Source organism: Serratia sp. EWG9 (assembly GCF_019913725.1).
Classification (GTDB): domain Bacteria; phylum Pseudomonadota; class Gammaproteobacteria; order Enterobacterales; family Enterobacteriaceae; genus Serratia; species Serratia ureilytica.
Genome location: NZ_JADNRO010000006.1, coordinates 1 through 110,907, shown reverse-complemented (window position 1 = coordinate 110,907; position 110,907 = coordinate 1). Strand labels below are relative to the sequence as shown.

Genomic DNA, 110,907 nt, shown 5'->3' with positions numbered 1-110,907 from the left:
GATACGCCGCGCGATCGCGCAGCGTGTTGCGCCCGCGCCAGCACACCTCACCGCCGTCCGGCCGCGCCAGACCGGCGAGGATGCGCAGCAAACTGGTCTTGCCCGCGCCGTTCGGCCCTTCTACCTGAATGATATCGCCCGGCTGAACTGAAAAGCTTAGCTCGCTAAACAGGATGCGCTCATCGCGCACGCAACTCAGACTTTTGGCTTCCAGCATCAGGGAACTCATATTTTTCTTTGGGATAGCGAATCATAGCATAAGCCTTTCCCCACACGCAGCCTGCGGCGGGCGCGCCGAGGGGCCAATATGGCGAGCAGGATCAAGAATGCGTGGAAAAAATCGGCGGATTTTAACTCTTGTTACCTTTTTCTGTATTTCGCCGCATTTAGGCCGGGCAACTACGCTTAATGACGTGAACTCACCCTTATTGAGCAGGAGCGACAGCATGAACGAACAGCCACGCCAGGAGCACGAGCCGGATGAGACAATGCAGGTAGAGAGCGAAGAGCAGGAACAGGGCAAACGCGAAATCGAAGTCAGGGAAGAAAATTTGCCTTCGCGCGCGGCGGCGGTGCATGAGCAGATCCGGATGGAAGGCGAAAAAGAGCTGGAGCGCGACGGGCTGGCGCTGCTGTGGTCGGCGATCGCCGCCGGGCTGTCGATGGGCGCCTCGCTGGCGGCGAAAGGCATTTTCCACGCCCGCTTGCCGGACGATCCCAGCCGCTTTTTCATTGAGAACCTCGGCTACACCTTCGGTTTTATCATTGTCATTATGGCGCGCCAGCAGCTGTTTACCGAAAACACCGTCACGGCGGTGTTGCCGATCATGCATAAGCCCACGCCGCGCAACCTGCTTATCCTGCTGCGCCTGTGGGGCGTGGTGCTGCTCGGCAATCTGATCGGCACCGCGCTGGCGGCGCTGGCGTTTACCCATATGCCGCTGTTCGACGCCGAAACGCGCCGCGCCTTCATCAGTCTGGGCGAAGAGGTGATGCGCCATACGCCGGGAGAAATGTTCGCCAACGGCATCCTGGCCGGCTGGATCATCGCCACCATGGTATGGATGTTCCCGGCCGCCAGCGCGGCGAAAATCTGGGTGATCGTGTTGATGACCTACCTGGTGGCGATTTGCGATTTGACGCATATCGTGGTCGGCTCGGTGGAGATCCTGTATCTGGTGTTCAACGGCGCGATGGGATGGCAAGCATTCGTTTATCCGTTCGCCCTGCCGACGCTGGCGGGCAACATCATCGGCGGCACCTTTATCTTTGCGCTGATAAGCCACGCGCAAATCCGCAACGATTTGAGCGCCAAAAATAAGGCGGCGCGCCTGCAAGAGGAAAAACGGCGCCACGGCGGGGAAAAACCGTGATCGCCGTCGGTTAGCCGAGGAAATTTCGGCGCGAACTGGCGAGGTATTGAGCAAACGCGCCGCTAAGCGCTTATTCTGCGGGTAAAAAAAGGTATAATGCCCCGGCAGCTTCGGTTGCCGGTCCGCAGCGTCCCCGTAGTTAAACGGATATAACAAGCCCCTCCTAAGGGCTAGTTACTGGTTCGATTCCAGTCGGGGACGCCATTTTTCCTTATCGAGCCAATGCGCATCGACCGCCCGCGGCCCCTGCTTCAATCCCTTGTTCAGCCCTAATTTCATCCCTGCGGGTGCAGGCACGCCATCCAGGTCATTCCTGCCAACGCGATTGGCTGATGTTCCCAATTATTGGCCATCGCATTTCCTGAAAACATGAACAGAATGAATGCCAGCGTGAATTGAATGGCCCGTTTCCCTAAACCGGCGACGATGATTCGGCCAAAGGCAGACAGCCTTAAATACAGTAGCAGGAGTGCGCGGTGCCGTTTATTCATCGAATCGGGGCGATTTTCTCTATCCATGACGTCTCCTTTTCCATCACTACGTCACAGGAATAAGTATATCGACATTGATAACTTTACTGTTTGAATTTTCATCTCTATATAGCTCGATAAAGAAGCTTTCCCTCATTTTGGCGTTGATAGCCGGCAAGTAAGCGTCATATATCCCCTCAAAAAAATTAACGTACTCAGGCAACTCGCCCATAAAGGGAATAACAATATATTTGCCCATTGGGATATAGAAGTTGAAGATGGAGTGAAAAACCGCCTGCTCCTTGCCGTTGGCATGGCATTTATTCCCCCTGCTTTTCTCTACATTATATGCCCCCCAATTTTTGCTTAGCCGTTTCTCATTAGTCTGCGCAATATCATTGGCATCTCTGTATTTCCTTATAGAATGGAAAATTAATGTTTTGTAATGCTTCAGCATCTCGATGTCATCCGGCATGACCGTATGATAGAAATAGGGTTTATTATCGTTGCCGTACGGGGGGATCTGCGTGGAAAAATCCCATCCCCGGCTGTTTCTAAAGCTGTTGGGCGTTTCGCCAAAGAAACGTTTGAATGCCCGGGTGTAGCATTGCTGAGAGGCAAACCCCGATGCCAAGGCGACATCCAATATGTTCCCTTGATGCTGTTTGAGCAAGACAGCCGATCGGCTCAGCTTTCTATTCCTGATATACGTCCCGAGCGTAATGCCAAAATAATGCTTAAACAACCGCTGTAAATGCCATTTAGAGTAACCCGAGATAATTGAAACCTTCTCAACCGAAAGCCCTTCCACAATATTCTTTTCCATATACTCCAATACTTGTAAAAGAATATCTCTTCTGTAATCCATGTGCGCTCCTTGCATTTATAAAAGCCGTATCCTTTTCATTAAAATCGTTAAGCGAAGAAATTAAGTCATTAAGATTAATCCTAAAAAATCACGCCCTCTTCTTTTTATTCTCACACCCTCCAAGAGGTCATTATATAAATAACTGAAAATGATCATGTTATATAAATCCACCCACAAGAAAATCGAAAAAACAAAATTTAACGACACAAAGTGCATCTATTGAAGGAGCACTTGCGCCGCCAGTGAGAATCACACTTTCTGTTAAATTTTTTATCTTAAAGTGTTTTTTATCGCATCAATTGCATGGCCGAATAGGAATTTCATCATCAGAAATGAAATCGCATTTTATAGCCTTGATTGTTGATAACACTTATTGCAGCTAATGGGTAAAGCCTGAGCCGTGGCTAAGGAAGCTGAGAGGAATAAACGCAAAGCCTGAACATCAGGCTTAATAATCACATGTCGCAACAGTGAGTTTCTTTTTTATCTTTCCCTGCACAGAAAAAGCGGATGCATCAACAAATCATGTTAGAGGTCATATATTGCCTTCCCGTCCCGGGGGCATTGATGCTCCCGCACCGCGCCAGCCTCTCCGCCGTCAAGCGCCAAGCCGATACGCGCCATAGTTTGTTACCGTAACCGCCCGCTCCTCAAAAAAAGCCCAGCACGCAAAGCTGGGCTTTTCATCCAATGAGCGGATTAGTCCGTCAGGTTGTCGATTTCTGCCGCTCTGTGCTTACGCAACAGATACAGCAGCAAGGACACCCGTCGCTCGGTCCGTTCCGGGGTATCCGGCGGCAAGTTATAGCGCAAGGTGTAACGCTCGTTGTTCTCGTTGCAAAAATCGATGACCAGTACGGGCGCGGACGCTCCCGCCACTTTTCGATAATTCAGCGAGATGCACGACAGGTTTTTGCCCATCTCAACTCACCGCGACGGTACGGCGGGTTGACTCGGCAATTCGCCCCACGCCGGCGCTCAACGCAGCGCCGAGCAGCAGTATCAGCAGTGAGCCCCACGCGGCGCGAGAGAGTTGCTTGGCCGCTTCATCAGCCGCTTCACGCGCTTTCTGCTCGGCCTCGGCCTTGAGTTTTTCCACCTTCTGCACCGCCTGCTGATAAGCCTGGGCGTAGTTATCGACGATTTGGCTCGCTTCATCACGGCTCTTGCCGGTACGCGCCGCAACAATATTCACCAGCGCGTCCTTATCGGCGGCGCTCAACGTCGGCTCACCGGACTGCTTAACGCGCTCGAACCACTGCTTAAGCTCGGTGGCGGCCTGCGCCGGATCGGCCGCGGCATCCACGGCCGACTGTTTGCCGTCGGCGGCCGCCCGATTGGCTTTCTGCTCCAACCGAGCCGGATCCAGCTCCGGCTTACCGCTCTGCTTAAGCGTTGCGTTCAACTGGCTTTCCAGGTTTCCCCAGTCCAGGCTGATGCCCTTTTTATCCAACTGTTGCTTCAGGCTGTCGCCCACGCTTGGCGCCGCCGCCGCCAGGCCGCTGCCCGCCAGCGAGAGCCCTTTGCCAACCGCGTTGCCAGCCAGCCCCACCACGCCGCTCGCCAGTGACACCATCAACCAGGTGGTCAGCAAGGTGGTGATCGCCCAGCTCAGCAGGCCATGCAAGCCGCCGCGATTCGGCGCGGTGCGGCCGGCGACGAACGCGCCTGCGGCCAACGACGCCAGCGTTGAAACCAGCAGCCAGATCCCGGTGCCGGTGCCAAAACCGCTCAGCGGGTTGCCCTTTTGCATCATATCCACGGCCTGGGCGCCGATCGCCGTCCCCAGCACGCTGAATATCAGATAAGTCACCAGCGCCACGGCACTCCCGGCCAATATCGAGCCCCATGACACCTGAAACGCAAAGCGATTTGATTCATAGACAGTGGTCATCGTTGTTCCTTATATTTTCTGGACAAGTGATTGCACGCACGGCAGAAAACCGCGCAGACAAATTCAGTCTGCCGCGCGGCATCATCGGCCGTCCCGGTTCATTTGCACCAGAACGCCTGGTGCATTCACACCCTGCGAATACGCACGTTATGCACTAAGCTGCTCAGCGAGTAGCGTAACCCGCGGCCCCTAAAGCGGCCGCTCCCCTTCTGTCTAGCGGAGAACACATGAGCCAATCCGTCTTGGCCAGCGAAACCAACCGCGGCCACCTGCAGCAAATCATCTCCGGCTTGTCCGACGGCGTGATCCTGACGGATACCGATCAAACCCTGCTATGGGCCAACGAGGCCGCGTTAGCCATGCATGGCGTGAGCCACCAGCAAGCCCTGGGGGCCAATGCCGGCGAGTACGCGACGCGTTTTGCCCTGCGCTATCGCAACAACCATCCGCTGGCTTTGGAGCAGTACCCTTTGAACCGGGTTGCCGATGGCGAGACCTTCACCGATGTGGTGGTGGAAGTTCGCCAGGTCGACGATCCGGACAATTTTTGGGTGCACCGCCTGCGGAGCCTGATCGTCACCGATCCGCAGGGGCAGCCGGAGCTGCTGGCGCTGATCATGAGCGACGCGACGGAGTGGGCCAGCGCCGAACAGCGCTTTGAAAAAACCTTTAACGCCAATCCGGCGCCGGCGGTCATCTGTCGGCTCAGCGATCTGCGCTACGTCAAGGTCAATCAAGGGTTCCTTGATATGACCGGTTACCAACGTGAACAGGTCTTGGGGCGTTCGGTTTATGAACTGGACGTCCTGCAACAGGCCGAGCATAAAGAGCTGGCCGTGCAGCGCCTGGGGGAAGGCGCCACCATTCCGCAGATGGAGGCCGAGCTGAAACTGCCCGACGGAGGCAGCAAGCTGGTGGTGGTTGCCGGTCAGCTGTTGGACATCAATGAAGACGACTGCATGCTGTTCACATTTACCGATCTCGAACCCCGGCGCCAGGCTGAATCGGCGCTGCGAGAAAGTGAAGAGCGGTTCGCCAAATCTTTCCGCCTGAGCCCGGTGCCAACGCTGGTGTGCACCGCAGACGGGCGGCGCGTGCTGGATGTTAACGAAGCCTTCACCCGCGCCATCGAATACGACGCCGAAGCCTTAGTCGGCAAATCGGTCGACGAGATCCCGGTTTTTGACGATCCCGAGGCGGGCAGCCGTTTGTTTGCCGCCCTGGAAAAAACCGGCAATGTCGAAGGGATGGACATCCGGGTGCGCAAGAAAGGGAGCGAGTTAATCGACTGCGTGGCCTCAGCGGATGCCGTCAGCATCCATAATGCGCCCTGCTATCTGTTGGTGCTCATGGACATTACCGAACGCAAGCGCTCGGAGCTGGAGCTGGTGAACGCCATCGAGGAAGTGATGCAGGACGCCTCGTGGTTTAGCCAAACCCTGATCGAAAAACTGGCTAATGTGAAAAGCATCAATCGGTCCAACCAGGCCGGGTTTGCCGCCAGCGATCTCACCCCGCGCGAGCGCGATGTGCTGGGTTTGATCTGCGAGGGACTGCCGGACAAGAAAATCGCGGCGCGCCTCAATCTGGCGCTCAACACCATTCGCAATCATGTCGCGACGGTCTATTCCAAACTCGGCGTGCACAGCCGCAGCGAAGCCATCGTATGGGCCAGAGAACGCGGGCTGTTTACCGGCGGACCGGCCTCGATGAATGGCAAGTAGCCTGCAAATGCACTAGCCATACCGATGCAAACGCCCCTTATGAGCACCGAGTGAAGTGCATAACATGGCGGTGCAAATGCAGGCTTTCGCCCTGTGCGAACGCCAAACGGATCGAACCTAAGGAGCGCATCATAATGAACAGCGAAAAAGCCAATGGCATGATGGAAAAAGTGGCGGGCAAAGCGCAGGAAATCGCGGGCGACGTCAGCGGCAACGAACGTTGGCAGGCCGAAGGCGTCACGCGCCAGGCAGTGGGCGCGCTGCAAGAAAAATACGGCGACGCCCTGAGCTGCGCCGGCAGCATGATGAAGAAAAATCCCCTCGCCGCGTTGGCACTCGTTGCCGGCGCAGGTCTGTTGGCCGGCCTGCTGCTGCGTCGCCGTTGATGGGCGCCGACGAGCAAACCGCTTTTCCCTGAATGCCGTGTCCGGTGGGCAGCCACCGGGCACGGTTCTCTGGCCAGGCGGGGGATTGCTGCCTCCCTCTCGTTGGCATCCGGGCTTAACGCGTGCTCTGCGTCGCCATGCGGCGGATTATTATGGCGAAACCGTTATATCCCGCATGGAACATGAGCCTTTATCGTTCAGGCTGTCGCACGCCGCCTTCACTCGCGGCTTAACGGCACCTCTTTTATTATATTCGTCCTATTGCTGATTATCATCGCTCTCTCAATCAACGTCCCCAGCGCCTGTTATTTCCGCTTGTTATGCCAGTCAGTTAATTTTCCCTCAAGATAACGAAATTCCTCGGCATAAAAACCGAATATATCAATCAGGCTGGGGTTATCCTCCGCGCCATTAAATGTTAATATTACCGGATTATGCGCACGGAGAAATAGCATGTTCCCCAGTAAAAAACATTCGCAGCGGGCGACCCCGCTGACCAGCTATCAATTTTCCAGGCTGCATACTTTCGAATGCGTCGCCCGTCATTTATCTTTTGCGCTGGCGGCACAAGAATTGTCGATCACCCCCAGCGCCGTGAGCCACCGCATTAATTTGCTCGAAAAGGAATTGGGGTTTCTGCTATTCCAACGCTTTCATCGCAGAATTACGCTGACGCCGGAGGGCGAACGCATGCAATGGGCGCTGGACAGCTCCTTCAACACCTTGAATCAGGAAATCCTGGACATCAAAAATCGCGAGTTGACGGGGACCTTGACCCTCTACTCGCACCCGTCCCTGGTGCAATGTCTGCTGCTGCCGCGCATCGGCGACTTTATCGCCCAGCACCCCACCATTCACCTCAACATTCTGACCGGGCAGGAAATCATCAACCTGGCCAACCGCGGCGTGGATCTGGCGATGTACTTCGGCAAACTGCGCTCGGGGCGGCATCTGGAAGAAGCCTTTATGCAGGAATCGATGGTGCCGATCTGCACGCCGCAGTACGCCGCCGCACACAATCTGTATGATGCGCCGGAAAACCTGGCTCGCTGTACGCTGCTGCACGATCGCTACAACTCCGGCGAAGATGAGTGGCAAACCTGGTCACAACACTTTGCGCTGGGGCTGGATACCGACAGTAAAAGTATGGAGTTCGACCGTTCCGATCTCGCGGTGCTGGCCGCTACGCGGCACCTTGGCGTCGCCATGGGGCGGCTTAATCTGGTGCAGGACTGGATCAAAAGCGGCGAGCTGATCATTCCGTTCGCCGATATGACCGTGCCCTGCGAACACTGCTATTTTACCTCGACCATCTCCGAGCGGCAGTGGCCGAAGATCCTCGCGTTTAAGCAGTGGATAATGAAAATATCCCCTCTGGTCTGATGGCCAGAGGGTTATCGCCATACTTTGGGAGAATAAGAAAAATGCAACGCGCAGGCATAGAGCCGGCCGGCCTTTGAATAAGAGATATATTTGCGATTTTTATCCCAGGTCAGCAGGGAATTATTGGCAAAGTAATAAACCTCCAGCGGCATCCCGTTAGCCAATTTCGACCAACCTCGGCTTCTTATCACGGTAAAGTCACCGTTATCGCTGAGCGTAATCAACGGCACGCCCCAGGCATAGCGGGATATTTGCATCTGAATAATGAATTGGCTTGCGCAGCTTATTTGGTAATTCTGTACATCAACATCCATAATTTATATTTTTGGTGCCACCCTACGGTCAAAATAAATAAGATATGAACAACTCACCACGATTAACCCCAGCACGATCAGCACGGCACCCAATACAAACTCAATTTGCAGCGGCTCGCCGAGCATGACGACGCCGGCCAGGATGCCGAATACCGGCGTCATAAAGGTGAGAATGCCCAGCGAGGACGCCTGATAACGGCGCAACAGTGAAAACCAGATCAGGTAGCTGAAAAACGACACGATCACCGTTTGGAACAGCAGGCTGCTCCAGGCCACCCGGCTCAGAGCGACGTGCAAATTGCCCGACGCTATCGCCAGCAACGACAGCAGCACGCAGGCGCCCGTCAACTGGAACAGCAGCGTCTGTTTAGCCGGGCACTCCGCCAGACGCGTGGTACGGATCACCAGCGTAGAACCGCCCCAGGCGATCCCCGCCAGCAGGCCGTAGAGATCGCCCTTTAACCGAGCTGCGTCGCCGCTGCCCTCAGCCATGCCCGATATGGCCAACACCACGCCGCCAAAGGCGATGAGCATGCCAAGCCACTGCACCGGCGACAGGCGTTCCTGGCGAATCAGAAAATGCAGGCCGAGAGCGGAAAACAGCGGCGCGGTGTACAAAAACACCGCCATATGCGAAGCGCTGGTATAGCGCAGCCCTTCGGAGACAAAAAAGAACTCCAGCGCGAACAATGCCCCTACGCTCAAACCGGCGCTCAGCGTGGCGCGATCCCAGGTGAAGCACTCGCCGCGGCAGCGCGCCAGCAGGTAAACCCCCAGCGCGGCGAGACCGGAGCGAATGGCAATTTGCAGCACCGCCGACACATCCGGCTCGGCGGCCTTGATCGCCACCTGCTGCATTCCCCAAATGGCGCATAGCATCACCATGGCGGCAGCAGCCCTGCCGTCGATACCGATTCTTGCATTCATAATAGGGTTCCCGCCGCCGTTGAAATAATCACAGGCTGCCGCCGCGTTATTCTTTATACACCACGATTTCCTGATAAAGCTTAATAACTTCGCCATCGCTGTCGACGGAGTCGGTATATTCAGTTTGCTGCGCCAGGTGAATCACCTTCCAGCCTTTTCGCGCCAATTCCGGGATCGTCAGGCGCCCCACGCCGCGGCAGAAAAACAGAGTGTCGTCAGACAACCTTAGCTTACTAACCTCTGCATAATCATAAGCTTGAGAATGGCAGACGTGCGACTCCGCCGCCATCGCCGATAATGAAAACAGCCCCACCAACAACATTAACAGGTTTCTCATGGCGACCTCCCAATCGCTTATTCCTGCCAACCGATTACGCAAAAATGCCTCACGTTAATACGGCGGTGACAGGCTGGAATTAATTATCTCTTGCATGGCTGAAATTACAGGCTGGGGTTGGTGACTGACAAATGAAAAATATAAACCTTGGCGTTAAATGAATTCATCCGAGTGGAGAGAGAGGCAGAGCGGCCACTTTCACCGCACGAAATGGTCAAAAACCGGCCAATAATTAGCAAGAAAAGTAATTATTTATTTCACCGTTTATGCTACAAATGCCGCCCGCCGCTAAAACACCAAAAAAACCGTCAAAATGCGCAAAAACGCAGCTTTCTGCGCAAAACATCGGCATGGCGGCGCTGATGAGGGCGGTCATACCTAAAACAGGGATAACACATGGCAATGAAATTGCGCGTAATGACTCAAGCGGTGGCGCTGGGTCTGGCGATCGGCAGCGCGTCGTTCGCCGCTCAGGCGGAAATCACCCTGCTGAAGCAAGATCCACAGGCCGGCGATCCGCTCAGCCGCCTGAACTTCACCGTTGGCGGCAGTATTCGTCCGCAGTTCAACAACATGACGGGCGACGGTGACAAGGGCTCGTACAAGCGTAACGGCTTCGACGGCGGCACCCGCTTCCGTTTCGCGGCGGACTACTATCTGTTCGACGATATCAGCTGGATCAGCTACTACGAGCTGGGCGTGAACATTCCGGCGCTGTTTGACTGGGATCATCACTATGCCGACGGCGCGAGAAACACCAGCCGCCGCATGCTGTACACCGGCCTGAAAAGCAACACCTGGGGCCAGATGACCTTCGGTCAGCAGAACAGCGTTTATTATGACGTGGTGGGCGCCAAGACCGATATCTGGGACTACGACATGCTGGCCCAGGCGCCGGGCAACGGCATTAACGGCGACTACGACGGCTCTTACCGTTCACGCAAAATGCTGAAGTACAAGAACCGCTTCGGCGATGCGGACGTTTACGCCTCGTACCTGTTCAGCGACAGCGACTATCTGCCGGGCAACGGCCTGCGCTACAAGCGCAAAGGCGGCGGCTCTCTGGGTGTGGATTACCACATTACGCCGGATCTGACCTGGGGCACCGCCTGGAACTACACCCGCGCCGAAATGCGCAACCCGTCCACCAGCGGCAGCAAAAGCTACGATCAGAACATTTTCGGCACCGCCATCAGCTGGAAACCGGACAACTGGACCCTGACCTTCGGCGGCGGTTACTACAACGACTTCCTGACCACCAAGAAAGCCGACGTCAATAATTACTTCGCCGGCGATGCGTGGGGTATCGAATACCTGGCCGGTTATACCGTGCCGGTAGGTCAGTACGCGGTGAAATCGGTGATGCCGTACTTCATGGGCGACCGCCTGGAATACATCACCGGCCGCAACTATCAGCGTATCGATAACGGCCTCGGGGTGACCGTACAGTTTGACTACGGTTTCCGCGTTGACGTAGAGCACGTGCTGACATCGAGCACCGACAACCTCGGCGATATGACCGTGGTGCGTCTGCGCTACGATTTCTGATTGCTCAGAATGCAAAAAAGGCCGCGCAAGCGGCCTTTTTCGTTTATTGACGCAGCGTCAGAAGCCGCCGCGCGCCGAGCGCCCGACCGCTTCGCCCAGTTGCCATACCGCCATGGCGTAATGGGTGCTGTGGTTATAGCGCGTGATGACGTAGAAGTTCGGCAGACCGTACCAATACTGGTAGCCGGTGCCGACATCCAGCCGCAGCAGGCTGGCCTCTTGGTTATCACCAAGCGAACCCTGCGGGCTCAGGCCGGCTTCGGCCAGCGCGGCGACCGAGTAGCGCGTCTTGAAGCCGTTTTCCAACCCCGGCGCCTGGCCGTTGGCCTGAATGGCGACCGGCTCGCCTTTGGACCAGCCGTGCGCTTTGAAGTAATTGGCCACGCTGCCGATGGCATCGACCGGATCCCACAGGTTGATATGCCCATCGCCGTTGAAATCGACCGCATAGCTTTTGAAGGAAGAAGGCATGAACTGCCCATAGCCCATCGCACCGGCGAAGGAACCGCGCAACTCGAGCGGATCGTCGCCTTCGGTGCGCGACATCAGCAAGAAGGTTTCCAGCTCACCGGCGAAGTAATCGGCGCGGCGCGGGTAGTCGAAGGCCAGCGTCGCCAGCGCATCGATAATGCGGGTTTTACCCATTACGCGGCCCCAACGGGTTTCCACGCCGATAATCCCCACGATAATCTCCGGCGGCACGCCGTACACCTGCCAGGCGCGCTGCAGCGCATCCTGATATTGATTCCAGAACACTACGCCGTTTTGCACGTTATCCGGGGTGATGAACTTGTTGCGGTAGCGCAACCAGGAGCCATTCGGCCCGGTTGGCCCCTGGGTAGACGGCGTCGGCGCCTGCCTGTCCATCAGCCGCAGCACCGAATCCAATCGCCGAGCCTGCGCCAGCACGTCGTGCAGCTGCTGCCGGTCAAAACCGTGTTCCTGCACCATCTTCTCGATAAAGCGCGCGGTATTCGGGTTATTGGCGAAATCCCCACCCAGCGGCGCGCCGCTGTGCGCCGGGCTCAGCAAAAAGCCGCCCTTTACAGGGGCGCTCTGCGGCGTAGCGGTGGTACTGGGTTTCGGCGTGCTGCTACAGGCAGCAAGCAAGGTAATCAGCGGTAAAAGCGCAACCAGGTGACGCATCGGATATCCATATAGCCATGCAAGAGATAAGTGGGAGTTATGTTAATGCATTGTTCAACGCGAACAAACAGGATTATGCCGCCAATGACCGCGTCAGGTAGCCAAACGTGCCAAATTGTGACGTTTTGCACGGGCAAAGAACGCCCGGTGCGGCCGCGCTGAATCTCAACCGCAACTAAATGAGAAAAGTTATCACCTTGACGCCCACGTTTGCCCCGATAAAATGCCCGACTGCTTGCCACCCGGCTATCGCCGCAATGATCACGACAATGGACTGTGATGGAATCTCTCGGACAACTCGCCAAAGACCTGTACCGTGGGCGCATCTCGCGCAAACCGTTTATTTTCTCGCTGGCGATCTTCGCCATCGGTATCGTGCTGCTGTCGTTTCTGTCGACCTATCTGGATAAAAACCATTTTCGCGTCCACGCGCACGGCGACGGCGCCGAATTCGTCTCGGTGCTGCTGTATCTGCTGTGCATTATGGTGTGGGCGTTGTTCTGTTTCGGCCTGGTCACGTGGTTCATGGCCAAAACCGCGTTCCGACTCAACGATATCGGCCTGCCCGGTTGGGCGTTGGCCGTCGCGTGCTATGTTTGCTCGGTGCTCAACAACTACTCCCCCGGCCCGGTAGCGCGCTGGCTGCCGCTGTTCAGTCTGGCAGTCATGGTCTGCGCCCTGCTGTTGCCGCCCGACGGGCTGCGACGCAAGCCGCGTGAACAGACCGATTGAGCGCCATTCCGCTCAAGGCTATGGCTATCCGCCGTCCGTGCCGTCACAATAGCGCCTCATTCAGGTTTTAATCAGGGATCGCCATGTTCAGCCATTACTTCGCCCATTACGCCTTCGATCGCGACAGCGACGCCTGGCAGATCGGTTTTCGCGACTTCCCCGAGTGGCAAACCGCCTGCTATAAACGCGAAGACATCGAACTGGAGGCACAGGAAAGCCTGTTGGCCGCCATCGCCGCCACGATGGATGAAGGTTTGCCCCTGCCCGCCCCTTCCCCTCTGCAAGCCGATGAGTTGAGGGTACACCTGCCGGCGCTGGTGGCGCTGAAAATCGAACTGCACAACGCCATGCTGCGCAAAAACACCGGTAAAGCGGCGCTGGCGCGCAAGCTGGGTTTCAACGGCGGGCAAATGGAGCGGTTGCTGGATATCGGTTACGCCTCGAAGGTGGAAGCGTTGGAGCAGGCGCTGTATCTGTTGGGCTACGACGTGCGCGTGACGATAAGTGAAGTTTGCCAATAAGTTAGCAACAGGTAAGCAAAATATTATCCGCAGGGGCTAAATTTTCCCCCATTCGCGCCGATGTGATCGTTACCTAATCCTCTGTCGCAACAACGAAGGCTAAAAATGGAGTGGAGTCGCCGTCATATTTGGGCCGTTATTCTGCTGTCTTGTCTCGTTTTTTGGGTCATTCTGGCGACCGGCATCAACGCCGTCGCCTGAGCGCCTGCCGCTGCATTGCAACACATAACGCTTAACATCGCCTATGACTGAAGGATTTCAGCCATTGGCGATTAAACAGAAACTCATGCAGACCCCAAAGACTAAACCGCTGTGTTAAGTGAGGGTAAAATATAAAAATATTTTTATATCAATAAACTAATTACCTCAACCTTCTTTCAATAACACGAATGACTAATGGGCTGACTATAAGCGTAATAACCAAACAGCCAATAAGTAGCGCTATACCTACAAATCCCTCAATATCGCGTTCACCGAACAGGTTTGCTGCTTTTATCCAAAATTCACGCTCTCCCTGCGTCGAAGGGTCTGAAGGCCTCGCAAGCAGAAATGTCAGTATATAAATGCCAGCTCCTATCAGGAGTTTAATTCCCATCGGGACACGTCTGCTTTCCATTAAGAATGACCTCAATCGTTCCATAAGACATCAGGTCGTTAACTAACCTGACTGGCCGGGTGGAGAGTAATGCCTGACGAATAGCTAAAAAGTCAGTCCGATGCTGCAATGTAATACAGCCCAAAGAGATACCTAAAGGGCCTGATGGATGCAAACGGAAATTTCCCCGTTTTACCCCATTAATCCATGTATAGTCGTCAATTTTCCCATCTTCACGATAAAGGGCAAACCACTCATATTTGATAACCGGCGTCGATGTCGGCCACGAATAGAAATCATGAAGATCGGTTCTCAGCATTCCTTTCCAGCCACCCGTTATCCTGTTGACGATGTGATAGCGGCCTTGAGGGATTGGGCCACTGTCTGGAACAGCCACGCAACCGGCTTGATTACGATATATTCCATTGCCCGAGTAAGCCAGAAAAGTGCCAACACCGTATATGAGCAAAGGGGAAAACTGTGCATCATTAACGATAAACTCTCCATGTAGCGGCATAGGTAAAACTCCTTTTTACCGTTCGTTAGTATAAAATTAACACTAACACAAAAATCATTTATCGAAAAAGAGTACCTGCGGCTATCGTGGGTCAGAGAGTTGGTCTATCCCGACTTAAAAAGCGTTATAAAACAGCGCGCACTGTTCAAAAAACAGCCGAAAATTGTGATCAAAAACACAGTATTGAAATCAGACCAGTATTGAGAGTACATTAGCGCCGATCCTGTCGCGGTTCGGATTTTACCTCACGGAGCATGAGGCGCGACAACCGGACAACCCGCGCGCGAGGACGTTGTTCTTTCGTTTGGAAGAACCCGCCCGACAAACAGGTTGCCCATAAAACACTCAGCACAACAATCGGGATCATTGCTGGCGAGGACTCCAGACAGGAGTTGTTCAGTGAAATATTTTTTGATGGGCGTGTCATTCATGCTGGTTGCCTGGGTTGGCACCTTCATGTTGATGGTTGCCTGACCGGGAACACAGCCAAAGGGACGCGCGAGCGTCCCTTTGTCGTTTCCGTCGTTCGCCGTTATTTGCCCGGCATCATGCGGCGCAGGGTGTCGTCCTTGCGCAGGTAGTGGTGATACAGCGCCGCCAGCGCATGCGCGCCAATAATAAAGTAGCCGATATTCGCCAGCGTCTCATGAACCGTTTTAACCAGCTTGCGCATCACCGGATCCGGCGTCACCCATTGCGGTACCGGCCACCCCAGTAAAGTCCACGATTTCCCGCCGTAGGCCAGGGTTAACACGCCCAGCAGCGGCAACATCAGGAATACCACGTACAGCAGCCAATGGAAGATCTTGGCGCCCACTTCCTGCCATTCCTCCAGCGGCGGCGTGGTCGGCGGCGTCGCGTGGAGGGTGCGCACCGCCAGCCGAATCAGCATCAGGGCAAAAACCGAAGCCCCAAAATTAAAGTGCAGATTTTTGACCAGCGGCGCCCACGCCTCCGGCACCGAATCCTTCAGCAACATCGCCGCGTAGGTGAGGATCACCATCAGCAGCGTCAACCAATGTAAAACGATTTGCGATCGCGCGTAGCGGTTGCTCATACACTCTATCCAAAAAATAAAATTCAGCGTAGTCGAGCATAATGGGGAAATAATGAAGAAAACCTTGGGACGGGAAAAATAAGGCCGGACAAACGTCCGGCCTGACAGGATTATTTGGCGCCGCCGCCTTTGCCCGACATCAGCAACCCGTCCGCGCGGAACATGGCCTTGATGCCGCGCACCGCCTGGCGAATACGGTCCTGATTTTCGATCAGCGCGAAGCGCACATGGGTATCGCCATAGTCGCCGAAGCCGATGCCCGGCGAAACGCAAACCTTGGCTTCCGCCAGCAGGCGTTTGGCGAACTCCAGCGAACCGAGATGGGCATAAGGTTCGGGAATTTTCGCCCAGACGTACATCGACGCCTTCGGGTTTTCCACCATCCAGCCGGCCTCATGCAGCCCTTTCACCAACACGTTGCGGCGCTGCCGATACTGCTCGGCGATATCGCGCACGCACTGCTGATCGCCTTCCAGCGCGGCGATGGCCGCCACCTGCAGCGGCGTAAAGGTCCCGTAGTCGTGGTAGCTCTTGATGCGCGCCAACGCGCTGACCAGTTCGGGATTGCCGACCATGAAACCGATGCGCCAGCCGGCCATGTTGTAGCTTTTCGACAGGGTGAAGAACTCCACCGCAATGTCTTTCGCCCCCGGCACCTGCATGATCGACGGCGCTTTCCAGCCGTCATAGACGATATCGGCATAGGCCAGATCGTGGATCACCAGCACGTTGTACTGCTTAGCCAGCGCCACCACCCGCTCGAAGAAATCCAGCTCCACGCACTGCGCGGTCGGGTTGGACGGGAAGCCGAGGATCATCATTTTCGGGCGCGGAATGGTTTCCCGAATGGCGCGCTCCAGCTCGCCGAAGAAATCCACGCCGTCCACCAGCGGCACCGAGCGCACCTGAGCGCCGGCGATCACCGCGCCGTAAATGTGGATCGGGTAACTGGGGTTCGGCACCAGCACGGTATCGCCGTGATCGAGGGTCGCCAGCATCAGGTGCGCCAGCCCCTCTTTCGAACCGATAGTGACGATGGCTTCGCTTTCCGGATCGATATCCACCTGATAACGATCGGCATACCAGCGCGAAATGGCGCGGCGCAGGCGCGGAATGCCGCGCGAGGTGGAATAACCGTGGGTGTCGTCGCGCTGGGCGACGGCGCACAGTTTTTCCACGATGTGCGGCGGCGTCGGGCCGTCGGGGTTACCCATGCTGAAGTCGATAATATCCTCGCCGCGACGGCGTGCGGCCATCTTCAGTTCGGCGGTGATGTTGAATACGTAAGGGGGAAGGCGTTCAATGCGCGTGAAACGGCGCTGTGGACTGTTATCAGCCATAGGGGATTCCTCGATAGACGTTAGCGCCCGGACCGTCCGAGCGACGCTGGCCAGCGAACTGACCGAATATCGAACATAGCGCAGCGCCGACGAGCTTGTCGATACCCTGCGCGATATTTTTATTTAGCGCCCTGAAACTCTGCCGCCAGCAGCCCGAACAGCCAGTCGTCGCACCACTGATCCGCCAGACGGTAGTTGTCGCGCAGCGTGCCCTCCAGCTGGAAACCGCACGACTCCAGCAGGCCGCGCGAGGCGAGGTTGCCGGCGGTCACGGTGGCGGTCAGCTTGTGAAAACCGCAGGCGTTCACCGCAAAATCCAGCACCGCCCGCAGCGACTCCTTGCCATAGCCCTTGCCCTGCCCGGAAGGCAAACTCCCGTATCCCACTTCCGCCTGCCGATACGGCACCCAGTGCGGGCGAAAGCCGGTAATGCCCACCGCCTCTCCACTGTGCTTCTCACGCATCACCAGGCACAGCCACTGGTCGCCGTGTTTGTCCCAGACCGGCAGGCGCTCCTCGAATCGTGCGCGGATCTCCGCTTCGCTGCGCGGATCGGAGATGTAACGGATCACCTCGGGATCTTGGTACAGGCGCAGAAACAGCGGCCAATCCTCGGCGGTTATCGACTGTAATTGCAGACGTTCAGTGACCAGCTTCATAAAATCTCCGAAAAACGAAAAAGAGGAACTTACGAATGAAAGATATCTCTTTATTTTCCCCGATTGGTTGCCGATAATCATTTACGTTAAAACCACAAAACCATAACGTCTTGCCCGATTCCCTACAACTGCCCGCCGCCGTTACCCACGCGGCATCAGGAGAACACCATGGCCTCTTTAGTCATCGACGATATTCCGCAGGCGATCGTTAACGTCAAGCGTCAACTGCGTCAGGCATTGCCCAACTATCGCGACGTATTCCAGGCGCTGGAAGAGAACATCCGCGGCCAGGTCGAACAGATTCGCCGCGAACTGGCCGCCGGCCACAACCCGGTGCCGCAAATTGACGCGGAAGATATCCTGCAGCAGCGCGTCACTGAACAACAAAAAGCGCTGATCAAACAGCGCGGCGCCTGCGCTATTCGCGGGGTATTTCCGCGCGCCAAAGCCGAGGGCTGGAACCGCGAAATCGGCGATTACCTCGATCGCAACAACTTCGTCGAGCGATTGAAAAACGCCGCCGAAGACAACTATTTCGGCAAGCTGGCCGCCAGCAAGCCGCAGATCTACGGCATCTATTGGTCAAAACCGCAGGTTGAAGCGCGGCAGGACGCGCGCATGCATGCGGTGCAGGTGTTCCTCAACAGCCTGTGGGCCACCGAAAGCAACGGCAAGCAGCATTTCGATCCGACTCGCGTCGCCACCTACGCCGATCGCACCCGCCGCCGCCCGCCGAACTCCTCGTCGCTGGGCCTGTCGCCGCACGTCGACAGCGGCACCATCGAGCGCTGGCTGGACGAGAACTTCCGCTATGTGTATCGCCACGTCTTCTCCGGCGACTGGCAGCAGTACGATCCCTTCGCCGCCGACGGCCGCACCGAAGTGCGCGAGATAGCCTCTCCGGCGGTCTGCTCGATGTTCCGCACCTTCCAGGGCTGGACGGCGCTGACGCCGCAGCGCACCAACGCCGGCACGCTGAACCTGGTGCCGATCGCCAACGCCATGGCCTATGTGCTGCTGCGCGCGCTGCAGGACGACGTCGCCGATGACGATCTGTGCGATGCGGCGCCGGGCCGCGCGCTGTCGATCTCAGAAAAATGGCATCCCCTTTTATTAAGCGGGATTTCCCCTATTCCCGATCTGGAGCCGGGCGACACGGTCTTTTGGCACTGCGACGTGATCCACGCGGTGGAGAACGAACATAACGGCGAGTTCGACAGCAACGTGATGTACATCGCCGCCGCGCCGGGCTGCGAGAAAAACGACGCCTATCTGCAGCGCCAGCTGCCGAGCTTTATCGACGGCAGAACGCCGCCGGACTTCGCCCCCGACGACTTCGAGGTGGATTTCGACGGCCGCGCCACCGTCGAGCTGCTGACGCCGCTGGGCAAAGCGCAGCTCGGCATGCGCTGACCGCCTCCCCAGCCACGGGCCTCTCTCGCTGTGATATACTGCCGTCATCCGTAGGCCGCAGCGAGAACCCGTCGTGCACCCTTTTTTTGAAATGCTGTTGGCGGTGTTTGATCGCGCCGCGCTGATGTTGATCTGTCTGTTTTTCCTGACCCGCACCCGGCTGTTCCGCCAACTGCTGCAAAAAGAAGACCATACGCCGCTTGAGCTCGGCATCGTCACGGCAATCTTCTCGCTGTTCGCGCTGTTCAGCACCTACTCCGGCATCAACGTTGAGGGCTCGCTGGTCAACGTGCGCGTCATCGCCATCATGGCCGGCGGCATCCTGTTCGGCCCCTGGGTGGGGATCGTCACCGGCATCATCGCCGGGGTGCACCGTTATCTGATCGACATCGGCGGCATCACCTCGGTGCCCTGCCTTATCACCAGCATCATCGCCGGCATCAGCGCCGGTTACATCAACCTCAAGGTCAAAAAAGAGCAGCGCTGGCGCGCCGGCATCGTCGGCGGCATGCTGTGCGAATCCCTCACCATGCTGCTGATCGTGCTGTGGGCCAAGCCGACCGAGCTTGGGCTGGACATCGTGTCGCAGATCGCCCTGCCGATGATCCTCGGCACGGTGTGCATCGGCCTGATCGTGCTGCTGGTGCAGAGCGTCGAGGATGAGAAAGAAGTGATCGCCGCACGCCAGGCCAAGCTGGCGCTGGATATCGCCCACAAGACTCTGCCCTATTTCCGCAACATCAACAGCGAATCGCTGGCCACCATCTGCGATATCATCCGCCAGGATATCCGCGCCGACGCGGTGGCGATCACCGATACCCATCAGGTGCTGGCTTACGTCGGCGTAGGGCGCGAAGCCTACCCGATCGGCCGCGAAGGGCTGAGCCGCGTCACTCGCGAAAGCATTCGCCACGGCAAAATCATCATCAAAAACAACCTGGAAAACCCGGCCGCGCCGCAGATCCATTCGCAGTTGGTGGTGCCGCTGTGGGAAAAAGGCGAAGTGACCGGCGCGCTGAAAATTTACTACTGCCACGCTCACCAGATCACCAACACGCTGAAGGTGATGGCGGTCGGGCTGTCGCAGATCATCTCCACCCAGATGGAGGTTTCGCGCATCGAGCACCTGCGTCAGATGGCGGATAAAGCCGAAATGCGCGCGCTGCAGAGCAAGATTAACCCGCACTTCCTGTTCAACGCGCTGAACGCCATCTCTTCCTCCATCCGCCTGAATCCGGACACCGCGCGCCAGCTGATCATCAACCTGTCGCGCTACCTGCGCTACAACCTGGAGCTGAACGACGAACTGATCGATATCCGCAAGGAACTGCATCAGATCCAGGATTACATCGCCATCGAACAGGCGCGTTTCGGCGCCAAGCTGACGGTGATTTACGACATCGACGACGACGTCTCGGTGCGCATTCCGAGTCTGCTGATCCAGCCGCTGGTGGAGAACGCCATCGTGCACGGCATCCAGCCCTGCAAGGGCAAAGGGGTAGTGGTGATCGCAGTGAAAGATCAGGGCGACCGGGTGAAAATATCGGTGAAGGATACCGGCCACGGCATCAATCAGGAAACCATCGATCGGGTGGCGCGCAACGAGATGCCGGGCCACAATATCGGCCTGCTCAACGTACACCACCGCGTGTCGCTGCTGTACGGTGAAGGGCTGCATATCCGCCGCCTGGAGCCGGGCACCGAAATCGCGTTCTACATCAGCAAAAACGGCGGCAAGCTGCATCAGGAGCCGAGCGCGCCGTCGGTCGGGGAGGCCTCATGAAAGCCATTATCGTGGAAGACGAATTCCTCGCGCAGGAAGAACTCAGCTACCTGATCAAGAAACACAGCAATATCGATATCGTCGCCACCTTCGAAGATGGCCTCGACGTCCTCAAATACCTGCAGACCCACCAGGTCGACGCCATTTTCCTCGACATCAACATCCCGTCGCTGGACGGCGTGTTGCTGGCGCAAAACATCAGCAAATTCGCGCATCGCCCGTCTATCGTGTTCATCACCGCCTATAAAGAGCACGCGGTGGAAGCGTTCGAGATCGAAGCGTTCGACTATATCCTCAAGCCCTATCACGAGGCGCGCATCGTCACCATGCTGCAAAAGCTGGAGGCGCTGCATCATGTCCCGCCGGCGCGACGGAGCCGGCCAGCGCGCCGAGCCGCGGCAGCCACAGCATCAACCTGATCAAAGACGAGCGGATCATCGTTACCGACATCAACGACATCTATTACGCCGCCGCCGATGAAAAGGTGACGCGGGTCTATACCCGCCGGGAAGAGTTCGTGATGCCGATGAACATCACCGAGTTTTACGGCCGGCTGCCGGAAGAGCATTTCTTCCGCTGCCACCGCTCTTACTGCGTTAACCTGGCGAAGATCCGCGAGATCGTGCCCTGGTTCAACAATACCTACATTCTGCGGCTGAGCGATCTCGAGTTTGAAGTGCCGGTCAGCCGCAGCAAGGTGAAAGAGTTCCGCAAGCTGATGCGCCTGTAAGCGCTTACCAGCGCGGGCCCGGACGGTAGTAATACCCCGGCGGCGGCGGTGGCGGCATGCGGTAATGCGGCCGGTCGCGCCAGTCGCGCCGCGGCGGCCCGTAGTAAATCACCCGGGGCGGCGGGCCGTAATAGTACCCGCGCGGGCGTTCATACCGGCGGTGATCGGCCCACCAGCGCGGATCGCGCCAGCGATAGCCGTCCCAGTAATGGCCGCGATTGTCGCGATCGCCGATATGCAACGACAGGCCAGGCACGTTCACGCCGATGGAGACGTCGGCCTGGCTCGCCAGCGGCAGCGCCAGCAGCGCAGCCAGTAACAACAGCGTTTTTTTCATTTCATGGCTCCTGCAGAGCGGACCTTGTCCGATCGCAGATAACATAGCCCCGCGCTCACCGCCGCTCTATAGGCGCAATGCCGATTTACGCCTTTCAGACGCATCCTTCACAATTCCACCACAATCGTTCACCGGCGATTAACAATAAATCGTTGATATCTTTGATGTAGATCACGTGTCACCCCCGGCATTTCACGGGCTTTCAGGCGCAAAAACGGCAACTCACGCCGCATAAAATGCATTTCATTCCTTCCGTCGTGCAACTCATTCCCGATCCGCCGCCCGCCGCAGGGGCCGGCCATATAATAAGCCCATACCGCGGGAACGCTGATTCACCCCGCAAATTTCAGCCAACGGCTCACGCCCGGCAACGCACACACAGGAAGGAGACCGGCCATGAACACCAAACCGGCAAATCGCAGCTTAATCGTTCTCGGCACCATCATCTGTCAGATGGGTCTGGGCACCATCTACACCTGGAGCCTGTTCAACCAGCCGCTGGTCGACAAGTTCCACTGGGGGCTGGCGGACGTCGCCACCACCTTCTCCATCACCAGCTTCTTCCTGGCCTTCGCCACGCTGTTCGCCGGTAAGCTGCAAGAACGCTTCGGCATCCGCAACCTGACGCTGTGCTCCGGCATCCTGGTCGGCCTGGGCCTTATCGCCAGCGCCCACGTCAGCTCGCTCGACATGATCTACCTGCTGGCCGGCGTGGTGGTGGGCTTTGCGGTCGGTATCGCCTACATCTCCACCCTGTCCAACCTGATCAAATGGTTCCCGGCCAACAAAGGCCTGATTTCCGGCATCTCCGTCGGCGCCTTCGGCAGCGGCAGCCTGCTGTTCAAATACGTCAACGCCGCCCTGATCGCCGACGTCGGCGTTTCCGGTGCCTTCTTCTACTGGGGTGCCATCGTGATGGGCCTGATCGTCGTCGGCTCCCTGCTGCTGAAAGAGCCGGTGCTGGCGACCAACGCCGCACAGCCAGGCGCCAACGGTCTGGGCAACGACTTCAGCGTGCGCCAGATGCTGGCCACCAAAGAAGCCTACCTGCTGTTCACCATCTTCTTTGCCGCCTGCATGAGCGGTCTGTATCTGATTGGCATCGTGAAAGACATGGGCGTTCAACTGGCCGGGATGGACTTGGCCACCGCCGCCAACACCGTGTCCGCCGTCGCCATCTTCAACACCGCCGGCCGCATCATCCTGGGGACACTGTCCGATAAAGTGGGCCGTATGCGCGTCATCAGCTTCACCATGCTGGTTACCGTACTGGCGATTGTCGCCCTGAGCTTCATGACCCTGAACCACACGCTGTTCTTCATCTGCGTCGGCGCAGTGGCCTTCTGCTTCGGCGGCAACATCACCGTGTTCCCGGCGATTGTCGGCGACTTCTTCGGTCTGAAAAACCACAGCAAGAACTACGGCATCATCTACCAGGGCTTCGGCCTGGGCGCGCTGGCCGGTTCGTTCGTCGCCAAATACTTCGGCGGCTTCCACGCCACCTTCATGGTGATTGGCGTCCTGTCCGCCGCCTCCTTGCTGATTACGCTGTTCATCAAAGCGCCGAAAGCCGTGGAAGTGGAAAGCGAAGAAACAGCACAGGCGGCAGAGCTGGCCAAAGCCTGATACCCCGCGAAAACGACAAGGGGCGCAACCTGCGGGTTGCGCCCCTTTTTTTTATCGTGCCGCCGCGTTGCTTACAGCTGCATGCCCAGCGTCTGGCGCAGATGCGCGCCGGCTCCCAGCAGGCCCGGTTGGCCATGGGTTATCATGAACACCGGAATGTCTCGCACATAGTCACGGAAACGCCCTTTATCTTCGAAGGCGGCGCGGAAGCCCGAGGCCTTGAAGAATTCCATAAAGCGCGGCACGATGCCGCCGGCGATGTACACGCCGCCAAAGGTGCCCAGATTCAGCGCCAGGTTGCCGCCGAAGCGCCCCATGATCACGCAAAACAGCGACAGCGCACGGCGGCAGTCGATGCAGCTGTCGGCCAGCGCCCGCTCGGTAATGTCCTTCGGCTCCAGTTTCTCCGGCAGGCGGTTGTCCGCCTTGACGATGGCGCGATACAGGTTGACCAGGCCCGGCCCGGACAGCACGCGCTCGGCGGAAACGTGCCCCACTTCACCGCGCAGCACCTCCAGAATAATGTCTTCTTCTTCGCTGTTCGGTGCGAAATCGACATGGCCGCCCTCGCCCGGCAGGCTGACCCAGCGGCGATCGACCTGCACCAGGTGGGCAACACCCAGCCCGGTGCCGGCGCCGTACACCGCGATCGGTTTGCCCGGCTGCGCATCGCCGCCGCCAAACTGCAGCACGTCGTCCGGCGAGAGCATCGGGATCGCCATCGAGACGGCGGTGAAATCGTTGATCACTTCCAGATGACTCAACCCCAGGTTGGCCTTCATTTCTTTGATAGAGAACGCCCAGCTGTGGTTGGTCATCGCGACCCAGTCTTCCGTCACCGGGCAGGCGATCGCGATACAGGCGTCCTGCACCTCGATATCGCACGCTTTCAGATAGTGGCGGATCACCGCCTCCAGGCTGTCGAACTCCAGGCCGGAATAGGTTTTCGCCTGGGTAATCTCACCCGTCGCAACAGTGCACAACGCCAGGCGGGCATTGGTGCCGCCAACATCACCTACGAGGGCATAGGTCATTGATTTCGTCTCCGCAAAATGAAAAATAAAAAGCTGCCCACACTGTAAAATCCTGCTGCGAAAACAACAATCACCCGACTCGGATCTGCGCCCCAATAGCGATCCGGATCACAAAAAACGTTTCAGCTGGCCCGCCAAGCCGCGATTTGAAACAAATTGCGGCAAAAAACGCGCCGCCGCGACTGTTAACCGTCATCGACGCCGGGCAATATCAATGCGTGCCTGCTCGCCGATAGTCTGGCAAGCTGTGGTCACTGTCCAACCACCTGCTCTCCCTGCCCTGCATGGAGGCATCGACAAGGGATTATCCATGCTGCATCCGCGCGCCAATGCCATGTTGGCCTTTGCTTTGCCTGCGCTGATTATCGGTTCCGCCTCCAGTCTGGTGCTGCTGTTGATGATGAAAGTCGCCGCTACGCTGCAGCAATGGCTGTGGGTGACGCTGCCCGACGCGCTGAGCCTGGACGCCCAGGCACCCTGGTGGCCGCTCGGCATGCTGACGCTGACCGGCGTGGCGGTCGGCCTGATCGTGCGCTATATGCCGGGCCATGCCGGGCCGGATCCGGCGACGGAATCGCTGATCGGCATGCCGCTGCCGCTCTCCGCCCTGCCGGGGCTGGGATTGGCGCTGATCGTCGGCCTGGCCGGCGGCGTCAGCCTGGGGCCGGAGAACCCGATCACCGCCATCAATATCGCGCTGGCGGCGGCGGCGGGGGCGCGCCTGCTGCCTAAGGTGCCGCGCATGGACTGGATCATCCTGGCGGCCGCGGGCACCATCGGCGCGATGTTCGGCACGCCGGTCGCCGCCGCGCTGATCTTCTCGCAAACCCTGGCGGGCAATAACGAAACGCCGCTGTGGGATCGGCTGTTCGCCCCGCTGGTGGCCGCCGCCGCCGGCGCGGTCACCACCCAGCTGTTCTTCGTGCCCAATTTCGCCCTGCAGCTCGACGCCTACGACGTAACGCGACTGCCGGACATCTTCAGCGGCGCCATCGTGGCGCTGATCGCCATCGCGCTCGGCATGGTGGCGCTGTGGTGCTTCCCGCACGTTCACCGCCTGTTCCATTCGATGAAGAATCCGGTGTTGATGCTAGGACTGGGGGGCTTTGTGCTGGGCCTGCTGGCGCTGGTGGGCGGTGAGATTACCCTGTTCAAAGGGCTGGATGAAATGAAGCGCCTCGCGGCAGACGGCAACTATTCGGTGCCGGCGCTGTTGGCCGTTACCCTGACCAAGCTGGCGGCGCTGGTGATCGCCGCCGCCTGCGGCTTTCGCGGCGGGCGCATCTTCCCGGCGGTGTTCGTCGGCGTGGCGCTGGGGCTGATGCTGCATCAGCACGTTCCGGCGGTGCCGGCGGCGATCACCGTCTCCTGCGCCATCATGGGGCTGGTGCTGGTGGTCACGCGCGACGGCTGGCTCAGCCTGTTTATGGCAGTGGCGGTGGTGCCGGATCTGCACCTGTTGCCGATCTTGTGCATCGTGATGCTGCCCGCCTGGCTGGCGCTGGCGGGCAAACCCTTGATGCTGGTGAACCGCCGGCAACCGCCGCACGACGATTAGGCCAGCGCGAACGCCGCGGCGGCGCGAGCGTGGATCGCGGTGGTGTCGAACACCGGCACCGAGGCATCCCGCTCGCTCACCAGCAACCCTATCTCGGTGCAGCCGAAAATAATCCCCTGCGCGCCCTGTTGTTCCAGATCGCTGATGATCCGGCGATACTCGTCGCGCGAGGCGTCGCGAATTTTGCCGAGGCAGAGTTCGTCATAGATGATGCGGTGCACGATGTCACGATCGGCGCTGACCGGCGTCACCACATCGATGCCGTGCAATTCCTGCAGGCGGCCGCGGTAGAAGGTCTGCTCCATGGTAAAACGCGTGCCCAGCAGCCCGACGCGGCGAATGTTTTTCTCCCGCACCTGCAGCGCCGTGGCATCGGCGATGTGAATCAGCGGCAGGCCGCTGGCCTGCTCGACCGCCTCCGCCACCTTGTGCATGGTGTTGGTGCAGATCACGATAGCTTCGGCGCCGGCGGCGCGCAAAGCCACGGCGGCGGCGGCCAGCAGCCGGCCGGCGCCATCCCAATCGCCCTGGTGCTGCAAGCGTTCAACCTCCTGAAAATCGACGCTGTAGAGCACGATTTTGGCCGAATGCAGCCCGCCGAGGCGCGCCTTTACCTGCTCGTTGATGGTGCGGTAATACGGAATGGTGGATTCCCAACTCATGCCGCCCAGCAGACCCAACACTTTCATCCTTCATTCCTCAGCATTTTCCGACGATCCTCTGACCTTACCTGAGAATCGCCGGGCTGACGACGCCTTATTTGGCGCCGGAATTGATCGGCTGGCGCGCTTCGAACCAGCGCTGGCGCAGCGTGTCGTACAGCCAGTTGTAGGCCATGGTGTACGGCAGGAAGAACAGGAAGAAACCGATTTCCAGCATAAACGCCTGCGCCCAGGAAATGCTCAGCATCCAGGCGGCGATCGGCACGCCGATCAGAATAAAACCGGCTTCAAAGCCGACGGCGTGCAGCGCACGCACCTTCAGGTTACGCACCACCCGGCTGACCGGCCACAGGCGGTCGAACACCGTGTTGTAAACCATGTTCCACAGCATCGCGACGGTGGACAGCATCACCGCCAACGCACCGACCTGCACCATTGAGCGGTTCAGCAGCCACGCGCCCAGCGGGGCGCAAACCATCACGGCGATGGCCTCGAAACCGACGGCGTGGACGATACGTTCAATGAGAGACTTGTTTTGCAGTTGCATACATCACCTTTTTTTCAACAGTTGTTGCGAAAGCCAGGTGATTATCATCGCTTTTTTGGGTAGATTAAAAATAGGTTCCATCTATAAAGTAGATATATGCACTATTCACCGGAAGCGTTACAGGCGTTCGTTGAAGCCGCCGCCCTCGGCTCATTTTCCGCCGCCGCGCGCAAGCTGCGCAAAAGCCAATCCACCGTCAGCACCGCCATCGCCAATCTGGAAGCCGACCTGGCATTGACGCTGTTCGATCGCAGCGCGCGCCAACCGGTGCTCACCGCTGCCGGCCGCAAGGTGCTGGGGCACGTGCAGGAGATCCTCGCCGCCAGCGAGCGGCTCGACGCGCTGAGCATTCAGCTGGCGGGCAATGTCGAACCGCGCCTGAGCATGGTATTTTCCGATACCTACCAACCGAAGCATCACGACAGCCTGATGCAGCGGTTTGAACAACGTTACCCGGAGATTGAGCTGGAATGGATGATCGCCGAGGAAGGCGACGTCATCGATCTGCTGCAAAGCGGCCGCGCACAGCTGGGCATGGTGGAAGTGCAAAAAACCTATCCGCCGGATATCGCCTTCTCCCGCCTGCCTGAGCAGACCGAAATGGGGTTGTTCGTCGCCCATCAGCATCCGCTGGCGCAGGTCGCCGCGCCGACCCCGGAGCAATTATCCAGCACCCGTCAGCTGATCCTGAACACTTACACCGGCGCCGAAGCGGCCAGACAAGGCGGGCTGGTCTGGTCGGCGCCCAGCTATCTGCTGTTGCTGGAGATGGCGGAACAGGGATTCGGTTGGGCGGTGCTGCCGCACTGGCTGGTGCAACAATACGGCCACGGCAGGCTCACCCAGCTGCGCCCGCGCGGCTGGCCCAAACTGATTTCGGTGGATGCGGTATGGTCCAAACTGACCCCGCCGGGCCCGGCGGGGTACTGGATGCTGGAGCGATTGCTGGAAGACGACGCGGCTCAGGCGGCGGCGTTGCGCGACTGAATAACGCGCGAGATCGTATCGAGCAGTTCGGGAATATCCATCTTCGGCAGCATCACTTCGATGAAAGCCAGCCGGTCGCCCTGCGCCGCCTCACTCAGCGCCTGGCGCAGCGCCTCCGGCTGACTGACCCGCAACGCCGTCACCGGCCGCCCACCGGCCAATGCCGTTGGCAGCTGCGTCCAGTTCCACCGGGCGATGTCGTTGTAACTCTGCTCCGGCCCGTGGATAGCGCGTTCAATCGTGTAGCCCTGATTATTCAGCACGAAGATCACCGGTTTAAGCCCGTCGCGCAGCATCGATCCCAGCTCCTGCACGGTCAATTGCGCGGCGCCGTCGCCGATCAACAGCACCACCCGGCGCTGTGGTTCGGCGGTTTGCACCCCGAAAGTCGCCGGTAAGGTATAGCCGATCGAGCCCCAGAGCGACTGCACGATCATCCGGCTGCCGCGCGGCAGCGTCAAGGTCGCGGCGCCGAAACAGGCCGTGCCCTGCTCGGCCAGCACGATATCCCCCGGCCGCAGGAAATCCTGTATCTGCCGCCAGAAGGCGTGCTGATCCAACCCTTCCCCATCGCCTTCCAGCAGCGCCGGACGGCCGATCGTCGGCAACGGCCAGCGCGACGCCAGCGACAGAGTCAGGCGGTGCAGCGCCTGCACGGCGGCGCACATCGGGATGCGGCTGAACCGTTGACGACCGACCCAGGCTTCGAACGGTTGGATATCGATGCATTTTTCCGCCGGCAGATGATGCGTGAATCCTCCGGTAATGGTGTCGGTGAGACGCACGCCAACGGTGATCACGACATCGGCATTTTCAATCAGCGCTTTGGTCGCCGCAGCGCTGGCGCCGCCGCTGTAGGTGCCGACAAAACCGTCGCGGTTCTCATCCAGCACGCCCTTGCCGAGCAGCAGCGTGGCGTGCGGGATAGCCACCTCCTGCATCCAGTTATCCAGCGCCGTTTCAACACCAAAGCGGTCCGCCAGAAAGTCCGCCAACAATGACACTTGCCGCGCCGATTGCAGCTTTTCACGCGCTGCGGCGATAAACGCCTGCAATGCGCTCCGCGACAGCCTGGCCTGGCGCAGCATCAGCGGCGCCGGTTTGGCCGGCAGCGGCGCTTCCGCTACGTCGCTGGGCAGCATCAGATAAACCGGACGATGCTCCAGCAAGGCGGCATCGATCAGGCGGTCAATCTCCCTGGCGGCGTTGTCGGCGGTCAGGTTGGCCTGTGCGACGCTGACTTCTTTGGCTATCCGCGCAAAGTGAGTGAAGTCGCCATCGCCCAGCGAATGGTGCAGCAAATCGCCGGCGCGCTGGGCACGCTGCGCCGGTGTGCCCACCACGTGGATCACCGGCAGGTATTCGGCATAACTGCCGGCCACGCCGTTCAGCGCGCTCAGCTCCCCGACGCCGAAGGTGGTGAGCAGCGCCGCGGCCGGTTTGCAACGCGCATAGCCGTCGGCGGCGTAGGCGGCGTTCAGTTCGTTGGCGCAGCCTACCCAGGTGATTTGCGGATGAGCGATGACGTGATCGAGGAATTGCAGGTTGTAATCCCCCGGCACGCCGAAGACGTGGCGGATGCCAATCTGGGCCAGACGATCGAGCAGATAATCGGCCACCGTGTAGATCTGAGTCATGATCATCACCTGTCTGCAGCTGAAGCGATTATCTTTAAGTATCGAAGATGCCGGTTAATTTTCGAACAGCGCTTTCCGTGTCGAGCGGCAACCTGGCGTTACATGCCGGCCTTGTGATCGCCCCCTCGACGGCACGTTGTGAAAACGCATACACTCAAAACACGCCACTTCTTCGCCGACAAAGGATCACGATGTCCTACTCAGCCTCCCCCTCGCGTTATCAAGATATGGAATACCGGCGCTGCGGCCGCAGCGGATTGAAGCTGCCCGCCGTCTCGCTCGGGCTATGGCACAACTTTGGCGACGCCACGCGGTACGACAACGCCCGCGCCCTGATCCGCTGCGCCTTCGATCGCGGCATAACCCACTTCGATCTGGCCAACAACTACGGCCCGCCGCCCGGCGCCGCCGAGGAAAACTTTGGCCGCATTCTCAACGCCGATCTGCGGGCCTGGCGCGACGAGCTGATCGTCTCATCCAAAGCCGGTTACACCATGTGGCCCGGCCCCTACGGCGATTGGGGCTCGAAAAAGTACCTGGTCGCCAGCCTCGATCAGAGCCTCAGGCGCATGGGATTGGAGTATGTGGATATCTTTTATCACCATCGGCCGGACCCGGACACGCCGCTGGAAGAAACCATGGCGGCGCTGGATCTGTTGGTGCGCCAGGGCAAAGCGCTGTATGTCGGTTTGTCCAACTACCCGGCCGAGCGCGCGCGCCAGGCGTTCGACATCCTGCAGCGGCTCGGTACGCCGTGCGTGATCCACCAGCCCAAGTATTCGATGTTTGAACGCGGGCCGGAGGCGGAATTGCTGGATACGCTGGCGGATCATGGCGTCGGCGCGATCGCCTTCTCCCCGCTGGCGGGCGGCCTGCTGACCGATCGTTATCTGCACGGCGTCCCGCAAGATTCCCGTGCCGCCAGCGGCAGCCGTTTCCTGCAGCCGGAACAGCTGACCGCCGACCGACTGGACAAGGTGCGCCGCCTCGATGCGCTGGCGCGGCAACGCGGGCAGAAGCTGTCGCAGATGGCGCTGGCCTGGGTGCTGCGCGGCGATCGCGTCACCTCGGTGCTGATCGGCGCCAGCAAGACTGCGCAGATAGAAGACGCGGTGGGCATGCTGGCCAATCGTCACTTCACTGAAGAAGAGCTTGCGCAGATCGAGAACATTTTATTGTAATCGCTTACAAATTCCGCCGCTCAATTGAGCGGCGATGCCCCAGAAAAATCTCAAATCTCGACCTCCGGCGCCCTTTTCAGAGTGGCTCTCAGATTCAACCCCATGCGCCGGCGCTATGATGCCGATATTGCAGTAAAAATAACGATAAGGCCGTTTTTTAAACTGATGAACGCGCTTCATAAAGTGATCAACGGCCAGGCCGCGCAAGCGGAAAGGAGAAGTCATGTTTAAACCTCTGCTCTTGGCCGCCATCTTGGCGGCGACGGTACTGCCCGCCGCACAGCAGGCGCACGCCGAAGGGATCAGCATCGATCTGATGCCGGGCGTTTCATTGCGCATCGGCGATCAGGACAATCGCGGCCGTTACTGGGACGGTTACGACTGGCGCGATCGCGACTGGTGGCAAGGCCATCAGGGACGCTATCTCGGCGATCGCAGCCCGCGCGGCTATTACTGGGATGGCTATCGCTGGCGCGACCGCGACTACTGGCGCAAATATTACTACTCGCGCGACGGGCGCTATTACAAATGCGACCATCATTGCGACAAGCATTACTGGAAGAAAGAGAAAAAACACCACCACGATCATGACCGCGATCGCTGGCGCCGCCACGGCGATGACGACCGCGATTAACGACAACGGGCCGGCGCAACGCCGGCCCGCACTGTTTTCGCCTACAGCACACTGCCGATCAGCAAGTAGCCATTCAACCCCACCACCACCAACACGATCAGCTTGCCCAGGTTTTGCACCACGGGGCCGTTAACCATCTCCCCCATCAGCGCCCGATTGCCGGTGAAAGCCAGCAGCGGCACCAGCGCCAGCGCAATGCCGAAGCTGAGCAGCACCTGGCTCAGCACCAGAATGCGCGTGGCGTCCACTCCCAGCATGATGACGATAAACGACGGCAGCATGGTCACCGCTCGGCGCAGCCACAGCGGGATATGGAAATGCACGAACCCTTGCATCACCACCTGCCCCGCCAGCGTGCCCACCACGGTGGAAGAAAGACCGGCGGCCACCAGGCTCAGGCCAAACACGGTGGCGGCGGCTTGCCCGAGCAGCGGTTGCAGCGTCAGATAGGCCACGTCAAGATCGGCGATGCCGCTGTGGCCGCTGAAATGAAACGCGGCGGCGGCAGTGGCCATCATCGCCAGGTTAACGAAACCGGCGATGGTCATGGCGACGGCGACGTCGACTTTGGTGGCGGCATAGCGCTCCGCCTTATCGTGCTCACCGCCAACTTGGGTGAGCGACGAATGCAGATAGATCACGTGCGGCATGATGGTGGCACCCAATACCCCGGCGGCCAGGAATACCGCGTCGCCGTTGGGCAAATCGGGCAACGCCATGCCTTTCAGCAGCGGCGCAAGCTGCGGCTGGGAAAACGCCAGCTCGACGATGTAAGCGGCGGCGACGAACAGCAGCAGGCCGCCGATCACCCATTCCAGCGGCTTTTGTCCACGCTTTTGCAGCATCAGAATTAAAAAGGTGGCGATGCCGGTCAGCACCGCGCCCTGCAACAAGGAGACGCCGAGCAGCAGTTTGAAGCCGATCGCCGCGCCGATGAATTCGGCCAGATCGGTCGCCATGGCGATAATCTCCGCCTGAACCCAATAGGCCCATACCGCCGGCCGCGGAAAGCGATCGCGAATATGCTCGGCCAGGTTTTTTCCGGTGGCGATCCCCAGCTTGGCGGACAACAGCTGGATCAGCATCGCCATCACGTTGGCCCAGACCACGACCCACAACAGGCTATAGCCGAACGAGGCGCCGGCCTGGATATTGGTGGCGAAGTTGCCGGGGTCGATGTAGCCGATAGCGGCGATGAAGGCGGGCCCCATCAGCGAGAGTTTGATTTTTCTGGCGGAGCGACCGGAGGTGGTTTCAACCACGCGACTGTTCAGCATATGTTGAACCCTTACTGAAATTACGTTTATCTCCACTCTATATAAATGATAATAATTATCAAGCGCATTTAGAGTGGTAAAACTTATCTCTGCAATAGCCAACATTAACGGTTTTATCGAAGGGTTCGACACCGTACTTGCCGATTTCCGTGCTTTTGGGTTGGGATTTTGGCTGCAATACCCCTGAAAGACAGGTTAGCACAAGAATACGAATTTCCTATGTCTGAGTTAACATCTTGATTTTTTATGCTTTTGCGCAACACTTTAGGAGAACTCCCACTATGATTTTCCATATTTGCAATAGAAGTCTCGTTTTTAAACGTAGCGTTACATAAAATGACAGCCGAAATTCAGCCTGCCTCAAATTTGGAGCAAACATGTCCCATATTGCGCACTTTGCGTTGGCGATAGTGGTGGTGGCGATCCTGGCCCTGTTGGTGTGCCGCGATCGCAAAAGCATCCGCATTCGCTATGTTATTCAATTATTGGTTATCGAAGTACTGCTGGCCTACTTTTTCCTGCATTCGGAAGCGGGTTTGGGCTTCGTAAAAGGATTCGCCGCGCTGTTTGACAAACTGCTCGGGTTTGCGGGACAAGGGACTGATTTCGTGTTCGGCGGCATGGGCGACAAAGGCCTGGCGTTCTTCTTCCTGAAGGTGCTGTGCCCGATCGTCTTCATTTCGGCGCTGATCGGTATTCTGCAGTACATCAAAGTGCTGCCTTTCATCATCCGCATTATCGGTACCGTGCTGTCGAAAGTGAACGGCATGGGCAAGCTGGAGTCGTTCAACGCCGTCAGCTCGCTGATCCTGGGCCAATCCGAAAACTTCATCGCCTACAAGGATATCCTGGGCAAGATGTCGGAAAAGCGCATGTACACCATGGCGGCTACCGCGATGTCTACGGTGTCCATGTCCATCGTCGGCGCCTACATGACCATGCTGGACGCCAAGTTCGTGGTGGCGGCGCTGGTACTGAACATGTTCAGCACCTTTATCGTGCTGTCGTTGGTCAACCCGTACGACACCAATAAAGAAGAAGAGCTGCACCTCGGCAACCTGCACGAAGGCCAGAGCTTCTTTGAAATGCTGGGCGAATACATCCTGGCCGGCTTCAAAGTAGCGATTATCGTCGCCGCGATGCTGATTGGTTTCATCGCCCTGATCGCCGCGCTTAACGGCGTGTTCAGCGCCATCTTCGGCCTGAGCTTCCAGGAAATCCTCGGCTACTTCTTCTATCCGTTCGCCTGGATCATGGGTATTCCTAAGCACGAAGCCCTGCAGGTCGGCAGCATCATGGCCACCAAGCTGGTTTCCAACGAATTCGTGGCCATGATGGAACTGCAGAAAGTCTCTGCCGAGCTGTCGCCGCGCAGTCTGGGGATCCTGTCGGTGTTCCTGGTGTCCTTCGCCAACTTCTCTTCCATCGGCATCGTGGCCGGCGCGATCAAGGGCCTGAACGAACACCAGGGCAACGTAGTGTCCCGCTTCGGTCTGAAGCTGGTCTACGGCTCTACGCTGGTCAGCATCCTGTCCGCTTCCATCGCGGGTCTGGTGCTGGGCTAAGCCTGAAATTTACAGCAATGATAAGGCGCCTGCAGGCGCCTTTTTTATTATTCTTCAGCCCTTAGTAACTCGTCCTTCCGCAAAGCGGAAGTCAATCTCAAAATCGGTTAGCGCCAAGCCATAACGCCGCTTATGCCGGTTTATATACAAAGGCAACGCGTTGAAAGAATCGCTTCTCCCGTTAATTTAGAGCCTGCGCGTTCCCATATCGCAATGAGATAAACGCTATATCATTGCAATGGCGATGAGCACATCCTTTCGGCTATGGACAAGGCGTGTCTTTATTCTGAGTTGATTTTATGAAATAACGTTAGTTGAAGGAATTCGCTAACAGCGTTGTAATTTCCTCAGAAATAATTGGCGACGCGTTGTAATAAGAATCTACACTTTCAACAACCACGATTTTTTTATTATCCTCACTCGCCGTCCAACAGGGTACGACCGCCAAGGTTCCTTCCGCATAGGAAAAGGAAGAGATAATGGTAAACAATGATTCGGATATAATGTCCAACTTCCTGCGATCACAATAAGCATCAATATCTAAACTTCGCATCAGCAAGTCAGCGGATTGCGGGACATGCACATCAGCCCCCACTCTAATGACAGTCCCATCAACAGAAGGGACAACCCATAGGTTGTACTCTTTTTCCGTTATCAGTATCGGCGAGAGAAGATTTCCCACCGAGTGGGAAAGATAATAATCTCTAAATACCCGATTCACGGCAGGGCAAACTTGATAAATTGAACTTATCTCATTGATCTTATAGCCATTTGTGAATTTTATAATAGTGTCATATATACGCTTGTTTTCATCAAAAAAAATCACACCACTTTCAATGCTGTTTAAGTCTCCAATGTTTTTGTTTCTAAAAACATTGACACTGGTAAAGAACGCCAGCTCATCCTGAAAGTAGGAAAAAATCTCTGCCGTGTTTAGCAGAATGGAGTCATAACTCACAAAAACAGATTTGTTTTTGCAGTTAATGAAAGAGGGAAAATTGATGGCCCCATCATCACCACAATTCTGCACCTCATAGGGCAAGTCATGCTGTTCGTAAAGGCGGGCAAGATGAGCGACTTCTGATCTTTCGATAATACGAATCATTTTCTCTTTTCTGCCAAACTCTCCGCTGGAGGACAGAATAAACTTTTCCCACATCCATTGTGACTGCGTGGAAAAACGGCTGAGGCGTTGATTATTCTCGTGAATGCGTCGCCACAGACAATGATTTCCAAAGGAGGTTTTAAAGTCATCATAATCACTGTCATCAAGGAAGAAATCGACGGAAATTCCTTTTCTGGCGCAAGCCAGGGCCGTCATTACCGCAGTTACCCCGCCGCCACCCACAATTGCGATATTTTTATTTTTTTTCATGGATAACCTCATCCAATAGTAACGAAACACTAACAATAGTTTCTTCAAGAAAACAACATCAATGTCAATAGATACAAACAGTCAACATTAATTAGCATATTAACTATCACGCAGTTAATCAGAATATAAAACTATTCACGTTGCTGAAATTTGAGATGAATTCGCAATCACTTAGCATAAAAAACCATATGTGTAGAATTATACTCTAAAAATATCGATATTGGCGCACATTAAGACTGCTGATTTTTTTTCATGTAGACTGAATTTCATTAACAAATCACACCCGCAAGGAGGTCTAGTGACAGAATAAAAATCCAATAAAAAAACAAAAACAAGAATGTTATAAGAACTTAACATGTTAATGATGGCATCAATCACCTGAAAAGAGGGGGTTTATCACCCATTTACATATGATAGCGTGATGGTTGAAAATTTATAATTTACGCGCAGTTACTATACAAGGATATTTATATGAATAAGCATATGCAGAGATCCCTACTGCTTGCCGGCATTCCTTTGGCAATGTCCGTCATTGCCACAGCTACCGCAGCAGACGGCACCATAAACTTTACCGGTAATGTCACCGACCAAACCTGCACAGTTGAAGCAGGCAGTGCCAACCAAACCATTCCAATGGGCAACATCAGCGCTAAGGCATTCAAGACCGCTGGCGATACCGCTCTGCCGACAAAATTCAGCATTGCCTTAGCCGGCTGCCCTGAATCGGTAACAAAAGCGTCGGTAAAATTCGACGGCGCATACGCACAAGGCAATTCGACATTGTTGTCACTCAATGCGGAGAAAGGCGTGGCCACGGGTCTTGGCGTAGCCATCTATGAGGCCGATGGCACCACGCAAATTCCAATGGCTTCATTTTCTACAGCGCAGAGTGTGCAAAAAGATATCAGCAATGTCTTTACCTATGTCGCGAAATACATGGCGACATCAGACACCGTCACCGTCGGACCGGCGAATGCCACGACACAATTCAGCATCTCTTATAACTGATCATCTTAGTCTATCAGGTCAGCAAATATTGCCGGCCTGATAGCACGCGCCATCAAGGACGGCTTGCTTATGAAACAGAGTAAATATTATTTGCTGGCAATATTATTTTTTTCATACGGCGCCTCGGCAAGCGTAACGCTAGGCGGTACTCGTATCGTATACGAAGAAAGTAAAAAAGAAGCGAACATTTCAGTCAGTAATCAAGATAAAAATAGCCCCGTACTTATTCAAACATGGGTAGAAAGTTTCTCATCTGACGATAAAAAAGAGGTTCCATTTATTGTTACGCCCCCCTTATTCAGGTTGGAGGCAGAGCAAGAGAACATCCTTAGAATTATTTATTCTGGAGATAACCTGCCGCAGCATAAAGAATCAATATATTGGTTAAGCGTAAGATCGATACCATCAACCCAAAAATCAAAAGAGAACAAGTTACTCATTACCGTTCAAAACAGAATAAAAATATTTTACAGGCCTAAACATCTATCAAAAGATGAAGCCATTGACGCCTACAAAAAAATTCGTTTCTCACTGAAAGGAAAAACCTTAGAGGCAAAAAACCCAACGCCATTCCACGTCTCTTTTTACTCTGTAAGCATCGATGGTAAAGAAGTGAAAGAGGCCGACATGATTGCGCCGCAGAGCACTAAGAAGTGGTTATTGCCAAAAGAAATTCATGGTAAAGAAATAAGATGGCAAGCGATCAATGATTATGGGGGAATAACTCAGGCGATAAGCGCACCACTATAGTAAATTTGCAAGGGGATGCAAAAATGATGATAAGAAATAATACCACTCATAAAACATCGGTGTTGTTCTTTTGTGTTCTTTCTTCACCTGCGGCTCTCGCTGAAGATTATTTTGACCCCTCGGCATTAAACAGGAATCATCAGACTATTGTTGACTTATCCAAATTTAATAACGCGAGTCATCAACTGCCGGGCGATTACTGGGTAGATATCTATGTGAACAACGTGTTTTTTGCCAATCAAAAAGTGTCTTTCTATCATGCAGAAGGCATTTTGCAGCCCCGCATCCATCGCAGCGATCTCGATTCTTGGGGGGTTCGCATGGATAAAATAAAAACAGTCAATGACAGTGAACTGGCGGCATCCCCCATCAGTGAAATTATTCCTGGCAGCCAGGCTGTTTTTGATTTTAACAAACAAAGATTGGATTTAAATATCCCACAGGCATACATTGAAAATCATCCCAGGGACTGGGTTAACCCTGCACGTTGGGATGATGGCATCCGCGCCTTTTTGTTAGATTACAGTTTTAGCGGTACCGAGACGCGGAAAGCGAAAAATAAAGATAATCAATACTTAAATTTGCGCAGCGGTTTCAACTATGATGCCTGGCGCTTTAGAAACTATGCCACCTACTCAAGCCAAAACAGCGCCAAGTGGAAAAGCATTAACACCTATGCCGAACGCAGCTTTAGGGACAGTAAAAACACGCTGACCATTGGCGATAGTTCAACATCCGGCGACGTTTTTGACAGTTTCCAATTTCGCGGAGTGAAACTGGCAAGCGATCCGAGCATGTTGCCCGATAGCCAGAGAGGGTTTGCCCCGACGGTGAGAGGCATAGCGCAAAGCAATGCAGAGATCACTATAAAACAAAATGGCTATATGATTTATCAAACATATGTGCCTGCGGGGAGTTTTGAGATAACTGATATTTACCCTACCACTTCCAGCGGTGGGTTACAGGTGATCATCAAAGAAGCGGATGGTTCAGAAAGGAGTTTCTTTCAGCCTTTTTCCTCCGTTCCCATTATGCTCAGGGAGGACATGAAAAAAAATGAACTCACAATCGGAGAATATCGCTCTGCACTGGACGATAGCCAAAATGCTAAGTTCCTGCAGTCATCCGTAATTTATGGTCTTAAAGATGATAAAACACTCTATGGCGGTGCCATTATTTCAGAAAAACACCAGGGAATCTCTTTCGGCATTGGCAGCAGTCTGGGGTTGCTGGGCTCCCTCTCTGCAGATGTCACGCATAGCAAAAGCCGGTTGGTCACCGGGCAGGATCGTAATGGGCAACAATATCGTATCCAGTATGCAAAAAATATTGAAACAACGGGTACCAACTTTACGCTGGCCGGCTATCAATACTCAACGTCAGGCTACTTAAGCTTTTCGCAACTAAATGATATGAATGCCAATCTTAAAAGAAAGTGGCTGACACGCGGCGTAAAAAGAAACAAGTTGGTTATCAATATTAATCAGCCTATACGAGACTTTGGCAGTTTATATATCAATGGTTATCAACAGAACTATTGGCACAGCGACGCCGTTGAACGAAATGTTCTAATGGGATTCTCCACGAACCAATTTGGGGTTAGCTGCAATATTGGGTTCGGCTACAATAGCAGCCGCTATACGGACAGACCCGACAAGATCGCCACGCTCAATGTTCAGATCCCGCTGAACAAATGGCAATCAAACAGCTGGGTAAATTATACCTCAAGCAAGAGCAGCAAAGGAAAACTCAATCAACAACTGGGGTTAAGCGGAACCGCGCTGGAAAATAATCAGCTCAGTTATAACGTTTCTGCATCCCAAAGCAGCAATCGCCCCGGCAATGCTGGCAACAGTTCTGTTTATTATCGCAGCAGATATGGCGAAATAGGCGCCGGATACAGCTTTGATAAAGATATGCAGCGAATAAACTACAGTCTGCGAGGCGGCGCCGTGGCTCATCGCAACGGCATTACATTGTCCCAATCGCTGGGTGACACTATTGCTTTAGTTGAGGTGCCAAATGCACGCGATGTTGAAGTCATCAACAGTACCGGTGTAACGACCGATTGGCGAGGTTACGCCGTGGTGCCCTATATCAGCAGCTATCATAAGAATCGAATTAATTTAAATCCGCAATCCTTTGATGACTCTGTTGAAATAGAAAAAAATAGCCAAACGGTCATCCCGACGAAAGGTGCGATTGTTGTTGCCAACTTTGCCTCTCAAATCGGCAATCGCATTATTTTTAACGTTGCCCACCAGAGTACAGCGATTCCTTTCGGTGCCGTTGCGACATTGCTTACCGACCGAGGCAAGACGGGCATCGTCGGCAATAACAACACGGTTTATATGAGCGGCATGCCCGACTCAGGAACAATAGCGTTGAGCTGGGGAGCAGAAAGAGGTTGCCAGGGTAATTACAATATTGCCCCTAACAACCCTGTATCAAGAATTAAGCGTATTAATTTGCAGTGTGAATAAGACAAACACAATAAACCTCTATCGCTTGCCATATTCAATTTTAGAACATGGTAGCCAGTTACAAGCAGACTGATAAATCACCTGCGAGAGAACATCGCCAAAGGACATCAGCATGACGACATCAAGGCTAATCACAGCCGCCCAGATCGCCAAAACAGTAAGCATTCTGGTCTTGTTATTTTCTTTTTCAGCCAAGGGAGACGGTGATTGCCGTGCAATATGGCACAATCCACTACGCATCGAGCAATCCAGCATTACCGTCCCGGCTGGCGCCAAAATAGGCGATCTTATCGGCCAGGGAGAATCTAACTTTTCAGTAAAATTACTGGAAAATAACACGGGCTTCTCCTTGGGTGAGCGAGGCGACTTGGTTATGCAGCCCTTCTCCGATCTGACTGCGACAGACTTAAAGTACAATGGCATCACTGTCTATGAAACGAGTTGGAAGGGCGTCGGCATTGCCATGTCGCTTAATGACAAACCGGGCCTCATCGAGTTCTATGGCCCCCGCGAGACGCCTGTCGGCTATATCCTGGGCGCTAACTTTAAACATTATCTTATCAAGACAGGCGATATACAGCCTGGTACCATGCCCTTGTTCGCGCCTTTCTTTTTCAACTATGCCTGCTTAAGAGCCTCAAATGCCAGGAGATTGGGTCACGTTTATTATCCTGCCGTCAATATTGCCGTCGAGGGCTGTCGCCTGAACACGCCGTCGAAACAGGTTATTTTAGACAAGGTTAATCGGCGGGTATTTTCCGGTCCCGGCAGCGTGGCCGGGAATACTCCCTTCAACATCGCTCTAGAGTGCAATGCCAACACAAAAGTTGACTTGGAAATACGCGGGGAAACGGTTAATGGTCATCATCAAGTTTTGGCGATTACGCCTTCCACAGAGGCTGCCACCGGCATCGGCCTACAGATTCTGCACAACGGCGCTCCCTTTGAGTTGGGTTCCGCAACCAACGTATTAAACGAAACATTAATAGGGATAAATGAAATCCCACTCAGTGCGCAATATTACCAAACTGAAGAGAAAATCACGCCGGGAGAAGTCAATGCCGTCGCTCATTTCACCGTCTCATATCGCTGATTTTAGTATTGTTATGACGTGCCAAGACAAAATCGGACGCAATAGCGGCAACGTCTAGTAAGGCTATCAAGGAAAAATTTTGCGTAAAAGCAGCGGACAAAGGCAGCTAAAAGGATATAAAGCAAAAAGCCGACCCTAAGGTCGGCTTTTCAAATGGTGGTGGAGCTAGACGGGATCGAACCGTCGACCTCTTGCATGCCATGCAAGCGCTCTCCCAGCTGAGCTATAGCCCCACAAAAGTGGTACGCGTTGACCGGCGTTACGGCATTCCCCAACCTCTCTGAGAAGAAGGTTGGTGGAGCTAGACGGGATCGAACCGTCGACCTCTTGCATGCCATGCAAGCGCTCTCCCAGCTGAGCTATAGCCCCGTTCCACAATCACTTTGTGCTGTGAACGGGGCGCATAATATGAAACCCGCTCAAAGCTGTCAACGGCTAAATTGAATTACTGAATCAAGCGTTGAAAAAGCCGCCAAATCAGCATCTTTGGCGCCAAAAAATCATCACTTTGCGCAGAGTTCATCCATTTTGCGCGCTACTTCTCAAAATGGCAAAAGACCCTGCATATCACGTTGATTTTTAATTAACGGAATGTTAGCGAAATGCGCTTGAGTCGGGCTCCCGAGCGGCATAGACTGCCCGCGCCATAAACTTTATTACGATAAACCGAGTCCGTCATGTCTTTGCATTCACCAAAAGAAATCGCCGCCCTCGCCGTTCAGGCCGGGGTAAACAAAAGCCGCGCCCCTCTTGCTAATCTGCTGATTCTGGGCTTTCTCGCCGGCGCCTTTATCGCTACCGGCTTCCTGTTGGATATTCACGTCATCGGCACCCTGCCGGCCGAATGGGGCTCTTTCGGCGCGCTGTTGGGCGCCGCGGTGTTCCCTATCGGTTTGATCCTGACCATTCTGGCCGGCGGCGAACTGCTGACCGGCAACATGATGACCTTGCCAATGGCCTGGTTCGCCCGTGAAATTCCCGCCATCGCCGTGCTGCGCAACTGGTTTTGGGTCACCCTGGCCAACTTCGCCGGCAGCGTGGCCGTCGCCTACTTCTTCGGCCACCTGCTGGGCCTGACCGAAGGCGCGTTTTTACATAAGACGCTGGCGATCGCGCAGGCCAAAGTGGATGCGGACTTCCTGCACGCCTTCATTTCTGGCGTCGGCTGCAACTGGCTGGTATGCCTGGCGGTGTGGTTAGCCTTCGCCAGCAAAGATGTGCCGGGCAAAGTGATCGGCATGTGGTTCCCGGTCATGGCTTTTGTCGCCATCGGCTTCCAGCACGTGGTGGCGAATATGTTCATCATCCCGGCGGCCATCTTTGCCGGCGGCATGGGCTGGGAGCAGTATCTGCCTAATTTCGTCGCGGTATTTCTCGGCAATGCGCTGGGCGGCGCCGGCTTTGTCGGGTTGATGTATTTCCTCGCCTATCGCCCGGGATTGCCGGCCGGCGAACAAGCCTGATAAACGACAATAAAAAAGCCCCGGGATCGCTCTTCGGGGCTTTTTCTTTATGGATGGCGTATCAGGCTAATCAGGCCTGCGCTTCACGCTCGGCGATGTAAGCCAGCGCCATATCGATGCGCTGCAGCGAACGCTTCTGGCCGATCGCATGCACGGTCACGTCCATGCCCGGCGACTGGCCGGCGCCGGTCACCGCCACGCGCAGCGGCATGCCGACTTTGCCCATGCCGACGCCCAGCTCATCCGCCGTGCCCTGAATGGCGTCGTGCACGTTTTCCGGCGTCCAGACGGTGATGGCGGCCAGCTTGGCGCGCACCGCTTCCAGCGGCTGACGCGCGACCGGACGCAGGTGCTTCTTGGCGGCGTCGGCGTCGAACTCGCTGAAGTCTTCGTAGAAGTAACGGCAAGACTCCGCCATCTCTTTCAGCGTCTTGCAGCGCTCGCCCAGCAGCTTGACGATATCCTTCAGTTCCGGCCCGTTGCGGGTTTCAATGCCCAGTTGCTCAACATGCCATGCCAGATGCACCGCCACTTCTTCCGCCGGCATATGGTTAATGTAGTGGTGGTTCAGCCACTGCAGCTTCTCGGTGTTGAACGCGCTGGCGGATTTGTTGATCGCTTCCAGCGTGAAGAACTCTTTCATTTCGTCGATGGAGAAGATCTCCTGATCGCCGTGGGACCAGCCCAGACGCACCAGGTAGTTCAGCAGCGCCTGCGGCAGATAGCCGTCGTCGCGGTACTGCATCACGCCCACGGCGCCGTGACGTTTGGACAGCTTTTTACCGTCGTCGCCGAGGATCATCGACACGTGCGCGTATTCCGGCACCGGCGCGCCCAGCGCTTTGAGAATGTTGATCTGGCGCGGGGTGTTGTTGATGTGGTCTTCGCCACGGATCACGTGGGTGATTTCCATGTCCCAGTCATCGACAACGACGCAGAAGTTATAGGTTGGCGAACCGTCGGTGCGGCGGATGATCAGATCGTCCAGCTCCTGGTTGCTGAATTCGATCGGGCCACGAATTTTATCGTCGAAGATCACCGACCCTTCCTGCGGGTTGCGGAAGCGCACCACATGCGGCTCGTCGTCGGTGTGGCTGCACTGGCTGTCGCGGCAGTGGCCGTCGTAACGCGGCTTCTCGCCGTTTTCCATCTGCTTCTCGCGCAGCGCTTCCAGACGTTCCTTGGAGCAATAGCATTTATAGGCGGTGCCCTGCTCCAGCATTTCGTCGATGACCGCGTTGTAGCGATCGAAACGCTTGGTCTGGAAGTACGGGCCTTCATCCCAATCCAGGTTCAACCAGTTCATGCCATCCATAATTGCGTCGATCGCGTCCTGGGTAGAGCGTTCCAGATCGGTATCTTCGATACGCAGAACGAACTCACCGCCCGCATGGCGGCTGAACAACCAGGAATAAAGTGCGGTACGCGCGCCGCCGACGTGAAGATAGCCGGTCGGGCTCGGTGCAAAACGGGTTTTGATTTTCATTGGGTTCACTGCCTTATTACGCAACGCGTGTCGGCGATGGCCGACGATTGCTCGGAATTGAAAAAAGAGTGGACGACATTGTATCACCACGCGCTAATTCCTCAACGCCGACACGATATTGCGCCGGTCGATTTCGCGCGTTTTGCGGCGAGTTTCGCATAGCGTTGCGCAAAGAATCGGCGCCGTTGGCGATAATTATCGCGCCCTGCCTAAATTTGCGGCGAACGATTGAAATCATTTTAAAAACCGTTGACTCACTTTGAACTATCCCTATAATGCGACTCCAACAAGACGGGGCGATTAGCTCAGTTGGTAGAGCATCTCCTTTACACGGAGGGGGTCGGCGGTTCGAGCCCGTCATCACCCACCATCATTCTCTCGTTTAGCAGTGCCTGGAAGTCCTGAAGTGGGTGATTAGCTCAGTTGGTAGAGCATCTCCTTTACACGGAGGGGGTCGGCGGTTCGAGCCCGTCATCACCCACCACTTCTGCGGGTCGTTAGCTCAGTTGGTAGAGCAGTTGACTTTTAATCAATTGGTCGCAGGTTCGAATCCTGCACGACCCACCAATTCAGAAAAAAGCGCCTTTTGGCGCTTTTTTCGTTTCTGCGCCATCTGAATCTGCTTTTATCTTCTTACTGACATGGCCCACTGAGTCGTGCGGGTGAGATCCTGCGTTCAGGTTCGAGCATCGCGCAGCGATACGACAACGCGCAGCGTTGCCCGCAGGGTGAGGCCACAGGCCGAATCAATCCTGCACGACCCACCAATTCAGAAAAAAGCGCCTTTTGGCGCTTTTTTCGTTTCTAAAGACCGTATTATACAGCCCTCTTTATCTCTCGTCAGTGAACGCTCATCCGCCATGGCCCTTTGTCAGATCAATTAAACCTGCAGCGGTAGGGCGAAAACCGCACCCGCAATAAAAACCGATCAGATGGGGTTCGTAATCGACGTGCAGCCAGCTTGCTCCACGCATTTTTGCGATCGCTATCGCCGCTTGAACCAGCCCGGTCGCCACCCCCTGCCGTTGATAATGACGATGGACGCAGGTATCTAAAATAAACGCGTGCTTGCCACCGTCCCAAGCCACATTCACAAATCCAATCATCACATCTTCTGCGTAAGCGCCGATATGGGCCAAACTGCGGGATAATATCGCCGGCATGTCAGCCGGTAGCGGTTCTCCCCAAGCGGATAACCATAGCTCGTTCAACACAGGAAAAGCCGGATGAGGATCCGTTCGAAACTCAACATCCCGAACCATACGCCCCCTCTTAATCGATTAAGTCGAAACAGGAAACTTCTATCATCTCTCTATTATGGACAGGCCTCGTTAAAGCTGCCTGCGGTTGCCTGGGAAACACGAGATACGAATGGTTATCATTTTGACGGCTTGAATGGTAAATTAGCGGGCAAACACTCCCCAGCGATCCGCACGCGGATTGATACGCCTTTGTGCAAGGAAAGAAAGAGCCCGCTCATGACCCTATCCTTACGTCAGCTGTTTATTGCATTCATCGCCACTTCCAGCCTGTTGCTCAGCGGCTGCGGCCCGGACGACAAGAGCGACGGGCAGAAACCGTCCGCCCCCGCTGCCGACAGCAGTTGGCCGCGCACCATCGATAGCGCCAAAGGGAAGTTCACGCTGGAAAAACCGCCGCAGCGCATCGTATCCACCAGCGTCACCATCACCGGCACGTTACTGGCTATCGACGCACCGGTGGTCGCCAGCGCCGCCACCAGTCCAAATCCCCTGGTGGCCGATCAACAAGGCTTCTTTACCCAATGGAGCGAAGTGGCCAAACAGCGCCACGTCGAACGGCTGTATCAGGTGGAACCCAATGCCGAAGCCGTCGCCGCCGCTGCGCCGGATTTGATCGTCGTCGCCGCGACCGGCGGTGATTCGGCGCTGAAGCTGTACGATCAGCTGTCCGCCATTGCGCCGACGCTGGTGCTCGATTACGGCGACAAAAGCTGGCAACAGCTGGCCAGCGAGCTCGGTGAGATCACCGGTCACGAAGCCGGCGCCAAACAGGCGGAAGATCGTTTCGAGCAGCGCGTGGAACAAGTGAAGCAGGCGATTACCCTGCCGCCGCAGCCGACCACGCCGCTGGTGTATGCCGACAACGGCCGCGAAGCCATGCTGTGGACGCCGGGCTCCGCCCAAGGCAAGCTGCTGACCCAGCTCGGTTTCCAGCTGGCTACCCCGCCGGAAAGCGCCAAAGGCAACGCCAGCATGGGTAAACGCCATGACATCATCCAGATCTCCGGCGAAAAAATGGCCGAAGGCCTGAACGGCAAAACCCTGATCCTGTTCGCCACCAATGAGCGCAAAGTGCAAGAGGTGCTGGCCAACCCGTTCCTCAAACATCTGGAGCCGGTGGAACAGCGGCACGTCTACGCCGTCGGCAACGATACCTTCCGCCTCGATTACTACAGCGCCACCAACATGCTGAACCAAATCGAACGGCTGTTCAAAAAGCCCTGAATCACGCCGTCGGCAGGCCAGTCCCCTGCCGACGCTTTTCGCAAACGGGGCAACCATTCACATTCAATCAATTGAAATATCAATAGTTATTAACATCGTCCACGCGCCTTCGCCACCAACCGGCGGGTGCATGCGGGCGTAAACTCGTGTTACTATTGGCGCCCTTCACGAACGCAAATAACAATGAGAATAAAAATCATAAAGGAGTTACCGGTGTGAACGTACCCACTCCGACTGAGCGGACGCTTTCGTCCGCACCGCACGCAGCTTACGCCAGTGGCTTCAAACGCATCGCCGGGTTCGGTATCGGCTTGGCGTTGTTGTTGCTGTGCATCATTGCCAGCCTGATGCTGGGTTCCAAAGCCATCCCCTTCCATACCGTCTGGCTCAGCCTACAGGGCGCCGCGAGCGGCTCCGACAGCACCATCATTCTCAACGCCCGGGTGCCCCGTACGCTGGCGGGCATCTTGGCCGGCATGGCGCTCGGCGCCGCCGGCGCGCTGATTCAGGCGCTGACGCGCAACCCGCTGGCCGATCCCGGCGTGCTCGGCATCAACGCCGGCGCCAGCTTCGCCGTGGTGATCGGCATCATGTTTTTCGGCGCCGCCACCACCGAAAGCTATATGGCCTACGCCTTTGTCGGCGCCGCCGTCACCACCCTGCTGGTCTACCTGATAGGCACGCTGGCGGGCGGGCGCATCAACCCGGTGCGGCTGACGCTGGCCGGCGTGGCGATCGGCGCGGTGTTGCTCGGCATCACCACCGGGCTGTCGCTGATCGATCCGCAAACCTTCGACCAACTGCGCTTCTGGCAGGCCGGCACGCTGGATATCCGCACGCTGGCCACCCTGCCGGTGACCGCCCCCGCCATTTTGCTCGGCTGCCTGCTGACGCTGCTCATCGCCCGGCCGCTGAATACCATCGGCATGGGGGAAGATCTGGCTATCGCGCTCGGCGCGCGCGTAGTGCTGACTCAGGCGATCGCAGTGCTCGCCATTACGCTGCTGTGCGGCGCGGCGACCGCCACCGTCGGCCCGATCAGTTTCATCGGCCTGATGGTGCCACATATCGCCCGCTGGTGGGTCGGCCCCGACCAACGCTGGATCCTGCCCTACTCTATGCTGCTGGCGCCGATTTTACTGCTGTGCGCCGACGTGGTCGGCCGCTTGCTGGCGGCAGGTGAGCTGCGGGTTTCCATCGTGGCGGCCTTCATCGGCGCGCCGGTGCTGATCTGGCTGGTGCGCCGCAAGAAAACGCTGGGGGGTCTGTGATGAGTCTGCCGCACACGCTGCATATCGGCCGCCCGGACGGCGTCATCAACGGGCGCCTGCCGCTGCGCCTGCTGCTGGTCAACCTTTCACTGTTGGCGCTGTGTCTGGCGATGGCCGTCGCCGCCCTGTGCTACGGCACGCTGCAACTTTCGCTGGAGCAGGTTTTTGCCGCGCTGACCGGCGAGGCGCCGAAAAACCTGGTCACCGTGGTCACCCAATGGCGCTTGCCGCGCATCGCCATGGCGCTGCTGTTAGGCGCCGCGCTCGGCATGAGCGGCGCCATCTTCCAGTCGATTATCCGCAACCCGCTCGGCAGCCCGGACGTGATTGGCTTTAACATGGGGGCTTACACCGGCGCGCTGATCGCCATCACCCTGTTCAACGGCGGCTATTACTACATCGCCGGCGGCGCGTTGGCCGGCGGCATTCTCGCCGCGCTGGCCATCTACCTGCTGGCCTGGCGGCAAGGCATCGCCGGCTTCCGGCTGATCATCGTCGGCATCGCCATCAGCGCGGTGCTGGTCTCCACCAATACCTGGCTGATCATCACCGCCTCGCTCGAGCGCGCCATGGACGCCGCCATGTGGCAGGCCGGCTCGCTCAACGGCATGACCTGGCAGAAAGCCCAGCCCGCCACGGCGTTTATCGTGCTGGCGGCCGCCGCCGCGCTGTTGATGGGCAAACGGCTGCAGCTGCTGGAAATGGGCGACGACACGGCGCGCGCGCTGGGCGTGAACGCCGAAGGCAGCCGGCTGTGGCTGATGCTGTTCGGCGTCACCCTCACCGCCGCCGTCACCGCCACCGCCGGGCCGATTTCCTTTATCGCGCTGGCGGCGCCGCAAATCGCCCGCCGCTTGGCCGGGCAATCCTCGGTCACCCTGACGTCCTCGGCGCTGATGGGCGCGGCGCTGCTGCTCGGCGCCGACGTGGTGTCCCAACATCTTTTCGCGCCGATCCAACTGCCGGTCGGGATCGTGACCGTCTGCATCGGCGGCCTGTACCTGATTTGGCTGCTCATCCGTGAGGCCCGCAGATAGATAATGAAGAGTGATAATGCCATGAGCCACCGCCTGCACGCCTCGCACCTGAAGCTGGGCTACGACAATAAAATCATCGCTGACGATCTGAGCGTGGCGATCCCCGACGGCGCCTTTACGGTGATCGTCGGGCCGAACGCCTGCGGCAAATCGACGCTGTTGCGCGCCCTGTGCCGCCTGCTGAAACCCAGCGCCGGCGAGGTGATGCTGGACGGCAAGAACATCAGCAGTTTCGCCACCAAGGCGCTGGCGCGCGAGCTTGGCCTGCTGCCGCAAACCTCGATCGCACCGGACAGCATCACCGTGGCGGACCTGGTGTCGCGCGGCCGCTATCCGCACCAGAGCCTGCTGAAACAGTGGACACAGGCCGACAAACAGGCGGTGGAAGCCGCCATGGCGGCCACCAACGTCAGCCAACTGGCGGATCGCAGCGTCGACGAGCTGTCCGGCGGGCAGCGTCAGCGCGTCTGGGTAGCGATGGCGTTGGCGCAGCAAACGCCGCTGCTGCTGCTGGATGAACCGACGACGTATCTGGACATCGCGCACCAGATCGAGCTGCTGGATCTGTTCCGCCAGCTCAACCGCGAGCGCGGTCAAACCCTGATCGCGGTGCTGCACGATCTCAACCACGCCTGCCGTTATGCCGATCACATCATCGCCATGCGCGACGGCAAGATCGTGGCGGAAGGGAAACCGGCGGAGATCATTACCGCCGAACTGGTGGAGCGGGTGTTCGGCATGCCGTGCATGATCATCGACGATCCGCTGTCCCACACGCCGCTGGTGATCCCGCGCGGCCGCTACCACTGCGACGCGCCGCAGGCATGAAAAAGGCCGGGTTATCCCGGCCTTGTCGTTACTTCTCCAGCGACACCTGTTTGAAGATGTGTTTGCCGAACGGGTCTATCTCGTAGCCTTTCACTTCCTTGCGCACCGGTTCGAAGATGGTCGAGTGCGCAATCATCAACGCCGGCATCTGATCGTGCATTATCACCTGCGCCTGCTGATACATCGCCACCCGTTTGGCGTGATCGTTCTCCTCGCGCGCCTGCAGGATCAGCTGGTCGAACGGTTTATAGCACCATTTCGCCGAGTTCGAACCGCCGAGCGAAGCGCAGGTGAACAGCGGGCCGAAGAAGTTGTCCGGATCGCCGTTGGCGGTGGTCCAGCCCATCAGCGCGGTCTGGTGTTCGCCGTTTTTAATCCGCTGTAAATACTCGCCCCACTCGAAGGTGACGATTTTGGCGCGCACGCCGATTTTAGCCCAGTCGGCCTGGATCATCTCCGCCATGCGCTTGGCGTTGGGGTTATAGGGCCGCTGCACCGGCATCGCCCACAGATCGATGTCGAAGCCCTGCCCCAGCCCGGCCTCCTGCAACAGCTGCTTCGCCCGCTCCGGCGAATACGGGTAGTCTTCAAGCTGCGCGTTGCTGCCCCATTGAGCCGGCGGCAGCAGGTTCTTGGCCGGCTGACCGGCGCCGTGGAACACCGCGTCGATGATCGCCGGCTTGTTGACCGCCAGCGCCAACGCCTGGCGCACCTTAACGTTATCCAACGGTTTCTTCTGGGTGTTGAACGCCAGGAAACCGATATTCAAGCCGGATTTTTCCATTACCTGAATGTTGCCGTCCTGCCGCATGCGCGCCAGATCCGCCGGATTGGGGAACGGCATCACCTGGCATTCGTTCTTTTGCAGCTTGGCGTAACGCACCGCCGCATCCGGCGTGATCGAGAACACCAGTCGATCGATCTTCGGCTTGCCTTCCCAGTAGCGGTCGAACGCCTTGTAGAGGATTTTCGCGTCCTTCTGGTACTGCACCAGCTGGAACGGCCCGGTGCCGATCGGATCGTTGTCCACCCGCTGCGGCGTGCCGGCCTTCAGCATCGCGTCGGCATATTCCGCCGATAAAATGGTGGCGAAATACATGCCCAGATCGGCGACGAACGGCGCCTCGGCGCGGGAGAGCTCAAAGCGCACGGTGTGCTCATCCACCTTAACGATCCGGTCGATCAGCGTGCCGAACTCCATCGACTCGAAGTTGGTGTAGGCGCCATTGGAGACCTTGTGATACGGGTTGTTGGCGTCCTTCTGGCGCATAAACGAGAAGATGACGTCATCGGCGTTGAAATCGCGGGTGGGCGTGAAATATTTATTGCTCTGGAATGCCACGCCCTTGCGCAGATGGAAGGTATAGCGCTTGCCGTCTTCGCTCACCTCCCAGCTTTCCGCCAGGCTGGGTTGCAGCTCGACGGTGCCGGGTTTGAAATCCACCAGCCGGTTGTAGATCGCCGCCGAACTGGCGTCTACCGTGGTGCCGGAGGTGAACAGCTGCGGGTTGAAGCCTTCCGGCGAGCCTTCGGAACAGTAGACCAGCGTATTGGCCCGCGCGCCGCCGGCAATCGCCAACGCCAGCAGCCCGATCGTTATTGCTTTTCTTTTCATTGCGCTATCCCCAGTGGTGAAAAAACAGCCGAACGGATAGCAATAAATCATGCAGTTAGCGATGTAAAGGACAAATTCCGCGCATAAAAACGGGCAGGCGCGCAAGCGGCCTGCCCCGGTGAAACGGCGCGAGGATGATGAAATTAAATCATCTGGCTGAAGTTCATCTGCGCCATCAGCTTATAGTTATCGGCGTAGTCGACCGGAATGGCCACCACCACCGGCCCCTGGATCTCCATCGCCTTGCGCAGCATCGGCCGCAGATCTTCCACCGACTGCACGGCGAAACCGACCGCGCCGCAGGATTCCGCGTAGGCCTTGAAGTCGATCGGCCCGAACTCCACGCCGGATTTGCGCTGGTATTTGTTCACTTCCTGCATTTCCACCATGTTGTAAGCGTTATCGACCCAGATCACGTGCACGATGTTGTTTTTCAGCCGCACCGCGGTCTCCAACTCCATGCTCGACTGCATGAAGCCGCCGTCGCCGGAGATTGACACCACCTTATCGCCGGGGCGCACCAGCGCCGCGCCAATGGCCCACGGCAGCGCTACCCCCATGGTTTGCTGGCCGTTGGAGATCAACAGCTGGCGAGCGCGGAAGCTGTAAAGATAGCGGGCGATCCAGATGTGGAAACTGCCCATGTCCACGCACAGCGTCACGTCGTCGCTGACGATGTCCTGCAGCTCCTTGACGATGCGCAACGGATGGATCGGCATGCCGCCGCGGCGCGCGGCGCGTTCCGCCAATTCGGCGCGCTGGCGGCCGAGATCGGTCAGGATCAGTTCCACCTCCGCCGGGACGCAGACCGCCTCATTGAACGCTTCGGTCATCATGTTCAGCGTGGCGCTGATGTTGCCCACCAGCTCGACGTCCGGCCGATAGCAGGTATCGATGTCCGCCGGCAGCACGTCGATATGCACCAGCTTCAGCCGCCCGTGGCTGTTCCACATGCACGGATCGTATTCGATCGGATCGTAGCCGACGCTGACCACCAGATCGGCCTTTTGCAACAGCTGATCGGCCGGCTGGTTGTTGAACAGGCCGACGCGGCCGGCGAAGCGGGCAAAGTGATTGACGTCAATCACCCCCGCCGCCTGATAGGTGCCGACCACCGGCATATGGGTGCGGTACAGCAGATGGCGCACCGCCTCGCTGTTCTCCGGCCGGCTGGCCTGCAAGCCCAGCAGCAGCACCGGGCATTTGGCCTGGCGGATCAGTTTCACCGCCGCCTGAATGTCGTCCGCCGCCGCGGCCCCCATGCGCGGCAAGCGGCAGCCCGCCAGCACCGGCGCCGTGACCGGCTCATTGACGATATCCATCGGCAGGCTGACGAACGACGCCCCCGGCCGGCCGAACTCGGCGCGGCGGAAGGCGTTGGCGATCACCTCGGAAATCGCCGAACCGGCATGCACTTCGGCACAGTACTTGGTCACCGGCCGGAACATGCTGACGGTATCCATGCTCTGGTGCGTCTGCTTCAGGCTGTCGGCGCGTTTCACCGCGCCGCCGAAGGCCACCACCGCATCCCCTTCCGAGGTGGCGGTTGCCAGCCCAGTGATCAGGTTGGAGCTGCCCGGCCCGGAGGTGACCAGCGCCACCCCCGCCTTGCCGGTCAGGCGGCCGACCGCCGCCGCCATAAAGGCCGCGTTGGCCTCATGGCGCACCACTACCGTTTCGATCGACGGCGCATCTTCCAGCGAATCGAACACCCGGTCGATCTTGGCGCCCGGAATGCCGAAAACGTGTTTGACGCCCTGCGCTTCCAGGTTTTTCACCACCAAGTCGGCGCCGCATTGCCAGTCATTGCCTGTTTTTTCCTGTGCCATGGTTCCACCTCCTAAGAATACGATCGCCGGGATTAGCCCTCGGCGGAACGAATTGCGCGATCCAAATCCTCTGGACAGAGGTTGGCGCGCAAGAAATCCGCATCATGCGGTAACTGAAGATTGAGACGGGTGATGACGCCGAACTGCAGGCGGCCATGATCGAGCTGGTAATCCAGCACGTGGCCGCCGCCGCTGCGGTCGTCGGTAACGAAGTGTTCGTGATAGCCGGCCACGCCGATGCCCTGCATGTAATCGGGCGAGCGGAAGCCGACCAGCGTGCCGCGCCGCTGATGGAACGAGAAGGTCGGCTGCTCTTCTATCGCTTCCAGCATTGGGCGGTAAGGCCGTTCCTGACGCGGTACGGTGCGGGTTTCGACATGGCTGAACTCACCGTCGACCCGCACCGCGCAGAACAGGTTCGGCGAGGCGACCTGTTCATCGATGCATTGGTGCAGTTGCGCCTTGGTGATCGGCCGATCGAATTGCTGGCTGACGCTGGGCTGGAAAAAGGTGACGACGGCGAAAGGGGTTTTCTGTTGCAAACCGGCCGGGCGGGCGCTGCCGTCGGCGCGCAGCTGGTGTATTTCCTGATCGAACGCGATCAGTTCGCCATCCAGATGATTGAAGGTGCCGAGGCCGAAATCGCCGTGTTTCAGCAATTCGGCGATGGTGGTCTCCCCTTCATAAACCCCGTCGATGAGCGCGCTCATCAGCGAGATTTGATAGATTTCGCCCTCCCCGGCGTTGATCGACTGCCTGGCGAAACCCTGCGCCAAATGGCGCGCACAGGAACACCCGTGTTTTTCGTTCATGCTGACTCCTCCACCAGCGCGGAACTGCGGTTCCACGCGTTCAAAAGACCCGCCGACGGCGGGCCAAGATGCCCCTCAGGCGCGTTCATCAGTTGGAACGATTCAGCCTGAGGCGACAAAAAAACCGGCACGGCTGGCCGGCCGATATCCAGAAACAACAAGAAGATAAGCGAAAGTAAAGACTCACTAATCATTAAGGTTGAGTCGGATATCAAATTGAACGGTTAATCTGGTGTTGGAGCGACAATCAACGCCACAGGCGGCTGACGCAGCCTGGGAAAAACATCTGCTATTTGGTGCTAAACGCCGCGAGGTTTATGCATTTTCTCTCTATGCGGCCGGGATACGGCGACGCTGAAGCCCGTCGTCAACCCGCAATCAGAGTAGCCGCAGCATCGCCAACAGAGAAGCGGGTATTCATAAGAAACGCTTTTGCATATAATGCAAAAATGAATGACGCCCGCTATGTAGAACATCTGCCAATCTTTCTCGACGTGGCCCGCCTGGGCAGCTTTTCCGCCGCCGCGCGCCAGCTGGGTATGGTGCCTTCTTCGCTGGTGCGCCATATCGATGCGCTGGAAAGCGCGCTCGGCGCGACGCTGTTCGTGCGCTCCACCCGCGGCCTGTTGCTGACCGACGCCGGCGAGCTGCTGCTGGCACGCGCCGCCACGCTGATGACGGACATTACCGGCATTCGCGCCGAGCTGAACGCGCTGAACGAAACGCCGCAGGGCACGCTGCGCATCAGCTGCCTGCCGACCTTCGGCAAAACCTATGTGCTGCCGCTGCTGCCGACGCTGGCGGAACGTTACCCTCAGCTGTGGGTCGATCTCGATCTGACCGAACGCCAGACCGATCCGACCCAGGAACGGCTGGACGCCGCCATCCGCATCGGCGAGCAGAAGGACAGCGCGCTGTACGCCAGCCGCATCGCCACCCAACGCTGGGTGATGTGCGCCAGCCCCGGCTACGTCGCCCGCTATGGCCTGCCGAGCGATCTGGAGGCGCTGCCGCAGCACCGGCTGATCGCCCGCTACCACAAACAACAGCCGGCCTGCTGGGCGCAGATCCTCGACGCGGCGTTGATGAACCGCTGCACCATGGCGCTGCGTTGCGATGACTTCACCGCGCAGCGTCAGGCGGCGCTGCTCGGCCTCGGCATCGCCTTTCTGCCCAACTGGGTGGTGGGGCCGGACGTGCAGCATGGGCGGCTGGTGCAGATGCTGGAAGATCCGCGCCATGAACAGCAAGGCATCTATCTGCTGCGGCCGGTGGCGAAAGTGTCCGCCCGCCTGGCGGCCTTCACCGCCCTGCTGCAGCAAACCATCGGTCAACCGCCCAACTGGGCGTAAAGCGGGGTGACGCGGCCGCGCAGCGCCGGGTTGTCGCTCTCGTCTTTCAGTTCGACGCCGGTCAGCCGTCGCCGGCACGCCTGTTCCAGCAACCAGGCCAATTTGAACGCCGCCTGCGGATAATCCAGCCCCTCCGGCCGCACATTGGAGATGCAGTTGCGCTCTGAGTCCCTTCTGCGCGCGTTCGGCTCCCAGGTCAGATAAACCCCCAGGCTGTCCGGCGACGACAGCCCCGGCCGTTCGCCGATCAGCACCGCCACCGCCCGGGCCTGCAGGCACTCGCCGATCTCATCCCCCAGCGCCACTCGCGCCTGATGCGCCAACACCACCGGCGCGATCGCCAGCCCCAATGTATCGAGATAGGGCCGCAGCGCCTGCAGCAGCGGCAATGCCTGGCGGTGCACCGCCTTGGAAGAGAGGCCATCCGCCACCACCAGCAGCAGATCGGTCCGGCGCGGCGGCACGCCGAGCAGCAGGCTGCGGCTGTCCAGCGCCAATCGCCGCCCCAGATCCGGACGGCGCAGATAGGCGGCGCGGTCAACGGCCTGGCTGTGCACCGCCAGCGTGGGCCAACCGGCATCGTGCAGATCCGCCGCCAGCCGTTCGCTCTCGAATGGCTGATGCACCGCGTCGCGCGCCTGGGCATGGGCCAGGCCGAAGCGCAGCAGCTCGTCGGTCGGCAGACTGGCGCCGGTGCGCCCCAGCGCGATGCGCGCATCGGTAAAGGCGCGCAGCGCGTCCCAACTGTTGACGTGAACCGGTTTGCTCATGTCCGTTCTCCCTGCAGCGCCAGCAACAGCGGGTGATTGGCGGCGGCGTCGCGCAGCCGTCCGCGTTCATCGGTGATGTTCATCGCCGCCAGCCAGGCGGCGAACTCCGGCGCGTGCTTCAGCCCCAGCAGTTCACGGATATAGAGCGCGTCGTGGAACGAGGTGCTTTGGTAATTGAGCATGATGTCGTCCGCGCCCGGCACGCCGATCAGGAACGTCAGCCCGGCGGCGGCCAACAGCGTCAGCAGCGTGTCCATATCATCCTGATCGGCCTCGGCATGGTTGGTGTAACAGACATCGCAGCCCAGCGGCAGGCCGAGCAGCTTGCCGCAGAAGTGATCCTCCAGCCCGGCGCGGATAATTTGTTTGCCGTCATACAGGTATTCAGGGCCGATAAACCCCACCACGGTGTTGATCAGCAGCGGTGAGAAATGCCGCGCCACCGCATAGGCGCGCGCCTCGCAGGTCTGCTGATCGACGCCGTGATGCGCGTTAGCCGACAGGCAACTGCCCTGCCCGGTTTCGAAGTACATTACGTTATCGCCCAACGTGCCGCGCTTGAGGCTCAGCGCCGCCTGCTGCGCTTCCGCCAGCAGCGCCAGACTGATGCCGAAACCGCGATTGGCCGCTTCGGTACCGGCGATCGACTGAAACACCAGATCCACCGGCGCGCCGCGCTCCATCAGCCGCAGCGTGTTGGTCACGTGGGTCAGCACGCAGGATTGGGTGGGTATGGCGAAGCGCTGGATCACGTCGTCCAGCATGTAGTTGAGTTTTTCCAGCAGCGGCAGGCTGTCGCTGGCCGGATTGATGCCGACCACCGCGTCGCCGCTGCCGTACAGCAAACCGTCCAGCATGCTGGCGGCGATGCCTTGCAGGCTGTCGGTCGGGTGATTGGGCTGCAGCCGCACGCTGAGGTGGCCCGGCAGGCCAATCGTATTGCGAAAGCGCGTCACTACCCGGCATTTCTTCGCCACCAGGATCAGATCCTGATTGCGCATGATCTTGCTTACTGCCGCCGCCATCTCCGGCGTAATGCCGGCGGCCACCTGCGCCAGCATGGCGCTGTCCGCCTGCTCGCTCAGCAACCAGTCGCGAAAATCGCCGATCGTGAGGTGCGAGATGGGCTCAAAGGCGGCGGCGTCGTGGCTATCGATGATCAGGCGCGTCACCTCGTCCTGCTCGTACGGCACCAGCGGCTGCTGCAGGAACGCCTTGAGCGGCACATCCGCCAGCGCGATGCGCGCCGCCATGCGCTCTTCGGCGCTTTCCGCCGCCACCTCCGCCAGATAATCGCCGGAACGCGCCGGCGAAGCTTTCGCCATCAGCTGGCGCAGGCCGCCGAAGCGATAGCCGCGTTGGCCCAACGTTGCCTGATACATAGCCCCCTCCCTTGCCCTGAGTGACGAGATAAAAGCCCTGCACCAAGTGTAGTCAGTGAAGCAAGAAAATTAATTTGCCTGCTATCGCCGCCATCGCGCATCCCCCCATTTCACCCGCCGCCGCTTCGGGTTACAGTAGCCGCGAAAACAGGAGGGGTGATGGATCCGCAACGGCAAATTATCGACTGGCTGCAACAAGATAGCGCGCGCATGGCCGCCCTGCGCACCGTGCGCCGGCTCGGCCTGAATGACTGGTGCCTCGGCGCCGGCTTTGTGCGCAACCTGGTGTGGGATCGGCGCCACGGCTATGCGGAGCCCACGCCGCTCAACGATATCGACGTGATCCACTTCGATGCGGAGCGGGCGGACGCCGAACGCGATCGCATGCTGGAGGCGCGGCTGCAGCAGTGGCTGCCGCAGCCGTGGTCGGTCAAGAACCAGGCGCGCATGCACCTGCGCAGCGGCCGCGCGCCCTACCGCAACAGCGAAGAGGCCATCAGCTTCTGGACCGAAGTGGAAACGGCGATCGGCGCGCGCCTGAACGCCGACGACAGCATCACGCTGGTCGCCCCTTTCGGGCTCGCGGCGCTGTTCAACGACACCATTACCTTCAACGTGAAAAATGGCGATCGCACGGCCTATGCCCAGCGCGTGGTCGACAAAGGCTGGCTGCTGCGCTGGCCGCGTCTTCGGCAGGTAAAGATTTAGCCGCCGCTGCCGATACCCTGAACAGCGAGATCCAGACTCAGGGAGAGCAACCATGTCGACCACCATCACCATGATCGTACCGATCAAGAATACCGTCCCCGGCGTCAGCAACGTCTTCAGCGCGCCGGGCCATCAGGGCGAATTGCTGATGGCCAAACCGGTCAACAACCAGCCGCAAGGCGGCAAGATGGAGAAAAACGAACGCGCCAACGGCAATGACGAACCAGTTAACCTCAATGAAAGCCGCGCTTCGGCGCGCATCAAGGCACTGAACCGGCAGATTCAGGCGCTGCAGCAAAAGCTGGTGGAACTGAAGGATTCCGACGCCGATCCCAAAGAGATCGAAAAGCAGAAACAGCTGATCGAAGCGCAGATCAAGATGTTGCAGGCCGAGATCGCGCGCATCCAGAAAGAAGAAATGGAAAAGCAGCAGCAGGAGCAAATGGAAAAAGCCGCGGCGAAATCCGGCGACGGCGTAAACCGCCCAACGCCGCTCAACGCGGTGGACGTCTATATCTGAGTCAATATGCCGCGTTTTCCCGCCGGCGCTGTTGCAGCAGCGCCGCCTGCTGACGCGCCACCTGCCAGATGGCCTCCGCCGCCGGCGTCAGTGAGCGGTTCTTGCGCCGCACCAGCATCAGCGCGCGGTTAATTTCCGGCACCAGCCGCCGCACCCGGAGCCGCCCCCCTTCCGGCAATGGCAGCGCCAACGCCGGGAAAATGCTGATGCCAATCCCCTCCGCCACCATCGGGAACAGCGTGGCCGGATGGCCGATTTCCTGCACCACCTGCGCCTCTACGCCCTGCTGTCTCAGCGCACTGTCGATCAGCGGTCGGCTGCCCGACGCATAATCCTGCAACACCAGGCGGCAACCGTTCAACGCCGACCAACGCACCGCCTGCTGCGCAGCGAACGGATGATCGTCGCGGCACAGCAGCAGAAACGGTTCGTGCAGCACCGCTTCGCACTCCAGATCCACCGCCTGCACCGGATCGACCACGATGCCGAAATCCACCTCGGCGTTACGCACGCTGTGCAGCACCTGCTGCTGCGCCTGATCGCGCAGCATGATGCGGATCTCCGGGTATTCGCGTTCGCCGGCGGCGATGCACTGCGGCATCAGATGGGCGGAAATGGTTTGGCTCGTCGCCACCCGCACAGTGCCGCTGCGCTGTACGCCAAAGCTGCGCGCATCCAGCAAAGCGGCCTGCAGTTCATCCAGCAGCCGCTCGACCCGGTTGGCCAACCGCAGACCGGCGTCGGTCAGCACCACTTCACGCGTGGTGCGATCCAGCAGCCGCACGCCGACCTCCGCTTCCAGCTCTTTCACGCTGTGGCTGATCGCCGATTGCGTCAGGCCGATCGCCTCACCGGCGCGGCTGAAGCTGCCGTGGCGGGCGATGGCGACGAACACCCGCAGCTGTTTGAGTGAGTAATTCATGTGTTTTATTCATATATGAATTAAATAAATCAATTTAATTATTATATGTCCGCGCAGGAGAATAGCCCTATCGATTTTCGACCCTGAGCGCACCGCCATGAGATTTCTGCCCGATCGTTTTACCCTGACGCTGATCGCTACCGTGCTGCTGGCGTCGTTCCTGCCGGCGCGCGGCGAGTTCGTCGGCTGGCTCAACGCCCTGACCATCGCCGCCATCGCCCTGCTGTTCTTCATGCACGGCGCCAAGCTGTCGCGCGAGGCCATCCTGGCCGGCAGCAACAACTGGCGGCTGCATCTGTGGGTGATGTGCAGCACCTTCATCATTTTTCCGGCGCTGGGCGTGCTGTTTGCCTGGTGGGCGCCGATCGACGTCAGCCCCGAGCTGTACGCCGGTTTCATCTACCTGTGCATCCTGCCGGCCACCGTGCAATCGGCCATCGCCTTCACCTCGCTGGCGGGCGGGAACGTCGCGGCGGCGGTATGCAGCGCTTCCGCCTCCAGCCTGCTCGGGATCTTCGTGTCGCCACTGCTGGTCGGCTTGTTGATGAATGTGCACGGCGATACCGGCGGCCTGCGGCAGGTCGGTTCGATCGTGCTGCAGCTGCTGGTGCCGTTCGTCGCCGGTCACCTGCTGCGGCCGCTGATCGGCGGCTGGATCGAACGCCATCGGCCGCTTATCGGTAAAACCGATCAGACTTCAATTCTGCTGGTGGTGTACGCCGCCTTCAGCGAGGCGGTGACGCACGGCATCTGGCATCAGGTAGGGATGGGCTCACTGGCGTTTATCGTCGGTGGCAGCATCGTGCTGCTGGCGATCGTGCTGGTGGTGAACACTTACATGGCGCGCTGGCTGGGGTTCAGCAAAGCGGACGAGATCACCATCGTATTCTGCGGTTCGAAGAAGAGCCTGGCGAACGGCATTCCGATGGCCAATATCCTGTTCCCGGCGGCGACGGTGGGGATCATAGTGCTGCCGCTGATGGTGTTCCATCAGGTGCAGCTGATGACCTGTGCGGTATTGGCGAAAAGGTATCAGCGCAAGCAGCGGGCGCAACAGGCGGTGCCCAACGCGCAGGCGTCGCGCGGGTAAAAAAAAGACGGGCCAAGGCCCGTCAGTTCAGCTTTTCTTCAGCGGCTTGACCAGGTGGTCAAGCCCTTCGATTTTAATCGCCAGCGTCATCTCCATCAGCATGCCGAGCTTGCCTTTGGGGAATTCACCCTTGCGGGCGAACCACAGCAGGTACTCTTCGGGCAGATCGATCAGCACCCGCCCCTGGTACTTGCCGAACGGCATCACGGTATTGGCGATCTCCAGCAGGTTTTCTTTTTCCATCACTCACCCAGCAGGCGGATCATCTCCGCTTCGTCGATCACGGCGATACCCAGCTCCTGAGCCTTCGCCAGCTTGGAGCCGGCCGCCTCGCCGGCGATCACCAGATCGGTTTTCTTCGACACGCTGCCGCTGACCTTGGCGCCCAGCGCCGTCAGGCGATCTTTGGCCTCGTCGCGCGACAGCTGGCTCAGCGAGCCGGTCAGCACCACGGTTTTGCCGGCGAACGGGCTGTCTATCTCTTCCGCCGCCACCACCACCGGCGCCGGCCAGTGGATGCCGATTTCGGCGCCCACCAACTCGTTGATCACCTGCTGATTGAGCGCTTCATCGAGGAAGTTGCGCGTGTGTTTGGCCACCACTTCGCCGACGTCCGGCACCTCTTTCAGCGCCTCGATGTCGGCGGCGAACAGCTTCTCGAGCGATCCGAAATGCGCCGCGAGGTTGGCGGCGGTCGCTTCGCCGACCTCGCGAATGCCGAGCGCATACAGGAAGCGAGCGAAGGTGGTCTGCTTGGATTTCTCCAGCGCATTAACCAGATTCTGCGCCGATTTCGGCCCCATGCGATCCAGGCCGGTCAGAATGCCGGCGGACAGCCGGAACAGATCGGCCGGGTTCTTCACGTACTCCTTGTCCACCAGCTGCTCGATGATCTTGTCGCCCATGCCTTCAACGTCCAGCGCGCGGCGGGAAACGAAATGCTTCAACGCCTCTTTGCGCTGCGCGCCGCAGATAAGACCGCCGGTGCAACGCGCCACGGCCTCGCCTTCCACGCGCTCAACGTCGGAACCGCACACCGGGCAGTGCAGCGGGAACACCACTTCGCGCGCATCCTGCGGCCGACGGTCTTCCAGCACGCCCACCACCTGCGGGATCACGTCGCCGGCGCGGCGCACGATCACCGTATCGCCGATGCGCAGCCCCAACCGCTCAATTTCATCGGCGTTGTGCAAGGTGGCGTTGCTGACGGTCACCCCGGCCACCAGCACCGGCTCAAGGCGCGCCACCGGCGTAATCGCGCCGGTGCGGCCAACCTGAAACTCCACTTCGCGCACCACGGTGATCTGCTCCTGCGCCGGGAATTTGAACGCCGTCGCCCAGCGCGGCGCACGCGCCACGAAGCCCAGCGTTTCCTGCAGATCGATGTCGTCAATCTTGATCACCACGCCGTCAATATCGAAACCGAGCTGTGCGCGGTCCCGCTCGACCTGGCGATAGAACGCCAGCACTTCCTCGCTGCCGGTGCGGCGCTGGGCGCGATCGCTGACCGGCAGGCCCCAGGCCTTGAACTGCATCAGGCGTTCAAAGTGGCTGCGCGGCAGCTCGCCGCCTTCCAGCAGCCCGACGCCATAGCAAAAGAAGGTCAGCGGACGTTTGGCGGTAATGCGCGGATCGAGCTGGCGCAGCGAACCGGCGGCGGCGTTGCGCGGATTGGCGAACACCTTACCGTCTTTGCGCCGCGCCTCTTCGTTCATCTGTTCAAACCCGGCCTGCGGCATGAACACTTCGCCGCGCACTTCCAGCCGGCGCGGGATGTTGTCGCCGGTCAGGCGCAGCGGGATGGCGCGAATGGTGCGCACGTTGGAGGTGATGTTCTCGCCGGTGGTGCCGTCGCCGCGCGTCGCCGCACGCACCAGCTCACCGTCTTCGTACAGCAGGCTGACCGCCAGGCCGTCCAGCTTCAGCTCGCAGCAGAAGGTCAGCGGATCGCTGCTCTTGAGCCTGTCCTGCACGCGCTTGTAAAACGCCAGGAAGCTCTCTTCGTCGAACACGTTGTCCAGCGACAGCATCGGCACTTCGTGACGCACCTGGTCAAACGCCGCCAGCGGCGCCGCGCCCACGCGCTGGGTCGGCGAATCGGCGTTGATCAGCTCCGGATACGCGCTCTCGAGCTCGCGCAGCTCGCGCATCAGGCGGTCATATTCCGCATCCGGCACTTCGGGCGCATCCAGCACATGATACTGGTATTCATGATGGCGCAATGTGGCTCGTAGTTGATTGATTTGTTGGATTATCGATTCCATGGCTCACCATCAAAGATAAAAAACCCCCGGCTAGCGGGGGCTTTGTTGTTACGGATGTTCAGTGCGCGCGGCAACCCGGTCAGGCGTTGTTTTCCAACACTTCACGGATACGCGCTTTGTAGGTTTCCAGCTTCTGCGGCGTCATCATGCGGCGCTCGTCGTCCAGCACCACACCGCCCACGTCGTCGGCGATGCGCTGCGCCGACTGCAGCATCAGCTTGAAGTTCTGATTGGCGTCGCCGTAAGACGGCACCATCATGAACATCGACACGCCCGGCGTGGAGAAATCGGACATCATGTCAGGATCGAACGACCCCGGCTTGACCATGTTCGCCAGGCTGAACAGCACCGGGCCGCTGCCGGCCGGGCTGATATGGCGGTGGAAGATGCCCATCTCGCCAAACTGGAAGCCCGCCTGCAACACGCTCTGCAGCAGCACTTCGCCGCCGATCACGCCGCCCTGATGGGCCGCGACGTGCAGCACCAGCACGGTCTCTTTCAGTTTAGCCTGTACTGGCGCAGCGGCCGGCTGTTGCGGCTGCGGTGCAGGTTCCGACGCAGGCTTCACTTCCGGCGCTTGCTGCACCGGGGCGGGTTCGGCGTGGAATGCCGGTTCCGCCGCCAGCGGCGCCTCATGTTCATGCGGCAGATCGTCAACGCGCGGCTCGCGGCGCGCGGCCGGTTGCGGTTGCTGCGGCTCGGCCGGTTCTTCGTCCGGCGCGTAGTTGTTCAGCAGGATGTCATCGTACTCCGGCCGCTGAGACAGCGGAGGCGGCGTCTGATGAGCAGCCGGCTGAACGGCGCGGGGCGCAGGCGCAGCCGCCGGAGCGGGCTTCGGCGCGGCCACGGGTTCTTCGCGTGCGGCATCGAAATGGCCGAATGACGGCTCGTCTTGCGGGTGAGCGGCGCGTACGCGCACCTCACCGACGCCTTCTTCGAGATCGTCGATCGGAGTTTGTTCACGTTCCTTTTGGGAACGTTTGGCTGGGCGATCGCGGAAGAGCGCTGACCGTTCTTTGCGACTGGTCCACAGACCGTGCAATAACAGCGCTATTATGGCGATCGCGCCAACAACGATTAATATCAGACGCAAATCCTGCATCATTGCTATCTCTGTTGTTCCAATACATTGCCACCGCGGCAAACATTCACTCTTTAACTCTATTTGCCCGCGCACACAAGTGCAAGTCCGTGCTGAACTTTATGCCAATAAAGATGATTATACTGCCTTTTTCTGCTGGTTTTTCAGCCAACCCTACCCTAGCCAGTGGAAAATCATCCCTATATGATAATGATGCCTGTTCAGACAACGAGATAACTTAAGATATGTCCTATACGCAGCCCCCTTCCCGTTCCACCAGCGGCATTCATTATTTCGCCGAAGGCTGGCGCCTGATTTCGCGCCCGGGGATTAAACGCTATGTGGTCCTGCCGTTGCTGGTCAACGTGCTGCTGATGGGCTCCGCTTTCTGGTGGCTGTTCAGCCGCCTCGGCGACTGGATCCCGGCGATGATGAGCCACGTTCCCGATTGGCTGCAATGGTTGAGCTACCTACTGTGGCCGCTGGCGGTCATTTCGGTGCTGCTGGTGTTCAGCTATCTGTTCAGCACCCTCACCAACCTGATCGCCGCGCCGTTCTGCGGCCTGCTGGCCGAGCAGCTCGAAGGCAGCCTGACCGGTAAACCGCTGCCGGACACCGGCCTGCTCGGCATCGCCAAAGATCTGCCGCGCATCATGGCGCGCGAATGGCGCAAGCTGATGTATTACCTGCCGCGCGCGCTGCTGCTGCTGGCGTTGTACTTCGTGCCCGGCATCGGCCAGACGGTGGCGCCGGTGCTGTGGTTCCTGTTCAGCGCCTGGATGCTGGCGATCCAGTATTGCGACTATCCGTTCGACAACCACAAGGTGAGCTTTGCCGATATGCGCCGCGCACTGCGCCAGCACAAAACCGACAATCTGCAGTTCGGCGCGCTGATCAGCCTCTTCACCATGATCCCCATCCTCAACCTGGTGATCCTGCCGGTCGCCGTCTGCGGCGCCACCGCGATGTGGGTCGATCGTTATCGCACGCAATTCGTCCGATAATCGCCGTTTTTTACCGCCGACAGCGCGGGAATTTTCGACAGGGCGCGCATTTCGCGCCCTTATCATTGTGCTTAAAACTTATTTCCTAATAACATATAGATATACCAATTCTTTACTTCCCTGCCGGTACTGTTAGCGTATGCTTTCGATGTTCCCCACATTTTCATAGAGTTAAAGGACGGGCTATGAGCAAGATATATGAAGACAACTCATTAACAATCGGCCATACGCCGCTGGTTCGTCTGAACCGTATCGGCAACGGACGCATTCTGGCCAAGGTTGAATCACGCAACCCGAGCTTCAGCGTCAAATGCCGCATCGGTGCCAATATGATTTGGGATGCGGAACAACGCGGCGTGCTGACCGCCGGCAAGGAACTGGTGGAGCCGACCAGCGGCAACACCGGCATCGCGCTGGCCTTCGTGGCCGCCGCGCGCGGCTACAAGCTGACGCTGACCATGCCGGAAACCATGAGCATCGAGCGCCGCAAGCTGCTCAAGGCGCTGGGCGCCAATCTGGTGCTGACCGAAGGGGCGAAAGGCATGAAAGGCGCCATCGCCAAAGCGGAAGAGATCGTCGCCACCGATCCGAACCGCTACCTGATCCTGCAGCAGTTCAGCAACCCGGCCAACCCGGCCATCCATGAAAAAACCACCGGTCCGGAAATCTGGGAAGACACTGACGGGGAAGTCGACGTGTTTATCTCCGGCGTCGGCACAGGCGGCACGCTGACCGGCGTCAGCCGCTACATCAAGAACACCAAAGGCAAAGCCATCACCACCGTGGCGGTCGAGCCGACCGACTCGCCGGTCATCAGCCAGGCGCTGGCCGGTGAAGAGCTGAAGCCGGGCCCGCACAAAATTCAGGGCATCGGCGCCGGCTTCATTCCAGGCAACCTCGATCTGGACCTGGTGGATCGCGTCGAAAAAATCTCCAACGACGAAGCCATCAGCATGGCGCGCCGTCTGATGGACGAAGAAGGCATCCTGGCGGGCATCTCCTCCGGCGCAGCGGTCGCGGCGGCGGTAAAACTGGCCGAAGAACCGGCGTTCGCCGACAAGACCATTGTGGTTATCCTGCCCTCTTCCGGCGAACGTTATCTCAGCACCGCGCTGTTTGCCGATCTGTTCACCGAGCAGGAATTGCAGCAGTAATTCCGGCACTGCACAAATCGCTAAAAAAGCACCCCGCGGGGTGCTTTTTTGTGGACTGGATCAAACTTTATAGCAGTCCAAGATTGCTTTTGCCCGTCGCCTTTAGTATTTAACGGTGCATTATTTCGATGCGCAAAATTAATCACTCTCCGAGCCCGGTCAAGGCTGAATCGATTTACTCATCTGTCGCCGACGCGGCGAATCGGGCATAATGGGGAGCGGATTGGAACGACGTCAAAAGCCGAGTTTTTTGATCTGAAGTGCCTAACGCGTCGTTTTCTGTTGCATCAACGTTCGCCCCTGTCCATAGTCAGGCGCTATAACCAGACAAGCTAAAGTCAGGCCCCTGGGCTAAACTTTAGCTCCACAACATTAATCCAATAAGTTGGGGAAACATCAATGTTCCAGCAAGAAGTTACTATTACCGCTCCGAATGGTCTGCATACTCGCCCTGCCGCTCAGTTCGTTAAAGAAGCAAAAGGCTTCACGTCTGACATCACCGTAACCTCCAACGGCAAAAGCGCCAGCGCCAAAAGCCTGTTCAAACTGCAAACTCTGGGGCTGACTCAAGGGACCGTAGTGACCATCTCCGCTGAAGGTGAAGACGAGCAGAAAGCCGTTGAGCACTTGGTAAAACTGATGGCAGAGCTTGAGTAATCGGCCCGTCTTTTTAGTTAACACCAGTCAAGAGTAAGGTAGGGTTATGATTTCAGGCATTTTAGTATCACCGGGCATCGCTTTTGGTAAGGCTCTCTTGCTGAAAGAAGACGACATTGTCATCAACCGGAAGAAAATCTCTGCTGATCAAGTAGAGCAGGAAGTCTCGCGTTTTCTGGCCGGCCGCGCGAAAGCGTCCGAACAGCTGGAAGCGATCAAGACCAAAGCTGGCGAAACCTTCGGCGAAGAGAAGGAAGCTATCTTCGAAGGCCACATCATGTTGCTGGAAGACGAAGAGCTTGAGCAGGAAATCATAGCCCTAATCAAAGACGATCTGGCCTCCGCAGACGCCGCCGCCTACACCGTGATCGAAGGCCAGGCGAAAGCGTTGGAAGAGCTGGACGACGAATACCTGAAAGAACGCGCCGCCGACGTGCGCGACATCGGCAAACGCCTGCTGCAGAACATTCTGGGCATGCCTATCGTCGATCTGGGCTCCATTCAGGATGAAGTGATCCTGGTGGCCACCGATCTGACCCCGTCCGAGACCGCGCAGCTTAACCTGGACAAAGTGCTGGGCTTCATTACCGATCTCGGCGGCCGCACTTCCCACACCTCTATCATGGCGCGCTCCCTGGAGCTGCCGGCGATCGTCGGCACCAGCGACGTGACCAAGCAGGTGAAGAACGACGACTATCTGATTCTGGACGCGGTTAACAACCAGATTTACGTTAACCCGACCGCTGACGTTATCGATCAGCTGAAAGCCGCCCAGAACCAATACATCACTGAGAAAAACGATCTGGCCAAGCTGAAGGACCTGCCGGCGATTACGCTGGACGGCCATCAGGTTGAAGTCTGCGCCAACATCGGCACCGTGCGCGACGTCGCGGGTGCAGAGCGCAACGGCGCGGAAGGCGTCGGCCTGTATCGTACCGAATTCCTGTTCATGGACCGCGACTCGCTGCCAACCGAAGACGAGCAGTTCCAGGCTTATAAAGCCGTGGCGGAAGCCATGGGCTCGCAGGCCGTGATCGTCCGCACCATGGACATCGGCGGCGACAAAGACCTGCCGTACATGAACCTGCCGAAGGAAGAGAACCCGTTCCTCGGCTGGCGCGCCATCCGCATCGCGATGGACCGCCGTGAAATCCTGCACGCCCAGCTGCGCGCCATCCTGCGCGCCTCGGCGTTCGGCAAACTGCGCATCATGTTCCCGATGATCATCTCCGTGGAAGAAGTGCGCGATCTGAAAGGCGAAATCGAGACGCTGAAGGCGCAGCTGCGCGAAGAAGGCAAGGCGTTTGACGAGAGCATCGAAGTGGGCGTGATGGTGGAAACACCGGCTGCGGCGGTCATCGCTCACCACCTGGCGAAAGAAGTCGACTTCTTTAGTATTGGGACAAACGATCTAACCCAGTATACTCTGGCGGTAGATCGCGGCAACGAGCTGATTTCTCATCTCTATAACCCGATGTCCCCATCAGTGCTTGGCCTGATCAAACAGGTTATTGATGCATCTCACGCGGAAGGCAAGTGGACCGGCATGTGCGGCGAACTGGCTGGCGATGAGCGTGCTACACTGTTGTTATTGGGCATGGGGCTGGATGAGTTCAGCATGAGTGCGATTTCAATCCCGCGCATCAAGAAAATTATTCGCAACACGAATTTCGAAGATGTGAAGGCGTTGGCAGCGCAAGCCTTGGCACAGCCAACGGCACAAGACCTGATGAATTGCGTCAATAAATTCATCGAAGAAAAAACGCTCTGCTAAACTTCCACGACACTGGAACGCCGCCCAATTTAATGCTTAGGAGAAGATCATGGGTTTGTTTGATAAACTGAAATCTCTGGTTTCTGATGACAAGAAAGACACGGGCACTATCGAGATCGTCGCTCCCCTTTCTGGCGAAATCGTCAATATCGAAGATGTGCCGGACGTAGTGTTCGCTGAAAAAATCGTTGGCGACGGTATCGCCATCAAACCGGCCGGCAACAAAATGGTTGCTCCGGTTGACGGCACCATCGGTAAGATTTTCGAAACCAACCATGCATTCTCTATCGAATCCGACAGCGGCATTGAGCTGTTCGTCCACTTCGGCATCGATACCGTAGAACTGAAAGGCGAAGGCTTCAAACGCATCGCCGAAGAAGGTCAGCGCGTCAAGAAAGGTGACGTCGTTATCGAGTTCAACTTGCCACTGCTGGAAGAGAAAGCCAAGTCTACCCTGACGCCGGTCGTTATCTCCAACATGGACGAGATCAAAGAGCTGATCAAACTGTCCGGCAGCGTGACCGTTGGCGAAACCCCGATCATCCGCATCAAGAAGTAATCGCGAATGAGCAAGATAAACGGCGCCCTCGGCGCCGTTTTTTTTTATCCCCTTCGTCGTATCCCAATCTCGCTACGTTATGACGACCAGCGCGGGATACGCAGGGTAATGACCAGCCCCTCTCTGTCGCCGTTGCGCGCCTCAACCTGGCCGCCGTGCGCCAATACCACCTTGCGGGTAATCGCCAGCCCCAGGCCGTAGCCCTTGCCCGACTGCGCCGACTTCACGCGCACGAATGGATCGAAGATGCTCGACAGTTTCGACTCCTCTACGCCCGGCCCCTGATCGCTGACGGCGAGCTGGAACTGGTTGTCGATGCGCGACAGCGCCACCGTCACCCGCTGGCCCTGGCTGGAAAAGCGCAGCGCATTGCGCACGATGTTGTCCACCGCGCGCCGCATCAGCTCCGCATTGCCCTTGACGGTATACTCCACGTCCGACTCGGCCTGCAGCACGATCTCCACGCCGGGCACCTGCGCCTCGTAGCGCGCATCGCTCACCACCGCGTCCACCAGGCCGTACAGATCGAAGTACTCCTCGTCCGGCAGGCTGCTGTGTTCGGTGCGCGACAGCGCCAGCAGCTCGCCGATCATTTTATCCAGCCGCCCCGACTCATGTTCGATGCGCTTGAGCGAGGTTTCGACGTTGCCGGCATTCTGCCGCGCCAGGCCGATCGCCAACTGCAGGCGCGCCAGCGGCGAACGCAGTTCGTGCGAGACATCGTGCAACAGCTGCTCGCGGGCGCTGACCAGCAGTTCCAGCCGCTCGGCCATGGTGTCGAAATCGCGCGCCACGTCGGACAGCTCGTCATGACGGCGCCGCATTTTCGGGAACAGCCGCACCGACAGATCGCCCTGCGCCACCCGATCCAGGCCGCCGCGCAGCTGACGCATCGGCCGGGTCAGGTTCCAGGCCAATACGGCGCTGAACAGCAAACCGCCCAGCCCGCCGACCCACAACATCGGCGCAGGAATGTTGAAGAAATGGGAACGCCGCTCCGGCCGATACTCTTCCCGCAGCCCGCGCACGTTATAACTCAGCCAGTATCCCTGCCCTTCCCCGGTCTGCACCCAGGCGGAAATCGCTTTCGGCATCCGCCGCCCTTCAAACAGCGGTTCTTCCGGCGCGGGCGGCGGCGGTTGGGTCATCGGCGTTACCGACAGCAGACGCCTGTCGTCCTCGGGCCAGTCGCGCATCAGCGCTTCCAGCGCCGGCATGCCGCCGCTGCGCAATTGGGTGGCGGCGGAGGTCAGCTGCAGGCCGATCGCCCGCCGCGCCATGGCGTTCTCCGGCGGCACATAGCGATCGCCATAAAGAGAAAACGCCACCCACAGGGCCTGCGTCATGATGAGAAAGGTCAGCCAAAAGCCGAGCAAAATTTTCCAGAACAGTCTTCCGCGCATGTCAGGTTACCGGATGCGATAGCCGATGCTGCGCACCGTTTCGATGCTCAGCGTATTGCCGGCCAACGCGCTCAGCTTCTGGCGGATATTGCTGATATGCACATCCACGCTGCGGTCATAGGCTTCACGCGGGCGCCCCAGCCCCTTCTCGGACAATTCGTCCTTCGACACCACGCGGTCCGGCGCGCGCAGCAACAGCTCCAACAGATTGAATTCCGAAGCGGTCAGATCGAACGCCTTGCCGCGCCATTCGCTGCTGCGGGTTGAAGGGTTTAACGTCAGCTCGCCAACGCTGATGGCGGCCTCGTCGTCCGCTTCTTGCGGCCGTTCTTCGAAACGGCGCAGCACCGCGCGCAAACGCGCCACCAATTCGCGCGGATAGCAGGGTTTGGGCATGTAATCGTCGGCGCCCATCTCCAGACCAATCACCCGATCGATGTTGTCACCTTTGGCGGTCAGCATGATGATCGGCAGCCGGCTCTTTTTGCGCACGTCGCGCAGCACGTCGATGCCGCTCATATCCGGCAGCATGATGTCGAGGATCATCGCGGTATAGTCGCCCGACAGCGCGCCCTCTACCCCCGCCTTGCCGGTCAGCACCAGCTTGGCGTCGAAACCTTCGCCCGTCAGGTATTCGCTCAGCATGGTGCCAAGCTCCAGGTCATCGTCGACCAGTAAAATTTTCATGCCTTGCTCCTTCACCGATTTTCGTTATTTTCCCGCCAATTTCGCCGGTCCGCAGCCGGTTTTACTCAATCCTTACACATCGCTCTTGGCGTCTCGTCACCGTTATTGTGGCCGCTGCCGCGCGATTTCTCTACTTCAGTCATGGCATTGGCGCACGGGCAAGCGGCAGCCGCCGCAAGCGGGGCTGCCGTCTGTCGAAAGGAAAGGAGGAAAGGTTTTCCCGACGGAACACACCGCCGGGAGGGCGCGCTCAGCCGAACACGCCGGTTGAAAGGTAGCGATCGCCGCGATCGCAGACGATCGCCACCACCACGCTGCCGGGGTGAGCCGCGGCGACGCGCAAGGCGCCGACCACCGCGCCACCGGAACTGACGCCGCAGAAGATGCCTTCACGCTGCGCCAGCTGGCGCATGGTCTGCTCGGCATCGCCCTGTTCGATATCCAGCACCTGATCCACCAGCTCCGGGCGGAAAATACCCGGCAGGTAAGCGGGCGCCCAGCGGCGAATGCCGGGGATGCTGCTGCCCTCCGCCGGCTGCAGGCCGATGATCTGCACCTGCGGATTCTGGCTTTTCAGGTAACCGCCCACGCCGGTAATGGTGCCGGTGGTGCCCATGCTGGAAACGAAATGCGTGATGCGCCCTTCGGTTTGGCGCCAAATCTCCGGGCCGGTGGTAGTGAAATGGGCGTAGGGATTGTCCAGGTTGTTGAACTGATCCAGCACCTTGCCCTGCCCCTGACGCTGCATCTCCAGCGCCAGATCGCGCGCCCCTTCCATGCCCTGCTCACGGCTGACCAGGATCAGCTCGGCGCCGTAGGCGCGCATCGCCGCCTGCCGCTCCAGGCTCATGTTCTCCGGCATCAGCAGCTTCAGCGTATAGCCTTTCAATGCAGCGATCATCGCCAGCGCAATGCCGGTGTTGCCGCTGGTGGCCTCAATCAGCACGTCGCCGGGCCTGATCTCACCGCGCAGCTCCGCCTGCTGGATCATCGCCAACGCAGCGCGATCCTTCACCGATCCCGCCGGGTTGTTGCCTTCCAGTTTGACCCATACCTCGCTGCCCGCCTGGGCGGCCAGCCGTTGCAGTTTTACCAGCGGGGTATTCCCGATGCATTGTTCGAGCGTTGTCACGATCTTTGCCTGTGTGTTGGTGTGCGTAAAGTAAAAAGGCAACCCTGGGGTTGCCTTGAATAAAGGGCTGCTAAAACCTATCAGGCGCTTTTGGCTAACGCAACAGGTTGCAGCAGTTGATCGCCGGCATACAGCCGCGCATTGAGGCTGCCGACGTAATAACGGCCGCCGCGCACCGGCGTGGCGTTGCCTTCCGGCAGCACCACGCTGATCGGTTCCTGGTGCCAGCCGATCGGCTGCACCGTCAACTGCCAGAAATGGCCGCGCGGACTGACTTCCAGCACCTGAACCGGCAGCGGGCAACGTTCGCTGCTTTCGGTCGCCACTTCCATTTCCCACGGGCGCAGGAACAGATCGACGCTGCCCTGGTGCATCGGCTGGAACGACAACGGCCACTGATGCGCGCCGACGAACAGCTGGGAGCCGCGAATTTCGCCGTTCAGGCGGTTCACTTCCCCCATGAATTCCAGCACAAAGCGGCTCGCCGGTTCGCGCATGATGTCGTTCGGCGACCCGACCTGTTCGATATTGCCCTGGCTCATCACCACGATGCGGTCGGCCACTTCCATCGCCTCTTCCTGATCGTGGGTGACGAACACGCTGGTGAATTTCAGCTCTTCATGCAGCTGACGCAGCCAGCGGCGCAGCTCTTTGCGCACCTGCGCATCCAGCGCGCCGAACGGTTCGTCCAGCAGCAGAATCTGCGGTTCCACCGCCAGGGCGCGCGCCAGCGCCACGCGCTGTTTCTGGCCGCCGGACAGCTGCGACGGATAGCGGTTGGCCAGGTGGCCCAGCTGCACCATTTCCAGCAGCTGGGTGACTTTCTGTTTGATCGCCGCGGCGTTCGGGCGCTCGCGGCGCGGCAACACGGTCAGGCCGAAGGCGATGTTGTCGAACACCGTCATGTGGCGGAACAGTGCATAGTGCTGAAATACGAAGCCCACGCGCCTGTCGCGCGCGTGCATGTGGCTGACGTCGGTGCCGTGGAAGCCCAGCTTGCCGCCGCTCTGGCTTTCCAGCCCGGCGATGATGCGCAGCAGCGTGGTCTTGCCGGAACCGGACGGCCCGAGCAGCGCCACCATTTCGCCGGAAGCAATATCGAGCGAGATATCGTTCAATACCTTGGTGCGACCGAAGTACTTGTTGATGCCGTTAATCTCAATGCTCATGATTTTCCTCCCGCTCGAGACGCGCGTTTTGACGTTCCAGACGCCACTGCAGCGCGCTCTTCAAAAATAGGGTAACGATCGCCATCAGGGTCAACAGGGCGGCGGCGGTAAAGGCCCCGACGGTGTTGTAATCCTGCTGCAACAGCTCGACCTGCAGCGGCAGGCTGTAGGTTTCGCCGCGAATCGAACCGGACACCACCGACACCGCGCCGAACTCACCGATGGCGCGCGCGTTGGTCAGCACCAGGCCGTACAGCAGCGCCCAGCGAATGTTGGGCAGCGTCACGCGGCGGAACATTTGCCAGCCGGACGCTCCCAGCAGAATGGCGGCCTCATCTTCCTGGCTGCCCTGGCTGAGCATCATCGGCACCAGCTCGCGCACCACGAAGGGACAGGTGACGAAAATGGTCACCAGCACCATGCCCGGCCAGGAGAACATCACCTGAATGTTATGCGCATCCAGCCAGCCGCCCAGCAGGCCGTTGCTGCCGTAAAACAGCAGGTAAATCAGCCCCGCCACCACCGGTGAAACGGCGAACGGGATATCGATCAGCGTCAGCAACAGCTGGCGGCCGGGGAAGGTGAAGCGCGTCACCAGCCACGCCAGCAACGTGCCGAACACCAGGTTGAACGGCACGGTGATCAGCGCGATCAAGACCGTCAGCCAAATGGCGTGCAGCATGTCCGGATCGAGCAAGTTGCTCCACATCGCGCCGAACCCTTTGGAAAAGGCCTCGGCGAAAATCGATATCATCGGCACCACCAGCAGCAGCGCCGAAAACAGCGTGCCGATGGCGATCAGCGTCCACTTGCCCCAGTTGACGCGCGGGCGCTCGGCGCCGTTGAAGGCGGAAATATCAGCCATCAGTGCCCTCCTCCCAAACGTCTGCCGAAGCGGCTTTGCAATACGTTAATGCTGAACAACAGCAGCAGCGACGCCGCCAGGATCACCGAGGCGATGGCGCTGGCCGCCGGGTAATCGAACTCCTGCAAACGCACAAAAATCATCAGCGAGGTCACTTCCGTCTTCCAGGCGATGTTGCCGGCGATGAAAATCACCGCCCCGAACTCGCCCAGACTACGGGTAAAGGAAATGGCGGTGCCGGCCAGCAGCGCCGGCGCCACTTCAGGCAGCACGACGCGGCGAAAACTCTGCCAGCGCGTGGCGCCCAGCGTCTCGGCCGCCTCTTCGTACTCCGGCCCTAACTCTTCCAGCACCGGCTGCACGGTACGCACCACAAACGGCAGACTGGTGAACGCCATCGCCACCGCGATCCCAAGCCAGGTGAAGGTGACTTTGATGTCGAAGTGCGCCAGCCACTGCCCGTACCAGCCCGTGGTGGAAAACAGACCGGCCAGCGTCAGGCCGGCTACCGCCGTCGGCAGCGCGAACGGCAGGTCGATCAGTCCATCCAGCAGCGAACGGCCGGGAAAGCGGTAGCGCGTCAGGATCCAGGCCATCAGCATGCCGAACACCGCATTGAACAGGCTGGCGACAGCGGCCGCCAGCAGCGTCACTTTATACGCCGCCACCACCTGCGGGTTGGAAATCACTTCCCAATATTGCGCCAGGCTCATCTGCGCCAGCTGCATCACCAGCGCACTGAGCGGCAGCAGCAGGATCAAACAGGTATAAAACAGGCTGCTGCCGAGGCTGAGGCCAAATCCGGGCAGCACCCGCTTACTGGACGACAACGCCAACATTTACTTGCGCCCTGCCGCTAACAGCTGATCCAGCTCGCCGCCGGTGGCGAAGTGGGTTTTCATCACCTGCGGCCAGCCGCCGAATTGATCTTCCACGCGGAACAGTTGGGTGTCCGGGAATTGCCCCTTGGCCGCCGCCATCGCTTTCTGGTCATACACGCGGTAGTAGAAACTGGTGATCACCTGCTGCGCCGCCGGGCTGTAGAGATAGTTCAGATAGGCTTTGGCCGCCTGTTGGGTGCCGTTGCGCGCGACGTTTTTGTCGACCCAGGCCACCGGGAACTCCGCCAGAATATCGACCGGCGGCACGATCACTTCGTACTTGTCTTCACCGTATTGCTTGCGGATGTTGTTCACTTCGGACTCGAAGCTGATCAGCACGTCGCCCAAACCGCGCTCGACGAAGGTGGTGGTCGCGCCGCGGCCGCCGGTATCGAACACCAACACGTTTTTCAGGAAACGGGTCATGAAGGCGCGGGTCTTGGCCGCATCGTTGCCGTCGGCCTGGCTGGCGGCGCCCCAGGCGGCCAGATAGGTGTAACGGCCGTTGCCGGAGGTTTTCGGGTTCGGGAACACCAGCTTCACGTCGTCACGCACCAGATCGTTCCAGGTGTGGATGCCCTTCGGGTTGTCCTTGCGCACCAGAAACGCCATGGTGGAATAGAACGGCGAGCTGTTGTTCGGCAGACGCGACTGCCAGTCCGCCGGGATCAGCTGCCCGCGATCGTGCAGGATCTGTACGTCGGTGACCTGGTTGTAGGTCACCACGTCGGCGCGCAGGCCCTGCAGGATCGCCAACGCCTGCTTCGACGAGCCGGCGTGCGATTGTTTGATGGTCAGCTTGTCATTCGGATGCTGCTGATTCCACTGCTGTTCAAAGCCGGGATTCAGCGCGACGAACAATTCACGGGAAACGTCATAAGAGCTGTTCAGCAATTCCGCCGCCGACGCGGCGCCGCTCGCCAACAGCGCAGCCGCCAGCCAACCTTTCAGCACGAGATTTTTAACCCGGTTTTGTTTCATTCTGCACCTTATCACTGAGTCATTCCTTCAGGCTTTCGCCTTATTGACGACCAGTGTATTTATAACTCGGTGCGGAGCTGTAACGCTTTTATATACCGTTTAGTGATTTACAAGCATCAAACGCTATAAGGCAGGCAATGCGAGGCGTTTTGGGGCGGGAAAACAGACCGAAGCCGGACGCGCCGGCTTCGGCAACGGCGTCAAAGTGACAGCAGGCGCGTCAGCGATGGCGCAAAGTAGTAGCTGCCGGTGACCGCACGGCTGAAACGCAGCATCGCGTCGCGTTTGCCGTCCAGATCGCCGAACATGCTCAGCAGTTGCTGCTCGATATTGTGCAGGCGCGCGCAATAGGCGATGAAGAACAGGCCGTGCTTGCCGCTGGCGGTGCCGTAAGGCAGGCTCTGGCGCAGAATTTTCAGGCCTTTGCCGTTCTCTTTCAGATCGACGCGGCTGACGTGGGAGGTATCCGGGCGCCGATCCGCCGGCAGCTCTTCGCTGTCGTGCTTGGTGCGGCCGATGATCTGCTCCTGCTGTTCGGTGGTAAAGCGCTGCCACTGGCGCAGGTTGTGCTCGTAGCGTTGCACCAGCACGTAGCTGCCACCAGCGTCCTCTTCACCTTCGGCGATCGTCGCCACTGCCGGGCGTTGGTCGCCCTGCGGGTTTTCGGTGCCGTCGATGAAGCCGCTCAGATCGCGCTCTTCCACCCAGCGGAAACCGTGGGTTTCTTCCTCAATCTTGATGACGTTGCCGAACGCCGCCAGCGCGGCCTGCGCCAGCGTGAAGTTGACGTCGTGGCGCAGCGACTGGATGTGGATCAGCATATCGCGCTGGGTGGCCGGCGCCAGCCCTTTGCCGAGCGGCGTGAATGGCTTCAGCTCTTTCGCGCCCTGGCCGCTGGAGAGATCGTGCCAGACGTCGTAGCCGAAAGCGATCACCGCGCCGAGGCGCGCATCGGGGAACTGCTGCTGCAGCTCGCTCAGCGTCTGACAAAACTGTTTGCAGCCCTGGCGCAAATCGGCGAATTCGCCCTGTACGCTGGCTTCCATAAAAATGGCGAAACGGCAGTGCTCCAGCAGAATGCCGCTCTGAACCTGTGTCATGTTGTTATCCTCAATACCAGAATCCGGCAACAGGTAAGGTATGGCGGTTGACGCGCGGGGTCCCTGTTACAAACGCGCGCTATCATACCGCAAGCACAGGCGATTGCCTTGCAGCAGCGCAAAGAAAATAGGGGTAATGATTTGGACAAGCAGGCGCCGGGAACCGGCGCCCGTTGAACGCGTTACTGCTGCGGCTTGGCGTGCCAAATGATTTTGCTGACCGTCCAGCTTTTCAGGGTGTCGTCCGGCGGGATGATATCCTGCGCGCCGGCCCACTTGCCGCTGAAGATGTAGGTGACGTATTTGCTCTGCTCCGCCACGCACTCCACTTTACCGGCGTCTTCGCCGCTGCCCGGCTTACAGGAGCCGAACGCCTTGCTGTACATGTCGCCGAACGGCGTGCCGAGCTTGTTGCCCCACTCCGTCGCCACTTTCGGATCCAGCACGTCCACCCGCTGCAGGCGCCCTTTCGGTTCGCCGGTGATCACCAGCTTCACCTCGTCGCCGGACAGCGCCTGATAATAAGAGACGATCTGGCCGTTGTTGGTCGCCATGCCGCCGCGCAGGCGGTAGTTGCCGTCCAGCCCGTCGTTGATGGCGCTTTCCGACATCGGCGTGCCGGCGTTGAGCTTGCCGACGCCCTTGGCGCCGACTTCCAGGCTGCTGCCGAACCAGTTGAACGGCGACAGGCTGGACCAGGAGAAATTGGACATGCTCGAACAGCCGGTCAGTAACAGCGGAAGCCCTAACAACAGGGGGCGAATATTCATCTCTAGCTCCTTAGACATCAATGGCACGGGGCGGGTCACCCGCTCCTGCCGCATTCGGCGTTTTGCTGCGTGCCAGCCTCTCACAACGGCCCGCACTACGCCAACGGTTGCCAGCTTGGAGTGCGGAAAATGCGAAAAGTGCCGCACTTCTCGGCAATTAGTCGGCGCGCTCCGCCGACGCGAAACAGGCTTTCAGACGTGCGTTCAGCAGCAGATAGCTCAGCGCCAGCGCGTCGAGCAGCGCCAACGTCAGCTCCAGCCCCGGCGCATCGCCATCCTGGCGCCACAGGCTGAACAGCGAGCCGCCGAACGACGCCAGCAGCGAGACAGCCAGCCCCCAGCGCCAACCGCGCCACAGCCGCGGCCATTGGTGGCGACGGCCGCTCAGCAAAAACGCCAGCGCCGCCGGCAGACCGAGCAGCATGCCGTACCAAAAGCGTTGGGTATCCGGATAAAACAACGCCAACAAGCTTTCGCCCTGCTCGCGCGAAGCGCCGGCCATCACGAACAACAGCCAGGTGCGCGCCTGCAAAATCAGCACGGCCCAAAATCCCAGCGGCAGCCGCAGCGCGCCGTGCTGATCGTAATCGTCCGGGGAAAACCGGGGTGAGAATGGCTTCAACGCTCGTTCCTTGCCAACAGAATAAAGACTATGGCTACAGATGGGCGCCGGCGATGGGAATTTCAATGCGTCGACTTAAGAAGCTCTTAAGATCGGTGTGTTTTAATCCTTATCACTAAGCAAGCCCCCGATATCAGCGGGATGTGATTTTCAATAACGATAAGGAAGCGCAACATGAAAAAACTGACTCTGGCCGCTCTGATCGCGCTGTGCAGCGCACCGATACTGGCGCAACAAGGCGGGTTCCTCGATCCGGCCGCGCCGCAGGCGCAAACGCAACCCGCTCCGCAGGGCGGTTTCTCCGGCCCCAGCGCGGCGCTGACCACCGTGGACAAGGTGAAATCGCTGAGCGACGACACCTGGGTGATGCTGCAAGGCAACATCGAGCAGCGCATCGGCGACGATACCTACACCTTCCGCGACGCCACCGGCACGCTGACGGTCGAGATCGATCGCAAGCGCTGGAACGGCCAAACCGTCACGCCGAAAGACAAGGTGCAGCTGGAAGGCAAAGTGGATAAAGACTGGAGCAGCGTGGAAGTGGACGTGAAAACCGTTAAAAAGCTGCCGTAATGCGTTGCGGCGGGCGGGGCAACGCCGCCGCCCGCCGCTCGATCAATATTCCTGATCTTCGATCAGCCGCTTGCCCAGGCTGGTGATGCCCTGGATCTCGTAGCCGAGCTTCTCGTACATCTCGACCACCGTGTCGTTGTCTTCGCGCACCATAATCTGGATCTTCGGGCAGCCGCGAGCGATCAGCTTCTTCTCCAGACGATTGATCAACGCATTGGCGATGCCGCGCCCACGATAGTCGGGATGCACCCCGAGGTAATACGCCGAGCCGCGGTGGCCGTCATAGCCGCCCATCACCGAACCGACCACTTCGCCGCCGACTTCCGCCACCAGGAACAGCTCAGGATCGTGGTTCAGCTTGCGCTCGATGTCCATTTCCGGATCGTTCCAGGGCCGCAGCAGATCGCAGCGCTCCCACAGGGTAATGACTTCTTCAAAGTCGTCTTGTCGAAATACGCGAATTTCCATCGATGTTGGCCGCTGTTAATTAAGGTGTTTATCTGATTATCGCGTGATTATTCACTTACGCAATATCAAACTGCGATTTACCGCGCTATTTGCCCCGAAATCGCCGGTAACAGGCGTAATAAATGGAAATAGTTATCGGGTCGATTAATGATTATCAATACGATATAACGTCGCGAAATAGAATCGTCGATGGAGCGTTGCGTAATGAAAAAGCAGGGTAAACAATTCCTCAATTTTAAGCCGCTTGCCGTTTCCCCGACGCGACGCCAACTGTTGCTTTCCGGCCTGGCGGTAGCGCTGTTCGGCGTGAAAAACCCAAGCGCCAAGGCGGAAGGCATGCTGCGCAATCAGCACAGCAAACCGGCGGCGAAACCGGCCGGCGGCAAAAAGCGGGTGATGATCGATCCCGGCCACGGCGGCATCGACTCCGGCGCGGTCGGCCACGAAGGTTCGCAGGAAAAACACATCGTGCTGGAAATCGCCAACCACGTGCGCCGTTTCCTGCATGAGCACGATCACATCGAGGCGCGCCTGACGCGCGAAGAAGACGAATTCATTCCGCTGTTCCAGCGGGTGGAGATCGCCCACCAGCACCAGGCCGATCTGTTCATTTCCATTCACGCCGACGGTTTTACCAGCCCGTCGGCCTCCGGCGCTTCGGTATTCGCCCTCTCCAACCGCGGCGCCAGCAGCGCCATGGCGCGCTACCTGTCCAACCGTGAAAACGCCGCCGACGACGTAGCGGGCGGCAAATACAAGGATCAGGACAACTACCTGCAGCAGGTGCTGTTCGATCTGGTGCAAACCGACACCATCAACAACAGCCTGACGCTCGGCCGCCACGTGCTCGGCCAAATTCGTCCGGTACACCATCTGCACAGCGACAGCACCGAACAGGCGGCGTTCGCGGTGTTGAAATCCCCGTCCATTCCCTCGGTGCTGGTAGAAACCTCGTTCATCACCAACCCGAACGAAGAACGGCTGCTGGGCACCACCGCGTTTCGCGAGAAAATCGCCCGCGCCATCGCGGACGGCATCGTCAACTTCTTCGACTACTTCGACGCACACCAACGCAAACCCCGCTGATGCCGCGGGCGGCGAATAAGAGTATACTCAGCGCCTTGTTCAGCCAGACGCTATAAAGACCCCGCATGAGTTTACCTAACATCGCTGAAGTAAAATCCTTCCTGCTGGCGCTGCAGGATCATATCTGCGCGCAGCTCGCCCAGGCCGATGGCGGCGCCGTGTTCACCGAAGACCAATGGACGCGTGAAGAAGGCGGCGGTGGCCGCAGCCGCGTGCTGACCAACGGCGCGGTGTTCGAACAGGCGGGGGTCAACTTCTCGCACGTCTCCGGCGCCACCCTGCCGGCCTCGGCGACCGCGCACCGTCCGGAACTGGCCGGGCGCAGCTTCCAGGCGATGGGCGTCTCCCTGGTTATCCATCCGCTCAGCCCCTACGTGCCCACCAGCCACGCCAACGTACGCTTTTTCATCGCTGAAAAGCCGGGCGAAGCGCCGGTGTGGTGGTTCGGCGGCGGTTTTGACCTGACGCCGTTCTACGGTTTCGCAGAGGATGCCGTGCACTGGCACCGCACCGCGGCCGAGCTGTGCGCGCCGTTCGGCGACGAGGTCTACCCCAAATATAAACAGTGGTGCGACGATTACTTTTTCATCAAGCATCGCAACGAAGCGCGCGGCATCGGCGGCCTGTTCTACGACGATCTTAACACCCCGGATTTCGACCATTGTTTCGCCTTCACCCGCGCGGTGGGCCAGGGCTTCCTCGACGCCTACCTGCCGATCGTCGAAAAACGCAAGGCCTTGACCTGGGGCGAGCGCGAGCGCCAGTTCCAGCTGTATCGCCGCGGCCGCTATGTGGAGTTCAACCTGGTGTGGGATCGCGGCACGCTGTTCGGGCTACAAACCGGCGGGCGCACCGAGTCCATCCTGATGTCGATGCCGCCGTTGGTGCGTTGGGAATATAACTACCAGCCGGACGCCGACAGCCCGGAAGCGGCGCTGGCGCGCGATTTCCTGCCGGTGCGCGACTGGCTGCGGGAGACGAAATGATGCAGATTTGGGTCGATGCGGACGCCTGTCCGAACGTGATCAAGGAAGTGCTGTTCCGCGCCGCCGATCGCACCGCCATCACCGTGACGCTGGTGGCGAACCAACCGCTGCGCACGCCGCCGTCGAAGTACATCCGTTCGCTGCAGGTGGCGGCCGGCTTCGACGTGGCCGATAACGAGATCGTGCGCCGCTGCGAAGCGGGCGATCTGGTGATCACCGCCGACATTCCGCTGGCAGCGGAGGTGATTGAGAAAGGCGCGGTGGCGCTGAACCCGCGCGGCGAACGCTATACGCCGGACACCATTCGCGAGCGCCTCAACATGCGCGATTTTATGGATACCCTGCGCGCCAGCGGCATTCAGACCGGCGGCCCGAACGCCCTGAACCAGCGCGACCGCCAGCAGTTCGCCAACGAGCTGGACAAATGGCTGCTGCAGGCGAAACGGGCGCAGTGACTGCGCCCTGCTCTGCTGCGGTTTAGAAGCGCACCTCCCCGCCGAAGATATAGGTGCGCCCACGGGCGGTGTTGGTCGGCGTCTCATACTGCGACTGCGACGGCAGCGAGTTCATCTTGTTCAGCGCGTCCGAATAGTCTCTGTCCATCAGGTTTTGCACGCTGAGCTTCAGCAGCAGATTGCGATTCACCTGATAGGTGCCGTACAGATCGATAATGGTCGGAATATGCGGCGCCGGCTCCTTCAGCAACTGCTCATTCTCATCGTAATCAGAGTCTGGCGACAGACGCACCGACTTGCCGGTGTATTTCACCACCCCGCCCAGCGTCAGTTTTTCGTCCAGCAGGCGCACCCCGCTGTCCAGCGTGAAGTAGAATTCCGGCAGCTCGCTGATATCGCCCGCGCCGAATACGTTGCTGGCCTGGTTGGTCGGCTGGGAGGTATGCTCCTTGCTTAACGACAGTTTGGTGAAGGCGAAACCGGCGTCGTACAGCGCTTCAAGCTCCACCCCGCGCGTTTTGACCGGATCGGGAGCATTGCTGTACATGGTCATGCTGACGTTGATGTCCGCGTTATCCCACTCTTCCTGCGTCGCCTGCGAACGGTTGCACTTCTGACGGTTTTTACACACCAGGTAGGTTTGGCTGGATATGTAGTTTTTGATCTTGGTTTCGAAATAGACCGCTTTCAGTTGGAAGCTGTCCTGCTTGAACAACAGATCGTGGGCATTGGCGTTGAACCCGCCCTGCCAGGTCTCCGCTTTTTCACCCTTCAGGAACGGGTTCATCGACTGGCCGCCGCTGTTGGCGAAGAACACTTCCTGGATATTCGGCCCGCGCATCGACTTGCTGTAGCTGACGAACGGCTGCAGCCACGGCGTCACCTGCGCCGACAGCATGACCGACGGGTTGAAGCCGTGTTCGTTGCGGTTGATAGTGCCGGCGCCCTGAGGGAAGCACTCTACGCGCTCATCACAGGCCGGCTTGTAGCCGGAGAGGCGATAGGCGGTGTAGTTCAGGTCGAAATTTCCCTGCCAAATGCCGTAGTTGGCCTGCAACCCACTGTACAGGCTGGAGATATCTTGTTTGCCGGCAATGCCCACCGGCATGCTTTCCGCCTGATCCTGATCCGTCACCAGCCCGGATGCCTTTTTCTTATACTCGTTGCGCACCAGCTTGCCGCCGTAGCTGAAGGCGAAATCAATATCCCGCAGGCTGAAACGGCTGGTGTTGTTGATATCCAGCGCATCGGAAATGTTTTTCGCCGTGCTGTCGCTGAACCCCGCCATGTTGTTGGACATGAACTTCTGCTCATCGCGACTGGTGCTGGCGGTCAATTTGAAATCGATCAGTTCCGAGAACGGCGCGTAGTGGTATTTGAGGTAAAAATCGTCGCTGTCGATGTGGCGGCGGGTGATTTTATTCTGGTAGCTGCGCGCCGACAGTTCGATGCTGTTGAAGGCATCCGGCTTGATGTCCACTTTGAACAGCTGGGATTTCGGGTTCTGGCGGTAGGTTTTATCGACGTTGAACATCTCGCTGTCGAAACCGGCGCCGTTTTTGTAGTTAGAGGTGATGGAGCTGCCGCTGATCGCCGCCATCGCCCCCAGGCTGCCGCCGTCGGCAAAGGCGGCAGTTTTGGCGCCCACGGCGATCATGCCGCTGCGGCCGATGCCGTTATTGCCCACCGAGAACTTGGTGCGTACGCCGAACGGGTTATCGGAAAACACCACGTCATCCACGCCGATGGTGCGGAAATTGGCGCTGCCCGCCAAGGCATTCACCCCGTCGGAACCGGTGGCGTTGCCGCGCGCCACATCGACGCCGACGATAAAGTTAGGATCGATCAGCGCCCCGAACTGGCTGGTGGGCATGCCGCCGTGCGCTGCATCGCTCGGGGAGTTGCCGTAGTAGTTTTGCGTGATGCCGTCGACCATGGTGTTGACCCGGCCGAAGCCGCTCAGGCCGCGAATATTGACGCTGACCGATCCCTGACCGGGGTCGATCTGGGTATAGGTGCCCGGCATGCTGCGCAGAATGCTGTCCACCGACTCCAGATTTTGGTTCTCGTCGCGCGAGCTGAACGCGCCTGGCCTCGCCAACGCGTCTTTTTCGCTGCTTTTGCCGCCGTCGGCGGCCGAGACGTTGAGCGGGCTGAACGCCACGCTGCCTTTATTATTTTCCGCCTGTTCCTGCGCGGCCACAGCCTGCCCGTGCAGCACCAGTCCCGCGCCGATCAGGCTCGCTATCATTTTAATTTTCATATATCCCCAGAAATAGCCAATAAGGTTTGATGGCCGACAATGCCCAGCAAAAAGCCCGCCGAAAGCGCGGTAAAAGATTGTTATTGTTTTATTGCGCCGCAGCGTGCCGCGGCGCTGAAGGTTATTTCTGCGCCTGCCGATCCGCCGCCAAAATAAAGGCGTACTCCAGCGCGCCGTTTTCCAGCCGCGCCAGGCGGCCCGATTTGCCACCGTGGCCGGCGGTCATGTCGGTGGAGAGCAGCAGCAGCGAATCGCCCTGTTTGAAATGCCGCAGCTTCGCCACCCATTTGGCCGGCTCCCAATACTGCACCTGCGAATCGTATAAACCGCTGGTGACCAGCAGGTTCGGGTAACGCTGTTTGCGCACGTTGTCATACGGGCTGTAGGACTTCATCAGCGCATAGGCGGCCGGCTGGTGCGGGTTGCCCCACTCCTCGTATTCGCCGGTAGTGAGCGGAATGCTGTCGTCCAGCATGGTGGTCACCACGTCGACGAACGGCACCTGCGCCACCACCGCGTTGTAGAGCTGCGGCGCCTGATTGATCACCGCCCCCATCAGCAAACCGCCGGCGCTGCCGCCCATGGCGTAGATGCGCCCCGGCTGGCCGTAGCCGCCGTTGATCAGCGCCTGGGTGGCGTCGATGAAATCGTTGAAGCTGTTCGGTTTGTGCGTCAGCTTGCCCTGTTTGTACCAGCTCTGCCCCAGTTCGCCGCCGCCGCGCACGTGGATCAGCGCATAGACGAAGCCGCGATCCAGCAGGCTGATGCGGTTGGCGCTGAACGCCGGATCCATGCTCATGCCGTAAGCGCCGTAGCCGTACACCAACAGCGGGTTATGCCCGTTTTTGAACAGCGACTTGCGGTACACCAGCGAGACCGGCACCTTCACGCCGTCGCGCGCCGCGACCCAGATGCGCTCGCTGTGATACAGGCTCGGATCGACGCCTTTCACTTCCTGCTGCTTGAGCAGAGTGCGCTCGCCCTTGTTCAGATCCCACTCATAGGTGCGGGTCGGCGTGGTCATCGCCGAATAGCCGTAGCGCAAACGATCGCTGTCCGGCTCGGGGTTATAGCCCAGCCAGGCCATGTAGCTGGCGTCGTCGAACGGGATGGCGCGCTCGGTTTTGCCGTCCCAGCTGATTTGCCGCAGCTGCACCAGCCCGTTGGCGCGTTCCTGCACCACCAGCCAATCGCGGAACAGGCTGAAGCTTTCCACCTCGTGCTGCGCCTGCGGCGCAATCAGCGTCTGCCAGGGGTTGCCCGCCGCCGCCGTGCGGTACAGGCCGAAGTTCGGATCCTGATGGTTGGAACGCAGATAGAACTCGCCGCGGTAGTGATCGAGATAATACTCGCGGCCGTTTTGCCGGGCGGCGAACAGCTGAGGCTCGCGCTGCGGCTGGTTGGCGTCGATCAGGCGCACTTCGGACGTGGTGTTGCCGCTGATGGTCAGAATCAGGTAATCGCGCGAAGAAGAACGGCCGAGGCTGAGGTAGAACGCCGGATCGTTTTCCTGATACACCAGTTTATCTTCCGCCGGCGGCGTGCCGTACTGATGGCGGTAGACCTGGTACGGCAGCAGCGTTTGCGGGTGGTTGCGCACGTAGAACAGGGTTTGGCTGTCGTTGGCCCACACCATGTTGCCGGAGGTGTTTTCCAGCGTTTCCGGCGACCAGCGTTCGCTGTCTATCTCGCGCAGGGAGATGCGGTATTGGCGGCGGCCCTGCAGATCTTCGGCCACCGCCAGGCGGCGGTTGTCCAAGCTCACGTCCAGCGCCCCCAGGCGATAATAGGCATGGCCGGCCGCGCGCTGATTGGCGTCCAGTAAGGTTTGCCACGGCGCGTCGGCGGTGAGCGCCTGGCGCTGATACCGCGCGAAATCTTTACCGGCGGCGTAGCTTTCCTGATAGCGATAGCCGTTGAGCTGATACGGCACCGAACGATCGTCAGGGTTCATGCGGCCCAGCATCTCCTGATACAGCGTGGCGCGCAGCTTCTGGTACGGCGCCATCATCTGCTCGGTGTAGCGGTTCTCCGCCTTCAGGTAGTCCAGCACCTTCTGATCTTTTCGGCTGTCGTCGCGCAGCCAGTAGTAATCGTCGGTACGCGTCTCGCCGTGGGCCGTCAGCGCTTTCGGCGCCCGTTCCGCCAACGGCGGCTGCGGTTGCGCCAGCGCGGCGCCGGCGATGCCTAAAGAAAGCCAGAGCGCGGCCGCGATGCGACGGCGCGGGGTAAATAACAGCGGATTCATAATCCCTCACGAAGTTTGAAGAGCCGGACGGCGGCGCTGCCGCGTCTGCGGGCATTAACGGCGGGCATTCAGCTCCGCCAGATTGAAATCGATCGGCATCCTTACCCTGACGGCCCCCTGCTGCAGCATCTCCGGCGGCGGCGGCGGCAACGGCTGCGCGCGCGACACCACCGCCACCGCTTCCCGATCCAGCGACGCGGTGCCGGAACGGATCTGCAGGGTCACGTTCGACACCCGCCCCTGCGCATCGACGCTAAAACTGACCTGCGGCATGCCGCTGCGCCGGCGGTTGCGGGCATCCAGGGGATACTCTTTGATGCGGTTCAGTTTGCCCTTCACCAGGCTCTCCCACGACAGCTTGGCCTGCGCGTTGCTGTTGGCGTCGCTGTTAATCGGGGCGGCGGTTTGGTGAGAGAGCGTCTGCGCCTGCGGCGCGGCGGCGCTGGACGCGGCGGCGTTGCGCGTCTCTTTCGCCTGTTCCTGCGGCTTCGGCTGCGCTTTTTGCGGGGGACGGTGCTCGGCGCGCTTCTTGTCCGCCGTCACGATCTTCGCTTTATCGGCGCGCGCCAGCTTGGGCAGATCCGGCTGTTGCTGCTGCTCCGCCGGCTGCGCCGCAGCGGATTCCGCCTGCTGCACGCCCAGCGGCAACGGTTTGCTTTCCGGCGCTTCAATCTGCGCCGCCCAGCTCATCATCACCGCCGGCGGCGGCAGCTCGACCGGCTCGAGCGCCGTCTGCGGCCAATAAAACAGCAGAACCAACGCCGCGTGCGCCGCCAGGGCGAGCAGCAAGCCGCGCGCCCAGCGCGGCTGCGGCAGCGCAAAGGCCGGAGGGGGATAAGACTGACTTAACATAGGGGCATTAGCTTACTTAATTGCGAATGATTGCAGATCACATTTACTAATGATAATCATTTGCAACTATAATTAACACCCCTTTTCACTGCCTTAACGTATTCATTTCACTGATGGTGTGATCCACAGGTAGTCCGCCGTGTGCGCGTCAACCTGTACGCCCGGCTCCGCCAGCATCAGCACCGTCGGCGCCGCCGCCGGTTGCAGATCCCGCACGTGCAGCGGCACGCCCACCGATTTGGCGGCGTGATAACCGCCGGCGATCAATAGCGCGGGCGTCGGCGCCGCCAGCAGGCGCTCCGCCATGCGCCTATCGCGCTGCTGCTGGATCGCCAGCATCGCATGCAGCTGCGCGGCCTCAATCTGGCCGCCGTGCGAAGTGCGGATAGTCTCTTCCAGCGCCTTGCGCACCGCCGGCTGCGACGAGAGCTGCCCCGCCGGGAACTGCGGCTGCTGATAGAACGCCGCGATCTCGCTGCGATCCAGGTTGGCCGACCACAGCGGGTAAGGCGCGCGCATCGCCGCCATCGTCACCCCGCCATACAGCGCCCATTTCCAGCCCGGCTGCCAGGCGATCAGCTCCGCCACGCGGCCGTCACGCACCGTGGGATCGCTCTGCAGCCACTGCTTGACTTTGTCGACCTGCGCCTGCTGGTTCGGGTTGATCATCTCCATCAGCACGCTACCCTGCGGCCGCCGTTGCGGCAGCTGCTGCACCAGCCATTGCTCAATCTGATGGTGGTAAGGATTGTCATGCTTTTCCCCGACGATCACCCGCGGCTGCTGCGCCAACCGCGTCAACAGCTGCTCGGGCGTCAGGGTCGCGCCGCTGTGCAGATCGGTGATATTCCCCAGGCTCGCGACGTCGCTGGCCGGCGTCTTCACCGGCGTTTGGCTGCAGGCGCCGAGCGCCAACGCCGCCAATAAAATCAGATATCTCATCATGTTGCCCCATTAGCGAAAATGGCGACATTATAGATAATAATTATCATTTGCATATAGATCTGGCCTGACGATTTTTTTACGCGGCGATCGCCGGTGACGCATTGCGTTGAAACGGCATTGCGGGTATAACCAATAGCCATTCAGATATTTAGACGTCTATACGGATAGATTATTATGCACTCATCGGCGCCCGCCGCAGGGCAGTTCAAACGCAGCATGAAGGCCCGGCATCTGGTGATGCTGTCGCTGGGCGGCGTGATCGGCACCGGGCTGTTTTTCAATACCGGCTACATCATCTCCACCACCGGGGCGCTCGGCACGCTGCTGGCCTACCTGATCGGCGCGCTGGTGGTGTATCTGGTGATGCTGTGCCTGGGCGAGCTGTCGGTGGCGATGCCGGAAACCGGCGCCTTTCACGTCTATGCTTCGCGCTATCTGGGGCCGGCCACCGGCTATGCCGTCGCCTGGCTGTATTGGCTCACCTGGACGGTGGCGCTGGGCTCCAGCCTGACCGCGGCCGGATTCTGCATGCAGTACTGGTTCCCGCAGTCGCCGGTGTGGCTGTGGTGCCTGATCTTCTGCGCGGCCATTTTCCTGCTCAACGTCGTGACCACCCGTTTTTTTGCCGAAAGCGAATTCTGGTTTTCGCTGATCAAAGTGGTGACCATTCTGGCGTTCATCATTCTGGGCGGCGCCGCCATGTTCGGCCTGCTGCCGATGAAAGACGGCACCCCGGCGCCGTTCCTGCACAACCTGACCGCTTCCGGCTGGCTGCCGCACGGCACGCTGCCGATCCTGATGACCATGGTGGCGGTGAACTTCGCTTTCTCCGGCACGGAGCTGATCGGCATCGCCGCCGGTGAAACCGAGAACCCGGAGAAAGTCGTGCCGCTGGCGATCCGCACCACGGTGATCCGCCTGATGCTGTTCTTTATCGGCACGGTGTTTGTGCTGGCGGCGTTGATCCCGATGGATCAGGCGGGGATCGTCAAAAGCCCGTTCGTGCTGGTGTTTGAACGCATCGGCGTGCCTTACGCCGCCGATATCTTCAACTTCGTGATCCTGACCGCCATCCTGTCGGCGGCCAACTCCGGCCTGTACGCCTCGGGGCGCATGCTGTGGTCGCTGGCCCACCAGCGCACCCTGCCGGCCTACTTTGCGCGCGTCAATGCGCGCGGCATTCCGATCAACGCCCTGACCTTCAGCATGCTCGGCGGCGTGCTGGCGCTGCTGACCAGCGTGATCGCGCCGGATACGGTGTTCGTCGCCCTGTCGGCGATCTCCGGCTTTGCGGTGGTGGCGGTGTGGCTGAGCATCTGCGCCGCCCACTATGCTTTCCGCCGCGCCTATCTGCGCAGCGGCCAGCCGATAAGCGGCCTGAAATACCGCGCGCCCGGCTATCCATTGACGCCGATCCTCGGCTTTGCGCTGTGCCTGCTGGCCTGCATCGGGCTGGCGTTCGATCCGGAGCAGCGCATCGCGCTCTACTGCGGCCTGCCGTTCGTCGCCCTGTGCTATCTCACCTATTTCCTGACCCGGCGCGCCGGGCAAAAAAACGCTTTGGGAGAACAACATGTCGGTTAACAACCCCGTCGCTCGTTTGCTGGCCGAACGGCCGACGCTGATCCTGGACGGCGCGCTGGCCACCGAGCTGGAAGCGCGCGGCTGCGATCTGACCGATCCGCTGTGGTCGGCCAAGGTGCTGATTGAAAATCCCGAGCTTATCTATCAGGTACACCTCGATTATTTCAACGCCGGCGCCCAGTGCGCTATCACCGCCAGCTATCAGGCCACGCCGCAGGGCTTCTCGCGCCGCGGCCTGGATCAGGCTCAGTCGCTGGCGTTGATCGCCAAAAGCGTGCAGCTGGCGCAGCGCGCGCGCCGCGATTATCTGGCCGCGCACCCGCAGGCGGCGCCGCTGTTGATCGCCGGTTCGGTGGGCCCGTACGGCGCCTATCTGGCCGACGGCTCGGAATACCGCGGCGACTACCGGCTGGCGCAGGATGACTTCATTGCCTTCCACCGCCCGCGCATCGCCGCGCTGGCCGCCGCCGGCGTCGATCTGCTGGCCTGCGAAACGCTGCCGTCGTTTGCTGAACTGCAGGCGCTGCTGACGCTGCTGCAGGAGTTCCCGACGCTCGGCGCCTGGTTCGCCTTCACCCTGCGCGACAGCCAACACCTCAGCGACGGCACGTCGCTGACGGAGGTCCTGTCCGCGCTGCGCGGTAACCCGCAGGTGCTGGCCATCGGCATCAACTGCATCGCGCTGGACAAGGTCGCCCCGGCGCTGCGTCAGCTGAGCGCGCTGGCCGACAAACCTCTGCTGGTCTACCCGAACTCCGGCGAGCACTACGATGCGGTGAGCAAAACCTGGCACGCCTGCGGCGGCGAGCACGGCAGCCTGGCCGATCAGGCGACGGCGTGGCGCGCGCTCGGCGCACAATTGATTGGCGGCTGTTGCCGCACCACCCCGCAGGATATTCGCGCCATCGCCGCGCGCTGCAAGGCATGAGAAAGGGAGTTATTCGGTTAGCCGGCACAGTTGCTCCGCGGCTTGTTCAACGTTGAGGCGGCCTTGGGTGGCCTCGACAGTATAGTACAGGCAATAAATTAAACATCGAATCAGTTTGGATGTCTAAACCGCATAACAAAACGCTCGACAATACTTAAATTGTCGAGCGGAGTAGATGCTAATGATATTTTTCTATTACCATTTATCTCTATAATTGAATGAAAGGAAGTAGTCAAATTTCTCGGTCGATATCTTACTTGTGAAATAGGGTTGAATCAAAGCTACCCAGCTCTCCTTTACATCAAACTCACCATTATTCATTGTATCGTCCAAGGGGAGGCCTAAAGCATCGATGAGAGAGTCATCGTCCCCAAAATCTTTTGAATACTCTTCTCCCTTAAAATCATCATTATTTTTGTCAAACCATGTAAGACGTAATTTTAATCCCATGACACTATCTCCCCTATAAATACTTTTTGATATTTCGTTTTGGATCTGGACTTTTCAACTGCTTACCCGTTTTGGGATCAAAAGCCCCCAGATGTTCGCCGTCGCTGGCACGATATCCTTCCAACTCACCATGCTGTGAGTCCCACTCATAAATTTTACGCCCCTTGTCGCCATACCACCGAGCCCGGCGGCCCCCTCCTGACTGCTTGGGAGTTTTTGGTCTACCTACTTTAAGCTCCCCCAACCCCTTAATTTCATCAGTTTTTGGGGCAGGATGATATTTGTGCCCGCGCTCCTGAGTTCCTTCTCGAGGTTTAATAAGCTCTGGCTTGTCTTCTCGAGCCGGTTTTTTCCGTGGTTTGTTGAACATGACATAAATCGGCTCAAGACCACTTTCAACCGGTGGAACCAAAATATAGTCATGGATCTGCTGAACGTCGCCATTAGGCAATGCAACCAGCGTTCCTTTCCCTGACACATCGACACGGCCTCCTGTCGAAAGTTTGCCTGCAGGCGCACCAACCGGCGTGACGGTAATAATATAACCGGATACGCCCTTATCATCCGCCGGTGTCCAGGTCAGAGAGATTGCACCGTCGTCAGTGGTAAATCGCAACTCCCTTTTCACCGTATCCCATGATAGTGGCCGCAGTGGCACCGCACCTTTTACGTTCCGCTCATCAGGGCGAACGATATTGATGTGGATTTTCTCTTCCCCGACATCCCCCGTATCACGAGAAACAAGTCGATAAGGTAACCGCACAGAATTATAGTTGCCGAGCGCATTCCTCACATCGTCTCGCGTCAATCCGAACCGACCGATCCCCAGGGATGACATGACACTCAATGCCGGCACGTCCAAACTCTCGGAAAAGACAAAAGAGAGTTGAGCAAACTCAGCCGTGGTGACTTGCCCGTTATTATACAGTTTTTCCGCAGGTGTCTTCGTCAATGCCGCCGAGGCCCGGGCAAACGCGCCACGGATACCGGTTTCCAGTGTCTCCGTCGCCGCCACCGAATTATAGTTGCTGATAGCAAACCCGCTTTCACGCCAGAAGTAGGCAGGCTGCTCCAGAAACAGCGGACTGGGTTTGCTACCCATGACCGGCGGATATTTTGGCAAATCGCCATCGCCAACCGTAAGAACGAATTCTTTCTTCGCCTGGTTGCGCCAGAACGCCGCTTGCGCTTGCGGTGACAACGAAGCAATATCCTTATCAGTCGGCTGCCGCGCACGAATTTTGCTCATATTGTCTTTGGCAATGCGATCGAATTCAGCAACCTGAGCCGATAGATCCTTTTCTTCCTGACGCAGCCGGGAAAGATCTTCGTTTAATGCAGCAATGGTGCCATTGGTTCTTTCCACGTCACGATGAAATTGTTCGGCACGTCCCGCCTGACGGCGAGCACGCGCATTGGCTTCCTGGATGGTTTGACGTTCAGCAATTCGTTGATTGAGGGCAATGTGAGACTGCTTTTCCTCAATTTGTCGCTGGTTGATAGTCAGTTCAGGCAGTAGCCATTGATAACTGTGTGACTTTCGATACTCATCCGTTTGAACTGATTCACGACGTTGGCGCGCATCCTGATAAGTCAGAAGTGCCTTGCGTTCGGCTTCACGTGCATTGACTTCATTTTGCGGAATGATCTCCACCACGGCAACATAAGCCGGCGGCAGATTACTGCCTGGAGGGAACACCACGATACCATCGTGCGTGTTGCCACCCGGTTGCGTCGCAGGCAACGGTTTGGCTTCAGCATTATTTATCTCGGTAACACCGTCCACAGGTTTCGCCGTGGTTGGCGGCGCCGGCGCATTGACGCGAATATGAATATCAGGCATGCCCGGTACAATTCCTACCGTATAGACGTCCGGTCGCTTGGTGGGCTTTGCCTCCACAACCGGAACGCTCATCGGTAACGACGGTGAACGAACAACGGCTACTTTTTGCTGCCCCTCGTCAACGAGGTCAGCAATACGGGCGCTGACCAGGGTTGCCGGTTGAGTGGGCAGTTGGCCCGGCGGTGTCTGAGTGACCAAATCTGCGGGGAGCGTCGTCGTGATATGTCGTACCATCGACATATCATCAGGAGCGATCTTGGTTGGCGTAATGCCTTCCACGACCAATCCCCAGAGACTAGTCCGCCACAACGTGCCTACCGTGGGAATACCGAGCGTTTTCACTTTGGCTATCGATTTCGTGATAAACGATTGCACCGTTTGGGATTTCAGTAGGCTGAATCCCCACGCACCGTCGATCAACGAAAGATTGAATTGTGCCCCCACCGCGACAGACGCTTGTGCTTCTGGAAACAGACTCAGGTTAACATTGCCGCCACTGTTGGCGGGATCCCTGTCCCCACCATTGTTGCCACCGCCAGTATGCCCGCCAGTGTCCTTATCCTTACCTCCCCATGGATTATTTTCCGAACTCCAGCCGGAGTGATCGGATGCATCCACACCACCACCCAGGCCTGTCGGGCCACCATTCACTCCACCGCCAGGACCGCGGCTGTCTTTACCATCACCACCACTCATAACTCATCTCCTATTGAAATTGCACACAAATACTGTATGCATGAACAGTAATTTAGAAGAATTTAAGAGGAGGAGCAATTCATTAACCCAGCAAGCTGTTGTGCTGTATATCAGACAAAACAGAGAGGGGATTTGCGTGAGTAAGTTCGTCGTCATATGGACGAACAATGCAGATAATATGTGGCGGCTAGGCACTACGCGAAGGAATTAAGCGAAGTCAATGAGCTGAAGTTTAACGGGCAAAATATGAGCTTAACGTACAATAACTACCAATATTGACACTCTCCCCTAAGCACACGATTGGCTACGGCCTCAACTTTGCTGCCTTCCTGGCGGCCGTGAGGCACAATTTCAGCGTTGAATTCCGCAATATCCTCTGCGGTCAAAAAGATCATCTATTCGCCAGCGCCTTAATCGTATCCGCGTGTTTAGCCTGAATGCGCGCTTTCACCTTGGCTTTGACCAAAACCTCATAGTCGGCCTTACTGATGATGTAAACCTCATCGTGCCCGCGGCGCGTCACTTCCACCGGTTGTTTTTGCGCTTCCAGAAGCACCTCAGCCAAATTGTTTCTCGCCGCTGTGTAGCTTATCGTGGTCATTTTCTTTACCTGTACATGTACATATTTGACCACTATTTGTACCATGTCAGATGAAGATAAAAAAGCCCCCGGCGCCAACGGCGCAGGGGGCCAGTCATTCAACCCGGGCTTACAGCGGTTCGGTCTGGGCTTCCACCACCGCCAGCGCCACCATGTTGACGATGCGGCGCACCGAGGCGATCGGCGTCAGGATGTGCACCGGCTTGGCGACCCCCATCAGCACCGGCCCGACGGTCACCCCTTCCGAGCAGGAGACGCGCAGCAGGTTGTAGCTGATGCGCGCCGCTTCCATGTTCGGCATGATCAGCAGGTTGGCCGAGCCTTTCAGCGGGCTGTCCGGCATCAGATCGTGACGGATGCTTTCCACCAGCGCGGCGTCGCCGTGCATTTCACCGTCGATCTCCAGCTCCGGCGCCAGCTCGTTCACCAGCTCCAGCGTTTTACGCATCTTGCGCGCCGCCGGGCAGTCAGACGAGCCGAAGCTGGAGTGAGACAGCAGCGCCACCTTCGGTTCGATACCGAAACGGCGCACGGTTTCCGCCGCCATCAGGGTGATCTCCGCCAGCTGTTCCGGCGTCGGATCGTCGTTGACGTAGGTGTCGGCGATGAAGGTGTTGCCGCTCGGCAGCAGCAGCGCGTTCATCGCGCCCGCGACGTGCGCGCCTTCACGGAAGCCGAACACGTTCTTCACCACGTCGTAATGCTCGTGGTAGCTGCCGATGGTGCCGCAGATCATCGCATCCGCTTCACCGCGGTGCAGCATGATGGCGGCGATCAGCGTCGGGTTGCCGATCACCGCGCGACGCGCCTGTTCTTGCGAAACGCCGCGGCGTTTCATGATCTGGTAGTACTCGCCCCAGTATTCGTTGAAGCGCGGATCCGACTCGTTGTTCACCACTTCGAAATCTTTGCCCGGCGTCAATTGCAGGCCCAGCTTTTTCAGGCGCATCTCGATCACGCTCGGACGGCCGACCAGGATCGGGAAGGCCAGCCCCTGCGACACCAGCTCTTGCGTGGCGTGCAGCACGCGCTCTTCCTCACCTTCCGCCAGCACCACCCGCTTCACCTCTTTGCGCGCCTGCGAGAAGATCGGTTTCATGAACAGGTTGGTTTTGTAGACGAACTCCGCCAGCTTCTCCACGTAGGCGTCGAAGTCTTCGATCGGGCGCGTCGCCACGCCGGAGTCCATCGCCGCCTTGGCCACCGCCGGCGCGATCTTGACGATCAGACGCGGATCGAACGGTTTCGGAATGATGTATTCCGGCCCGAAGGAGAGATCCTGATCGTCATACGCGGAGGCTACCACGTCGCTCTGTTCCGCCAGCGCCAGATCGGCGATGGCATGCACGCAGGCCAGCTTCATCTCTTCGTTGATGGTGGTGGCGCCCACGTCCAGCGCGCCGCGGAAAATGAACGGGAAGCACAAGACGTTGTTCACCTGGTTCGGGTAGTCGGAACGGCCGGTGCAGATGATGGCGTCCGGGCGCACCGCTTTGGCCAGCGGCGGCAGAATTTCCGGTTCCGGGTTGGCCAGCGCCATGATCAGCGGATCGCGCGCCATGGTTTTCACCATATCCTGCGTCAGCACACCCGGGCCGGAGCAGCCGAGGAAGATGTCGGCGTTTGGGATGGCGTCGCCTAGCGTGCGCTGGCCGTTATCCTCGATGGCGTAGGCGGCTTTGGTCTGTTCCATATTGGCGTCGCGGCCTTTATAGATGACGCCCTTGGAATCGCAGACGGTGATGTTCTGTTGACGCAGCCCCAGCGCCACCAGCAAGTTCAGGCAGGCGATGGACGCCGCGCCGGCGCCGGACACCACCAGCCGCACGTCGGAGATGTTCTTCTTCACCACGCGCAGGCCGTTGAGCACCGCGGCGGTGGTAATGATCGCCGTGCCGTGCTGGTCGTCGTGGAACACCGGGATCTTCATGCGCTCACGCAGTTTCTGTTCGATGTAGAAACACTCCGGCGCCTTGATGTCTTCCAGGTTGATGCCGCCGAAGGTCGGTTCCAGCGCGGCGATAATGTCGATTAATTTGTCAGGGTTATGCTCATCCACTTCGATATCAAATACATCGATACCGGAAAACTTCTTGAACAAAACGCCCTTGCCTTCCATCACCGGCTTACCGGCCAACGCGCCGATATTGCCCAGACCCAGTACCGCCGTGCCGTTGGAAATTACCGCCACCAGGTTGCCGCGCGCGGTGTATTTGTAGGCCGCCAGCGGATCTTCGGCGATCTCGAGGCAAGGCGCGGCGACGCCCGGCGAATAGGCCAGCGCCAGATCGCGCTGGGTCGCCAACGGTTTGGTTGGGGAAACCTGGATCTTCCCTGGGACAGGAAACTGATGGAAATCAAGGGCACTCTGTTTGAGCTGTTCGTCCATTATGGATTCCTTTGTTTTTTGCTTTTATGTTGAGGTAAGGCTTTGAGGCTGCGCCCTGCCGTGGGCCATGGCGCCCAGGTACAATGACAGGGCACAGCCTTGAAGTATAGTGAGAGAAACATCACAAACTTTGAAGCGCGCCATAACCTTGGTCGAAAGACCGTTTTAAAAGTAAAAAAAGAAGGCCTGCGGGACAAGTCAGACAAGCGCCGCCGTCAGCGCGGCGGCAGCGTGGCGCGCCAGGCGTTGAGCGTCTCCACCTGGCCGGCGCAAATGTGTAACGAGGTTTGTAACGCCAGGGCATAGCTTACCGCATCGCCCCAGGTCTCCCCCTGCAACTGCGGCTGCTCACAGGGAGCGAATACCGACTCAGGGGGCAACAGCGGCACGGCCTGCGGCGCCGGCGGCCGGGCGCAGGAGCTCAAGCACAGCGCCAGGCAGAGGCCGAGCGGCGCAGGGATCGTTTTTAATCGCTTCACGGTATTTCCTCTGATAAGCCTCGTGTTGTTGGCGCAGCTGCTGTTCCTGCCGCTGCTGCGCCGCCATCAGCGCGCGGTTTTGCGCGTCCTGGGTCTGCAGGGTGGCGATAAGCCCCGCCCGCTGCGCCAGGCTTTTTTGCAGTTCCGCCGCCTGTTGTCGCGCGGACGCCAACTGGTGCGACAACAGCGAGCTATAGCCGCCCAGGCAGATAGCCGCCAGCAACAGCAGCAGCAAGCCGCCCTGCATCAGTTTTTGCAGCCAGCCGCTCATGCCGGATAGTCCCGAAACGGCAGCTGGAAGTGCGGGCCGTCCTTGAGGGTCTTCCATTCGCCGCCCCATTCGACGTTGATGCCGCATTCACGCGCCGCTCGCCGCACCGCCACCGCAATTTGCGCGTAGTAATCCCACTCCCAGGAGACCACGCCCGCCGGCATCGCCACCACGTCCACCGCGTGTCCGGTCAGATGGCGGCTGCGCAGCGTTTGGCTGTTGCCGGCGCGCACCATTTCCCGCTGGCGCGCCATGCTGCGCAGCCCCTCGCTGACGGAAAACGGCACCAGGGAATAGCGCAGCGCCAGACGAATAACGCGCACCAGATCCGGATGCACGCCGCGCAGATTCTCTTCGCTGCGGGCGGTAAAACGAATCTCTTCGATGTCATTTAACATTTTTAAACCCCGTTTTTTTGCCGATGAATTTTTTAATTAAGGCGTTGATGTAATCCGCCCCCATAAAGCCAATCAATACGCTGGCCAAATTCGCCCAGTTTAATTCCAGGCCCATCAACGCCAGCGCATCGCGCACCGTCCAGGCCAATAACGCGCACATCGCCGCATTCAATAAACGTCGCCGAATACCCACGTTGCGATAGGCGCCGTGTAATAGCGCCATCACGCCGGCCAGAATGGCGTTCAATACCGGCTGAAGATATTCACATACTCGCTGGACTATTAAGCCAACAGCGTCAGGCTCTATGCTGGACATAGCTCATCTCCTTTTTTATTTTTAATTAAATGCCAATCACGGCCGGTGGGACATCGGATACTCAGAATCTAGTTAAGGATGCTATTACAAAGCAAATGAATAAATACAGGCCCTATGGTCGAATTCATTCATGCTGAATGCTGGCACAACACATAAACGCCAAGGCAGTCGGCAGTGAATAAAAAATTCATTCTTATCGTGATTTGTTTCGACTGTTATTTCCGCGAAAAATAAACATTAATGGCAACGGGAAATATTTCCCCATCGAAAAACATCCACTCTGGAGAAATGCCATGTCCACACGTAAAGCCGTTATTGGGTATTATTTTATTCCGACCAACCAAATCAATAATTACACCGAGACCGATACGTCTGTCGTGCCGTTCCCGGTTTCCAACATCACGCCGGCCAAAGCCAAACAGCTGACGCACATTAACTTCTCGTTCCTGGATATCAACAGCAATCTGGAATGCGCCTGGGATCCGGCCACCAACGACGCCAAGGCGCGCGATGTGGTCAACCGTCTGACCGCGCTCAAAGCGCACAACCCCAGCCTGCGCATCATGTTCTCCATCGGCGGCTGGTACTACTCCAACGATCTGGGTGTGTCGCACGCCAACTACGTCAACGCGGTGAAAACCCCGGCGTCGCGCGCCAAGTTCGCCCAATCCTGCGTGCGCATCATGAAGGATTACGGCTTCGACGGCGTGGACATCGACTGGGAGTACCCGCAAGCCTCGGAAGTGGACGGTTTCATCGCCGCGCTGCAGGAGATCCGCACCCTGCTGAACCAGCAAACCGTCGCCGACGGCCGCCAGGCGTTGCCGTACCAGTTGACCATCGCCGGCGCCGGCGGCGCCTTCTTCCTGTCGCGCTATTACAGCAAGCTGGCGCAGATCGTCGCGCCGCTCGATTACATCAACCTGATGACCTACGATCTGGCCGGCCCCTGGGAGAAGGTAACCAACCACCAGGCGGCGCTGTTCGGCGATGCGGCCGGGCCGACCTTCTACAATGCGCTGCGCGAAGCCAACCTGGGCTGGAGCTGGGAAGAACTGACCCGCGCCTTCCCCAGCCCGTTCAGCCTGACGGTCGACGCCGCGGTGCAGCAACACCTGATGATGGAAGGCGTGCCGAGCGCCAAAATCGTGATGGGCGTGCCCTTCTACGGCCGCGCCTTCAAGGGCGTCAGCGGCGGCAACGGCGGGCAATACAGCAGCCACAGCACGCCGGGCGAAGATCCGTACCCGAACACCGATTACTGGCTGGTGGGCTGCGAAGAGTGCGTGCGCGACAAGGATCCGCGCATCGCCTCCTATCGCCAGCTGGAGCAGATGCTGCTGGGCAACTACGGCTATCAGCGGCTGTGGAACGACAAGACCAAAACGCCTTACCTGTATCATGCGCAGAAAGGGCTGTTCGTCACCTATGACGATGCCGAGAGCTTCAAATACAAAGCGAAATACATCAAGCAGCAGCAGTTGGGCGGCGTGATGTTCTGGCATCTGGGGCAAGACAACCGCAACGGCGATCTGCTGGCCTCGCTGGATCGCTATTTCAACGCCGCGGACTACGACGACAGCCAGCTGGATATGGGCACCGGGCTGCGCTACACCGGCGTCGGCCCCGGCAACCTGCCGATCATGACCGCGCCGGCTTATGTGCCGGGCACCACTTACGCGCAGGGCGCGCTGGTGTCCTACCAGGGTTACGTCTGGCAAACCAAATGGGGTTACATCACCTCGGCGCCCGGTTCTGACGGCGCCTGGCTGAAGGTGGGCCGCGTGGCGTAAGCCGTAAAAAAACCCCGTAGCCGAATGCTGCGGGGTTTTCATTGAGTTAACCGTTTGATTTTCGCGTCCCTTCGTCTCTATTCCTTCAGTTGTGGCACCAAGGATAACCGCCATCCCGCACCACTTCGCGGCCCATCAGGCTGTAGACATCGCTTTTGCGCGTCAGCCGCTCATGCCACCAGTTAAACCCGGCGCCCTTGCTGGCCGGGTGCCACGCCAGCCAAATCATTTCGTCGCCCTTTTGCATCTCCACCGGCACCGTCACCAGTTCGCCGCTGGCCAATTCCTTTTCGATCAAAGCAGGCGGCAGAAAAGCGTGGCCGATGCCGCGTTTGAGCAGCGCCAGGTTGCTTTCCACGTCGCATACCACCAACTGACGCTGCAAGGGCAGCGTGCCGTGATTGCGCTTGGGCAGCTCATGGCTGCTGTCGGCGATCACCACCACGATGTCGTTCAACCGCTGTTTCTTGCACACCGGCTTTCTCTGCGCCGCGAACGGGTGCGAAGGCGACACGCACAGCACAAAGTTGAGCTTGCCGAGCATCAGGGTTTTAGCCTGCACGCTGTCGGGAATTTGGCCGATGGCGATGATCAGATCCGCCCGGTTGTTCTTCAGCGCATCCCAGGTGCCGTTCAACGCTTCTCGCTGCACCGAGATACTGGCGTTCGGGCAATGCTGAATATAGTCGCGGATATCCTGCGTCAGGGTTTCCAACGGGAAGAAGGTGTCTACCGCCAGGCGGATATTATTGTCCAGCTTGGGGATGTTGCGCACCCGGCTTTCCAGATCCTGCACCGCATTTAATATCCAGCTGCCTTCCTGCAGGAGAAATTCCCCTTCATCCGTCAGGGTAATCATGGGGCCATTGCGATGAAAAAGTTTCACGCAGAGTTTGCTTTCAATATTGGAAACCCGATAAGAGATCGCCGAAGGCGTTTTATGCAGCGCCTCCGCCGCCATAGAGAAAGAACCGGTGCTCTTGATGGTGCTGATTATTTTAATCGCGTCCAGGGATAATCTAGTCATACAAATTCCTCTTTAAAATAAAATAAGAAAAATGACACTAAATTCCCAAGGTGGTGGCGCACAAAAATCGATCAAATCGAACAAGGGTACTCATAGCAACAAGCAATATACTTCATAAATGAGAGCGCTATCTTAAATACTATTCATCACGACCTGATATAAAATTCATCATAGCGCCCTACTTTTACACAGCGACAGTTAAATAAATTCAGCCTAACGATCAAAGATCGTCATCATAATAATTTTCGTTAATAGCCGTTAAAACATTCCGCTCTATCGCACGACCAGAATGATAAAAATAAAACAAGCCGACAAGAAGGGTTATTTCTAATTGCGTTATTAGTCTCTCATTTTGTCGGTGAAATACGCTCAACTTACAACATAATTTCAGTCAGGAGTGACTTATGAACAAAACTTCCCGTACCCTGCTCTCTCTGGGCCTGCTGAGCGCGGCCATGTTCGGCGTTTCGCAACAGGCGAATGCTCACGGTTATGTCGAGTCGCCGGCCAGCCGCGCCTACCAGTGCAAACTGCAGCTCAACACCCAGTGCGGCAGCGTGCAGTACGAACCGCAGAGCGTCGAGGGCCTGAAAGGCTTCCCGCAGGCCGGCCCGGTTGACGGCCATATCGCCAGCGCCAACAAGTCCACCTTCTTCGAACTGGATCAGCAAACGCCGACGCGCTGGAACAAGCTCAACCTGAAAACCGGCCCGAACTCCTTTACCTGGAAGCTGACCGCGCGTCACAGCACCACCAGCTGGCGCTATTTCATCACCAAGCCGAACTGGGACGCTTCTCAACCGCTGACCCGCGCTTCCTTTGACCTGACGCCGTTCTGCCAGTTCAACGACGGCGGCGCCATCCCTGCCGCGCAGGTCACCCACCAGTGCAACATACCGGCAGATCGCAGCGGTTCGCACGTGATCCTTGCCGTGTGGGACATAGCCGACACCGCCAACGCCTTCTATCAGGCGATTGACGTCAACCTCAGCCACTGATCCGTCAAAAGGGGGATGTCTCTGGAGGGTTCAGCCTGGCGCTGAACCCTTTTTTTGCGGGTGTCGCTATTGCGACATGTTGAGGATAGTGCGCACATTGAGCGCGCTGGTGGCGATAATGTCGATGGCGCCGGTGCGCAACGCGCCCAAAATCGCCAGCGCCTTGGTATTCTCGGAGGCAATGGCGATCACACACGGAATTTTGCGCAGCTCATCAATGCTCAGCCCAATCACACGGTCATTCATCACCGTATCGACATGCTGCCCCTGGGCATTGAAAAAGTCATAGCCGGCGATGTCGCCGATCACGCCCTGATTAAGGCTGGCGTCGATAATCTCGTGCGGCGTAAACCACCCCAATTTCACCATATAACTGTTTTCATTCATGTCGCCAATGCCGACTAACGCCACATCGGCCTTACGCGCGCGATCCAACGTTTCCTTGATCGTGCCGTTCTGCATGAAGGCGTCTTTCAGCGCGCGATTTTCGACGTAGGCCGGCGCATAGAGCGTCTCGCTGCTGCCGCCGAACTTCTTCGCCAGACGCCGGCTGATATGGTCGGCGTTGATCGCATCGCCCGGACGGTGGGTGCCGCCGATGCCGCAGATGAACTTGCAGTTGCGCTCCGTCACGCTGCCGACGTGATCGGCGATCGCCGCCACGTTGCGTCCCTGCCCGACCGCCAACACCATATCGTCTTTCAGCGACATCGCCAGGTAGTTGGACACCAGCGCCGCCACTTGCCGACGCTGTTCCTCTTCGTCCTGATGATCGAGCGCGATCAGCGCGCGGCTGATGGGAAAACGTTCCATCATCTGCTGTTCCAGCCGGGTGCTGAACACCGGGTGATAACGCACGTTGATCTCGACGATGCCTTCTTCCTTGGCGCGCTTGAGCAAACGACCGACTTTGATCCGTGAGATGCCGAACTTTTTGGCGATCTCTTCCTGCGTGATCTCATCCTGATAATAAGCAACGGCGATTTCGGTCAGCAGTTCGTTATCCTGGGACACAGTTTGTTTTTCCATCCGTTAGACGTTTCCCCACGGCAGGCCGGTTAATCATGGCAGAGGGACGATACACGCCCCTCCGACAATGCTGAATGCCCGCTAGTATAACGCGTTCAGGCGGCAACGGTATTCAGTCGTTGCTCCACCTCGTCCGCCAATCGGGTCAAGAGCAGGCAGCAAGATACCGCGCCGGCGTCCAGTACGCCGCGCGAACGCTCGCCCAGGCGGCTGGCGCGGCCGATTTTCGCCACCAGCTCGCACGTGGAATCGCGCCCGCGCGCTGCGGCGATCCTCATCTGTTCCAGCGCAGCGGCGAAGTCGTCACCGCGCCCCGCCGCCTGCTCAAACGCCGCTACCGCCGGTATCAGCGTATCCATCAGACACTTGTCCCCTACGCCCGCGCTGCTGATGTCCTGCAGTTCGCGCAAACCGCCGTGCAACATCGCCAAAAATGCCTGCTTATCCAGCACGCTGCGCTCGCGCACGCTCTCCGCCATGCCCATGAACAGGCTGCCGTACAGCGGCCCCATCGAACCGCCGATGCCCTCCATCAGCGCATCGGAAACCGCATCGAACGCCTGCGCCAACGTGAGCTCGCGGCCGCGAATGGCATCGCCGCACATCGCGAATCCCTTCGACATGTTAATGCCGTGGTCGCCGTCGCCGATGGCGCCGTCGATTTCGCTCAGGTATTCGCGGTTGCTGACAATGGTTTCTATCAGCCCCGTAACGATCTCACTGCCGTACCGGGTTGAAATTTGTTCCGTCATGATTCACTCCACCTGGGTTAAGCCTAAAGATTGCGCCGGCATGTCCAGCAGCGTTTTCAGTTCGTCATCCAGCGTCATCAGCGTCAGCGTCACGCCCATCATTTCCAGCGACGTGAAGTAATTGCCGACGTAGCGCCGATGCACCCGCACGCCTTTCGCCGTCAACCGACGCTCTATTTCGGCATAATAGATATACAGCTCCATCACCGGCGTGGCGCCAAGCCCGGAGATCAGCAACGCCACCTCCTGCCCCTGTTCCAGCGGCATGTCGTTGAGCACGAAATCGAGCATGGTGCCGGCCATCGCCGACGCCGACTGGATCGGCGACACCTCAATGCCCGGTTCGCCGTGATGGCCAATGCCGATCTCCATCTTGCCGTCTTCGATATGAAAATTGGGTTTGCCGACCGCGGGAATGGTGCAGGAACTGAGGCCGACGCCGATCGAACGACACCGGTCGATGGCTTTTTGCGCCGCGCCGATCACGCCGTCCAGATCGTATCCCTTGGCCGCCGCCGCCGCGCCGACCTTCCACATCAGAATTTCTCCGGCCACGCCGCGCCGTTTATCGATCTCACTGGCCGGCGCCGAGGCGACGTCATCGTTGGCCACCACGGTTTTCACCCGTATGCCGGCCGCCGTGGCCTTCTTGATCGCCATCTTGACGTTCATGTTGTCGCCGGCGTAGTTGCCGTACAGGCAAGCGACGCCCGCACCGCTGTCCGCCGCCTTGAACGCGTCGAGAAAAGCCCCCGCCGTAGGCGATGAAAAAATCTCGCCAATTGCGACGGCATCCAGCATGTTTTTGCCGACATACCCCAGAAACGCCGGCTCATGGCCGGAACCGCCGCCGGTGACGATGCCCACTTTGCCGGCGATCGGCGCCGGCGGATATTTCAACACCCGCGCATTGTCGGTGGCGGCGTAATAGTCCGGGTGGGCCAGCCTATAGCCCTGAATGGCGTCTTCCACTACGTGATCGGGATCGTTAATGATTCTGTTCATCGCGGCCTCTCTGTCGCCTGAATAAGAAATTATTGAATGGTGTAACCGCCGTCGACCACCAGGTTGGCGCCGGTGATCATCGCCGCCGCGTCACCGGCCAAAAACAGGGCGCTGGCGGCGATATCTTGCGGCTCAGCAAAGCGCCGCAGCGGAATTTTCTGCTTCATCTGCTCAGCCACCTCGCCTGACCAGGCTTTGCGCCCCAGCTCCGTCAAAACCACGGTGGGTGAAATGGCGTTGACCCGCACGTTGTGTGGCCCCCACTCCAGCGCCAGCACCTGGGTCAACCCGATAACGCCCGCTTTGCTGGCGCAATAGGCCAGGTGATTCGGCAATGCCACCACCCCGGCCTGCGAGGCGAGATTGATGATGCTGCCGCCGCGCTGGCGAATGAAACGGCGGCCCACCGCCTGGCAGGTGAGAAACACGCCTTTCAGATTGACCGCCAGGGTTGCATCCCACGCCGCTTCCGGCAGTTCCTCAGCGGGATGCAGCGCGACGATGCCGGCGCTGTTGACCAGCACGTCCAGCCGCCCGAAATGCGCCTCAATCTGCGCCACCGCCCGCTCCACCGACGCGGCATCGGTGACGTCGGCCACGACGCCCAGCGCCGCCTCGGCGTCCAGCTGTCGCGCCACTTCAGCAACCTGCGGAGCACGATCGAGCAGCGCCACGCGCGCGCCGTTTTGCAGATAGCGTTCGGCGATAGCGAGGCCGATCCCCGCAGCACCGCCGGTAATCAGCGCCACCTTGCCCTTTAGCGAGAGCTCGCGCGGCGCCGTAGTTTGATGATTAATCATATATTTCCCCTTAAAACTGTGAACTTCACCCTCGGTCAGGATATTTTCGCCAAACTCGCGCCGCGTTCTTCCTGCGCCATCGCGCTTTCCTTCGGCAGCGTGACAAATTTCATCAGCACGCCGCTGAACAGGTACAAGCCGGTAAAGATCCAGATCACGCCAACGGTGCCGAGACTGCCGATAAACAGCCCCACCACCGCCGGGCCGACAAAGGTGCTTAGGCCGGCGCCCAGATTGAGAATCGACATCGCCGCGCCCTTATTGTCCGGCGCCAGCGACGGCATGATGGCCGACAGCGGCACGAACGCCGCCAGGCAGGCGCCGAACAAACCGGCGGCGCAAACGGTCAGCAGGTAGTTGGCGCCGAAGAATTGCGGCACGTAGTAGAACATCAGCGTGGTCAAGGCACAGCCGACGCAGCCGAACCACATCACCACATTGCGCCAGCCGAGACCGTCGCTGATCACGCCGAAAATCAGGTTGAAAATGATGTTGACCGTCCACAGCGCGGCGTACATCTGCAGCCAATGCGTGCGGGTGAATCCCATATCCATCATGTACATGGGCATGAATACGACGAAGCCGTATGCCGCGGAGGTATTAATGGTGCGCACGATGCCGCCCAGGCCGATCTTCGGGTTTTCAAACGCGATGGTGATGCCTTTCAAGACGTAACCCAGCGACGCCTTTTCACGGTTGCCGCTCTGTGCCGCGCCGTCGTCGCGATTGAGCATCAGCGCAATCACCGCGCCCAGCACGACGAAAATCAGCGCGCTCCACAGCGTGTGGATCTCGCCGAGATAAGGCAGCATGATGCTGGAATACAGCACGCCCAGCACGCTGAGCCCGCCGCTGTAGACGAACCAGAAAATCCCCACCGCCGACCCCAGCCTTTCCGGCGGCGCCTCATACGCCACCCACACCAGAAAACCGTAGGCGAACAACGGATAACCCAAGCCGCGCAGCGCATAGGTCGGCACCATGATCGCCAGGTTGTTGCTCGGCAGGCCGAACGTCAAAAAGCACACCGAACCGAACAGAAACAGCAGCAGGCCGGCCAACATCACCCGCCGGGCGGTAAAGATTTCCGCCAGCACGCCGGAAAACCAGGCGGCGATCGCGGCCGCAAAGCCATAAACGCTGAACAGCAGCGCCGATTCCTGAATGCTCAGCCCCTTGCCGATCAAATAAGGCGACAGCCATCCTTGTTCCAGCCCTTCGCCCATCATGAACACCAACACGCCGGCATAGCCCAGCAGCAGTTTCGGTGACAGACCAATGCGATGAATCAGTCCATGCAACATAGAACACCCCAGCACATGTGATTATGGAGGCGCAGGCTCACCCGCACCCGAAGAACGATGCAGGTTTCAGAGGTTTGGATTAAGCACCACTTTGATTGAACCGATGCCGCGCTTCATCAGCTCGAAGCCCTCGGCGAACTGTTCCAGCGGCAGCGTATGCGTCACCACGCCTTCGGTCGGCAGATCGCCATTGGCGATGCCTTCGATCACCAGTGGGTAGCAGTAAGGGCCGAGGTGCGAACCGAGCACGTCCAGCTCTTTGCGGTCGCTGATGATGCTCCAGTCGACGGTCACCGGATCCTTGAACACGGAAAATTCCACGAAGGTGCCGAGTTTGCGGATCAGCGTCAGGCCCTGTTCCACGGACTTTTGGGCGCCGGTCGCCTCGATGTAGATGTCGCAGCCGTAGCCGTCGGTCATCGCTTTAACCGCCGCGGGCACGTCGTCACGGGTCGGGTTCAGCGTCACATCCGCGCCGAAGCGCTTCGCCAGCGCCAGACGCTCATCGGACAGATCCAGCACCACCAGCTTCGAGGGCCCGGACTTTTTGATCGCCCCGATCATGCCCAGCCCCAGGGTGCCGGCACCGGCCAGCACCACGACATCGCCCAGTTTGATATTGGCGCGTTGCACCGCATGGAAGGAGCAAGCATAGGGTTCGATCAGAATGGCTTTTTCGATCGGCAGATCGGCCGGTACGTGATAGTTAATCGCCTCTTTGGTGAACTTCATGTACTCGGCCATGCCGCCATTGACGTTTTTCTGGAAACCGTACAGGTCATGCTTTTCGCACATCCAATACTGGCCGCGGTTGCAGAAGCGGCATTGCCAACAGGGAACGATCTGTTCTGATATCACCCGATCGCCGAGATTGAAGCCCTCGACGCCTTCGCCGTATCCCACCACGTGGCCAATAAACTCATGACCGGGGATCATCGGTGCCTTGATGTATGCCGGTTGTTTTTCATCGCCCCAGAAGCTGGGCGCTCCTTCGAACGCTTTAACATCGCCGGCGCAGATGCCGCAGGCCTCGATCTTCACCAGGATCTCTTTCGGGCCGATCTTCGGTACCGGCACCTGTTCCAGGCGGTAATCTTTCGGGGCGTACGCCACAACCGCCTTCATGATCTCGGGGATACCGTCCGCCATTTTCGCCTCTGTCATGCAGGTCTGACACATAGCACTCTCCTCTGGTAGGGTGACTCTTTATGATCAATAACACAAACAAAGAACAAATGAACACTAACGTCACACGTTCAATTTGCCCACAGAGAACTTGCCAAACTGTGATATCGCTCAAAAACCCGCCTGCATGAGGATAAATAACGATTAAAACCTCTTTTTTAGTGACGACTGTCACCTTTTAAAGGGAGGAACAGAAAAATCAGGCAAAAAACAAAAGAACATCAATTGAACATTTGATTAAACAGGGATACGGTAATGAACGTGGCGCCACCGAGGATCGCCGCCCTTTTCGTTACCAATCAGGAGACCGCTATGCTGCCTATCGCCATCGGCGCCGACGATGCCGCCATTGAACTGAAGGATCTGATCGTCGCCCACCTGCAACGACAGGACATTCCCGTCATTGACTACACGACGGATCGCACCGCAGAAACGGGGATCTATCCCGATATCGCCTATCGCGTCGCGCAGGCGATACGGGAGGAAAAACATCGGCGGGGGATCCTGCTGTGCGGCACCGGCATCGGTATGAGCATCGTGGCCAATAAAGTGCCCGGCATTCGCGCGGCGCAATGTCACGATACCTACTCCGCCCAACGGGCGCGCAAAAGCAATGATGCGCAGATCATCACGCTGGGCGCGCGGGTCATCGGCGCCGAACTGGCGAAAACCATCGTCGATGCCTGGCTGGAATCGGAGTTTGAAGGGGGAGGATCGGCGCCGAAAGTCGAGCGGATCGGCTATTACGAAAACGCGGTCGGTCGGCGTTAAACCGCCTGCAGTCTCGATGGCGGTCGCGCGCAAGCCGCGCTCCGCCTGGGTTTATTCGTCATTCATTGTTATTATCCATCGCAACAATCAGAAAAAGCGCATTTTCATTCTCGATCCGATGATGCAGTGTGTTCCCCCTATGATGAAAAAGGTTCTCATTTCCCTACGTTGAGCTTGGTCAAGGAGCTTATCAATGAATCAATTAGACGCACTCAAGCAGCTGACCACGGTGGTCGCCGACAGCGGCGATATCGAATCCATCCGCCAGTTCGAACCCCAGGACGCCACCACCAACCCTTCGCTGATCCTGAAAGCCGCCGCGCTGCCGCAGTACAAAGCGCTGATCACCGAAGCGCTGGAGTATGCCCGCCGCCAGGGCGGCAGCAAGGAAACCCAGCTGATCAACGCCAGCGATAAACTGGCCGTCAACATCGGCGTCGAGATCCTCAAAAGCGTGCCGGGCCGCATCTCCACCGAAGTGGACGCCCGCCTGTCGTTCGACCGCGGCATGTGCGTCGCCAAAGCGCGCAAACTGATCGGCATGTATCAGGAACAGGGCATCGACAAATCGCGCATCCTGATCAAGCTGGCTGCCACCTGGGAAGGCATCAAAGCCGCCGAAGAGCTGGAAAAAGAAGGCATCAACACCAACCTGACGCTGCTGTTCTCCTTCGCTCAGGCCCGCGCCTGCGCCGAAGCCGGCGTGTATCTGATCTCGCCGTTCGTCGGCCGCATCTATGACTGGTACCAGGCTAAACAGCCTGCCGCCGACTACGACGCCGATCAGGATCCGGGCGTGAAATCGGTGCGCACCATCTATGAATACTACAAGCGTCATCGTTACCAGACGGTGATCATGGGCGCCAGCTTCCGCAAAGTTGAGCAGATCCTGGCGCTGGCCGGCTGCGATCGCCTGACCATCGCGCCGAATCTGCTGGAGCAGCTGAAAAACAGCGAACAGCCGGTCGAGCGCAAGCTGACCCCGTCGACCGAGGGCTTCCACCAACCCGCTCCGCTGGCCGAAGCGGAATTCCGCTGGCTGCACAATCAGGACGCCATGGCGGTGGAAAAACTCGCCGAAGGCATCCGCCTGTTCGCCGTCGACCAGCAGAAGCTGGAAGACATGCTGGCCGCTCAACTGTAATCGCACTGGAGTTTCGTTATGTCTTCTCGTAAAGAGCTTGCCAACGCCATCCGCGCACTCAGCATGGACGCCGTACAAAAAGCAAATTCCGGCCACCCGGGGGCCCCTATGGGCATGGCGGAC

107 protein-coding genes, 6 tRNA genes, 1 other RNA gene and 1 pseudogene (1 of these 115 only partly in view) are annotated in these 110,907 nt (G+C 58.6%); 51 read left to right on the top strand and 64 right to left on the bottom strand.

What is annotated here, in order from left to right:
- On the bottom strand, positions 1–217 hold the 5' end (the start) of the coding sequence (ccmA, locus tag ITX55_RS15090; RefSeq protein WP_015378626.1) for a cytochrome c biogenesis heme-transporting ATPase CcmA. The gene continues 416 nt to the left of window position 1, outside the view; 217 of the gene's 633 nt are visible here — the first part of the coding sequence; its start codon is at positions 215–217; its stop codon lies off the left edge, out of view.
- A gap of 229 nt (positions 218–446) precedes the next feature.
- Between ccmA and ITX55_RS15085 the strand changes: the two genes are divergently transcribed.
- Positions 447–1,373, top strand: a complete 927-nt coding sequence (locus ITX55_RS15085) for a formate/nitrite transporter family protein (protein ID WP_033643919.1) — start codon at positions 447–449, stop codon at positions 1,371–1,373.
- Between the two features lie 129 nt (positions 1,374–1,502).
- Positions 1,503–1,577: transfer RNA gene (locus tag ITX55_RS15080), tRNA-Arg, on the top strand.
- Positions 1,578–1,648: 71 nt separating this feature from the next.
- Here ITX55_RS15080 and ITX55_RS15075 read toward each other — a convergent pair.
- The 4 genes from ITX55_RS15075 to ITX55_RS15060 form a co-directional block, all read right to left on the bottom strand.
- On the bottom strand, positions 1,649–1,891 hold the full coding sequence (locus tag ITX55_RS15075) for a hypothetical protein (RefSeq protein ID WP_033643920.1): 243 nt from the start codon (positions 1,889–1,891) through the stop codon (positions 1,649–1,651).
- A 19-nt stretch (positions 1,892–1,910) separates the two neighbouring features.
- The gene (locus ITX55_RS15070; RefSeq protein ID WP_033643921.1) at positions 1,911–2,711 is read right to left on the bottom strand and encodes a helix-turn-helix domain-containing protein; all 801 of its coding nucleotides are present in this window, start codon (positions 2,709–2,711) and stop codon (positions 1,911–1,913) included.
- Between the two features lie 699 nt (positions 2,712–3,410).
- A complete protein-coding gene (locus ITX55_RS15065) occupies positions 3,411–3,632 on the bottom strand; it encodes a hypothetical protein (protein WP_033643922.1) in 222 nt (73 codons plus the stop codon).
- A gap of 1 nt (position 3,633) precedes the next feature.
- On the bottom strand, positions 3,634–4,605 hold the full coding sequence (locus ITX55_RS15060; RefSeq protein WP_042785129.1) for a hypothetical protein: 972 nt from the start codon (positions 4,603–4,605) through the stop codon (positions 3,634–3,636).
- Positions 4,606–4,832: 227 nt separating this feature from the next.
- Between ITX55_RS15060 and ITX55_RS15055 the strand changes: the two genes are divergently transcribed.
- From ITX55_RS15055 to dsdC, 3 genes are all read left to right on the top strand, one after another.
- Positions 4,833–6,329 (top strand): PAS domain S-box protein, encoded by a 1,497-nt coding sequence (locus ITX55_RS15055; protein WP_223085198.1) that lies wholly within the window; start codon positions 4,833–4,835, stop codon positions 6,327–6,329.
- A 134-nt stretch (positions 6,330–6,463) separates the two neighbouring features.
- The gene (locus ITX55_RS15050; RefSeq protein WP_033643925.1) at positions 6,464–6,715 is read left to right on the top strand and encodes a CsbD family protein; all 252 of its coding nucleotides are present in this window, start codon (positions 6,464–6,466) and stop codon (positions 6,713–6,715) included.
- A gap of 453 nt (positions 6,716–7,168) precedes the next feature.
- Positions 7,169–8,098, top strand: coding sequence for a DNA-binding transcriptional regulator DsdC (dsdC, locus tag ITX55_RS15045; protein ID WP_033643926.1), 930 nt, complete (start codon positions 7,169–7,171; stop codon positions 8,096–8,098).
- 11 nt (positions 8,099–8,109) lie between these two features.
- Here dsdC and ITX55_RS15040 read toward each other — a convergent pair whose 3' ends face one another.
- Genes ITX55_RS15040 through ITX55_RS15030 form a run of 3 tightly spaced genes read right to left on the bottom strand, consistent with a single transcriptional unit; the run spans position 8,110 to position 9,676 of the window.
- Entirely contained in the window at positions 8,110–8,412 is a 303-nt protein-coding gene (locus tag ITX55_RS15040) for a hypothetical protein (protein ID WP_033643927.1), read from the bottom strand.
- 3 nt (positions 8,413–8,415) lie between these two features.
- Entirely contained in the window at positions 8,416–9,339 is a 924-nt protein-coding gene (locus tag ITX55_RS15035) for a DMT family transporter (protein WP_033651986.1), read from the bottom strand.
- Between the two features lie 46 nt (positions 9,340–9,385).
- The gene (locus ITX55_RS15030; RefSeq protein WP_108681657.1) at positions 9,386–9,676 is read right to left on the bottom strand and encodes a hypothetical protein; all 291 of its coding nucleotides are present in this window, start codon (positions 9,674–9,676) and stop codon (positions 9,386–9,388) included.
- Positions 9,677–10,072: 396 nt separating this feature from the next.
- Here ITX55_RS15030 and ITX55_RS15025 point away from each other — a divergent pair, with 396 nt between their 5' ends.
- Complete coding sequence (locus ITX55_RS15025; RefSeq protein ID WP_033632458.1) at positions 10,073–11,224, top strand: porin; 1,152 nt, start codon at positions 10,073–10,075, stop codon at positions 11,222–11,224.
- A 57-nt stretch (positions 11,225–11,281) separates the two neighbouring features.
- Here the strand turns inward: ITX55_RS15025 and mltB are convergent, their stop codons facing one another.
- Positions 11,282–12,370: a lytic murein transglycosylase B gene (gene mltB, locus ITX55_RS15020; RefSeq protein ID WP_033632457.1), complete on the bottom strand. Its 1,089-nt coding sequence runs from the start codon at positions 12,368–12,370 to the stop codon at positions 11,282–11,284.
- 279 nt (positions 12,371–12,649) lie between these two features.
- On the opposite strand from mltB, the gene ITX55_RS15015 reads away from it, so the two are divergent.
- Both ITX55_RS15015 and ITX55_RS15010 read left to right on the top strand, forming a co-directional pair.
- The gene (locus ITX55_RS15015) at positions 12,650–13,102 is read left to right on the top strand and encodes a DUF805 domain-containing protein (protein WP_223085197.1); all 453 of its coding nucleotides are present in this window, start codon (positions 12,650–12,652) and stop codon (positions 13,100–13,102) included.
- A gap of 83 nt (positions 13,103–13,185) precedes the next feature.
- Entirely contained in the window at positions 13,186–13,623 is a 438-nt protein-coding gene (locus tag ITX55_RS15010) for an antitoxin HicB (protein WP_033651988.1), read from the top strand.
- 584 nt (positions 13,624–14,207) lie between these two features.
- Here the strand turns inward: ITX55_RS15010 and ITX55_RS15005 are convergent.
- Positions 14,208–14,735 carry a DUF2778 domain-containing protein gene (locus ITX55_RS15005; protein WP_089192088.1) on the bottom strand — a complete coding sequence of 176 codons (528 nt, stop codon included), beginning with the start codon at positions 14,733–14,735 and terminating at the stop codon, positions 14,208–14,210.
- A 399-nt stretch (positions 14,736–15,134) separates the two neighbouring features.
- Here ITX55_RS15005 and ypdK point away from each other — a divergent pair, with 399 nt between their 5' ends.
- Positions 15,135–15,209 (top strand): membrane protein YpdK, encoded by a 75-nt coding sequence (ypdK, locus tag ITX55_RS15000; RefSeq protein WP_099782600.1) that lies wholly within the window; start codon positions 15,135–15,137, stop codon positions 15,207–15,209.
- 58 nt (positions 15,210–15,267) lie between these two features.
- On the opposite strand, the gene ITX55_RS14995 is transcribed toward ypdK, so the two are convergent.
- The 3 genes from ITX55_RS14995 to ITX55_RS14985 form a co-directional block, all read right to left on the bottom strand.
- The gene (locus ITX55_RS14995; RefSeq protein ID WP_033643933.1) at positions 15,268–15,792 is read right to left on the bottom strand and encodes a cytochrome b; all 525 of its coding nucleotides are present in this window, start codon (positions 15,790–15,792) and stop codon (positions 15,268–15,270) included.
- A 110-nt stretch (positions 15,793–15,902) separates the two neighbouring features.
- Positions 15,903–17,132, bottom strand: coding sequence for an alanine transaminase (gene alaC, locus ITX55_RS14990; RefSeq protein ID WP_042785136.1), 1,230 nt, complete (start codon positions 17,130–17,132; stop codon positions 15,903–15,905).
- A gap of 119 nt (positions 17,133–17,251) precedes the next feature.
- A complete protein-coding gene (locus ITX55_RS14985) occupies positions 17,252–17,791 on the bottom strand; it encodes a GNAT family N-acetyltransferase (protein WP_108681659.1) in 540 nt (179 codons plus the stop codon).
- A gap of 168 nt (positions 17,792–17,959) precedes the next feature.
- Between ITX55_RS14985 and ITX55_RS14980 the strand changes: the two genes are divergently transcribed.
- The 3 genes and pseudogenes from ITX55_RS14980 (at position 17,960) to ITX55_RS14970 (ending at position 21,717) form a co-directional block, all read left to right on the top strand.
- Positions 17,960–19,204, top strand: coding sequence for a DUF1479 domain-containing protein (locus tag ITX55_RS14980; protein WP_033651992.1), 1,245 nt, complete (start codon positions 17,960–17,962; stop codon positions 19,202–19,204).
- A gap of 91 nt (positions 19,205–19,295) precedes the next feature.
- Positions 19,296–20,987: a sensor histidine kinase gene (locus ITX55_RS14975; RefSeq protein WP_108681661.1), complete on the top strand. Its 1,692-nt coding sequence runs from the start codon at positions 19,296–19,298 to the stop codon at positions 20,985–20,987.
- Positions 20,984–21,717 (top strand): annotated as a pseudogene (locus ITX55_RS14970) (LytR/AlgR family response regulator transcription factor). Before ITX55_RS14975 ends, ITX55_RS14970 begins: the two are co-directional and overlap by 4 nt.
- A 4-nt stretch (positions 21,718–21,721) precedes the next feature.
- Here ITX55_RS14970 and ITX55_RS14965 read toward each other — a convergent pair.
- The gene (locus tag ITX55_RS14965) at positions 21,722–22,054 is read right to left on the bottom strand and encodes a DUF2502 domain-containing protein (RefSeq protein ID WP_033643938.1); all 333 of its coding nucleotides are present in this window, start codon (positions 22,052–22,054) and stop codon (positions 21,722–21,724) included.
- A gap of 396 nt (positions 22,055–22,450) precedes the next feature.
- Here ITX55_RS14965 and ITX55_RS14960 point away from each other — a divergent pair, with 396 nt between their 5' ends.
- Positions 22,451–23,680, top strand: a complete 1,230-nt coding sequence (locus tag ITX55_RS14960) for an OFA family MFS transporter (RefSeq protein WP_033643939.1) — start codon at positions 22,451–22,453, stop codon at positions 23,678–23,680.
- Positions 23,681–23,751: 71 nt separating this feature from the next.
- Here the strand turns inward: ITX55_RS14960 and glk are convergent, their stop codons facing one another.
- Positions 23,752–24,714, bottom strand: a complete 963-nt coding sequence (gene glk, locus ITX55_RS14955) for a glucokinase (protein WP_025303754.1) — start codon at positions 24,712–24,714, stop codon at positions 23,752–23,754.
- A gap of 310 nt (positions 24,715–25,024) precedes the next feature.
- On the opposite strand from glk, the gene ITX55_RS14950 reads away from it, so the two are divergent.
- Entirely contained in the window at positions 25,025–26,272 is a 1,248-nt protein-coding gene (locus tag ITX55_RS14950; RefSeq protein WP_047025275.1) for an ion channel protein, read from the top strand.
- Here the strand turns inward: ITX55_RS14950 and ITX55_RS14945 are convergent.
- Positions 26,269–26,961 carry an aspartate/glutamate racemase family protein gene (locus ITX55_RS14945; protein WP_019453821.1) on the bottom strand — a complete coding sequence of 231 codons (693 nt, stop codon included), beginning with the start codon at positions 26,959–26,961 and terminating at the stop codon, positions 26,269–26,271. The two genes, ITX55_RS14950 and ITX55_RS14945, sit on opposite strands and share 4 nt — an antisense overlap.
- A gap of 67 nt (positions 26,962–27,028) precedes the next feature.
- Positions 27,029–27,481 carry a multidrug/biocide efflux PACE transporter gene (locus ITX55_RS14940; protein ID WP_016926809.1) on the bottom strand — a complete coding sequence of 151 codons (453 nt, stop codon included), beginning with the start codon at positions 27,479–27,481 and terminating at the stop codon, positions 27,029–27,031.
- 96 nt (positions 27,482–27,577) lie between these two features.
- Here ITX55_RS14940 and ITX55_RS14935 point away from each other — a divergent pair, with 96 nt between their 5' ends.
- Complete coding sequence (locus ITX55_RS14935; protein WP_108681663.1) at positions 27,578–28,468, top strand: LysR family transcriptional regulator; 891 nt, start codon at positions 27,578–27,580, stop codon at positions 28,466–28,468.
- Here ITX55_RS14935 and ITX55_RS14930 read toward each other — a convergent pair.
- Positions 28,444–30,105, bottom strand: a complete 1,662-nt coding sequence (locus ITX55_RS14930; protein ID WP_182074346.1) for an alpha-keto acid decarboxylase family protein — start codon at positions 30,103–30,105, stop codon at positions 28,444–28,446. The genes ITX55_RS14935 and ITX55_RS14930 overlap by 25 nt on opposite strands.
- Before the next feature lie 191 nt (positions 30,106–30,296).
- Here ITX55_RS14930 and mgrA point away from each other — a divergent pair, with 191 nt between their 5' ends.
- On the top strand, positions 30,297–31,286 hold the full coding sequence (gene mgrA / locus ITX55_RS14925; RefSeq protein WP_108681667.1) for an L-glyceraldehyde 3-phosphate reductase: 990 nt from the start codon (positions 30,297–30,299) through the stop codon (positions 31,284–31,286).
- On the opposite strand, the gene ITX55_RS14920 is transcribed toward mgrA, so the two are convergent.
- Positions 31,278–31,511, bottom strand: coding sequence for a hypothetical protein (locus tag ITX55_RS14920; RefSeq protein WP_127897177.1), 234 nt, complete (start codon positions 31,509–31,511; stop codon positions 31,278–31,280). The genes mgrA and ITX55_RS14920 overlap by 9 nt on opposite strands.
- Here ITX55_RS14920 and ITX55_RS14915 point away from each other — a divergent pair.
- Entirely contained in the window at positions 31,510–31,920 is a 411-nt protein-coding gene (locus ITX55_RS14915) for a DUF2502 domain-containing protein (RefSeq protein WP_046896266.1), read from the top strand. The genes ITX55_RS14920 and ITX55_RS14915 overlap by 2 nt on opposite strands.
- Before the next feature lie 41 nt (positions 31,921–31,961).
- On the opposite strand, the gene ITX55_RS14910 is transcribed toward ITX55_RS14915, so the two are convergent.
- Complete coding sequence (locus ITX55_RS14910) at positions 31,962–33,197, bottom strand: Nramp family divalent metal transporter (protein WP_042785141.1); 1,236 nt, start codon at positions 33,195–33,197, stop codon at positions 31,962–31,964.
- Between the two features lie 377 nt (positions 33,198–33,574).
- On the opposite strand from ITX55_RS14910, the gene ITX55_RS14905 reads away from it, so the two are divergent.
- Positions 33,575–34,762, top strand: a complete 1,188-nt coding sequence (locus ITX55_RS14905) for a NupC/NupG family nucleoside CNT transporter (protein ID WP_004936373.1) — start codon at positions 33,575–33,577, stop codon at positions 34,760–34,762.
- 310 nt (positions 34,763–35,072) lie between these two features.
- Here the strand turns inward: ITX55_RS14905 and ITX55_RS14900 are convergent, their stop codons facing one another.
- Positions 35,073–36,137 (bottom strand): hypothetical protein, encoded by a 1,065-nt coding sequence (locus ITX55_RS14900; RefSeq protein ID WP_046896264.1) that lies wholly within the window; start codon positions 36,135–36,137, stop codon positions 35,073–35,075.
- 471 nt (positions 36,138–36,608) lie between these two features.
- Here ITX55_RS14900 and ITX55_RS14895 point away from each other — a divergent pair, with 471 nt between their 5' ends.
- The 4 genes from ITX55_RS14895 (at position 36,609) to ITX55_RS14880 (ending at position 41,471) form a co-directional block, all read left to right on the top strand.
- Entirely contained in the window at positions 36,609–37,145 is a 537-nt protein-coding gene (locus ITX55_RS14895; RefSeq protein ID WP_049866699.1) for a fimbrial protein, read from the top strand.
- 69 nt (positions 37,146–37,214) lie between these two features.
- Positions 37,215–37,895, top strand: a complete 681-nt coding sequence (locus ITX55_RS14890) for a molecular chaperone (protein WP_046896263.1) — start codon at positions 37,215–37,217, stop codon at positions 37,893–37,895.
- A 23-nt stretch (positions 37,896–37,918) separates the two neighbouring features.
- The gene (locus ITX55_RS14885; RefSeq protein WP_223085194.1) at positions 37,919–40,378 is read left to right on the top strand and encodes a fimbria/pilus outer membrane usher protein; all 2,460 of its coding nucleotides are present in this window, start codon (positions 37,919–37,921) and stop codon (positions 40,376–40,378) included.
- Between the two features lie 112 nt (positions 40,379–40,490).
- Complete coding sequence (locus ITX55_RS14880) at positions 40,491–41,471, top strand: fimbrial protein (protein WP_052759889.1); 981 nt, start codon at positions 40,491–40,493, stop codon at positions 41,469–41,471.
- 157 nt (positions 41,472–41,628) lie between these two features.
- Here ITX55_RS14880 and ITX55_RS14875 read toward each other — a convergent pair.
- A tRNA-Ala gene (locus ITX55_RS14875) sits at positions 41,629–41,704 on the bottom strand.
- 60 nt (positions 41,705–41,764) lie between these two features.
- Positions 41,765–41,840 (bottom strand) — tRNA-Ala (locus tag ITX55_RS14870).
- 308 nt (positions 41,841–42,148) lie between these two features.
- On the opposite strand from ITX55_RS14870, the gene ITX55_RS14865 reads away from it, so the two are divergent.
- Complete coding sequence (locus ITX55_RS14865) at positions 42,149–42,934, top strand: formate/nitrite transporter family protein (protein WP_044030747.1); 786 nt, start codon at positions 42,149–42,151, stop codon at positions 42,932–42,934.
- Between the two features lie 70 nt (positions 42,935–43,004).
- On the opposite strand, the gene gltX is transcribed toward ITX55_RS14865, so the two are convergent.
- Positions 43,005–44,420, bottom strand: a complete 1,416-nt coding sequence (gene gltX, locus ITX55_RS14860) for a glutamate--tRNA ligase (protein ID WP_033643946.1) — start codon at positions 44,418–44,420, stop codon at positions 43,005–43,007.
- A 294-nt stretch (positions 44,421–44,714) separates the two neighbouring features.
- Between gltX and ITX55_RS14855 the strand changes: the two genes are divergently transcribed.
- The 4 genes from ITX55_RS14855 (at position 44,715) to ITX55_RS14840 (ending at position 45,187) form a co-directional block, all read left to right on the top strand.
- Positions 44,715–44,790: transfer RNA gene (locus ITX55_RS14855), tRNA-Val, on the top strand.
- Positions 44,791–44,828: 38 nt separating this feature from the next.
- Positions 44,829–44,904: transfer RNA gene (locus tag ITX55_RS14850), tRNA-Val, on the top strand.
- A 7-nt stretch (positions 44,905–44,911) separates the two neighbouring features.
- Positions 44,912–44,987 (top strand) — tRNA-Lys (locus tag ITX55_RS14845).
- 75 nt (positions 44,988–45,062) lie between these two features.
- Positions 45,063–45,187, top strand: a non-coding RNA gene (locus ITX55_RS14840) — RtT sRNA.
- 84 nt (positions 45,188–45,271) lie between these two features.
- Here ITX55_RS14840 and ITX55_RS14835 read toward each other — a convergent pair.
- Positions 45,272–45,682 carry a GNAT family N-acetyltransferase gene (locus ITX55_RS14835; protein WP_108681671.1) on the bottom strand — a complete coding sequence of 137 codons (411 nt, stop codon included), beginning with the start codon at positions 45,680–45,682 and terminating at the stop codon, positions 45,272–45,274.
- A gap of 216 nt (positions 45,683–45,898) precedes the next feature.
- On the opposite strand from ITX55_RS14835, the gene fepB reads away from it, so the two are divergent.
- The 4 genes from fepB (at position 45,899) to ITX55_RS14815 (ending at position 50,042) form a co-directional block, all read left to right on the top strand.
- A complete protein-coding gene (gene fepB, locus ITX55_RS14830; protein ID WP_042785145.1) occupies positions 45,899–46,906 on the top strand; it encodes a Fe2+-enterobactin ABC transporter substrate-binding protein in 1,008 nt (335 codons plus the stop codon).
- 215 nt (positions 46,907–47,121) lie between these two features.
- Positions 47,122–48,177: a Fe(3+)-siderophore ABC transporter permease gene (fepD, locus tag ITX55_RS14825; protein ID WP_108681673.1), complete on the top strand. Its 1,056-nt coding sequence runs from the start codon at positions 47,122–47,124 to the stop codon at positions 48,175–48,177.
- Positions 48,177–49,214, top strand: coding sequence for an iron-enterobactin ABC transporter permease (fepG, locus tag ITX55_RS14820; protein WP_108681675.1), 1,038 nt, complete (start codon positions 48,177–48,179; stop codon positions 49,212–49,214). Before fepD ends, fepG begins: the two co-directional genes overlap by 1 nt.
- A 21-nt stretch (positions 49,215–49,235) precedes the next feature.
- A complete protein-coding gene (locus ITX55_RS14815) occupies positions 49,236–50,042 on the top strand; it encodes an ABC transporter ATP-binding protein (RefSeq protein WP_004936408.1) in 807 nt (268 codons plus the stop codon).
- A 28-nt stretch (positions 50,043–50,070) separates the two neighbouring features.
- On the opposite strand, the gene ITX55_RS14810 is transcribed toward ITX55_RS14815, so the two are convergent.
- From ITX55_RS14810 to budA, 3 genes are all read right to left on the bottom strand, one after another.
- On the bottom strand, positions 50,071–51,657 hold the full coding sequence (locus tag ITX55_RS14810) for an ABC transporter substrate-binding protein (protein ID WP_046687583.1): 1,587 nt from the start codon (positions 51,655–51,657) through the stop codon (positions 50,071–50,073).
- Positions 51,658–51,800: 143 nt separating this feature from the next.
- Positions 51,801–53,486 (bottom strand): acetolactate synthase AlsS, encoded by a 1,686-nt coding sequence (gene alsS / locus ITX55_RS14805; RefSeq protein WP_033643950.1) that lies wholly within the window; start codon positions 53,484–53,486, stop codon positions 51,801–51,803.
- Positions 53,487–53,518: 32 nt separating this feature from the next.
- Positions 53,519–54,298 carry an acetolactate decarboxylase gene (gene budA / locus ITX55_RS14800; protein ID WP_033643951.1) on the bottom strand — a complete coding sequence of 260 codons (780 nt, stop codon included), beginning with the start codon at positions 54,296–54,298 and terminating at the stop codon, positions 53,519–53,521.
- A 449-nt stretch (positions 54,299–54,747) separates the two neighbouring features.
- On the opposite strand from budA, the gene ITX55_RS14795 reads away from it, so the two are divergent.
- Positions 54,748–55,650, top strand: coding sequence for a LysR family transcriptional regulator (locus tag ITX55_RS14795; RefSeq protein ID WP_042785148.1), 903 nt, complete (start codon positions 54,748–54,750; stop codon positions 55,648–55,650).
- Here the strand turns inward: ITX55_RS14795 and eutC are convergent.
- The gene (eutC, locus tag ITX55_RS14790; protein ID WP_108681677.1) at positions 55,629–56,420 is read right to left on the bottom strand and encodes an ethanolamine ammonia-lyase subunit EutC; all 792 of its coding nucleotides are present in this window, start codon (positions 56,418–56,420) and stop codon (positions 55,629–55,631) included. The genes ITX55_RS14795 and eutC overlap by 22 nt on opposite strands.
- A complete protein-coding gene (locus tag ITX55_RS14785; protein ID WP_033643955.1) occupies positions 56,417–57,802 on the bottom strand; it encodes an ethanolamine ammonia-lyase subunit EutB in 1,386 nt (461 codons plus the stop codon). The genes eutC and ITX55_RS14785 overlap by 4 nt, the downstream gene beginning before the upstream one ends.
- A gap of 159 nt (positions 57,803–57,961) precedes the next feature.
- Here ITX55_RS14785 and ITX55_RS14780 point away from each other — a divergent pair, with 159 nt between their 5' ends.
- Positions 57,962–58,510 (top strand): nucleotidyltransferase family protein, encoded by a 549-nt coding sequence (locus ITX55_RS14780; protein WP_072627219.1) that lies wholly within the window; start codon positions 57,962–57,964, stop codon positions 58,508–58,510.
- Between the two features lie 52 nt (positions 58,511–58,562).
- A complete protein-coding gene (locus tag ITX55_RS14775; RefSeq protein ID WP_021505617.1) occupies positions 58,563–59,030 on the top strand; it encodes a FlxA-like family protein in 468 nt (155 codons plus the stop codon).
- A gap of 1 nt (position 59,031) precedes the next feature.
- On the opposite strand, the gene ITX55_RS14770 is transcribed toward ITX55_RS14775, so the two are convergent.
- Positions 59,032–59,952 carry a LysR family transcriptional regulator gene (locus ITX55_RS14770; protein WP_108681679.1) on the bottom strand — a complete coding sequence of 307 codons (921 nt, stop codon included), beginning with the start codon at positions 59,950–59,952 and terminating at the stop codon, positions 59,032–59,034.
- Between the two features lie 97 nt (positions 59,953–60,049).
- Here ITX55_RS14770 and ITX55_RS14765 point away from each other — a divergent pair, with 97 nt between their 5' ends.
- A complete protein-coding gene (locus ITX55_RS14765) occupies positions 60,050–61,042 on the top strand; it encodes a bile acid:sodium symporter family protein (protein ID WP_108681681.1) in 993 nt (330 codons plus the stop codon).
- Between the two features lie 27 nt (positions 61,043–61,069).
- Here the strand turns inward: ITX55_RS14765 and ITX55_RS14760 are convergent, their stop codons facing one another.
- From ITX55_RS14760 to zipA, 3 genes are all read right to left on the bottom strand, one after another.
- Positions 61,070–61,285, bottom strand: coding sequence for a DUF3820 family protein (locus tag ITX55_RS14760; RefSeq protein ID WP_004936441.1), 216 nt, complete (start codon positions 61,283–61,285; stop codon positions 61,070–61,072).
- Positions 61,285–63,306, bottom strand: coding sequence for an NAD-dependent DNA ligase LigA (gene ligA, locus ITX55_RS14755; RefSeq protein ID WP_223085193.1), 2,022 nt, complete (start codon positions 63,304–63,306; stop codon positions 61,285–61,287). Before ligA ends, ITX55_RS14760 begins: the two co-directional genes overlap by 1 nt.
- A 79-nt stretch (positions 63,307–63,385) precedes the next feature.
- Positions 63,386–64,411, bottom strand: a complete 1,026-nt coding sequence (gene zipA / locus ITX55_RS14750) for a cell division protein ZipA (protein ID WP_089195040.1) — start codon at positions 64,409–64,411, stop codon at positions 63,386–63,388.
- Positions 64,412–64,632: 221 nt separating this feature from the next.
- Between zipA and cysZ the strand changes: the two genes are divergently transcribed.
- The 5 genes from cysZ (at position 64,633) to crr (ending at position 69,535) form a co-directional block, all read left to right on the top strand.
- Positions 64,633–65,391 (top strand): sulfate transporter CysZ, encoded by a 759-nt coding sequence (gene cysZ / locus ITX55_RS14745; RefSeq protein WP_108681683.1) that lies wholly within the window; start codon positions 64,633–64,635, stop codon positions 65,389–65,391.
- Between the two features lie 185 nt (positions 65,392–65,576).
- Positions 65,577–66,545 carry a cysteine synthase A gene (gene cysK / locus ITX55_RS14740; RefSeq protein WP_016926786.1) on the top strand — a complete coding sequence of 323 codons (969 nt, stop codon included), beginning with the start codon at positions 65,577–65,579 and terminating at the stop codon, positions 66,543–66,545.
- Between the two features lie 399 nt (positions 66,546–66,944).
- Positions 66,945–67,202, top strand: coding sequence for a phosphocarrier protein Hpr (gene ptsH / locus ITX55_RS14735; protein WP_004936458.1), 258 nt, complete (start codon positions 66,945–66,947; stop codon positions 67,200–67,202).
- Positions 67,203–67,248: 46 nt separating this feature from the next.
- The gene (gene ptsI / locus ITX55_RS14730; RefSeq protein WP_004936461.1) at positions 67,249–68,976 is read left to right on the top strand and encodes a phosphoenolpyruvate-protein phosphotransferase PtsI; all 1,728 of its coding nucleotides are present in this window, start codon (positions 67,249–67,251) and stop codon (positions 68,974–68,976) included.
- Between the two features lie 49 nt (positions 68,977–69,025).
- Positions 69,026–69,535, top strand: a complete 510-nt coding sequence (gene crr, locus ITX55_RS14725) for a PTS glucose transporter subunit IIA (protein WP_004936467.1) — start codon at positions 69,026–69,028, stop codon at positions 69,533–69,535.
- Between the two features lie 77 nt (positions 69,536–69,612).
- Here the strand turns inward: crr and ITX55_RS14720 are convergent, their stop codons facing one another.
- From ITX55_RS14720 to ITX55_RS14675, 10 genes are all read right to left on the bottom strand, one after another.
- The gene (locus tag ITX55_RS14720) at positions 69,613–70,938 is read right to left on the bottom strand and encodes an ATP-binding protein (RefSeq protein ID WP_042785155.1); all 1,326 of its coding nucleotides are present in this window, start codon (positions 70,936–70,938) and stop codon (positions 69,613–69,615) included.
- Between the two features lie 6 nt (positions 70,939–70,944).
- Positions 70,945–71,625, bottom strand: coding sequence for a response regulator transcription factor (locus ITX55_RS14715; protein WP_033643964.1), 681 nt, complete (start codon positions 71,623–71,625; stop codon positions 70,945–70,947).
- 250 nt (positions 71,626–71,875) lie between these two features.
- Positions 71,876–72,757 (bottom strand): cysteine synthase CysM, encoded by an 882-nt coding sequence (gene cysM / locus ITX55_RS14710; RefSeq protein WP_033644334.1) that lies wholly within the window; start codon positions 72,755–72,757, stop codon positions 71,876–71,878.
- A gap of 80 nt (positions 72,758–72,837) precedes the next feature.
- The gene (cysA, locus tag ITX55_RS14705; RefSeq protein ID WP_108681685.1) at positions 72,838–73,926 is read right to left on the bottom strand and encodes a sulfate/thiosulfate ABC transporter ATP-binding protein CysA; all 1,089 of its coding nucleotides are present in this window, start codon (positions 73,924–73,926) and stop codon (positions 72,838–72,840) included.
- Positions 73,916–74,791 carry a sulfate/thiosulfate ABC transporter permease CysW gene (cysW, locus tag ITX55_RS14700; protein ID WP_108681687.1) on the bottom strand — a complete coding sequence of 292 codons (876 nt, stop codon included), beginning with the start codon at positions 74,789–74,791 and terminating at the stop codon, positions 73,916–73,918. The genes cysA and cysW overlap by 11 nt, the downstream gene beginning before the upstream one ends.
- On the bottom strand, positions 74,791–75,630 hold the full coding sequence (gene cysT, locus ITX55_RS14695) for a sulfate/thiosulfate ABC transporter permease CysT (protein WP_033652561.1): 840 nt from the start codon (positions 75,628–75,630) through the stop codon (positions 74,791–74,793). Before cysT ends, cysW begins: the two co-directional genes overlap by 1 nt.
- Positions 75,631–76,653 (bottom strand): sulfate ABC transporter substrate-binding protein, encoded by a 1,023-nt coding sequence (locus tag ITX55_RS14690; protein ID WP_108681689.1) that lies wholly within the window; start codon positions 76,651–76,653, stop codon positions 75,631–75,633.
- A 200-nt stretch (positions 76,654–76,853) separates the two neighbouring features.
- Positions 76,854–77,753 carry a Dyp-type peroxidase gene (locus tag ITX55_RS14685; RefSeq protein ID WP_033643968.1) on the bottom strand — a complete coding sequence of 300 codons (900 nt, stop codon included), beginning with the start codon at positions 77,751–77,753 and terminating at the stop codon, positions 76,854–76,856.
- Positions 77,754–77,935: 182 nt separating this feature from the next.
- On the bottom strand, positions 77,936–78,523 hold the full coding sequence (locus ITX55_RS14680) for an RpoE-regulated lipoprotein (RefSeq protein ID WP_004936494.1): 588 nt from the start codon (positions 78,521–78,523) through the stop codon (positions 77,936–77,938).
- A gap of 157 nt (positions 78,524–78,680) precedes the next feature.
- On the bottom strand, positions 78,681–79,145 hold the full coding sequence (locus ITX55_RS14675) for a DUF2919 domain-containing protein (RefSeq protein WP_108681691.1): 465 nt from the start codon (positions 79,143–79,145) through the stop codon (positions 78,681–78,683).
- A gap of 174 nt (positions 79,146–79,319) precedes the next feature.
- Here ITX55_RS14675 and ITX55_RS14670 point away from each other — a divergent pair, with 174 nt between their 5' ends.
- Positions 79,320–79,718, top strand: coding sequence for a YgiW/YdeI family stress tolerance OB fold protein (locus tag ITX55_RS14670; RefSeq protein WP_108681693.1), 399 nt, complete (start codon positions 79,320–79,322; stop codon positions 79,716–79,718).
- Positions 79,719–79,760: 42 nt separating this feature from the next.
- Here the strand turns inward: ITX55_RS14670 and ITX55_RS14665 are convergent, their stop codons facing one another.
- The gene (locus ITX55_RS14665; protein WP_004936504.1) at positions 79,761–80,186 is read right to left on the bottom strand and encodes a GNAT family acetyltransferase; all 426 of its coding nucleotides are present in this window, start codon (positions 80,184–80,186) and stop codon (positions 79,761–79,763) included.
- A 204-nt stretch (positions 80,187–80,390) separates the two neighbouring features.
- On the opposite strand from ITX55_RS14665, the gene amiA reads away from it, so the two are divergent.
- The 3 genes from amiA to ITX55_RS14650 all read left to right on the top strand — a co-directional run bounded on the left by amiA (position 80,391) and on the right by ITX55_RS14650 (position 82,713).
- On the top strand, positions 80,391–81,272 hold the full coding sequence (amiA, locus tag ITX55_RS14660) for an N-acetylmuramoyl-L-alanine amidase AmiA (RefSeq protein WP_033652564.1): 882 nt from the start codon (positions 80,391–80,393) through the stop codon (positions 81,270–81,272).
- Positions 81,273–81,337: 65 nt separating this feature from the next.
- A complete protein-coding gene (gene hemF / locus ITX55_RS14655; RefSeq protein WP_069100654.1) occupies positions 81,338–82,258 on the top strand; it encodes an oxygen-dependent coproporphyrinogen oxidase in 921 nt (306 codons plus the stop codon).
- Positions 82,258–82,713 (top strand): YaiI/YqxD family protein, encoded by a 456-nt coding sequence (locus tag ITX55_RS14650; RefSeq protein WP_004936514.1) that lies wholly within the window; start codon positions 82,258–82,260, stop codon positions 82,711–82,713. The genes hemF and ITX55_RS14650 overlap by 1 nt, the downstream gene beginning before the upstream one ends.
- Positions 82,714–82,735: 22 nt before the next feature.
- Here the strand turns inward: ITX55_RS14650 and ITX55_RS14645 are convergent, their stop codons facing one another.
- From ITX55_RS14645 to ITX55_RS14630, 4 genes are all read right to left on the bottom strand, one after another.
- A complete protein-coding gene (locus ITX55_RS14645) occupies positions 82,736–84,976 on the bottom strand; it encodes a TonB-dependent receptor domain-containing protein (protein WP_223085192.1) in 2,241 nt (746 codons plus the stop codon).
- A 121-nt stretch (positions 84,977–85,097) separates the two neighbouring features.
- Complete coding sequence (locus tag ITX55_RS14640) at positions 85,098–87,224, bottom strand: S9 family peptidase (protein WP_223085191.1); 2,127 nt, start codon at positions 87,222–87,224, stop codon at positions 85,098–85,100.
- 54 nt (positions 87,225–87,278) lie between these two features.
- Positions 87,279–88,076, bottom strand: coding sequence for an energy transducer TonB (locus ITX55_RS14635; RefSeq protein ID WP_094143245.1), 798 nt, complete (start codon positions 88,074–88,076; stop codon positions 87,279–87,281).
- A 102-nt stretch (positions 88,077–88,178) separates the two neighbouring features.
- The gene (locus ITX55_RS14630) at positions 88,179–89,018 is read right to left on the bottom strand and encodes a ChaN family lipoprotein (protein ID WP_197793771.1); all 840 of its coding nucleotides are present in this window, start codon (positions 89,016–89,018) and stop codon (positions 88,179–88,181) included.
- 177 nt (positions 89,019–89,195) lie between these two features.
- On the opposite strand from ITX55_RS14630, the gene mmuP reads away from it, so the two are divergent.
- Both mmuP and mmuM read left to right on the top strand, forming a co-directional pair.
- Positions 89,196–90,605 carry an S-methylmethionine permease gene (gene mmuP / locus ITX55_RS14625; RefSeq protein WP_046896238.1) on the top strand — a complete coding sequence of 470 codons (1,410 nt, stop codon included), beginning with the start codon at positions 89,196–89,198 and terminating at the stop codon, positions 90,603–90,605.
- Entirely contained in the window at positions 90,595–91,533 is a 939-nt protein-coding gene (mmuM, locus tag ITX55_RS14620; protein WP_072627206.1) for a homocysteine S-methyltransferase, read from the top strand. The genes mmuP and mmuM overlap by 11 nt, the downstream gene beginning before the upstream one ends.
- Positions 91,534–91,728: 195 nt before the next feature.
- On the opposite strand, the gene ITX55_RS14615 is transcribed toward mmuM, so the two are convergent.
- The 8 genes from ITX55_RS14615 to ITX55_RS14580 form a co-directional block, all read right to left on the bottom strand.
- Positions 91,729–91,983, bottom strand: a complete 255-nt coding sequence (locus ITX55_RS14615; protein ID WP_047571055.1) for a colicin E3-like toxin immunity protein — start codon at positions 91,981–91,983, stop codon at positions 91,729–91,731.
- Positions 91,984–91,996: 13 nt separating this feature from the next.
- Positions 91,997–94,522, bottom strand: coding sequence for a colicin-like bacteriocin tRNase domain-containing protein (locus ITX55_RS14610; RefSeq protein ID WP_164107363.1), 2,526 nt, complete (start codon positions 94,520–94,522; stop codon positions 91,997–91,999).
- Positions 94,523–94,913: 391 nt separating this feature from the next.
- Entirely contained in the window at positions 94,914–95,123 is a 210-nt protein-coding gene (locus tag ITX55_RS14605; RefSeq protein ID WP_004936539.1) for a type II toxin-antitoxin system Phd/YefM family antitoxin, read from the bottom strand.
- Between the two features lie 109 nt (positions 95,124–95,232).
- Entirely contained in the window at positions 95,233–97,512 is a 2,280-nt protein-coding gene (gene maeB / locus ITX55_RS14600; protein WP_016926766.1) for an NADP-dependent oxaloacetate-decarboxylating malate dehydrogenase, read from the bottom strand.
- Positions 97,513–97,727: 215 nt separating this feature from the next.
- Positions 97,728–97,901, bottom strand: coding sequence for a hypothetical protein (locus ITX55_RS14595; protein ID WP_004936544.1), 174 nt, complete (start codon positions 97,899–97,901; stop codon positions 97,728–97,730).
- Positions 97,882–98,262: a hypothetical protein gene (locus tag ITX55_RS14590; protein WP_223085190.1), complete on the bottom strand. Its 381-nt coding sequence runs from the start codon at positions 98,260–98,262 to the stop codon at positions 97,882–97,884. The genes ITX55_RS14595 and ITX55_RS14590 overlap by 20 nt, the downstream gene beginning before the upstream one ends.
- The gene (locus ITX55_RS14585; RefSeq protein ID WP_033643981.1) at positions 98,259–98,660 is read right to left on the bottom strand and encodes a M15 family metallopeptidase; all 402 of its coding nucleotides are present in this window, start codon (positions 98,658–98,660) and stop codon (positions 98,259–98,261) included. Before ITX55_RS14585 ends, ITX55_RS14590 begins: the two co-directional genes overlap by 4 nt.
- Complete coding sequence (locus ITX55_RS14580) at positions 98,650–98,976, bottom strand: phage holin, lambda family (protein ID WP_033643982.1); 327 nt, start codon at positions 98,974–98,976, stop codon at positions 98,650–98,652. Before ITX55_RS14580 ends, ITX55_RS14585 begins: the two co-directional genes overlap by 11 nt.
- Positions 98,977–99,269: 293 nt before the next feature.
- Between ITX55_RS14580 and ITX55_RS14575 the strand changes: the two genes are divergently transcribed.
- The gene (locus ITX55_RS14575) at positions 99,270–100,769 is read left to right on the top strand and encodes a glycosyl hydrolase family 18 protein (protein WP_033652572.1); all 1,500 of its coding nucleotides are present in this window, start codon (positions 99,270–99,272) and stop codon (positions 100,767–100,769) included.
- Between the two features lie 85 nt (positions 100,770–100,854).
- Here the strand turns inward: ITX55_RS14575 and ITX55_RS14570 are convergent, their stop codons facing one another.
- The gene (locus ITX55_RS14570; RefSeq protein ID WP_025303805.1) at positions 100,855–101,796 is read right to left on the bottom strand and encodes a LysR family transcriptional regulator; all 942 of its coding nucleotides are present in this window, start codon (positions 101,794–101,796) and stop codon (positions 100,855–100,857) included.
- Positions 101,797–102,200: 404 nt separating this feature from the next.
- Between ITX55_RS14570 and ITX55_RS14565 the strand changes: the two genes are divergently transcribed.
- The gene (locus ITX55_RS14565; RefSeq protein ID WP_033643984.1) at positions 102,201–102,794 is read left to right on the top strand and encodes a lytic polysaccharide monooxygenase; all 594 of its coding nucleotides are present in this window, start codon (positions 102,201–102,203) and stop codon (positions 102,792–102,794) included.
- 66 nt (positions 102,795–102,860) lie between these two features.
- Here the strand turns inward: ITX55_RS14565 and ITX55_RS14560 are convergent, their stop codons facing one another.
- The 6 genes from ITX55_RS14560 to ITX55_RS14535 all read right to left on the bottom strand — a co-directional run bounded on the left by ITX55_RS14560 (position 102,861) and on the right by ITX55_RS14535 (position 108,863).
- Positions 102,861–103,823: a sugar-binding transcriptional regulator gene (locus tag ITX55_RS14560; RefSeq protein WP_004936575.1), complete on the bottom strand. Its 963-nt coding sequence runs from the start codon at positions 103,821–103,823 to the stop codon at positions 102,861–102,863.
- A 95-nt stretch (positions 103,824–103,918) separates the two neighbouring features.
- The gene (gene dhaL, locus ITX55_RS14555) at positions 103,919–104,575 is read right to left on the bottom strand and encodes a dihydroxyacetone kinase subunit DhaL (protein ID WP_223085189.1); all 657 of its coding nucleotides are present in this window, start codon (positions 104,573–104,575) and stop codon (positions 103,919–103,921) included.
- Positions 104,576–104,578: 3 nt separating this feature from the next.
- On the bottom strand, positions 104,579–105,580 hold the full coding sequence (locus ITX55_RS14550; RefSeq protein WP_015378693.1) for a dihydroxyacetone kinase subunit DhaK: 1,002 nt from the start codon (positions 105,578–105,580) through the stop codon (positions 104,579–104,581).
- A 29-nt stretch (positions 105,581–105,609) separates the two neighbouring features.
- Positions 105,610–106,380, bottom strand: a complete 771-nt coding sequence (locus tag ITX55_RS14545) for an SDR family oxidoreductase (RefSeq protein ID WP_049866701.1) — start codon at positions 106,378–106,380, stop codon at positions 105,610–105,612.
- Positions 106,381–106,415: 35 nt separating this feature from the next.
- Positions 106,416–107,684, bottom strand: a complete 1,269-nt coding sequence (locus ITX55_RS14540; RefSeq protein ID WP_033643986.1) for an MFS transporter — start codon at positions 107,682–107,684, stop codon at positions 106,416–106,418.
- Positions 107,685–107,750: 66 nt separating this feature from the next.
- A complete protein-coding gene (locus ITX55_RS14535) occupies positions 107,751–108,863 on the bottom strand; it encodes an alcohol dehydrogenase catalytic domain-containing protein (protein WP_033643987.1) in 1,113 nt (370 codons plus the stop codon).
- A gap of 318 nt (positions 108,864–109,181) precedes the next feature.
- On the opposite strand from ITX55_RS14535, the gene rpiB reads away from it, so the two are divergent.
- The 3 genes from rpiB to ITX55_RS14520 form a co-directional block, all read left to right on the top strand.
- A complete protein-coding gene (gene rpiB, locus ITX55_RS14530; RefSeq protein ID WP_223085186.1) occupies positions 109,182–109,640 on the top strand; it encodes a ribose 5-phosphate isomerase B in 459 nt (152 codons plus the stop codon).
- Between the two features lie 193 nt (positions 109,641–109,833).
- Positions 109,834–110,784, top strand: a complete 951-nt coding sequence (gene tal, locus ITX55_RS14525) for a transaldolase (protein ID WP_108681710.1) — start codon at positions 109,834–109,836, stop codon at positions 110,782–110,784.
- Positions 110,785–110,802: 18 nt separating this feature from the next.
- Positions 110,803–110,907 (top strand): hypothetical protein (locus ITX55_RS14520; protein ID WP_139281193.1); only part of this gene is annotated, 105 nt, incomplete at its 3' end.

What these genes read in the sequence shown, in the direction of transcription:
- alaC (WP_042785136.1), bottom strand. Translation starts at nt 17,132, where the DNA reads ATGGCTGATAACAGTCCACAGCGCCGTTTCACGCGCATTGAACGCCTT.
- ITX55_RS15040 (WP_033643927.1), bottom strand. Translation starts at nt 8,412, where the DNA reads ATGGATGTTGATGTACAGAATTACCAAATAAGCTGCGCAAGCCAATTC.
- ITX55_RS14570 (WP_025303805.1), bottom strand. Translation starts at nt 101,796, where the DNA reads ATGACTAGATTATCCCTGGACGCGATTAAAATAATCAGCACCATCAAG.
- ITX55_RS15055 (WP_223085198.1), top strand. Translation starts at nt 4,833, where the DNA reads ATGAGCCAATCCGTCTTGGCCAGCGAAACCAACCGCGGCCACCTGCAG.
- ITX55_RS14980 (WP_033651992.1), top strand. Translation starts at nt 17,960, where the DNA reads ATGGCCTCTTTAGTCATCGACGATATTCCGCAGGCGATCGTTAACGTC.
- ITX55_RS15005 (WP_089192088.1), bottom strand. Translation starts at nt 14,735, where the DNA reads ATGCCGCTACATGGAGAGTTTATCGTTAATGATGCACAGTTTTCCCCT.
- ITX55_RS14590 (WP_223085190.1), bottom strand. Translation starts at nt 98,262, where the DNA reads ATGAGCGGCTGGCTGCAAAAACTGATGCAGGGCGGCTTGCTGCTGCTG.
- ligA (WP_223085193.1), bottom strand. Translation starts at nt 63,306, where the DNA reads ATGGAATCGATAATCCAACAAATCAATCAACTACGAGCCACATTGCGC.
- ITX55_RS14995 (WP_033643933.1), bottom strand. Translation starts at nt 15,792, where the DNA reads ATGAGCAACCGCTACGCGCGATCGCAAATCGTTTTACATTGGTTGACG.
- ITX55_RS14940 (WP_016926809.1), bottom strand. Translation starts at nt 27,481, where the DNA reads ATGCAACTGCAAAACAAGTCTCTCATTGAACGTATCGTCCACGCCGTC.
- ITX55_RS15035 (WP_033651986.1), bottom strand. Translation starts at nt 9,339, where the DNA reads ATGAATGCAAGAATCGGTATCGACGGCAGGGCTGCTGCCGCCATGGTG.
- ITX55_RS14575 (WP_033652572.1), top strand. Translation starts at nt 99,270, where the DNA reads ATGTCCACACGTAAAGCCGTTATTGGGTATTATTTTATTCCGACCAAC.
- mmuM (WP_072627206.1), top strand. Translation starts at nt 90,595, where the DNA reads ATGTCGGTTAACAACCCCGTCGCTCGTTTGCTGGCCGAACGGCCGACG.
- ITX55_RS14985 (WP_108681659.1), bottom strand. Translation starts at nt 17,791, where the DNA reads ATGAAGCTGGTCACTGAACGTCTGCAATTACAGTCGATAACCGCCGAG.
- rpiB (WP_223085186.1), top strand. Translation starts at nt 109,182, where the DNA reads ATGCTGCCTATCGCCATCGGCGCCGACGATGCCGCCATTGAACTGAAG.
- mmuP (WP_046896238.1), top strand. Translation starts at nt 89,196, where the DNA reads ATGCACTCATCGGCGCCCGCCGCAGGGCAGTTCAAACGCAGCATGAAG.
- ITX55_RS14920 (WP_127897177.1), bottom strand. Translation starts at nt 31,511, where the DNA reads ATGACTTCTCCTTTCCGCTTGCGCGGCCTGGCCGTTGATCACTTTATG.
- ITX55_RS14605 (WP_004936539.1), bottom strand. Translation starts at nt 95,123, where the DNA reads ATGACCACGATAAGCTACACAGCGGCGAGAAACAATTTGGCTGAGGTG.
- fepB (WP_042785145.1), top strand. Translation starts at nt 45,899, where the DNA reads ATGACCCTATCCTTACGTCAGCTGTTTATTGCATTCATCGCCACTTCC.
- ITX55_RS15025 (WP_033632458.1), top strand. Translation starts at nt 10,073, where the DNA reads ATGGCAATGAAATTGCGCGTAATGACTCAAGCGGTGGCGCTGGGTCTG.
- ITX55_RS14715 (WP_033643964.1), bottom strand. Translation starts at nt 71,625, where the DNA reads ATGAAAATTTTACTGGTCGACGATGACCTGGAGCTTGGCACCATGCTG.
- tal (WP_108681710.1), top strand. Translation starts at nt 109,834, where the DNA reads ATGAATCAATTAGACGCACTCAAGCAGCTGACCACGGTGGTCGCCGAC.
- ITX55_RS14905 (WP_004936373.1), top strand. Translation starts at nt 33,575, where the DNA reads ATGTCCCATATTGCGCACTTTGCGTTGGCGATAGTGGTGGTGGCGATC.
- amiA (WP_033652564.1), top strand. Translation starts at nt 80,391, where the DNA reads ATGAAAAAGCAGGGTAAACAATTCCTCAATTTTAAGCCGCTTGCCGTT.
- ITX55_RS14690 (WP_108681689.1), bottom strand. Translation starts at nt 76,653, where the DNA reads ATGAAACAAAACCGGGTTAAAAATCTCGTGCTGAAAGGTTGGCTGGCG.
- ITX55_RS14630 (WP_197793771.1), bottom strand. Translation starts at nt 89,018, where the DNA reads ATGAGATATCTGATTTTATTGGCGGCGTTGGCGCTCGGCGCCTGCAGC.
- ITX55_RS14720 (WP_042785155.1), bottom strand. Translation starts at nt 70,938, where the DNA reads ATGCGCGGAAGACTGTTCTGGAAAATTTTGCTCGGCTTTTGGCTGACC.
- ITX55_RS14540 (WP_033643986.1), bottom strand. Translation starts at nt 107,684, where the DNA reads ATGTTGCATGGACTGATTCATCGCATTGGTCTGTCACCGAAACTGCTG.
- hemF (WP_069100654.1), top strand. Translation starts at nt 81,338, where the DNA reads ATGAGTTTACCTAACATCGCTGAAGTAAAATCCTTCCTGCTGGCGCTG.
- gltX (WP_033643946.1), bottom strand. Translation starts at nt 44,420, where the DNA reads ATGAAAATCAAAACCCGTTTTGCACCGAGCCCGACCGGCTATCTTCAC.
- ITX55_RS14815 (WP_004936408.1), top strand. Translation starts at nt 49,236, where the DNA reads ATGAGCCACCGCCTGCACGCCTCGCACCTGAAGCTGGGCTACGACAAT.
- ITX55_RS14910 (WP_042785141.1), bottom strand. Translation starts at nt 33,197, where the DNA reads ATGCTGAACAGTCGCGTGGTTGAAACCACCTCCGGTCGCTCCGCCAGA.
- ITX55_RS14785 (WP_033643955.1), bottom strand. Translation starts at nt 57,802, where the DNA reads ATGTATCAGGCAACGTTGGGCCAACGCGGCTATCGCTTCGGCGGCCTG.
- cysK (WP_016926786.1), top strand. Translation starts at nt 65,577, where the DNA reads ATGAGCAAGATATATGAAGACAACTCATTAACAATCGGCCATACGCCG.
- ITX55_RS14580 (WP_033643982.1), bottom strand. Translation starts at nt 98,976, where the DNA reads ATGTCCAGCATAGAGCCTGACGCTGTTGGCTTAATAGTCCAGCGAGTA.
- ITX55_RS15065 (WP_033643922.1), bottom strand. Translation starts at nt 3,632, where the DNA reads ATGGGCAAAAACCTGTCGTGCATCTCGCTGAATTATCGAAAAGTGGCG.
- ITX55_RS15085 (WP_033643919.1), top strand. Translation starts at nt 447, where the DNA reads ATGAACGAACAGCCACGCCAGGAGCACGAGCCGGATGAGACAATGCAG.
- ITX55_RS15075 (WP_033643920.1), bottom strand. Translation starts at nt 1,891, where the DNA reads ATGGATAGAGAAAATCGCCCCGATTCGATGAATAAACGGCACCGCGCA.
- ITX55_RS14765 (WP_108681681.1), top strand. Translation starts at nt 60,050, where the DNA reads ATGAGATTTCTGCCCGATCGTTTTACCCTGACGCTGATCGCTACCGTG.
- dsdC (WP_033643926.1), top strand. Translation starts at nt 7,169, where the DNA reads ATGTTCCCCAGTAAAAAACATTCGCAGCGGGCGACCCCGCTGACCAGC.
- ITX55_RS14545 (WP_049866701.1), bottom strand. Translation starts at nt 106,380, where the DNA reads ATGATTAATCATCAAACTACGGCGCCGCGCGAGCTCTCGCTAAAGGGC.
- eutC (WP_108681677.1), bottom strand. Translation starts at nt 56,420, where the DNA reads ATGAGCAAACCGGTTCACGTCAACAGTTGGGACGCGCTGCGCGCCTTT.
- ITX55_RS14950 (WP_047025275.1), top strand. Translation starts at nt 25,025, where the DNA reads ATGCTGCATCCGCGCGCCAATGCCATGTTGGCCTTTGCTTTGCCTGCG.
- ITX55_RS14565 (WP_033643984.1), top strand. Translation starts at nt 102,201, where the DNA reads ATGAACAAAACTTCCCGTACCCTGCTCTCTCTGGGCCTGCTGAGCGCG.
- ITX55_RS14975 (WP_108681661.1), top strand. Translation starts at nt 19,296, where the DNA reads ATGCTGTTGGCGGTGTTTGATCGCGCCGCGCTGATGTTGATCTGTCTG.
- ITX55_RS14945 (WP_019453821.1), bottom strand. Translation starts at nt 26,961, where the DNA reads ATGAAAGTGTTGGGTCTGCTGGGCGGCATGAGTTGGGAATCCACCATT.
- ITX55_RS14960 (WP_033643939.1), top strand. Translation starts at nt 22,451, where the DNA reads ATGAACACCAAACCGGCAAATCGCAGCTTAATCGTTCTCGGCACCATC.
- ITX55_RS14665 (WP_004936504.1), bottom strand. Translation starts at nt 80,186, where the DNA reads ATGGAAATTCGCGTATTTCGACAAGACGACTTTGAAGAAGTCATTACC.
- ITX55_RS14635 (WP_094143245.1), bottom strand. Translation starts at nt 88,076, where the DNA reads ATGTTAAGTCAGTCTTATCCCCCTCCGGCCTTTGCGCTGCCGCAGCCG.
- crr (WP_004936467.1), top strand. Translation starts at nt 69,026, where the DNA reads ATGGGTTTGTTTGATAAACTGAAATCTCTGGTTTCTGATGACAAGAAA.
- ITX55_RS14835 (WP_108681671.1), bottom strand. Translation starts at nt 45,682, where the DNA reads ATGGTTCGGGATGTTGAGTTTCGAACGGATCCTCATCCGGCTTTTCCT.
- budA (WP_033643951.1), bottom strand. Translation starts at nt 54,298, where the DNA reads ATGAACGAAAAACACGGGTGTTCCTGTGCGCGCCATTTGGCGCAGGGT.
- ITX55_RS14780 (WP_072627219.1), top strand. Translation starts at nt 57,962, where the DNA reads ATGGATCCGCAACGGCAAATTATCGACTGGCTGCAACAAGATAGCGCG.
- ITX55_RS14615 (WP_047571055.1), bottom strand. Translation starts at nt 91,983, where the DNA reads ATGGGATTAAAATTACGTCTTACATGGTTTGACAAAAATAATGATGAT.
- ITX55_RS14670 (WP_108681693.1), top strand. Translation starts at nt 79,320, where the DNA reads ATGAAAAAACTGACTCTGGCCGCTCTGATCGCGCTGTGCAGCGCACCG.
- mltB (WP_033632457.1), bottom strand. Translation starts at nt 12,370, where the DNA reads ATGCGTCACCTGGTTGCGCTTTTACCGCTGATTACCTTGCTTGCTGCC.
- ITX55_RS14760 (WP_004936441.1), bottom strand. Translation starts at nt 61,285, where the DNA reads ATGGAAAAAGAAAACCTGCTGGAGATCGCCAATACCGTGATGCCGTTC.
- ITX55_RS15030 (WP_108681657.1), bottom strand. Translation starts at nt 9,676, where the DNA reads ATGAGAAACCTGTTAATGTTGTTGGTGGGGCTGTTTTCATTATCGGCG.
- ITX55_RS14680 (WP_004936494.1), bottom strand. Translation starts at nt 78,523, where the DNA reads ATGAATATTCGCCCCCTGTTGTTAGGGCTTCCGCTGTTACTGACCGGC.
- ptsH (WP_004936458.1), top strand. Translation starts at nt 66,945, where the DNA reads ATGTTCCAGCAAGAAGTTACTATTACCGCTCCGAATGGTCTGCATACT.
- ITX55_RS14560 (WP_004936575.1), bottom strand. Translation starts at nt 103,823, where the DNA reads ATGGAAAAACAAACTGTGTCCCAGGATAACGAACTGCTGACCGAAATC.
- ITX55_RS14865 (WP_044030747.1), top strand. Translation starts at nt 42,149, where the DNA reads ATGTCTTTGCATTCACCAAAAGAAATCGCCGCCCTCGCCGTTCAGGCC.
- ITX55_RS15050 (WP_033643925.1), top strand. Translation starts at nt 6,464, where the DNA reads ATGAACAGCGAAAAAGCCAATGGCATGATGGAAAAAGTGGCGGGCAAA.
- alsS (WP_033643950.1), bottom strand. Translation starts at nt 53,486, where the DNA reads ATGGCACAGGAAAAAACAGGCAATGACTGGCAATGCGGCGCCGACTTG.
- cysW (WP_108681687.1), bottom strand. Translation starts at nt 74,791, where the DNA reads ATGGCTGATATTTCCGCCTTCAACGGCGCCGAGCGCCCGCGCGTCAAC.
- ITX55_RS14640 (WP_223085191.1), bottom strand. Translation starts at nt 87,224, where the DNA reads ATGAATCCGCTGTTATTTACCCCGCGCCGTCGCATCGCGGCCGCGCTC.
- ITX55_RS14610 (WP_164107363.1), bottom strand. Translation starts at nt 94,522, where the DNA reads ATGAGTGGTGGTGATGGTAAAGACAGCCGCGGTCCTGGCGGTGGAGTG.
- ITX55_RS14900 (WP_046896264.1), bottom strand. Translation starts at nt 36,137, where the DNA reads ATGAAAAAAAATAAAAATATCGCAATTGTGGGTGGCGGCGGGGTAACT.
- glk (WP_025303754.1), bottom strand. Translation starts at nt 24,714, where the DNA reads ATGACCTATGCCCTCGTAGGTGATGTTGGCGGCACCAATGCCCGCCTG.
- cysT (WP_033652561.1), bottom strand. Translation starts at nt 75,630, where the DNA reads ATGTTGGCGTTGTCGTCCAGTAAGCGGGTGCTGCCCGGATTTGGCCTC.
- ITX55_RS14795 (WP_042785148.1), top strand. Translation starts at nt 54,748, where the DNA reads ATGAATGACGCCCGCTATGTAGAACATCTGCCAATCTTTCTCGACGTG.
- ITX55_RS14880 (WP_052759889.1), top strand. Translation starts at nt 40,491, where the DNA reads ATGACGACATCAAGGCTAATCACAGCCGCCCAGATCGCCAAAACAGTA.
- ITX55_RS14810 (WP_046687583.1), bottom strand. Translation starts at nt 51,657, where the DNA reads ATGAAAAGAAAAGCAATAACGATCGGGCTGCTGGCGTTGGCGATTGCC.
- ITX55_RS15015 (WP_223085197.1), top strand. Translation starts at nt 12,650, where the DNA reads ATGGAATCTCTCGGACAACTCGCCAAAGACCTGTACCGTGGGCGCATC.
- ITX55_RS14550 (WP_015378693.1), bottom strand. Translation starts at nt 105,580, where the DNA reads ATGAACAGAATCATTAACGATCCCGATCACGTAGTGGAAGACGCCATT.
- ITX55_RS14650 (WP_004936514.1), top strand. Translation starts at nt 82,258, where the DNA reads ATGCAGATTTGGGTCGATGCGGACGCCTGTCCGAACGTGATCAAGGAA.
- maeB (WP_016926766.1), bottom strand. Translation starts at nt 97,512, where the DNA reads ATGGACGAACAGCTCAAACAGAGTGCCCTTGATTTCCATCAGTTTCCT.
- fepG (WP_108681675.1), top strand. Translation starts at nt 48,177, where the DNA reads ATGAGTCTGCCGCACACGCTGCATATCGGCCGCCCGGACGGCGTCATC.
- ITX55_RS14895 (WP_049866699.1), top strand. Translation starts at nt 36,609, where the DNA reads ATGAATAAGCATATGCAGAGATCCCTACTGCTTGCCGGCATTCCTTTG.
- ITX55_RS14930 (WP_182074346.1), bottom strand. Translation starts at nt 30,105, where the DNA reads ATGACTCAGATCTACACGGTGGCCGATTATCTGCTCGATCGTCTGGCC.
- cysZ (WP_108681683.1), top strand. Translation starts at nt 64,633, where the DNA reads ATGTCCTATACGCAGCCCCCTTCCCGTTCCACCAGCGGCATTCATTAT.
- mgrA (WP_108681667.1), top strand. Translation starts at nt 30,297, where the DNA reads ATGTCCTACTCAGCCTCCCCCTCGCGTTATCAAGATATGGAATACCGG.
- dhaL (WP_223085189.1), bottom strand. Translation starts at nt 104,575, where the DNA reads ATGACGGAACAAATTTCAACCCGGTACGGCAGTGAGATCGTTACGGGG.
- zipA (WP_089195040.1), bottom strand. Translation starts at nt 64,411, where the DNA reads ATGATGCAGGATTTGCGTCTGATATTAATCGTTGTTGGCGCGATCGCC.
- ptsI (WP_004936461.1), top strand. Translation starts at nt 67,249, where the DNA reads ATGATTTCAGGCATTTTAGTATCACCGGGCATCGCTTTTGGTAAGGCT.
- cysA (WP_108681685.1), bottom strand. Translation starts at nt 73,926, where the DNA reads ATGAGCATTGAGATTAACGGCATCAACAAGTACTTCGGTCGCACCAAG.
- ITX55_RS15060 (WP_042785129.1), bottom strand. Translation starts at nt 4,605, where the DNA reads ATGACCACTGTCTATGAATCAAATCGCTTTGCGTTTCAGGTGTCATGG.
- ITX55_RS14645 (WP_223085192.1), bottom strand. Translation starts at nt 84,976, where the DNA reads ATGAAAATTAAAATGATAGCGAGCCTGATCGGCGCGGGACTGGTGCTG.
- ITX55_RS14965 (WP_033643938.1), bottom strand. Translation starts at nt 22,054, where the DNA reads ATGAAAAAAACGCTGTTGTTACTGGCTGCGCTGCTGGCGCTGCCGCTG.
- ITX55_RS14535 (WP_033643987.1), bottom strand. Translation starts at nt 108,863, where the DNA reads ATGTGTCAGACCTGCATGACAGAGGCGAAAATGGCGGACGGTATCCCC.
- ITX55_RS14885 (WP_223085194.1), top strand. Translation starts at nt 37,919, where the DNA reads ATGATGATAAGAAATAATACCACTCATAAAACATCGGTGTTGTTCTTT.
- ITX55_RS14915 (WP_046896266.1), top strand. Translation starts at nt 31,510, where the DNA reads ATGTTTAAACCTCTGCTCTTGGCCGCCATCTTGGCGGCGACGGTACTG.
- ITX55_RS14890 (WP_046896263.1), top strand. Translation starts at nt 37,215, where the DNA reads ATGAAACAGAGTAAATATTATTTGCTGGCAATATTATTTTTTTCATAC.
- ITX55_RS14775 (WP_021505617.1), top strand. Translation starts at nt 58,563, where the DNA reads ATGTCGACCACCATCACCATGATCGTACCGATCAAGAATACCGTCCCC.
- ITX55_RS14585 (WP_033643981.1), bottom strand. Translation starts at nt 98,660, where the DNA reads ATGTTAAATGACATCGAAGAGATTCGTTTTACCGCCCGCAGCGAAGAG.
- ITX55_RS14770 (WP_108681679.1), bottom strand. Translation starts at nt 59,952, where the DNA reads ATGAATTACTCACTCAAACAGCTGCGGGTGTTCGTCGCCATCGCCCGC.
- ITX55_RS15070 (WP_033643921.1), bottom strand. Translation starts at nt 2,711, where the DNA reads ATGGATTACAGAAGAGATATTCTTTTACAAGTATTGGAGTATATGGAA.
- ITX55_RS14935 (WP_108681663.1), top strand. Translation starts at nt 27,578, where the DNA reads ATGCACTATTCACCGGAAGCGTTACAGGCGTTCGTTGAAGCCGCCGCC.
- ITX55_RS14685 (WP_033643968.1), bottom strand. Translation starts at nt 77,753, where the DNA reads ATGACACAGGTTCAGAGCGGCATTCTGCTGGAGCACTGCCGTTTCGCC.
- ITX55_RS15010 (WP_033651988.1), top strand. Translation starts at nt 13,186, where the DNA reads ATGTTCAGCCATTACTTCGCCCATTACGCCTTCGATCGCGACAGCGAC.